The following is a 115,343-nucleotide window of genomic DNA, read 5'->3' on the forward strand; positions in this document are numbered from 1 at the left end:
CGTGGTCGGCGGGGACCTGGCGGGGGCCGGCGAGGACATCCTCGAACCCATGCGGGCGGGCGTGCGCCGGCACACCCTGCCGTCCGCGGGCGACGGCCTGGAGATCGTCACCGGCGGCCTCGGCGACGGCGCGGAGGTCCGCGGCGCGGCCGGCCTGGTGCTCGCCGACGCGCCGCAGCTCCTGGCCGCGCCGGCCTCGGTCCAGGCGGACTCGGCGTAGCGGGACGCGCCCGGACTCGGCGCGGGGCGGTGACGCGCGGGGCGCGACCGGCGGGTCCGGCGCGCGTCACCGCCCCGTGCGGCGGCCGGGCGCGCGGCGGCCGGTCGTCCGGCCGGACAGAATGGGGGCATGGAACCCCTGATCTCCGCGGCCGAGTTGGCCGCGACCCTCGCCTCGGACGCGAACCGGCCGGTCCTGATCGACGTGCGCTACCGGATGGGCGGCCCGCCCGGCCACGGCGAGTACGCCAAGGGGCACATCCCGGGCGCGCGGTACGTCGACCTGGACGCGGAGCTGGCGGACCCGCCGGGCGAGCGCGGCCGGCACCCGCTGCCCGACGCCGAGTCCTTCGGCGCGGCCATGCGCAGGGCCGGCGTCGGCCGGGACAGCGACGTGGTGGTCTACGACGACTGGAACGGCTGGGGCCGGCCCGCTGCTGGTGGCTGCTGCGCTGGGCGGGCCACGAGCGGGTCCGGGTGCTGGACGGCGGTCTCGCCGCGTGGACGGCCGCGGGCGGGGCGCTGAGCACCGAGGAACCCGCCCCCGGCGACGGCGACTTCGTCCCCGCGCTCGGCGCGATGCCGGTGCTCGACGCGGACGGCGCGGCGGCGCTGGCGCGGGACGGGCTGCTGCTCGACGCCCGGGCGGGGGAGCGGTACCGCGGTGAGGTCGAGCCGATCGACCCGGCCGCCGGGCACATCCCGGGCGCGGTCAGCGCGCCGACGCTGGACAATCTCGCGGCCGACGGGACGATGGCGCCGCCGGCGCGGTTGGCGGAGACGTTCGCGGAGGTGGGGCTGCGGCCCGGCGTCGAGGTCGGCGTGTACTGCGGGTCCGGCGTCTCCGCGGCGCAGCTCGCGCTCGCCCTCGACGTCGTCGGCGTCCGCGCGGCGCTCTACGTCGGCTCCTGGTCCGAGTGGTCCCGCGACCCCCGCCGCCCCCGCGCCACGGGCCCGACTCCCTGACCGCGGGGCCGACCGCGCGCCGGGCGTGTCGTTTCAAGGTGTCGCCCCTCGCCGGTCGACTCCGCGCCGGGCGTGCTTTCAGGGGCGCGGGGAATTGCGCGAGCAACCGTCCACGGACCGGTGGTCCGGAGCGAGCCGAATCGCCCCCCTGGGCGGTGACGTCCCGCGGGCGCGCGGTGGCGTGGGGGGCGCCCCGGGACGGAGTCCGGGGGGCGCAGTCCCCCGCGGCCCTGAGCTGAACGTCCAGCGTTGACAGGGCCACAGGACGCAGTCCGGCGCGAGCGGGACGCCCGGCGTGAGCGGGGCGCTCGGCGCGAGCCGCACGCCCGGCGGTGCGGGAGGCCTACTCCTTCTTGCGACGGCTGCCGAAGACGATCTCGTCCCAGCTGGGAACCGTCGCGCGGCGCCCCGGCCGCACCCCGTCCGCCTCGGCCTGCCGATCCGTCGTGCCGACCAGCCGCTCCCGGTGCCCGGCGACCGCCCGCGGCATCAGCACGTCCGCGTACGCGGACCCCGCGGACCCGGCCGCGCTGGCGGCCGGAGCCTCCTCCTCCGCCTCCTCGGCGGCGGCCTCCGCGGCAGGCTCGGCGTCGGGAGACGCCGTCGGAGCCGCGGGCACGACCATGTCGCCGCGGAAGCTCGGCACCGCCTCCAGCAGGCTGGTCAGCGAGTCCCGCTCCTCCGGCTCGGCCAGCTCCGCCGACGCCTCGCGCGGCTCGTCGGCCGACCGCTCCCGGTCCGGCCGCTCGGGCCGGTCCGAGCCGCGCTCCAGCGCCCGGTCCAGCGGGCGGTCGCGCGGCAGCCGGGCGATGCGCGGCACGAACGGGAAGCTCGGCTCCTGCGCCTGCGTCTGCGCGGTCTCGCCGATGAGCGAGCGCGCCTCGTCGTCCACCGCCTGCACCAGCCGCCGGGGCGGGTCGTAGGTCCAGCTCGCCGAGTGCGGCTCGCCGGCCACGCGGTAGACGAGCAGGACCTCCCACGTGCCGTCGTCGCGGCGCCAGGAGTCCCACAGCACGGTGTCCTTCTCCGCGCCGCGCAGCAGCAGCCGCTCGGACACCGCCTCGCCCAACTGCGGCCCGGTGCTCTCGCCCTGACGGCGTACCGGCGTCTTCCTGGCCCGCTCGGCCATGAAGGCGCGCTCGGCCAGCACCGGGCCCTCGAAGCGGCGGACCCGCTCGACCGGGATGTTGCCCATCTGGGCGACCTCCTCGGCGGAGGCGCCGGCCCGTATCCGCGCCTGGATGTCGCGGGGCCGCAGATGGCTCTCGACCTCGATCTCGATCTGCCCGAGGCGGGCCCGGTCGTTGCGGACCGCGGCACGCAGCCGCTCGTCGATGGGGAGCGTGTATTCCGTGCTGTCGGCAGCCTTGAGCACCAGTCGTGTGCCGTCGTTGCTGACGGCCACGACCCGCAGTTCGGGCACGGTTACCTCCCGGGTGGTGCCTGCCGACGTCACGTGCGTCGCTGCTCCCGCTGGACAGAGTGTGGCCTGCCCGGGTGCAGCGTGCCACAACCTTGCAGAGTTGCCCGGCGTGTCGGGACAACACGGTGACACGCCGTCATGGGACGGTAGTCGATTGGCCACGCTGCGTGACCAGTCGGGACGCCCCGGGACGAGCGCCTGCCGACTCCCCTCCCGCTCGTCCGAACCGCCGGTCGGGCACCGGCGGCCAGGATCGTCACGGTACTCCATTCGGGCCAGTCAGGGGCGGCTGCCGCGCCGCCGAATGTCGCGCGGGGGCGGGAGTTGGGTGACACGGCTCACGTCGGAGTGCGAAGTGCGCCGGGCAAAACGGGACGTACGGCTACGAACCCAGCACCCGGCGCAGATAGTCGTTGGCGAACAGCCGATCGGGGTCCAACCGGTCGCGCAGCGCCGTGAACTCGCCGAACCGGGGATACACCGATTCCAGGTACGCCGCGTCCCGGGTGTGCATCTTGCCCCAGTGCGGCCGGCCGCCCACCGAGGTCATGATCTTCTCCACCGCGGTGAAGTACTCCTGGTAGCGGCTGCCGCGGTACATGTGCACCGCCACGTACGCGCTGTCGCGGCCCGAGGCGGTGGACAGCGCGATGTCGTCGGCGGGCGCCACCCGCACCTCGACCGGGAAGCTCACCCGCAGGTCCGACCGCTCCACGGTGGCCTTCAGCTCGCGGATCGCCGCCACCGCGGCCTCCCGCGGGATCGCGTACTCCATCTCCACGAAGCGCACCCGGCGCGGGCTGGTGAAGACCTTGTACGGCACGTCGGTGTACGTCCGCGCGGACAGCGCCCGGCTGGACAGCTGCGCGATGCGCGGGATCACGGCCGGCGCGGCCCTGCCGACCGCGCAGGCGGCCTGGAAGACGCCGTTGGACAGCAGCTCGTCGTCGATCCAGCCGCGCACCGTCGGCAGCGGCGCGGCCGGCCCCTGACTGCGGTTGTTCCGCTTGGTGTTGCAGCCGTCGGTGTGCGGGAACCAGTAGAACTCGAAGTGCTCGTTCTCCTCGACCAGCCGGTCGAACTCCGCCATCACCCGGTCGAAGCGCATCGGCTCCTCACGGGCGGTCAGCAGGAAGACCGGTTCGACCGCGAAGGTCACCGCGCTGACCACCCCGAGCGCGCCGAGCCCGATCCGTCCGGCCGCGAACACCTCGGCGTTCTCCCGCGCCGAGCAGGTGAGCACCGAGCCGTCCGCCGTCACCAGCTCGAAGGCGGTGATCTGCGCCGCGATGGAGCCGGAGTCGCGGCCGGTGCCGTGGGTGCCGGTGCTGATCGCGCCGGCCACCGTCTGCACCATGATGTCGCCCATATTGGTGAGGGAGAGGCCCTCGGCCGCCAGTACCGCGTTCAGCTGGTGCAGCGGCACGCCCGCCTCGGCGGTCACCGTGCCGGCCTCGCGGTCGATCGCGCGTATCGCGCTCAGCCCCTCCGGGCGGATCAGCACCCCGCCGGTCGCCGCGGCGGCGGTGAAGGAGTGGCCGGAGCCCACCGCCTTGGCGGTCAGCCCGTCGGCCGCCGCCGTGCGCAGCACCTGCGCCAGCTCCTCCGCGGAGGCCGGCGCCACCACGCGTCGCGGCACGGCCGAGACGTTGCCCGCCCAGTTACGCCATGTCGCCGGTGCGGTCCCGGTCGCCGTGCCGGTCGGCCGGCGCGGGCCCGTCCTGGCGCGGCGGGCGGACGAGCGGCCCGTCAGCCCCGCGCGCGTGCGGCCCATCCCTGTGCGACTCATGGCCGTGCTCCTCCCGCTCCGGCGCCGGCCGCGGGCGCAGCCGGCGGTACCCGAGGAACGCCACCGCCACGGCGACGAGCGCCGAGCCGGCGGGTACCGCGAAGGCCGCCGAGGCGCCGTGCCCGTCGACCACCCGGCCGGCCAGCGCGGCGCCCGCGGCGACGCCGACCGCGAGCCCCGTGGAGGTCCACGTGATGCCCTCGGTCAGCCTGGACCGCGGTACCAGCTGCTCGACCAGGCCCATGGCGGTCACCATTGTCGGCGCGATCGTCAGGCCCGAGAAGAACAGCGCACCGGCCAGGAACCACAAGTTCCCGACCAGTAGTGGCGGGATCATACTCACCGCCATCACGGAGATCCCCACCCGGAACCGCTGGGCCAGCGTGCCCGGCGGCCGCAGCAGCCCGAAGACCAGCCCGGCCAGGCACGACCCGAGCGCGTACGAGGCCAGTACCAGGCTGGCCAGCGCCTTGTGGCCGCGCTCGTCGGCGAACGCCACCGTCGACACGTCCACCGCGCCGAACAGCGCCCCGGTGCCGACGAACACGCCCGCGAGGACCGGCATCCCCGGCTCGCGCAGCGCCGAGCGGCCGCCGCCGGACCCGCGCGGGTGCGCGGGCGGCTCGGTGGCGCGCTGCGCGGTCAGCAGCAGCACGCCGGCGGCGAGGAAGACCGCGGCGAGCAGCGGCCCCGCCTCGGCGAACCAGACCGTGCACAGCCCTATCGACAGGATCGGCCCGAGGATGAAGACGATCTCGTCCACCACGGACTCGAAGGAGTACGCGGTGTGCAGGAGTTCGGGGTCGCCCCGGTGGATCGCCGACCAGCGGGCCCTGACCATCGCGCCCAGGCTCGGGGTGAGGCCGGCGCCCAGCACGCACACGAAGTACACCCAGTCCGGCGCCCCGGCGCGCACCGCCACCAGCAGGGCGGCCACCGACGCCACCGTGACCGCGCACACCGGCGGCAGCACCCTGCTCTGCCCGTGCCGGTCGACCAGGCGGGAGACCTGCGGCCCGCACACCGCCCCGGCCAGCGCGAGCGTCGCCGACAGCGCGCCCGCCAGGCCGTACCGCCCGGTGACCTGGGAGATCATCGTCACGATTCCGATGCCCGTCATCGACAGCGGCATCCGGCCGACCAGGCCCGCGACGGAGAAGGCGCGGGTTCCCGGCGCGGTGAAGATGGCGCGGTAAGGGCTGTGCACGGTCCCTCCCGGGCCTGCTCACGTAAGGAACATCTCTGCTCTACACAGCTTACGGAGCCGGGCAACCGGTTTTCCGCGGCGCGTTCCGGCCGGGCGGGGCGCGGGTGGTGCGGGACCGGGCGGCGCCGGGTGGCAGGATCGAGGCATGCCCGATCAGTCCGACGCGACATCCACTCCCGGCACGACGCCCGGCACGGCCCCAGGCACGACGCCCGGCGCGGCGCCCGAGCCGGCGCCCGGCGCCGCCACCGACACCGCGCCCTACGACGCGCTGCTGCTGCTCTCCTTCGGCGGCCCCGAGGGGCCCGACGACGTGGTGCCGTTCCTGGAGAACGTGACCCGCGGCCGTGGCATCCCGCGCGAGCGGCTGAAGGAGGTGGGCCGGCACTACTTCCTCTTCGGCGGCGTCAGCCCGATCAACGCGCAGAACCGCGAGCTGCTGCAGGCGCTGCGCAAGGACTTCGCGGACCACGGCGTCGACCTGCCGGTGTACTGGGGCAACCGCAACTGGGCGCCCTACCTGACCGACACGCTGCGCGAGATCAGCGACGCCGGCCACCGGCGGGTCCTGGTGCTGGCCACCAGCGCGTACGCCTCCTACTCCGGCTGCCGCCAGTACCGGGAGAACCTCGCCGCCTCGCTCGCCGTCCTGGCCGAGGAGGGCCGGCCGCGGCCGCGGGTGGACAAGCTGCGGCACTACTTCAACCACCCGGGCTTCGTCGAGCCGATGGCCGACGCCGTGCTGACCGCGCTCGCCGAACTGCCCGAGCAGGTCAGGGACGGCGCGCGGATCGCCTTCACCACCCACTCCATCCCGACCGCCGCGGCCGACACCTCGGGCCCGGTCGAGGGCCACGGCGACGGCGGCGCCTACGTCGCGCAGCACCTGGACGTCGCCCGGCTGGTCGCCGAGCGGGTGCGCGAGGCCACCGGCGTGGACCGGCCGTGGTCCCTGGTCTACCAGTCGCGCAGCGGAGCCCCGCACATCCCGTGGCTGGAGCCGGACATCTGCGACCACCTGGAGGAGGTCCACGCGGCGGGCGCGCCGGCCGTGGTGATGGCGCCGATTGGCTTCGTCTCGGACCACATGGAGGTCAAGTACGACCTGGACACCGAGGCCGCCGCCAAGGCCGCCGAGCTGGGGCTGCCGGTGTCCCGCGCGGGCACCGTGGGCGCCGACCCCCGGTTCGCCGCGGCGGTGCGCGACCTGGTGCTGGAGCGGGCCGCGGCCGAGCGCGGCACCCGCCCGGCGCGCTGCGCGCTGGGCGCGCTCGGACCCAGCCACGACGTCTGCCCGGTCGGCTGCTGTCCGGCCAGGAACCCGCTGCCGGCCGCCGCGGGCGCCGACTGACCCACCCCCGGGCCGCGGACCCGGGCCGGTCCGGACCGACCCGCCCGACCGCGGGCGGGCGCACCGATCCGGTGCGGGCCACCGGCGCCGACCGATCTGGTGCGGGGCCGCGGGCGCCGACCGATCTGGTGCGGGGCCGCGGGCGCCGACCGATCCGCCCCTGGCTGTGGCACCCATCGCCCACTCCGGCCGCGGGCGTCCACCGATCCGCCCCGGCCCCCGCTCTCCCGCCGCTTCATCCGCTTCATCCGACCGAGGAGCTTTCGAACCGATGAGCACACCGGCGACCGCCGTCACCGCGCACCTGCTGGACGAACTGCTGAGCGTCGCGCTGGAGGCCGCCCGCGAGGCGGGCGCCCTGCTGCGCGACGGCCGCCCGGCGGACCTGGGCGTGGCCGCGACCAAGTCCAGCTCGATCGACGTGGTCACCGAGATGGACATCGCCGCGGAGCGGCTGATCACCGCCTCGATCGGCCGGGCCCGGCCGGACGACGGCGTGCTCGGCGAGGAGGGGGCGAGCAGCGAGGGCGTCAGCGGCGTCCGCTGGGTCATCGACCCGCTGGACGGCACGGTGAACTACCTCTACGGCCTGCCGTCCTGGGCGGTCAGCATCGCGGCGGAGCTCGACGGGCAGGCCCTGGTCGGCGTCGTGGAGGCGCCGATGCGCGGCGAGACCTGCCGCGCGGTGCTCGGCGGCGGCGCGTTCGTCAACGACGTGCCGGCGCACTGCCGCCCCGCCCCGCAGTTCTCCCACGCCCTGGTCGGCACCGGCTTCGGCTACATCGCCGAGCGCCGGGCCGCGCAGGCCGAGGTGGTCAGGGCGCTGGTGCCGCAGGTGCGGGACATCCGGCGCGGCGGCTCGGCGGCCATCGACCTGTGCGACGTCGGCATCGGCCGGCTCGACGCCTACTACGAGCGGGGCCTGAACCCGTGGGACATGGCGGCCGGCGCGCTCTTCGCCCGGGAGGCGGGCGCGCTGACCGGCGGACGCCCCGGTGAGCCCGCCTCGGGCGAGCTGACGGTGGCGGCCCCGCCCGGGCTCTTCGAGCCCCTCCAGACCCTGCTGGACGACCTCGGCGCCTGGCACGACTGACGGGACGCCCGGCCCGGTGCGCCCCTACCGGTACGCCCCGACCGCCGCGGCTGGCCCGGGGCGGTCGGGGCGTGTCCGGGCGTGCGAACGCCCCGGCACCTTCGCGGTGACCGGGGCGTGCGGCTTGTGGATGCCGACCGGACGGGACCGGACGGTCAGGCGACCTTGGGCCGTACGTCCACGCCGTGCTCGGCGGCGAGGCGGCGCAGGTCGTCCAGCTCGCCCTGCTCGACCTCGGCCAGGAAGTCGTCCCCTGTCTCCCGCGCCCGGCGCAGGTCGGACTCCGTGGTGTGTATACGCTGCAGGATTCCGGTCGTGAACGCGTCCATGGCGCCCCCTCATCGTCTCCGTTGACACGAGAGTGTCAAGCCCGAAGGCCCGCGTGGGAAACGCGTGACCAGGCATGGTGGGTGGGTGTACAGCCGTCCTCCCCGCCGTGCCCGCAGCGGAAACCTCCGGGGCGGGGAGGAAATTCCGGAAGTTTCCGCGACCCGGTCCCGATCCGCTCGCTTACCGCCGGTTTACGGCCCTCCGGTGCAGGATGTGTGGAGGATTCCCCCCTCAGCTCACGGAAGGAACACCGCGTTGCGCGTACTGGTCGTCGAGGACGAGCAACTGCTCGCCGATGCCGTCGCCACCGGCCTGCGCCGGGAGGCCATGGCCGTGGACGTGGTCTACGACGGCGGCGCCGCCCTGGAGCGGATCGGCGTCAACGACTACGACGTCGTCGTCCTCGACCGCGACCTCCCGGTGGTCCACGGCGACGAGGTGTGCCGTCAGATCGTCGGCCTCGGCCTGCCCACGCGGGTGCTCATGCTCACCGCCGCCGGGGACGTCAGCGACCGGGTGGAGGGGCTGGAGCTGGGCGCGGACGACTACCTCCCGAAGCCGTTCGCCTTCACCGAGCTGACCGCCCGGGTCCGGGCGCTCGGCCGGCGCACCACCACCGCGCTGCCGCCGGTCCTGGAGCGCTCGGGGATCCGGCTCGACCCCAACCGCCGCGAGGTCTTCAGGGACGGCGCCGAGGTGCACCTGGCGCCCAAGGAGTTCGCCGTGCTGGAGGTGCTGATGCGCAGCGAGGGCTCGGTGGTCTCCGCCGAGCAGCTGCTGGAGAAGGCCTGGGACGAGAACACCGACCCCTTCACCAACGTGGTGCGGGTCACGGTCATGACCCTACGGCGCAAGCTCGGCGAGCCCCCGGTGATCGTGACCGTGCCCGGCTCCGGCTACCGGATCTGAGCGCCCGTGGCCTCCCTCTCCTCCCCCAGCCCGCCGCGTCCCCGCCGCCGGACAAACCGCCCCTGCCGCCGCGCCCGCTGTGGGACCCGCAGCCCACCGAGGCCCCCCGGCCCTGGCTGCGGCCGACCATCCGGATACGGCTCACGGTGCTCTACGGCGGCATGTTCCTGATCGCCGGCGTGGTGCTGCTGTGGATCATCTACCTGCTGGCCGCGCAGGCGATCCACCAGGGCAGCGCGCTGCCGTTCAAGATCATCACCGCGAATCTGCAGCCGATCGACTGCAACGCGTTGCCGTCGGGCAGCAGCCTGCAGGCCGACGAGTTCAACCAGGCGGTCAACTCCTGCATGCAGCACCAGCGCGATCTGGCGCTGAACACGCTGCTCAAGCGGTCGCTGCTGGCGCTGATCGGGCTGGCCGTGGTGGCCTTCGCCTTCGGATACGTGATGGCCGGCCGGGTGCTGGCGCCGCTCGGCCGGATCACCAGGACCGCCCGCGGCATGGTCAGCTCCGACCTCAAGCGCCGGATCGAGCTGGACGGCCCGGACGACGAGCTGAAGGAGCTGGCCGACACCTTCGACGGCATGCTGGACCGTCTGGAGCGCTCCTTCGACGCGCAGCGCCGCTTCGTCGCCAACGCCTCGCACGAGCTGCGCACCCCGCTGGCGATCAACCGCACGCTGCTGGAGGTCCAGCTCGCCGACCCCGAGGCGTCGCCGGACCTGCAGCAGCTGGGCAAGACGCTGCTGGCCACCAACGAGCGCAGCGAGCAGCTCGTGGAGGGCCTGCTGCTGCTGGCCCGCAGCGACAACGAGATCGTGGACCGCAAGCCGGTGGACCTCGCCGAGGCGGCCTCCCAGGCGCTGGAGCAGACCCGCGGCGAGGCCGAGGCCAAGGGCGTGGCGCTGCGCAGCAGCCTGAGCCCCGCGGTGGTCCAGGGCAGCGGCGTGCTGCTGGAGCGCATCGCCCTGAACCTGGTCCAGAACGCCGTTCGCTACAACGTCGCGGAGGAGGGCTGGGTCACGGTCGACACCGCGGCGGAGGGCGGCAGGGCGCTGCTGGTGGTGACCAACACCGGGCCGGTGGTCCCCGCCTACGAGGTCGACAACCTCTTCGAGCCGTTCCGCCGGCTGCGCACCGAGCGCACCGGCAGCGACAAGGGCGTCGGGCTCGGCCTGTCGATCGTCCGCTCCGTCGCCCGCGCGCACGGCGGCACCATCTCCGCGGAGCCGCGCGAGGGCGGCGGCCTGGTCATGCGGGTCGCGATCCCGATGTGACCCGCGTGACCGAACCGAACCGGGCAACGCGCGGGATCTTGTGAACCCGATCACTGCCGGCCGCGTCCTAGAGGCGACAGGCCCGGGGCCTGTTCGCTATGCGAGTAATCTCCGGGTCTGCTCCCGCGCCCCGGAGCGTGTGACCGATCGCACATATCTCCAGCGACACGTGTACGCTCGGTGATCGCCAGATCAGGGGAAAAGACCGGAAAATCCATGTTTCCGCAGGTCATGATCACGGGAAGTACACGTGCATGCGGTGGTGACGTATGACTTTCGGACCGGCGCGGACCATGATCGGCCACCCGCACGATCACCTCTTCGGGGGCCTCGTCGGGTGTCGGTTGAGTAACAGGCCTTGAGGTGAGGCAAAATCTCCGCCTCGAGGCGGGCACAAGACCGGCCTCCCGCGCGTTACGTGCGCTGGAAGCTCCGCAGAGACCCACAGACACCCACAGGGGGAGAGCGAAAATGGCTACGGATTACGACACCCCACGCAAGACCGACGACGACGTCAACGAAGACAGCATCGAGGAACTGAAGGCCCGGCGGAACGAGAAGTCGACCTCCGCGGTCGACGTCGACGAGTTCGACCAGGCCGAGTCCTTGGAGCTGCCCGGCGCCGACCTCTCCAACGAGGAGCTGTCGGTCCGCGTCCTGCCGCGTCAGGCCGACGAGTTCACCTGCATGAGCTGCTTCCTGGTGCACCACCGCAGCCAGCTCGCGTCGGAGAAGAACGGCAACCCGATCTGCCGCGACTGCGCGGCCTGATCCGCGGGCGCCCGTGACCGGCACACCGGACCCCGGCACCCCCGGCCCCTCCGGCACACCGGACCGCCACAAGGGCGACGAGCGAGGCCGCGCGGCCTCGCTCGCGGTCGCGACCGCGCGCGGCGTGGGCCGCGGTCTGGGCCGCGGCGTCGGCAAGGGCGTGGCAGGTGGCGCCCGCGTCGGCCGCCGGATGGCCAGAACGGGCATCGGCTCGGTCGCCGAGCGGCTGGTCGACGCCGCCCCGCGCATCCCGGTCCGCCGACTGGCCACGCTGCGGCGGCAGTTCCCCGGGCTCGGCCCCGAGGACATCGCCGACCGGCTGATCGCCGCCGCGGTGAAGGGCACCATGACGGTCGGAGCGGGAGTGGGCGCGGCCGCGATGCTGCCGACCCCGCCCGCGATGCCGGCCGAGCTGGCCACCGAGACGCTCGGCGTCGCGGCGGTCGAGTACAAGCTCATCGCCGAGCTGCACGAGGTCTACGGACAGCGCGTGCACGGCACCGCCAGGGACCGCGCCACCGCCTACCTGTGGTCGTGGACCGAGCAGCGCGGCATCAACGTGCTCCGGCTGTCGACCGTCAACGCCGCGCTGGGCAGCGCGGCGAAGAAGGAGCTGCGGCAGCGCCTGACCCGCCGCACCCTGCGCCACACGCCGTCGCTGACGCCCTTCATGGTCGGCGCGGTCGTCGGGGCGCTGATGAACCGCCGGGACACCCTCAAGCTCGCCGAACGCGTCCGCCGCGACCTGCGGGCCCACCAGCTGCCCTGGCCGCCCGAGGACCCCGAGGACGCGGAGCCCGCCGACGACGGGGCGGCCGAGGCGTTCGAGGCGCACGAGCCCGACCAGGGCCCTCATCAGGACTGACCCGCCTCCGCGGCCCCGGCCGCCCGAGCGGGTCCCGCGGCGCCGGCCGCCCCCGGCTCGCTCGCACGCGCGCCCGCCGCGCCGCCCGCCGCCAGCGCGTCCGCCAGCCGCTGCGGCGACCGCGTGGACAGGTAGACGTACGGCGTGGGGTCCGCCGGATCGGTCACCTCGACCTTCAGCGCCGTCGGCACGTACGAGCGCAGCAGCATGAACGCCCGCGAGTCCGCCTTGTGCGACCGCCAGGCCACCGCCTCCGCCGGGTCCAGCACCTGCGCCGCGCCCAGCGCCTCCAGCGGGATGCGAGCCTTGCCCGCCACCAGCGAGCCGGCCACCACACGGATGCGCGCCGACCCGTAGGAACTGACGGCCATCAGCGCGAGCGCCGCGCCGCCGACCAGGCCGGCCAGGATCGCGAGCGGGCCGAAGGGGAACAGGATCAGCGCGAAGGCCACTCCCACCCCCAGGGCCAGGACCCACCAGGAGCGGGGCGCGGTGAGGCGTTCGTCGTAAGGCTGCGTGGCACCAGGCATGGCACAAGACTGCCATGCGCCGCTGTGCCGGCGACCGCACGGGCGCGCCGTCGCGCGGACGGCGGCCGGGCGGTCTCATGGGCGGGCGGCCCCGTGGACGGACGGGTCGGCGGTCGTCCGGTCCGGCGACCGCGCGGACGGTCCGGTTACCGCGCGGACGGTCCAGGGCCGGCCGGACGGTCTCAGGGCCGGCCGGACGGTCTCAGGGCCGGCCGGACGGTCAAGGGACGGCCACGGCTCGGCCAAAGCGTCCGCAGGACCTCCAAGAGCGGCGGACGCGGGACGGGAAACGATGCCCCAGGAGGGTAGGGTCTGCCGCGTGAGTGCAGCCACGACATCCGCGAATCCGCCGGGAGGCGGCCGCCGGCCCGGCCTCGTCCCGCCGTCCGACGCCGGAGAACCGGTACGGCACCCCGACGCCCCCGCGCCCGGCGAGGTGATCGGCTCGCACTACGACCAGTGCTTCGGCTGCGGCGAGGGCCAGCCGCACGGCCTGCACCTGGCCATCCGCGCGGGCGAGGGCGTCAGCGTCACCGCCGAGTTCACCGTGCAGCCGGCCCACCAGGGCGCTCCGGGCCTCGCGCACGGCGGCGTGCTCGTCTCCGCGCTCGACGAGACGCTCGGCTCGCTGGGCTGGTTGCTGCGGGTCATCGCCGTCACCGGCCGGCTGGAGTCGGACTTCGTCCGCCCGGTGCCGGTCGGCTCCCTGCTGCACATCTCCGCCCGCTGTACCGCGGTGGCCGGCCGCAAGATCTACAGCACCGCCGAGGGCCGCATCGGCGGCCCGGACGGCCCGCTCGCGGTTCGCGCCGACGCGCTGTTCGTCGAGGTCAAGCTGGAGCACTTCACCGACAACGGCCGCCCGGAGGAGATCAGGGCCGCCATGGCCGATCCCGACCAGGTCAAGGTCGCCCGAGCATTCGAGGTCAACCCGTGAGCGCCGTACGCCCCCCGGTCGACGTGCTGCTGCGGCGGCTGGACGACTCCGTGCCGGTCCCCTCCTACGCGCACCCCGGCGACGCCGGCGTCGACCTGGTCACCACCGAGGCCGCCGAGCTGGCGCCGGGCGAGCGCGCCGTGCTGCCCACCGGCATCGCGCTGGCCCTGCCGGACGGCTACGCGGCCTTCGTGCACGCCCGCTCGGGCCTGGCCGCCCGCTGCGGAGTGGCCATGGTGAATGCCCCGGGAACGGTCGATGCCGGGTACCGTGGAGAGATCAAGGTGATCGTGGTCAATCTGGACCCGCGCGAGCCCGTCAGGTTCGAACGGGGCGACCGGATCGCCCAACTGGTCGTCCAGCAGGTCGAGCGGGTCCGCTTCCACGAAGTGGCGGAGCTGCCCGGCTCTGCACGGGCCGCGGGGGGCTTCGGCTCCACGGGGGGCACGCCGCGGTGGAGACGCCGTCGGCGGGCACGTCCAGCTACGGATACGCATCGGTCGGCAGCGACCGGGAAGGACAGTGACCGTGTTCCGTCGTCGCAAGGAGCGCGAAGACGCCGTCGACGAGTTCGACGAGGCCGAGGGCCCGGACGAGTCGGCCGAGGACGCAGGGGAGCCGGAGGACTCCGGCGACACCCGGTACAACCTTCCGCCCGCCCCGCGCCCCGACGGGCCGTGGGACCTGAGCGAGGTGAAGGAGCCCGGCGAGGGCCGGGTGGACCTGGGCGGGCTCTTCGTGCCCGGCGTCGAGGGCATGGAACTGCGGGTCGAGGTCGCCGGCGAGTCGATCGTCGCCGCGACCGTGGTGCTGCGGGACAGCGCGGTCCAGTTGCAGGCGTTCGCCGCCCCGAAGTCCGAGGGCATCTGGGGCGAGGTGCGCGAGGAGATCGGCGCGGGCATCACCCAGCAGGGCGGCATCGTCGACGAGGTCGAGGGCCCGCTCGGCTGGGAGCTGCGCGCGCAGGTGCCGGTGCAGCTGCCGGACGGCACCAACGGCGTCCAGCTGGTCAGGTTCGTCGGCTGCGACGGCCCCCGCTGGTTCCTGCGCGGCGTCATCTCCGGCCAGGGCGCCGTCCAGCCGGCCGCGGCCGGCGTGCTGGAGGCGGTCTTCCAGGACACCGTCGTGGTCCGCGGCGAGGCGCCGATGGCGCCCCGCGACCCGATCGTGCTCAAGCTGCCCAACGACGCGCAGATGGTGCCCGACGGCGCCGGCGCGCCCGCGCCGGCCGAGCAGGGCAAGTTCGGCGACGGCCTGGACCCGATGCGGCGCGGCCCGGAGATCACCGAGCTGCACTGAGCGCGGCCGCGGGTGCTCGAGCCCCGACGCAACGTTGCACACGCCACCCGGTCACCGATACGTTCGGCGGCCGGGTGAGTCGTTCTCCGTACGGCGCACGCGGGGCTTTCACGGCGGGTTCCGGCAGGGGGAAGCGGTATGGGCGAGCAGTCCGCGTGGAGCGCGCCCGGCGCGGGCGCGGCCGGTGCGGGTGCGGGTGCGGGGGTGGCCGGTGCGGGTACGGCCGGTGCGGCGAGCGTGGTGGGCCGCGGGAGCGCGGCCGTCGCGGAGCCGCGCGGGGGCGACATGGTCGTCGTGGAGGACCTGCGCCGCACGTACGGCAGCGGCGACACCGCGGTGCACGCCCTGCGCGGGGTGAGCTTCACCGTGCCGCGCGGCGAACTCGTCGCGCTGAAGGGGCGTTCCGGCTCGGGCAAGACCACGGTGCTCAACCTGGTGGGCGGCCTGGACACCCCCGACGGCGGCCGCATCCTGCTGGACGGCGCCGACCTGGCCGCGCTCGGCGAGGACGACCGCCTGGCGCTGCGCCGCGACCGCATCGGCTTCGTCTTCCAGTCCTTCGGGCTGATCCCGATCCTCACCGCCGCCGAGAACGTCGGCGTACCGCTGCGGCTGCGCAAGGCCCCGGCGCGCGAGCGCGAGGAGCGCGTCGCGCTGCTGCTCGACCTGGTGGGCCTGGCCGACCACGTCGACCAGCGGCCCGGCGAACTCTCCGGCGGCCAACAGCAGCGCGTCGCCATCGCCCGCGCCCTGGCCAACCGCCCGCTGCTGCTCATCGCCGACGAGCCCACCGGCCAGCTCGACGCCGACACGGGCCTGGCCGTGATGGAGCTGCTGCGCGCGGTGGTGCGCAGCGAGGGCGTCACGGCCCTGGTCGCCACCCACGACCACCAGCTGCTCGCGCTGGCCGACCGGGTGCTGGAACTGCGCGACGGCCGCATCGTCACCGGGGAGTGAGGCGGGCCGCGACCAGTGCGCCGGGGTCGGCGGCAACCGGTGCGCCGGGGTCGGCGGCGACCAGTGCGCTGGGCGGCCTCGTCCGGTGCGCAGGGGCGGCCTCGTCCGGTGCGCCGGAGCGGCCCGGTGCCCCCGTTCGGGCCCCTGGTCCCCGTGGCCCCGGCCGGTACCCTGGAGACATGAGTGGTGCCATCCGTTCCGACCGGCCCGCGGGCCGCTTCCGCCGCATGCTCGACCGGCTGTCCTCGACGCCGGAGGAGCTGCACTCCGAGGAGCTGCGCAAGGACGCCGACGCGACCGGTTGCACCCGGATTCGCGACTGCTCCGACCGTCAGATCGTCTCCGTGACCGGTACGCTGCGTACGGTCACGCTCCGTCCCCGGGCGGGTGTGCCCGCACTGGAAGCCGAGCTGTTCGACGGGTCCGCCGCGCTGGACGTGGTGTGGCTCGGCCGGCGCAGCATCGCCGGCATAGAACCCGGCCGCAGGATCATCGCGTCCGGCCGGATCTCCATGAACCGGGGCCGTCCGGTGCTGTTCAACCCGAAGTACGAACTGCGTCCGGTCGGACAGGAGTAACAGGTGACGTCGATCGACAACCCGAACCGAACGGGCGACGACCCGTACCGCGCGGAAGGGTCCGGTGCGTCCGACGGACCCGGCGGACCGGTCGAGCCGGGCGGGCCGGGGGGTCCGGCCGCGCCAGGGGGTCCGTCCGCGTCGGGGGGCCCGGGCGGACGCCACGCCGCGGGCCGGGCCGGCGAGCCGACCGCCGAGGCGCGGGCGGTCACCGAGGCCGCGCTGTTCGAGGCCTTCGGCGGCGTGCGCGGCATGGTCGAGACCACCGTGCCGGGCCTGGTCTTCGTCGCGATCTACACCGTCAACAAGGACATCAAGTCCTCCGCGATCGCCGCGCTGGCGCTGTCGGTGGTCATGGGCGCGGCGCGCCTGGTCCAGCGCGACACCCTCAAGCACGCCTTCAGCGGGGTCTTCGGCGTCGCCTTCGGCGCGGTCTTCGCGATGATGTCCGGCAACGCCAAGAACTTCTACCTGCCGGGCATGCTCTACACCCTCGGGCTGGCGATCGCCTACCTGGTCTCGGCCGCGGTGAAGTTCCCGCTGCTCGGCCTGATCCTCGGACCGGTCTTCAAGGAGAACCTGTCCTGGCGCAAGCGCAACCCCGGCCGGCTGCGCGCGTACACCAAGGCGAGCTGGGCCTGGGGCCTGATCCTGCTGGGCAAGTCCGCGATCCTCTTCCCGCTGTACTGGTGGGGCGACGCCACGCAGCTCGGCTGGGTCAAGGTCGCCCTCGGCATCCCGCCGTTCCTGCTGTCGGTCTACCTCACCTGGATCTTCCTGGTGAAGGCGCCGCCGCCGATCGACGTGATCGCGGAGATGGAGGCGGAGGAGAAGGCGAAGAAGGAGCACGCGGCGTCGGTGTGACGCCCGCGCGGTCGGGCCGCCCGCCCCCGGGCTGCGGGGCGGGCGGCCCACCGTCGCCTCACTCCTCGCCGGAGTCCGCCCCGTCCTGCACCGACAGCAGGTCCTCCAGCTGCTCCTCGCGGTGCGGCGCGGCCACGAACAGCAGCTCGTCGCCGGCCTCCAGCGCGTCGTCCCGGGACGGGGTGAGCACCCGGTTCCCGCGGATGATGGTCACCAGGGAGGTGTCGGTCGGCCACTCCACGTCGCCGACGCGGGTGCCGACCAGCACCGCCTCCTGCGGCAGCGTCAGCTCCACCAGGTTGGCGTCGCCCTGGCTGAAGCGCAGCAGCCGGACCAGGTCGCCGACACTCACCGCCTCCTCGACCAGCGCCGACATCAGACGCGGCGTCGACACCGCGACGTCCACGCCCCAGGACTCGTTGAACAGCCACTCGTTCTTCGGGTTGTTGACGCGGGCGACCACCCGCGGCACCCCGTACTCGGTCTTGGCCAGCAGCGACACGACCAGGTTGACCTTGTCGTCGCCGGTGGCCGCGATCACCACGTTGCAGCGGTGCAGCGCCGCCTCGTCGAGCGAGGTGATCTCGCAGGCGTCGGCGAGCAGCCACTCGGCCTGCGGCACCCGCTCCACCGAGATCGACGTCGGGTTCTTGTCGACGAGCAGCACCTCGTGCCCGTTCTCCAGCAGCTCGCCCGCGATCGAACGCCCGACCGCGCCGGCCCCGGCGATGGCGACCCTCATGAGCGAGCCTCCTCGGGACCCTTGGCGAACGCCGCCTCGACGTCGGCGACCGCGTCGGAGCGCATCATCACGTGCACCAGGTCGCCCTCCTGCAGCACCGTCTGCGAGGTCGGCAGCATCGCCTCGCCGAGCCGGGTGAGAAAGGCCACACGGACCCCGGTCTCGTCCTGCAGGGTGCTGATCTTGTGCCCGATCCAGGCCGGGGAGGTGTGCACCTCGGCCAGCTGCACCCCGCCGCTGGGGTCGCGCCACAGCGGCTCGGCGCCGGACGGCAGCAGCCGGCGCAGCATCTGGTCGGCGGTCCAGCGGACGGTGGCCACCGTCGGGATGCCCAGGCGCTGGTAGACCTCGGCGCGCCGGGGGTCGTAGATCCGCGCCACCACGTTCTCGATGCCGAACATCTCACGGGCCACCCGGGCCGCGATGATGTTCGAGTTGTCACCGCTGCTGACCGCGGCGAACGCGCCCGCCTCCTCGATTCCGGCCTCGCGCAGCGTGTCCTGGTCGAACCCGACTCCGGTCACCCGGCGCCCGGCGAACCCGGAACCCAGGCGGCGGAAGGCCGTCTGGTCCTGGTCGACCACCGCGACCGTATGACCTTGCTGTTCGAGGGAGTGCGCGAGGGTGGAACCCACCCGCCCGCATCCCATAATCACGACGTGCACGACCGTCCTTCCGGCTGCCCAACGAACTGCCCACGTGTTTCGGTGTCGGCCTCAAGCGTCTCAGACCGCGGCCAAAGCTACACACGCGTAGGGCGGCGCAGAAGGTTGCGCCCGGGCCGCCTCACAAGTTCGCCACACTCGGCGGCACCGGGACCCCCACTCGGATGGACGATCCCTTAACATCGCGGGGTGTCCAAACTGACCGACCTGCCGAAACGGATCCTCATCGGCCGGGCGCTGCGCAGCGACAAGCTCGGGGAGACGCTGCTCCCCAAACGCCTCGCCCTACCCGTTTTCGCGTCGGACCCGCTGTCCTCGGTGGCATATGCGCCGGGCGAGGTGCTGCTCGTACTGTCCATCGCCGGAGCGTCGGCCTACCACTACAGCCCGTGGATCGCGGTGGCGGTCGTGGTGCTGATGTTCACGGTCGTGGCCTCCTACCGGCAGAACGTCCACGCCTATCCCTCCGGCGGCGGGGACTACGAGGTCGCCACCACCAACCTGGGCGCCAAGGCCGGCCTGACCGTCGCCAGCGCCCTGATGGTCGACTACGTGCTGACGGTGGCGGTGTCCGTCGCCTCCGGCATCGAGAACCTGGGCTCGGCGGTGCCGTTCTTCGCCACCCACAAGGTCCTCGGCGCGGTCGGCACCATCGTCGTCCTCATGCTGATGAACCTGCGCGGTGTGCGGGAGTCGGGCACCATCTTCGCGATCCCCACCTACGCCTTCGTCTTCGGCGTCTTCTGCATGATCGGCTGGGGCGTCATCCGGATCGCCGCCGGCCACGACATGCACGCACCCACCGCCGGCTACACCGTGCACGCGGAGTCCTCCGGCATCGGCGGCTTCGCATTGGTCTTCCTGCTGCTGCGGGCCTTCTCTTCCGGTTGCGCGGCGCTCACCGGCGTCGAGGCCATCAGCAACGGCGTGCCCGCCTTCCGCAAGCCCAAGTCGAAGAACGCCGCGACGACGCTGGCGCTGATGGGCCTGCTGGCGGTCACCATGTTCTGCGGCATCGTCGCGCTGGCCATGGACACCCATGTGCGGATGGCCGAGAACCCGGCGACCGACCTGCTGAAGAACGGCCGGCCGATCGGCTCCGGCTACACCCAGGACCCGGTCATCGCCCAGGTCGCCGAGGCGGTCTTCGGACACAACTCGATCCCCTTCATCTACCTGGCCTCCGTCACCGCGCTCGTGCTGTTCCTCGCGGCCAACACCGCGTACAACGGCTTCCCGGTGCTCGGCTCGATCCTGGCCCAGGACCGCTACCTGCCGCGCCAGCTGCACACCCGCGGCGACCGGCTGACCTTCTCCAACGGCATCGTGCTGCTGGCCGGCTTCGCCTGCGTGCTGGTGTGGATCTACGGCGCGGACTCCACCCGGCTGATCCAGCTCTACATCGTCGGCGTCTTCGTCTCCTTCACCCTCAGCCAGACCGGCATGGTCCGGCACTGGAACCGCCACCTGGCCACCGAGACCGACCAGAACAAGCGCCGCCACATGATCCGCTCCCGCGCGATCAACACCTTCGGCGCCTTCTTCACCGGCCTGGTCCTGGTCATCGTGCTGCTCACCAAGTTCACCCACGGCGCCTGGGTCGCCGTCGTCGGCATGGTCGTCTTCTTCGCCACGATGACCGCGATCCGCCGCCACTACACGCGGGTGTCGGAGGAGATCGCCGCCGACGACGAACCCGGCGAGGACTTCGTACGCCCCTCCCGCGTGCACTCGATCGTGCTGGTCTCCCGGCTGCACAAGCCCACCCTGCGGGCCCTGTCCTACGCCAAGCTGATGCGCTCGGACTCCCTGGAGGCGCTCAGCATCAACGTCGACCCCGACGACACCAAGGCCCTCCAGGCCGACTGGCAGCGCTACGGCATCGACGTCCCGCTGAAGGTCCTCGACTCGCCCTACCGCGAGATCACCCGGCCCATCATCGACTACGTCAAGGGACTGCGCCGCGACAGCCCCCGCGACGTGGTCAGCGTCTACATCCCGGAATACGTCGTCGGCCACTGGTACGAACACCTCCTCCACAACCAGAGCGCACTGCGCCTCAAAGGCCGCCTGCTGTTCACCCCCGGCGTCATGGTCACCTCCGTGCCCTGGCAGCTGGAGTCCTCCGAACTGGCCAAGGCCCGGGCCCGCCGCCGCGCCGACTGGAACGCCCCGGGCTCCATCCGCCGCGGCCCCGTCGGCCCGCCCCGCCCCAGCACCCGCGAGCGCAGCTCCTCCGGCCCCACGTAACCCGCGCCGCCGCCAGGCCCGGACCGCCGGCGGGCGGGCGGAGACGGGCGACCGTCCGCGGGCCCGGCGGCGGCCCGCGGGCACGTAGACTCGAAGGCCGACCCCGCCGCGCCCCGGCCGCCCGCCCTCCGGCCGACGGCCGCGTCCCGCGCCGGGCGCCGACCGACCCCGCGCCCCGCCCGCCCCAGCCCAGGAGCAGCCGCACCATGCAGACCGAACCCGCCCCCTCGCTGATCGGCCGCGAGTACGAGGTCGAGGTGGGGCCGGTCGCCCACGGCGGCCACTGCGTCGCGCGCACCGACGCCGGCCAGGTGCTCTTCGTCCGGCACGCGCTGCCGGGCGAGCGGGTCGTCGCCCGCGTCACCGAGGGCGAGCAGGGCGCCCGCTTCCTGCGGGCCGACGCGGTGGAGGTGCTCACCGCCTCCAAGGACCGGGTCGACCCTCCCTGCCCCTTCTCCGGGCCGGGCCGCTGCGGCGGCTGCGACTGGCAGCACGCCGCGCCCGGCGCCCAGCGCCGGCTGAAGGCCGCGGTCGTCGCCGAGCAGCTGCGGCGGCTGGCCGGCCTCGACCCCGAGCAGGTCGGCTGGGACGGCACGGTCGAGCCGGCCCCGGGGACAAGGTCGCCAAGGGCGAGGTGCCGGCCTGGCGGACCCGGGTGCAGTACGCGATCGACCCCCAGAGCCGCGCGGGCCTGCGCCGCCACCGCTCGCACGAGGTCGAGGTCGTCGACCGCTGCCTGATCGCCGCGCCCGGTGTCAGCGAACTCGGCGTCGAGTCCAGGACCTGGCCGCAGATCGCCACCGTCGAGGCCATCGCCGCCACCGGCTCCGGGGACCGGCAGGTCGTGCTGACGCCGCGCCCCGGCGGCCGGCTGCCCATCGTGGAGCTGGACCGCCCGGTCTCCGTGCAGCGCATCGGCGAACGCGACCACGCGGTGCACCGCGTCCACGGCCGCCCCTTCGTCCGCGAGCGCGCCGCCGGCCGCACCTGGCGGGTGGGCGACGGCGGCTTCTGGCAGGTCCACCCGAAGGCGGCCGACCTCCTGGTGGACGCCGTCATGCGCGGACTGATGCCCCGCAAGGGCGACATGGCACTCGACCTGTACTGCGGCGTCGGCCTGTTCGCTGGAGCACTGGCCGAACGGGTCGGCGACAAGGGCGCGGTCCTCGGCATCGAGTCGGCCAAGCGGGCTGTCGAGGACGCCCGGCACAACCTCCAGGATCTGGAGCGCGTCCGGATCGAGCAGGGCAAGGTCGAGCAGGTGCTGCCCCGCACCGGCATCACCGAGGCCGACCTCGTGGTCCTCGACCCACCGCGGGCCAGCGCCGGCCACGCCGTCGTCCGCCGCGTCGCCTCCCTCGACGCCCGCAGGATCGCCTACGTCGCCTGCGATCCGGCCGCGCTCGCCCGCGACCTCGCCTGGTTCGCCGAGGAGGGCTACCGCCCCGTCACGCTCCGCGCCTTCGACCTCTTCCCCTTCACCCACCACGTGGAGTGCGTCGCCATTCTCGCTCCGGCCGGGAAGTCCGCGACCTCGACGTCCGCGACCGCGACGTCCGCCGCCGGGTCCGCCTGATCCCGCGCCCGGGCACCACCCCCTTCCTGTTCGCCTCGTCTCCGCTCGTTCGTCTCCGCTTGCCGTACCGTCCGCGCGCCCGCGCCGTGCCGCGTACGCTGTGCCGTTCACGCCGCGTGCGCACGTTCCGTGCTGTGACCGTGCCGCTCGGTCACGTGCTGTCAGCGTACGCGGAACGGCCTCCGGCCCGGTTTCCGGCCTGTGGATAACTCGTATCCGGCCAGGTCGGAGGGGGTGGGGACGGTCGACGGGCCGGATCGAGAGCGCGGACGGATCGGTCGGGACGGTCCGGTCTGCGCGGTTCGGCGCGGTTCGGCGCGAATCGGCCCGGGGCGGTCGGATCGGCGCGGGTCGGCGCGGGTCCGGCGCGGATCGGCTCAACCGGGAGGGACCGGGCCGGACCGGCCGGCCTCAACTCTCGGCGAGGGCGAGCAGCTTCGTGACCGTGTTCCAGTTGCGCGCGGTCGCGGTCACGCTCAAGCGGCGGTCCGTGAACATCGTGGCCAGCTTCGAGTCGCGGATGCCGTTCGGAAGGTTGACGTACAACACCCGCTCGCCCGCGGCGAACGCGTCCGGCGCGTAGGCGGCCGGGTCGATCGCGGCCAGCCGCTCGGGCGGCGGCGCCGCGGAGAGGAAGACGACGAGGAAGCGAGCCCCGTCGATCCCCTCCATCGGGAACGGGTTCGCCTCGACCACCCGGCGAAGCTCCGGCGCCGACCGGACCAGGCACGACAGCGTCAGCCCCAACTCCTCGGCCAGCGCCTGCTCCAGCGCCGATGCGAGCTGCCGCGTGTCCTGCTCGGTGTGGCGGAAGACGGCGTTGCCGCTCTGCAGATGGGTGCGCACGTCCGTGCCGCCGATCCGTGCGATCAGCTCGCGCAGCGTCTGCATCGGAACCTTGTTCCTGCCGCCGACGTTGATGCCCCGCAGCAGCGCGACGCAGCTCGTACCGGTGGTGCCCGTGGTCGTCGTCACGGCGACACGCTACTTGCCCCGCGCCCCTTCTCCAGCAACCCGGCAAATCATGCGCGTTGTCCTTCTTTCGAAGGACGGCGGGACCGAGTGAACGGTTCGCCACCTCCGGGGCTGGCTACGTTCGCCGCCATGAGCACCAGGCACCACCGGCCCCTCGTCACCGAACTGCGGCTGTCGGCCTTCAAATCGCACCGGGGGGCGACGTTCGGGCTGGGCCCGCTGTCGCTGCTCACCGGTGGTAGCGGCACCGGGAAGTCCAGCGTGCTCGAGGGGCTGGCAGCGCTCGGCAGACTCGCCTGCGGCGACACGCTCGCCGAGGCCCTCGGGTCCGCGGTGCGCGGCGGCGCCGCCGCGTGCGTGCCGCAGGACGCGGCGGCCGACGCGCAGGGCCGCCGCGGCTTCCGGATCGGCTGCACTGTGACCGGCCCGGTCGGGCCGGTCCGGCTCGACGTCGCCGTGCAGGTCGAACCCACGCTGCGCATCGTCGGCGAACGCCTGACCGGCGCCGGCGAGACGCTGCTGACCACGGCGCTGCGCGATCCCTCCCGGTCCACCGTCCAGGCCGCCTGGCACACCGCCGGGGTCGTCGCCGTCACCCGTGCCCCGCTGCCGGACGACCGGCTGGCGACCGCCCTGCTGCCGCTGCGCGTCGCCGGACGCACCGACGGCCAGCGGCTCGTCCTGGCGGCGGTCGAACAGGTCGTCGTGGCGCTGCGCGGGGTCTTCCCCGTCTCGCCCCGGCCCGATCAGATGCGTGCCCCGGTCCCGGTCGGCGACGGGCGGCTGCGCAGCGCGTGCGACAACCTGTCCGCCGTGCTCGCCAGGACCGAAGGAGAGTGCAGTATCCGGCACGGCATGCTCGTGCACGCCGTACGTGCGGTGTGCAGCGGGCCGGTTGAGGGCCTCACCGCGCTGCCCGCCGTCCTTCCCGGCGACGGACGCGGGCCGCTCGCGGACGCGGTGATCGCCGCCGTCGACCGCGGGCCGCTCGGCGCCCTGCCCATCGACCGGCTCGGCGACGGCGAACTGCGTTTCCTCGCCCTGGCGCTCGTCCTGCTCACCGGCCCCGGCGTGCTCGACGTCGACACCAGCACCGAGCTGCTGCCCGCCGGGCAGGTCCTCACCGTCGTCGCCGACGGCCTCGACCTCGGCATGGACCGCAGACAGGCTCGCGAACTGCTGCGCCTGGCGGGTCTGGCCGCCTCCCGCGGGCACATCCGGCTGCTGGCCACCGTGCAGGACCAGACGTGCGCGGACGGCATGGGCGGGGTGTCCGTCACCGCGCTCGGCGGCGAGCAGGGCGGCGGAGCCGGACGGCAGGATGAGGTAGACCAGTCGGGGTGACCCGACGACACGACCTCGCCGCGCTCCGGCAGCGGCTGATCGACTTCGCCGCCGCCCGCGACTGGCGGCCCTTCCACACGCCGAAGAATCTGGCCGCGGCGCTCAGCGTCGAAGCGGCCGAGCTCCTTGAGATCTTCCAGTGGCTGACCCCCGAGCAGGCCGCGGCGGTCATGGACGACCCGGACTCCGCGCACCGCGTGCGCGACGAAGTCGCCGATGTCCTGGCCTACTTGCTGCAGTTCTGCGCTGTGCTCGGCGTCGACCCGCTCACCGCGCTCGCGGAGAAGATCGACCGCAACGAGCACCGCTTCCCCCGGCCCGGCGAGCGTCCGGCTCCCTCGTCCGGGTGACGGAGTTGTCCACAATCGCATAGTTGTCCACAGATCCCCGGCGGGGCCTCCGCGGCCGGCCGAACTCTGTCACGCTGAGTGACATGAGGTCGACGGCACGAGGCCGTCGCGGCTGGACCCGCCCGCGCGCGTACGCGGGCGGGCACGCGAAAGGGGAGCGGACATGGACGCGGCACGGCTGGTGGCCGAAGGCGAGCGGGTGATGCGCGGGACACCGCGCCCCGACCAGGTCATCGCGGAGGCATGGCAGGCATACGAGCTGGCGGAGGCCTTGTGGCGGCTGCTCGGGCACACCCCCGACGTGCCGGTCACGGGCGCCGGTCCGCCGCGGGCGGCACGGCTGACCCGGGCCGGCGACCCGGCCGGCACGCTCGGCGCACTGCGGCAGCTGCTCGGGGACATCGGCGTGGCCCTCGTCGACGCCACCTGCTCGGCCGAGGACGCCTCCGGTTACTGGCTGTGCATCGAGGCGCTCGACGTGGTGGACGAGGCGAAGGACCTGGTCGACAAGCTGGCACGGGAGCTCGCCCGCGGCGAACCGGAGGAGGGAGGTGACCGGGGAGGCGATTGAGGTCCGGCGCGGGCGGCGAGGCAGGATGGAGGCATGGAACTGCGCATCTTCACCGAACCCCAGCAAGGGGCGAGCTACGACACTCTGCTGGCGGTCGCCAAGGCCACCGAGGACCTCGGCTTCGACGCCTTCTTCCGCTCCGACCACTATCTCGTGATGGGCGACTCGGACGGACTGCCCGGACCCACGGACGCGTGGATCACCCTCGCCGGGCTGGCACGGGAGACCAGCAGGATCCGTCTGGGCACGCTCGTCACGGCCGGCACCTTCCGGCTGCCCGGTGTCCTGGCCATCCAGGTGGCCCAGGTCGACCAGATGTCGGGCGGACGGATCGAGCTCGGGCTCGGCTCGGGGTGGTACGAGGCGGAGCACACCGCCTACGGCATCCCGTTCCCCAAGGAGAAGTTCGCGCGCCTGGAGGAACAGCTCGCCGTCGTCACCGGGCTGTGGGGCACCCCCGTGGGCAAGACCTTCGACTACGACGGGACGTTCTACCAGCTGAAGGACTCGCCCGCGCTGCCCAAGCCCGCCCAGCCGAAGCTGCCGGTGATCGTCGGCGGCCTCGGCGCCAAGCGGACCCCGCAGCTGGCTGCGCGGTACGCGGCGGAGTTCAACATGCCCTTCGCGTCGCAGGAGGACACCGCGCGGCAGTTCGGCCGGGTCCGGGAGGCTGCCCAGGCCGCCGGGCGCGCGGCGGACGACCTCGTGTACTCCAACGCGCTGGTCGCCGCGGTGGGCAAGGACGACGCCGAGGTCGCCCGCAGGGCCGCGGCGATCGGCCGTGAGGTCGGCGAGCTGAAGGAGAACGGCCTGGCGGGCTCGCCCGCCGAGGTCGTGGACAAGATCGGGCGGTACGCCGAGGCGGGCGCCACCCGCTTCTACCTCCAGATCCTCGACCTGCACGACCTCGACCACCTGGAGCTGATCTCCTCGCAGGTCCAGTCCCAGCTCGGGTGAGCCGGCCGTGATGTCGCTGCCGGCCGCGGGGGAGGCGCTCGTCCTGGACGGCGGGCTGTCCAACCAGCTCGCCGACCAGGGGTGCGACCTGGACGACCCCCTGTGGTCGGCACGGCTCCTGGCCGACGCGCCCGAGCAGGTCGAGGCCGCGCACGCCGCCTACGCGCGGGCTGGGGCACAGGTGCTGACCACGGCCAGTTACCAGGCGACGTACGAGGGGTTCGCGCGCCGGGGGATCGGCCCGGCGCGGACCACGGCGCTGCTGCGGCGCAGCGTCGAACTCGCCCGGCGGGCCGCGGCGGCGGGGTCCGGCGTGCGGGTGGCGGCGTCGGTCGGGCCGTACGGCGCGATGCTCGCGGACGGCAGCGAGTACCGCGGGCGGTACGGGCTGAGCGTGCGGGAGCTGACGGCGTTCCACCGGCCGAGGATCGAGGCGCTGGCCGAGGCGGGTCCGGACGTCCTCGCGCTGGAGACGGTGCCGGACGTGGCCGAGGCGGAGGCGATGCTGAAGGCCGCCCAGGGGTGCGGCGTCCCGGTGTGGCTGTCGTACACGGTGGCCGGCGACCGCACCCGCGCCGGCCAGCCGCTCGCGGAGGCCTTCGCGGTGGCCGCGGGCCGGGAGGACGTCGTGGCCGTCGGCGTCAACTGCTGCAGCCCGCTGGACGCCGACGCGGCGGTGCCGCTCGCCGCGCGGATCAGCGGCAAGCCCGTCGTCGTCTACCCCAACAGCGGCGAGGGCTGGGACCCGGCCGCCCGCGCATGGACGGGTCCCGCCGCAGAGCCCGTAGGGCTCGCGGGCCACGCCCTGCGGTGGCGGGAGGAGGGCGCACGGCTCATCGGCGGCTGTTGCAGGGTCGGCCCGCCGGCGATCGCCGCCGTCGCCGGGGCGCTGCGCCCCTGACAGGTGACACGAGCCGCGTCTCGCGGTGGCGCCGGCCGCCTCCCGGCCCGCCACGCGGCGCAGCGCACCCGGCCACGGCTGTTCCCAAGGCCGCGCCCCGGGAAAAGTCGTGGCCGGGCGTCGTGGGGGCCGGGGATACTCGGCGGGTGTTCATGACGATCTCCACCACGCGCGACGCGGCAGGACCGGCGACGGACCTGGGATTCCTGCTGCACAAGCACCCGGACCGGGCCCAGGTCTTCTCGACCTCCTACGGGGACGCCCACGTGTTCTACCCCGAGGCGACGCCGGACCGGACGACGGCGGCGCTGCTGCTGGAGGTCGATCCGCCGGCGCTGGTGCGGCGCGGGCGGACCAAGGGCCGGGGCGGGGCGCCGGACGCGGCGCTGGCGCAGTACGTCAACGACCGGCCGTACGCGGCGTCGTCGCTGTTCGCGGTGGCGCTGCGGACGGTGTTCTCCTCGGCGTTGCGGGGGGAGTGCCGCACCATGCCCGAGCGGGCCGCAGCGCCGCTGCCGTTGAGGGTGGAGGTGCCCGCGCTGCCGGCGCGCGGCGGGCCGGCGCTGGTGGAGCGGCTGTTCGCACCGCTCGGCTGGCGGGTGGCGGCCGAACCCGTCGCGCTGGACGAGCAGTTTCCGCAGTGGGGCGAGTCGCGGTACGTGCGGCTGGTGCTGGAGGGCGAGCTGCGGCTGGCCGACGCGCTGCGGCACCTGTACGTGCTGCTGCCGGTGCTGGACGACGCCAAGCACTACTGGGTGTCGGCCGACGAGGTCGACAAGCTGCTGCGGTTCGGCGAGGGCTGGCTGCCCGGCCACCCGGAGCAGAAGCTGATCACCAGCCGCTACCTGTCCCGGCGCTGGTCGCTGACCCAGCGGGCGATGGAGCGGCTGGAGCTGGCCCGGCTGGCGGACGCCGACGACATCGAGGTGGAGGAGCTGGACAACGCGGTCGCGCCGCAGGCCCCGGACGACGAGCCGGAGCGGCCGACCCCGTTGGCGGTGCGGCGCCGTGAGGCGATCCTGGCCGTGCTGCGCGCGGCGGGCGCGGCCACGGTGCTCGACCTGGGCTGCGGGCAGGGGCAGTTGGTCGCGGCGATGCTCAAGGAGCCGCGGTTCACCGAGATCGTCGGCGTGGACGTGTCGGCGCGCGCCCTGGACATGGCCGCCCGGCGGCTGCGGCTGGACCGGATGGGGGAGCGGCAGGCGTCCCGGGTGACGTTGCTCCAGGGGGCGCTGACGTACACCGACGCCCGGCTGAAGGGTTACGACGCGGCGGTGCTGAGCGAGGTGATCGAGCACGTCGACGAGCCGCGGCTGCCGGCGCTGGAGTACGCGGTGTTCGGCGCCGCCCGGCCCGGCACGGTGGTCGTGACCACGCCGAACGTCGAGTACAACGTGCGCTGGGAGACGCTGCCGCACGGGCATGTCCGGCACGCCGACCACCGGTTCGAGTGGACCCGCGCGCAGTTCGCCGAGTGGGCGCGGCGGACGGCCGCGCTCCACGGGTACGCCGTCCGGTTCGCGCCGGTCGGCCCCGATGACCCCGAGGTCGGGCCGCCCACGCAGATGGCCGTCTTCACCCGCGGCGACGCGGAGCCGCGGACGGTCGGCGACCCCACCGAGAACGACGGCCGCACCGGCAGCGGCGGCCCGGACGACGAGAACGAGGAGGCGACGGCATGACCGAGACGAAGACCGGGACGGGGACGGCGGACGCGACGCGCGCGCTGGCCGTCACCGACCTGTCCCTGGTGGTGCTGATCGGCGCCAGCGGGTCGGGCAAGTCCACGTTCGTCGCGCGCCACTTCAAGCCCACCGAGATCATCTCCTCGGACTTCTGCCGGGGCCTGGTCAGCGACGACGAGAACGACCAGAGCGCGACGTCGGACGCGTTCGACGTGCTGCACTACATCGCGGGCAAGCGGCTCGCGGCGGGCCGCCGTACCGTCGTCGACGCCACCAGCGTGCAGCGCGAGGCCCGCGCCCAGCTGGTCAAGCTGGCGCGCGAGCACGACGTGCTGCCCATCGCGATCGTCCTGGACGTCCCCGAGCAGGTGTGCCTGGAGCGCAACGCCGCGCGCCCGGACCGGGCCGCGCTGCCGCGCCACGTCGTGCAGCGCCACCAGCGCGAGCTGCGCCGCTCCCTGCGCGGCCTGGAGCGCGAGGGATTCCGCAAGGTGCACGTGCTGCGCGGCGTCGCGCAGATCGACGCGGCGCGGATCGTCACCGAGCGCCGCTACAACGACCTGGCGCACCTGACCGGCCCGTTCGACATCATCGGCGACGTGCACGGCTGCGCCTTCGAGCTGGAGGCGCTGCTCGACCGCCTCGGCTACGAGGAGCAGCCCGCGCAGGCCCCGCAGCCCGTGCCGCCCGCGCCCGCCTCCGCCGCGCAGCCCGCCTCCGCCGCGCAGGCCGACGCCGCGTCCGCTGTCGCCGCTACGGCCGACGTCGCTACCGCCGACGTCGCTTCCGTCGGCGCCGCTTCCGCCGCCGCCCTCCCCGCGCGCCGCCGCGCGCCCGGCACCCCGCTGGGCCCGCGCGTGCACCCGCAGGGACGTACCGCCGTCTTCGTCGGCGACCTGGTGGACCGCGGCCCGGACAGCCCCGGCGTGCTGCGCCGCGTCATGGCGATGGTCGAGGCCGGCTCGGCGCTGTGCGTGCCGGGCAACCACGAGAACAAGCTCGGCCGCTGGCTCAAGGGCCGCCAGGTGCGGCACACCCACGGCCTCGCCGAGACCGTCGAGCAGCTGGAGCGCGAGCACGAGGCCGACCCGGCGTTCCGCGACCGGGTGCGCACCTTCGTGGACGGCCTGGTCAGCCACTACGTGCTGGACGGCGGCCGGCTCGTGGTGTGCCACGCCGGCCTGCCGGAGAAGTACCACGGCCGCACCTCCGGACGGGTGCGCTCGCACGCGCTGTACGGGGAGACGACCGGCGAGACCGACGAGTTCGGCCTGCCGGTGCGTTACCCGTGGGCGGAGGACTACCGCGGCCGGGCCGCCGTCGTCTACGGCCACACCCCTGTGCCCACCGCGTCGTGGCTGAACAACACGATCTGCCTGGACACCGGCGCGGTCTTCGGCGGGAAGCTGACCGCGCTGCGCTGGCCGGAGCGCGAGATCGTCGACGTCCCGGCCGAGCGCGTCTGGTACGAGCCGGTCCGCCCGCTGGAGTCGCGGACGCAGGCGCCGGGCGGCCGGGAGGGCCGGCCGCTGGACCTGGCCGACGTGACGGGCCGCCGCATCGTGGAGACGTCGCGGATGGGCCGGCTCGCGGTGCGCGAGGAGAACGCGGCGGCGGCGGTGGAGGTCATGAGCCGTTTCGCGATCGACCCGCGGCTGCTGACCTACCTGCCGCCGACCATGGCGCCGTGCGCGACCTCGCAGGCGGAGGGCTACCTGGAGCACCCGCGCGAGGCGTTCGCCGCCTTCCGCGAGAGCGGCGTGCGCCACGTGGTGTGCGAGGAGAAGCACATGGGCTCGCGCGCGGTGGCCCTGGTGTGCCGCGACGAGGCGGTGGCGAAGGAGCGGTTCGGCGTCGAGGGCGTCACCGGCGCGCTGCACACCCGCACCGGGCGGCCGTTCTTCGACGACCCCGCGGTGACCGAGGAGTTCCTCGCGCGGCTGCGCGCCGCGGTCGGGGCGGCGGGGCTGTGGGACGAGCTGGACACCGGCTGGCTGCTGCTGGACGCGGAGCTGCTGCCGTGGTCGCTGAAGGCGTCGGGGCTGCTGCGCAAGCAGTACGCGGCGGTCGGCGCGGCGGCGGGCGCGGTGTTCCCGCCCGCGCTTGCGGCTCTGGAGGCAGCGGCGGCGCGCGGCGCCGACGTGACCGGGCTGCTCGCCCGGCAGCGCGAACGGGCCGCGGACGCGGGGGCGTTCACCGACGCCTACCGCCGCTACTGCTGGACCACCGACGGGCTCGACGGGGTACGCCTCGCGCCGTTCCAGCTCCTCGCCGCCGAGGGCGCGAGCCTGGCCGGGCTCCCGCACGACCGGCAGCTGGAGCTGATCGACCGGCTCGTCGACGCGGACGCGGCAGGCGGATCGGGGAGCACGGACGGACCGGGGAGCACGGACGGACCGGGCAGAACGGGGCACGCCGACGTCACGGGGGACGCCGGCGGCGCCGGCCGCGCCCGCCCGGGCGGCCTGCTCCAGCGCACCGGCCGGCTGATGGTCGACACGGCGGACGAGCAGTCGGTCGAGGCCGGCGTCCGGTGGTGGCTGGACGCGACCGAGGCCGGCGGCGAGGGCATGGTCGTCAAGCCGCTGGACGCCCAGGTGCGCGACGAGGGCGGCCGGCTGGTGCAGCCGGGCATCAAGTGCCGCGGCCGGGAGTATCTGCGGATCATCTACGGTCCGGAGTACACCCGGCCCGAGCACCTGGCGCGGCTGCGGACCCGGGCACTGGGCCACAAGCGGTCGCTGGCGCTGCGCGAGTACGCGCTCGGTCTGGAGGCGCTGGACCGCCTGGCGGCGGGCGAGCCGTTGTGGCGCGTGCACGAGGCGGTGTTCGCGGTCCTCGCGCTGGAGTCCGAGCCGGTCGACCCCCGACTGTGATCCCCGTCGCGCCCGGCCCGCCGCTCGCCGGGCCGGGCGCGTGACGGCGGAAAAATGGGAAGGTCTGGTCTCATGGGATTCCACGTCGACTCCGAGACCGGCCGGCTGCGCAGCGTCATCCTGCACCGGCCGGATCTGGAACTGAAGCGCCTGACCCCGACCAACAAGGACGCGCTGCTCTTCGACGACCTGCTGTGGGTGCGGCGGGCGCGGGCCGAGCACGACGGGTTTGCGGACGTGCTGCGCGACCGGGGCGTGCAGGTGCACCTGTTCGGCGACCTGCTGGCCGAGACGCTCGCGCTGCCCGCGGCCCGGCGGCTGGTGCTGGACCGGGTGTTCGACGAGAAGGAGTACGGCCCGCTGGCCACCGGCCACCTGCGGGCCGCCTTCGACGAGCTGGACGCGGCCGACCTGGCGGAGGCGCTGGTCGGCGGGATGACCAAACGGGAGTTCCTGGAGCGCTTCGCCGAGCCGGTCTCGGTCCTCTTCCACGCCATGGACCTGGACGACTTCCTGCTCAGCCCGCTGCCCAACCACCTGTTCACCCGGGACACCTCGGCGTGGGTGTACGACGGGGTGTCGATCAACGCGATGCGCTGGCCGGCCCGGCAGCGCGAGACCGTGCACTTCGAGGCGATCTACCGGCACCACCCGCTGTTCGCCGGCGGCGGCTTCCACGTGTGGTCCGAGGGCCAGAGCGCGTACCCGTCGACCATCGAGGGCGGCGACGTGCTGGTGATCGGCCGGGGCGCGGTGCTGATCGGGATGAGCGAGCGCACCACCCCGCAGGCGGTGGAGATGCTGGCCCGCGGCCTGTTCGCGGCGGGCTCGGCCCGGACCATCGTGGCGCTGGACATGCCCAAGCGGCGGGCGTTCATGCACCTGGACACCGTGATGACGATGGTCGACGGCGACACCTTCACCCAGTACGCGGGGCTGGGCATGCTGCGTTCGTACACCATCGAGCCGGGCGCGGAGGAGGGCGACCTGAAGGTCACCGACCATCCGCCGGAGCACATGCACCGGGCCATCGCGGCGGCGCTCGGCCTGGACACGATCACCGTGCTCACCGCGACGCAGGACGTGCACGCGGCCGAGCGCGAGCAGTGGGACGACGGCTGCAACGTGCTCGCCGTGGAGCCGGGCGTGGTGGTGGCCTACGAGCGCAACGCCACCACCAACACCTTCCTGCGCAAGCGCGGCATCGAGGTGATCGAGATCCCCGGCAGCGAACTCGGCCGGGGCCGCGGCGGCCCGCGCTGCATGAGCTGCCCTGTCGAGCGCGACGCGGTGTGAGAACCCCGACCTACGCCTCGACCTACGCCCTAGCCTGTATAAGCATGCCGATGATCGTATAGACTTCCACCCGGCCGGCTGGTGCCTCACCGGTACGCCGCCGGTACGTCGCAGCACTCGATCTAGGAGCTTCGCATGGCCGTCGACCTCAAGGGCCGGCACTTCCTCAAGGAACTGGACTTCACCGCGGAGGAGTTCGGCCACCTGGTGGCGCTGGCCGCCGAGCTGAAGGCGGCCAAGAAGGCCGGCGCCGAGGTGCGGCGGCTGAGCGGCCGCACCATCGCGCTGATCTTCGAGAAGACCTCGACCAGGACCCGCTGCTCCTTCGAGGTCGCCGCCGCCGACCAGGGCGCGCACACCACCTATCTCGACCCCTCGGGCTCGCAGATCGGCCACAAGGAGTCGGTCAGGGACACCGCCCGGGTGCTGGGCCGGATGTTCGACGGCATCGAGTACCGCGGCCACGGCCAGGCGGTGGTCGAGGAGCTGGCCGCGCACGCCGGGGTGCCGGTGTGGAACGGCCTGACCGACGAGTGGCACCCCACCCAGATGCTCGCCGACGTGCTCACCATGACCGAGCACAACCCGAAGCCGCTCACCGAGATCTCCTACGCCTACCTCGGCGACGCCCGCTCCAACATGGGCAACTCGCTGCTGGTCACCGGCGCGCTGCTGGGCATGGACGTGCGGATCGGCGCCCCCGAGGGACTGTGGCCGGACGCCACGGTGATCGCCGAGGCCCGGCGGCTGGCCGACGCCTCCGGGGCGCGGATCACCCTCACCCACGACGTGGCCGAGGCGGTGGCGGGCGTGGACCACGTGCACACCGACGTGTGGGTGTCGATGGGTGAGCCGAAGGAGGTCTGGGACGAACGGATCGCGCTGCTCAAGCCGTACGCGGTGACCGCCGACGTGCTGCGCGCCACCGGCAACCCGCAGGTCACCTTCCTGCACTGCCTGCCCGCGTTCCACGACCTGGGCACCGGCGTCGGCCGGGAGATCCACGCCCGGCACGGCCTGGAGTTTCTGGAGGTCTCCGACGAGGTCTTCGAGTCGGAGCGGTCCATCGTCTTCGACCAGGCGGAGAACCGGATGCACACGATCAAGGCGGTCCTGGTGGCGACCCTGGCCGGCTGAGCCCGACGCCGGCCCTCGGCGGCGCGGCCCGAGCCCCGGCCCTCGGCGGCGCGGCCCGAGCCCCGGCCCTCGGCGGCGCGGCCCGAGCGCCGTGTCCCGACGCCGGCGTCCCGCCCGCCCCGTCCCGCTCGCCGGCTCCAGCGGCCGTGCCTCCCCTGTGTCGCCTTGGTGACGACGGTCACGAACGAGTGATACCGTCGAGACGGAGGAGGCCGCGCATGAGTCCGCATCCCAGCTCCGCGAGCCCGACGCCCCACTGGCGCCATCTGCGCCTGGAGCACGACGACGGCGTCGCCACCGTCACGCTCGACCGCCCGGACCGGCTGAACGCGCTGACGTTCGGCGCCTACGCCGATCTGCGCGACCTGCTCGCCGAGCTGGCCCGCGAGGGCGGGACGCGCGCGCTGGTGCTGGCCGGGTCGGGCCGCGGGTTCTGCTCCGGCGGCGACGTCGAGGAGATCATCGGCGCCACCCTCGCGATGGGCGCGGGGGAGCTGCTCGACTTCACCCGGATGACCGGCCAGGTGGTGCGGGCGGTGCGGGAGGCCCCGTTCCCGGTGATCGCGGCGGTGCACGGGGTCGCCGCGGGTGCCGGGGCGGTCCTCGCGCTGGCCGCGGACTTCCGGATCGCCGAGCCCGACGCGCGGTTCGCCTTCCTCTTCACCCGGGTCGGCCTGTCCGGCGCCGACATGGGCGCCGCCTACCTGCTGCCGCGGGTGGTCGGCCTCGGGCACGCCACCCGGCTGCTGATGCTCGGCGAGACCGTCGACGCCGCCGAGGCGGAACGGATCGGCCTGGTCAGCTCCACCGCGCCCGAGGGCGGCGCGGACAAGGCCGCCGCAGCGCTCGCCCGCCGGCTCGCCGACGGCCCGGCGCTCGCGCACGCCCAGACCAAGGCCCTGCTCACCGCCGAACTCGACATGCCGCTCGCCGCGTCGGTGGAGATGGACGCCGCGACCCAGGCGCTGCTGATGACCGGCGAGGACTACGCGGAGTTCCACGCCGCGTTCACCGGCAAGCGCCCGCCGCGGTGGAAGGGCCGCTGACCGTGGCGCCCCCGGACGCGTCCGGCCCCGGCGCGCGCGTCGCCGTCATCGGCGGCGGCCCCGGCGGCCTCTACGCCGCCGCGCTGCTCCAGCGCCTCGACCCCGGACGCCGGATCACCGTGTGGGAGCGGGGCGCGCCCGAGGACAGCTTCGGCTTCGGCGTGGTCTTCTCCGACGAGACGCTCGGCGGCATCGCCGCCGCCGACCCGGTCGTGCACGCCGCCGTGGAGCGGGAGTTCGTCCGCTGGGACGCCATCGACATCCGGCACCGCGGCCGCACCACCCGCTCCGGCGGCCACGGGTTCGCCGCGCTGGACCGGCGCCGGCTGCTGGCGCTGCTGCGCGACCGCTGCCTCGACCTCGGGGTCGACGTCAGGACCCGCACGCCGGCCCCGCCCGCCGCCGAACTCGCCGCGGGACACGACCTGGTGATCGCCGCGGACGGCGCGCACAGCGCCACCCGCGCCGCGCACGCCGACGCCTTCGGCCCGCACCTGACCGCGCACGACTGCCGCTACATCTGGCTGTCGGCCGAACTCGCGCTGGACGCCTTCCGGTTCGAGATCGTGGAGACGCCGTACGGCGTGATGCAGGCGCACCTGTACCCGTACCGCGCCGACGCCGCGACCTTCATCGTGGAGATGACCCGACAGGTGTGGCGGCGGGCCGGGTTCGACGCGATGGACGAGGCGGAGTCGGTCGCCGCGTGCGAGAAGCTGTTCGCCGAGGTGCTCGGCGGCCGTCCGCTGCACGGCAACCGGTCGCGCTGGCAGCACTTCACCACCGTGGTCAACGACCGCTGGCGGCACGGCCGTACGGTCCTGCTCGGCGACGCCGCCCACACCGCGCACTTCTCCATCGGCTCCGGCACCAAGCTCGCCATGGAGGACGCCCTCGCGCTCGCCGCGTCGCTGCGCGAACAGCCGGACGTGGACACCGCGTTGGAGGCGTACGAAGCCGAGCGGCGGCCGGTGGTGGCCAGCACCCAGCGGGCGGCGCTGGCCAGTCTGGAGTGGTTCGAGCGGCTGGCCGGCTACCTCGACCAGCCGGCCCCGCAGTTCGCCTTCAACCTGCTGACCCGCAGCCGCCGCGTCACGCACGGCAACCTGCGGCTGCGCGACCGGGAGTTCACCGACGCCGTCGAGAAGGACTTCGGCGCGCCGCCCGGCACCCCGCCGATGTTCACGCCCTTCACCCTGCGCGGGCTGACCCTGCGCAACCGCGTCGTGGTCTCCCCGATGGACATGTACGCGGCGCGCGACGGAGTCCCCGGCGACTTCCACCTCGTGCACCTGGGCGCGCGGGCGCTCGGCGGCGCGGGGCTGGTGATGACCGAGATGGTCTGCGTCAGCCCGCAGGGCCGCATCACCCCCGGCTGCACCGGGCTGTGGTCGGACGAGCAGGAGGCGGCGTGGCGGCGCGTCACCGACTTCGTGCACGCGGCGGGCCCCGGCGGCTTCGGCCTCGGTCCCGGACCCGGTCCCGCGATCGGGCTGCAGCTCGGCCACAGCGGCCGCAAGGGTTCGACCCGCCTGATGTGGGAGGGCATCGACCAGCCGCTGCCGGACGGCAACTGGCCGCTCAGCGCGCCCTCGCCGCTGCCGTACCGCTCCGGCGTCAACCAGGTGCCGCACGCGCTGGACGAGGCCGGACTCGTCCAGATCCGCGGGCAGTTCGCGCAGGCTGCCGCCCGCGGCGCCCGGGCCGGCTTCGACCTGCTCGAACTGCACTGCGCGCACGGCTACCTGCTCTCCTCCTTCCTGTCCCCGCTGACCAACCGGCGCACCGACCGCTACGGCGGCGACCTGGCCGGCGGGCTGCGCTACCCGCTCGACGTCCTGGACGCCGTGAGGCAGGCGTGGCCCGAGGACCGCCCGCTGACCGTGCGGATCTCGGCCACCGACTGGGCGCCGGGCGGCACCACCGGGGACGACGCGGTCACGATCGCCCGCGCGCTCGCCGCGCACGGCGCCGACGCGGTCGACGTCTCCACCGGCCAGGTCGTCCCCGACGAGACGCCCGCGTACGGCCGCTCGTACCAGACCCCGTACGCCGACCGCATCCGCAACGAGACCGGGATGCCGGTCATCGCGGTCGGCGCGATCTCCTCGTGGGACGACGTCAACTCCCTGCTCCTGGCCGGGCGCGCCGACCTGTGCGCGCTGGCCAGGCCGCACCTGTACGACCCGCACTGGACGCTGCACGCCGCGGCCGAGCAGTCCTACGAGGGCCCCGCCGCGCCCTGGCCCGCGCCCTACGCGGCCTGCCGCCGCCCGCCGCCGACCGGCCGCACCGACGCGCCCAAGCCCCGCCTCAGCCTCGACGCGTGAGGCGCCGGTGGCGGTGCCGCGCGGCACGGCCCGACGCCGCGCCGCGTCACGCCGCGTCACGCCGCGCCGCGCCGCGTCACGCCGCGTCACGCCGCGCCGCGTCACGCCGCGCCGCGTCACGCCGCGTCGCCTCACGCCGCGCGTGCCTGCCCCCGGGCCTGCTCGCGCACGTACGCCGCGCCGAGCTCCCGCAGCAGCTCGTGCAGCCGGCCGAAGACCGCGGCGGAGCGGGACCCCGGCCAGCCGTCGGGCAGCAGCGCCGCGGGCAGCCCCGGGTCGGCGTAGGGCAGCCTGCGCCAGGAGTCCAGCGCCCGCAGGTAGTCCGCGAAGGCCTCGGCGCCGCGGCCGTCCGCACCGCGCGTCCCCGCGCCGTCCGCGTTCGCACCGCGCGTCTCCGCGCCGTCCGCGTTCGCACCGCGCGTCGCCGCGCCTCCGGCGCCCGCGCCCGCCGCCGCCTCCCACCGCTCCAGCACCGGCTCGTGCGCCGCCAGGAACCCCCGGTGCAGCGCGGCCAGCGCGTCCAGGTCCCACCAGCGGCGCACCGCTTGCGCGGTCGGCGTGAAACCGGCGTGGGCGCCGCGGAACAAGTCCACGTAGGACGCCAGGCCCAGCCGGTCCAGGGCGTGCCGGGTCTCCTCGTAGAGCGCGCCGGGCGCGATCCACACCCCGGGCGCGGCGGAGCCGAAGCCGAGCCCGGCCAGCCGGGAGCGCAGCACGTGCCGCTTCTGCCGCTGCGACTCCGGCACCGAGAAGACCACCAGCAGCCAGTCGCCCTCCTCGCGCGTGCCGGCGCCGTAGATCCGCCGGTCGCCGTCCGCGAGCAGCTGCCGCGCGTCGGCGGACAGCCCGTAGGCCGCCGCGCCGCCGGTCCGCGTCGGCACCAGCAGCCCGCGGCGCTTGAGCCGGGACACCGCCGAGCGCACCGACGGCGCGTCCGCGCCGGCCGCGGCCATCGTCCGGATCAGCACCGAGACCGGGACGTCCCCGCCCAGTTCGGAGCGGCCGTAGGCGCCGTAGAAGCTGAGGATCAGCGAGCCGGGGGTGTACGGCTGCGGCTCGCCCACGACGTGTTCTGCGGTCACACGATCACTTTATGTCACGCAGCCGGAACCGCTGGAGTTTGCCGGTCGGGGTCCGCGGCATCTCTCGCAGAAAGCGGATCTCGCGCGGGCACTTGTACGGCACGATCACGCTCTTGGTGAAGTCCCGCAGCCGCCGCGCCGTCGCCTCGTCGTCCGCGACGCCCTTGCGCAGCACCACGAAGGCCCGCACGAGATGGCCGCGCTCCTCGTCCGGGACGCCGATCACCGCGGCCTCGCGGACGTCCGGGTGCCGCAGCAGGGCCTCCTCGACCTCGGGGCCCGCGATGTTGTACCCCGCGGAGATGATCATGTCGTCGGCCCGGGCCACATAGCGGAACCTGCCGTCCAGGTCGCGGACGTAGGTGTCGCCGGTGACGTTCCAGCCGTCGCGGACGTACTCCGTCTGCCGCTCGTCGGCGAGGTAGCGGCAGCCGGTCGGCCCGCGCACCGCGAGCAGCCCCGGTTCGCCGTCCGGCACCGGGCGCATCGCCTGGTCGACCACCTGCGCGCGGTAGCCCGGCACCGGCCGGCCGGTGGCGCCGGGACGCGCCTCGGCGTCGGCGCCGGAGATGAAGATGTGCAGCATCTCCGTCGACCCGATGCCGTTGATCAGCCGCAGCCCGGTCCTGTCGTACCAGTCCTGCCAGGTCACCGCGGGCAGGTTCTCACCGGCCGAGACGCAGCGCCGCAGGCTGGACAGGTCGTACGGGCCGGGGTCGCCGAGCATCGCGCGGTACGCGGTCGGCGCGGTGAACAGCACGCTGACCCCGTGCTCGGCGACCGCCCGCAGCAGCTCGGCGGGCCCGGCCCTCTCCAGCAGCAGCGTGGACGCGCCGGCCCGCATCGGGAAGACCACCAGGCCGCCGAGGCCGAAGGTGAAGCCCAGCGGCGGGCTGCCGGTGAACACGTCGGCCGGCTCGGGTCGCAGCACCTGCGCGGAGAAGGTGTCCGCGACGGCCAGCACGTCGCGGTGGAAGTGCAGGCAGCCCTTGGGCCGCCCGGTGGTGCCCGAGGTGAAGGCGATCAGCGCCACGTCCTCGGCCGCGGTCGGCACCGGGTCGTACGACGGCGGCCGCTCCTCGGCCAGCCGCAGCAGGTCGTCCGGCCCGGGGCCGCCGTACGCGAGCATCCGCAGCCCCGGCACCCCGGCCGCGACCAGGTCCTCGGTGCAGCGGTGGTCGCACAGCGCGTGCCGCACCTCGGCGATCCGGCACACCTCCGCCAACTCGCGGGCGCGCTGCGCGGCCAGCACCGTGACCGCGACGGCGCCCGCCTGGAGCACCGCCAGCCAGCAGGCCACCAGCCACGGTGTGGTCGGGCCGCGCAGCAGCACCCGGTTGCCCGGCACCACGCCCATCGGCCCGGTCAGCACATGGGCGATGCGCGCGACGGTCTCGCGCAGCTCGCCGTAGGACCAGCACTCGCCCCCGGGGGTGCGCAGGCAGGGCGCGCCGGCCGGGCCGCCGGCCAGCAACTCGGTCGCGCAGTTGAGCCGTTCGGGGTAGGGCGGGATGTTCTCCAGCCGGGGCCACAGCTCCGGGGGCGGCAGGTGGTCGCGCGTGAAGGTGTCCACATGGGCTGACGGCGGCGATACGTCCAGGTCCATGGCGGCAGAGCCCCTCGTCGGCACCTGAAAGCGGACCGTTTCAGCGTAACGTGTTCATGACGGCAGTCAACCAAGCGCGATAGAGCCCGCTGAGAATAGAGCCCGCTGAGAAGCGTGCCGAGGCCCGATGAGAAGAAGGCGGCGCAGATGAACGCTCCCGGCTCCCCCCGCACGGCCCCCGCCGGTCTCCCGCGGTCGGCCCCGGACGCCTCGCCCCCGTCGGCCGCGGCCGCGCCGCCGATGTTCCGGCTGGACGACCGGCGGGCCGCGTGGGCCGAGGAGGTGCGCGCGATCGCGCGCGAGCGGTTGGCGCCGCTGGCCGCGGCGGGACCCGAGGGCCGGGTCGACCGCGCGCTGGTCGCGGCGCTCGGCGAGGCGGGGCTGATCGCCCGGGTGCTCCCCGAGGGCCGCGCCTGCGCGCTGGACCTGTGCGTGCTGCGCGAGGCGCTGGCCCGCGAGTGCACCGAGGCCGAGACCGCGCTCGCGCTCCAGGGCCTCGGCGCCCATCCGCTGCGCGCCGCGCCCGAGGTGGCCGCGCGCTGGCTGCCCGAGGTGGTCGCCGGGCGCGCGGTCGCCGCGTTCGCGCTCACCGAGGAGGGGCCGGCTCCGACGCGGCGGCGCTCGCGCTGGCCGCCGAGCCGGACGGGCCCGGCCGCTGGCGGCTGACCGGCGAGAAGTGCTGGATCTCCAACGCGCCGGACGCCGACGTCTACACGGTCTTCGCCCGCACCGGGCCGCCGACCTCCGAGGCCGGGCCGCCGACCTCCGAGGCCGCGCCGCCCGCTGCTGACGCCGCGTCCGCCCCCGAGGCCGCGCCGCGCGACGCCGCGCCGCCCGCCGCTGACGCCGCGTCCGCCCCGCGCCGCGCCCGCGGCGCCCGCGGCGCCCGCGGCGTCACCGCCTTCGCCGTGCCCGCCGACCGGCCGGGGCTCGGCGGCGAGCCGCTCGACATGCTCGCGCCGCACGCGATCGGCCGGCTCACCTTCGACGCGGTGCCGGTCACCGCCGCGGACCTGCTCGGCGAGGAGGGACACGGCATCCGCGTGGCGATGGCGACGCTCGACCTGTTCCGGCCCAGCGTCGGCGCGTTCGCGGTCGGGATGGCGCAGGCCGCGCTGGACCTGGCGCTCGCGCACGCCGCGCGGCGCACCGCGTTCGGCGGGCCGCTGAAGGACCTGCAGGCCGTCGCGCACCCGCTCGCCGAGATGGCCACCAGGATCGAGGCGGCCCGCCTGCTGGTGCACGCCGCGGCCGCCGCCCACGACGCGGGCGCGCCCGACGTGACGCGGCGCGCCGCGATGGCCAAGCTGTTCGCCACCGAGACCGCGCAGTACGTGGTGGACGCCGCGGTGCAGATCCACGGCGCCCGCGCGCTGCGCCGCGGCCACCGCCTGGAGCAGCTGTACCGCGAGGTGCGCGCCCCGCGCATCTACGAAGGCGCCACCGAGGTCCAGCGGAGCGTCATCGCGAGGGAGCTGTACCGATGAGCGTGCGCCGGATCAACCCCGAGGGCCTCGCGCCCGCGAGCGGCTTCTCGCACGCGGTCGCCGCGACCGGCCGCACCTTGGTGATGCTCGCCGGGCAGACCGCGCTGGACGCGAGCGGGCGGATCGAGGGCGACGGCCTGCCCGCGCAGTTCGCCCGCGCGCTGGCCAACCTGCTCGCCGCGCTCGCCGAGGCCGGCGGCACGCCCGCCGACCTCGCCCGGGTCACCGTCTACACCACCGACGTCGCCGGCTACCGCGCGCACGCCCGCGAACTCGGCCGCATCTGGCGGGAGTCGGCCGGCCGTGACTACCCCGCGATGGCCGTGATCGGCGTCGTGCGACTGTGGGACGAGCAGGCGCTGGTGGAGATCGACGGCATCGCGGTCCTGCCCTGAGCGCGTCCCGCCCTGACGCGCGCCCGCCCTGACGCGCGCCCGCCCCGAGCGCGTCCTGCCCTGACGCGCGTCCGCCCTGAGCGCGTGCCTGCCGTGAGCCACGGCCTGCCGTGGCCGCCCCGCCCCGAGCCCTCGGACGACACAAAAGCGCCGGGCGCCCCCCCGAAGGGAAGGCGCCCGGCGCGCGGTCACGCGGCGGGACGGCGAGCGGTCAGCTCCCGTAGCCCAGCGCGAACAGGTGGACCGTGCCGGAGGCCCCGGTCACGGGCAGCGTCACCGACGCCACCGTCTTGCCCGCGTCCAGCGGGACCTTCACCGAGAAGACGTACGCCTTGACGTTGTCCCGGCCGCCGTCCCCGGTGTTGCGGTAGGTCGTGGTGATCGCCTCGGTGTTGCCGGGCAGCGGCTGGGTGGCGCCGCCGTTGAGCGTCCAGTCGGAGAAGACCACGTGCGCCTGCGAGGTGCTGCCGTCGGTGTAGGTGACGGTCAGGTCGCCGGGCACGCCGCTGCCGTCGGTCGGCGCGTTGGTGGCCGAGCCGAGCAGGCCGAGGTACGCGCCGGAGGAGCCGGCCGGCTGCGGGATGGTCTGCCCGCCGACCTCCAGGTTGTCCGGCTTGCCCGCGGCCACCGTCGGCCAGGTGTACGTGACGCCGTCCGCGGTGATCTTGCCGCCGTTGGTCACGCCGGCCGCGGTCAGCTGGTTCTGCGAGTACGCCCAGCCGCCGTCGTCGAACCCGCCGCTGAAGTGGGTGCCGTCGGGGTAGACGCCCTCGTTGGACTCGTACGGCCACAGCGCGCCCGGCTGCGCGACGGCCACCCGCAGGGTGGCGCCGCCCAGGTCCGCGCCGCCGGCGTGGTCGGTGAGCGCGAAGGTCACCGTGTACGCGCCCTCCGTGTCGCCGGCGGTGACCGGCACCCGCGCCTGCGCGGTCGCGGAGGCCGGCACGGTCAGCGAGCCGGAGGTGGCGCCCAGGCTCACGCCCGAGGAGGCGGTGGCCGTCCAGTCCACGGTCGTGGCCTTGTCGCCGAGGTTGGTCAGCTTCAGCGTCGCGTCACCGGTGCCGCCGGGCGCGACGATCAGCCCGTCGCTGGTCGGCCCGGTGGCCGCCAGCACCCGCTGGCCGCCGGTGGTGTCGGACGGCGGCGCGGCGTCGGGGCCGGTGGCCCAGGTGGTGCTGGGCGTCGTGGCGAGCGCGAAGTCCAGCGTCCTGGCCGAGTGGAACTGGTCGAAGGTCAGCCAGGCCTTGCCGTACTCCTTGCCCTTGACGTCGAGTGACTGCACGTAGGGCGCGTCGGGGGCGGCCTGCGGCGCGTTGATCGTGACCTGCTTGCCGTCGCCGAAGGTGACCCTGGCGACCGGGAAGGCCGGGCTGCCCAGCGCGAGCGTGTCGGTGCCGGGCGTCTCGGGGTACATGCCCAGCGACGACCACACGTACCAGGAGCTCATCGCGCCCAGGTCGTCGTTGCCGAAGGAGCCCACCGGCGCGTTGAAGTACAGCTGGGTCTGCGCCTGCCGCACCGCGGACTGCGTCTTCCACGGCTGGCCCAGGTAGTCGTACTCCCAGGGGATCTCCAGGCTCGGCTCGTTGGACAGGTCCGCGTCGGTGCCGCCCGGCTGGGTGATGTCGTCCAGCAGGCTGTCGAGGTACGAGGAGTAGGCCGCGGCGCCGCCGCGGGCGGTGATCAGCTGCTTGACGTCGAACGGGACCATCGGCGTGTACTGCGCCGAGGTGCCCTCGACGAAGCCGTTGGAGGTGCCGGGGGTGAAGCCGCCGGCAAAGCTGCCGTCCTTGTTGCGGCCCTGCATGTAGCCGGTCTGCGGGTTGAAGACGTTCATCCAGTCCTGGGCGCGGGTGGCGAACTTCTTGTAATCGGCAGTCTTGCCCAGCGACTTGGCGAACGACGCCAGCGCGTAGTCGGCGCTGTCGTACTCCAACTGGGTGGAGACCGGGCCGTAGAAGTTGCAGCAGCCGTAGTCGTTCTCGTCCAGCGGCAGGTAGCCCTTGGCGTCGCGGACCGCCTCGCCGGGACGGTCCTGGTTGGGCGTGGTCGCCTCGTGCTCCATGGCCTCCAGCGCGTGCGCGGTGTCGAAGTTCGTCGCGCCGAAGGCGTACGCGTCGGCGATGATCGCGGTGCCCGGGTCGCCGACCATGACGTAGCTCTCACCGTTGTTCGACGCCCACTTGGGCAGCAGACCGGTCTGGTCGTAGCCGTTGAGCATCGAGGTGACGACGTCGCCCGCGACCTTCGGGGCGGCCACCGCCATCAGCTGGGTCTGCGAGCGGTAGGTGTCCCAGCCGGAGTAGTTGGCGTACTGCGCCTTCTGGCCCTTGCTCAGCTTGTGGACCTGGTCGTCCATGCCCATGTACTGGCCGTTGTCGTCGGAGAAGACGTTCGGGTGCAGCAGCGCGTGGTACAGCGCGGTGTAGAACTCCACCTGCTGGTCGTGGCTGCCGCCGCCGATCGCCACCCGGCCGAGCAGGTCGTTCCAGGCGTCGTGGCTCGCGGTGCGCAGCTTGTCCAAATTCCAGCCGGTGATTTCCTTCGACAGGTTGCCGGCCGCGTTGTCGTCGCTGGTGTAGGAGATGCCGACCGCCGCGGTCACCGAGGCCGAGGACGCGGTGCCGAAGGTGAGGTACATGCCGTTGGCGCCGGTGACCGGGGCCGAGGCCGCGCTTGGCACCGAACCGCCAGCGGCGGCAGGGGAGTTCGCGCCGGACGTGCCCTTCGCCCCGGCGACGCTCTTCGCGCCGGAGGTCGGGTGCACCACGGGGGAGTGCGCCGGCGGCACGGTGAAGTGCTTCTCGTGCAGCGCCTTGCCCTGCTCGGCGGTCGTCGCGGGGGCCGCGGTGCGGCCGGCGGTCAGCGACGTCGCGTTCGGGTTGACCGTGCTGCCGACCCAGGTGCCGCTGGCGGAGAAGGGCCGGTTGAACTTGATGTCGAAGTGCAGCGTGTAGCGGTTGCCCGCGCCGCAGAAGTGGCCGCTGTCGATCGAGCCGCTGACCTCGCGGTCGCTGACCACCTTGACCCGGGTGCCGTCGACCTGGGTGGCGCCGCCGCTCAGCTTGAGCAGCAGGTTGCCGTCGGCGCCGGCCGGGAAAGTGAAGCGGCCGAGCCCGGCGCGGGTGGTGTCGGTCAGCTCGGTGGTGACGCCGGACGCGTCGGTCACCGTGTACGAGCCGATCGCCGTCTTCTCGTCGTCGTGCGAGAAGGTCGCGGTGGCCGACGAGGGGCTGGCCGGCAGCGCGCCGGAGACCGGCAGGATCGGCAGGTCGCCGGCCACGTCGCAGCCGGGGCCGGAGATGTGGGTGAGGCTGAAGCCGGAGATCTTGGTGCTGTTGTACTCGTACCCGCCGCCCTGCGCGCGGTGCGGGGTGGTGTCCGGACCCCACTGCATCATGCCGAACGGCACATCGGGCCCGGGGAAGGTGTTGACCGCCCCGGAGGTGCCGATCAGCGGGTTGACCAGCGACGCCGGGTCCGTCACCAGGGGCGGGGCGGACGCGGCGGACGCGGTGGTGAGGGACTGGAGCGACAGGGCCGCCAGACCCAGCAGCGAGGACACCAGGGCCAGCCGGCGCAGCGCGGCGCCGCGGCGGGGTCTGGTGGTGCTCAGGGGGCGGGATCGGGGGGTGTGGCGAGGATCTTCCGGGCCACGCTTGGGGACCATCGAGAGTGCCTCCGCTGTTCGTGCGCACGGGCGTGCCTGGGAGGACGGATGGCGTCCTCGGCCGGCAACGGCGCCGCGCGTTCGTGCCTCGCGGTTCAGGCGGTGACAGTCATGCGATGACAACGTTGCCAGACCTGCACGAGCGACGAGTCAAACGCCAATGCTGAGGGCATGTCAATGCCCTTGCACCGCATCCGTCCCGTCGCCCCCACATCACCCGGTCGTCTCGAAGGAGCTGAGGGTCGGGTCGTGGTCGAGGTCGCCGGTCTCGTACATGGGCGTCATCCAGTGGTAGAAGTTGTCGCCGCGCTCGCGCAGCAGGTCGTACAGGCGGCGGACCAACCGCACCCGCACCGGGCGCAGTTCGGGATGCGCATAACGGTTGACCAGCTCGTGCGGATCGGCCTCCAGGTCGTACAGCTCGTTCACCGACTCCGGGTTGACCACCAGCTTGTAGCGGTCGTCGCGGATCATCCGCTGCGGGTAGGGGAAGTGGTGGCCGTGGAACTCCGCCAGCAACTCGGCGCGCCACCGCGGGTGTTCGCCGCGCACCAACGGCAGCAGGCTGCGGCTGTCCACGGCCGGCGCCGGGTCGCAGCCGGCCAGGTCCAGCACCGTCGCGGTGCAGTCGGTGAGGGTCGCGAACTCCTGGCGCACCCGCGGCGCGTGGCCGGGCACCCGGACGATGCCGGGGATGCGGTAGATGTCCTCGTACATCGCCGGGCCCTTGTCGTGCAGCCGGTGCGCGCCGGTGAACTCGCCGTGGTCCGCGGTGAAGAACACTGACGTGTCCCCGGCCAGGCCGAGTTCGTCCAGCCGGGTCAGGATGCGGCCGATCTGCTCGTCGATCAGCGAGACGTAGCCCCAGTAGACGGCGATGAGTTTGCGGGTGGTCTCGATCGGCAGGGTGTCGAACGCCCAGTGCGCGCTGTAGTTGGCCTGCACCGGCGGCTTGCCGGCGAAGGTCTCGGCGATCGAGGGCGGCAGCTCGACCAGGTCCGGGTCGTAGGCGTCGTAGTACGCGTCGGGCAGCAGGTACGGCAGGTGCGGCCCGAAGAAGTGGGTGGCCAGGAAGAACGGCCGCTCGCCCGCCGCGTACCGCTCCAACTGCTCGATCGCCCGGTCGGCCAGATAGTGCTCGAAGGTCGCCTCGACGGGCTGGTGCAGCCGGGCGGCGAGCAGGTTGCCGGGGTTGCCGTTGGGGAACACCCCGCGCACCGGGTCGCTGATCCGGTACGGCGGCAGACCGCGTTCTGCGAGGTAGGCGCGGTAGTCGGGGTGGTCCACCGGGTTGTGCCAGCCGGCCAGGTCCGGGCCCTCGAAGCCGTAGGAGGCGGCGTTGCGCCGGGTGCCGCCGTGCCACTTGCCGACCAGGCCCAGCCGGTAGCCGCGCTCGGCCAGCGCGGCGGGGAAGGTGAAGACGTCCTCGCGCAGGTCCTCCAGGTAGCCGACGTTGCGCTCGTGGTTGGCCAGCAGCCGGTGGCGGAACGGCGCCTGGCCGGTGAGCAGGCTCGCGCGCGCTGGGGTGCAGATCGCGGTGGGCGTGTAGAAGCGGTCGAAGCGGGTGCCGGTTGCCGCCAGCCGGTCCAGGTTCGGCGTCGCCACGTGCGGGTTGCCGTAACAGCCGAGGGTGTCGACGCGGTGCTGGTCGGTCATCAGGAAGAGGATGTTCACCGGCCGGCCGCCCGGGTGAAGGCGGCGCCGTCGTAGTACGCGGACACGGCCGGCTTGCTCGTGACCTGGCCGGTGCCGACGAAGAAGTCGGCGAGGCCGTCCAGCCAGCCGTCCACCGTGCCGTCCTTCGTCTTCGCGACCAGGTCGGCGGTGGTGAGCAGCCGGACGTGCGCGGCGTCGGCGCGGGTCTGCTCCTCGGTGACCTGGAGCATCCGGGCGGCCAGGGAGATCGCCTGCTCCTTGTGGGCCGCCCGCCAGTCGTTGGCCCGCGCGAGCACGCCGACGACCTTCCGCGTGGTGGCCGGGTCGGCCTTCGGCGCGGAGACGAAGGCGGTGGGGAAGGCGTGGTCGGGGAAGTCGTGGTCGGCGGCCAGTTCGACCAGCTTCGGCACCCGCTTCCTGATGGTGTCGATGAGCGGGTAGTAGAAGCCGGCCGCGTCGATCTGCCCGGAGGAGAAGGCGGCGACCAGCGTCGAGGGGTCCATCGGGACCTTCTTGACGTCCGAGTCGGTCAACCCGGCCGTTTTCAGTGCCAGTTCGAGGATCATCTCGCCGGAGGTGCCCTCGGGGACGCCGATCTTCTTGCCCTTCAGCGCGGCCACGGAGGTGATTTCGGGCTGGGCGATCACCCGGTCGGCGTCGGTGAGCGTGTCGATGGCGATGACCTTCGCCTTGCCGGTGGCCGGCAGCCACATCGCGCCCGGACCGATGTAGCCGTAGTCGAGGTCGCCGGCGCCCAGCGCCTGGATCTGGATCGGGCCGTTGGTGAAGACCTTGATGCTCGGCGCGAGCCCGGCCTGTTTCCACAGGTCCTGGTCGTCGGCGATCGCCAGCAGGCTGGAGCCGTTGAAGTCGGCGATGTAGCCGAAGCGGACCTTCGTCCGGCCGCCCGAGCCCCCCGAGCCGTCGGAGGACGAGGAGCAGGCGGTCGCGGTCAGTGACAGCGCGGTCGCGGACAGGGAGGAGAGCAGGGCGCGGCGGGTCAGGGACACGGGAGCGGTCCTTCCGTGGGAGGTGCGGGCGGTGCGGGCGGGCGTGGGGATACGGAGAGGGGTCAGCGGGCGGGCGGCTCCTGGTGGTGGACCGCGCTCCAGACCTCGTTGCGCAGCGCCGCGAACTGCGGTGACAGGCGGGTGCGTTCGGTCCTCGGATACGGCAGCCCGACCTCGACGACCCGGTGCACGCGGCCCGGCCGCGCGGCCATCACCACCACCCGGCCGGCCAGGTACACCGCCTCCTCCACGTCGTGCGTGACGAAGACGACGGTGCGGGTCTGCCGACTCCAGGTGTCCAGGAGCTGGTCCTGCAACTGCACCCGGGTCAGCGAGTCGAGCGCCCCGAACGGCTCGTCCATCAGCAGCACGTCGGGGTCCACGGCGTACGCGCGGGCGATCGCACAGCGCTGCCGCATGCCGCCGGAGAGCGTCTTGGGCAGGGCGTCGGCGAAGTCGGCCAGGCCCACCAGCTCGATCGCCTCGTCGGCGCGCCGCCGCCGTTCCGCCGCGCCGACGCCGGCCACCCGCAGCCCGAACTCCACGTTGCGGCGCACGCTCAGCCAGGGGAAGAGCGCGTACTGCTGGAAGATCATGCCGCGGTCGGGGCCGGGGCCCGTCACCGGGCGGCCGTCCACCACCACCTCGCCCGAGGTGGGCGCGACCAGCCCTGCGGCCATGTTGAGCAGCGTGCTCTTGCCGCAGCCCGACGGCCCGACGACGGTCACGAACTCGCGCTCGCCGACGTCCAGGGACACCCGGTCGACGGCGGTGAAGGAGCCGTTCTTCACCGGGAAGCTGCGCGTCACCTCGCGGAAGGAGATCTTGGCGGTCATCGGCGCTCCTGCCAGCGGGTGAGCCGGCGCTCGGCGATCAGCAGCAGCCGGTCCATGACCAGGCCGAGCACACCGATGGCGACCAGTCCCACGAAGATGGTGTCGAGGTCGTAGTACGTCTCGGCGTGCTGCATCCGGAAGCCGAGACCCTCCTGGGCGGCGATCAGCTCGGCGGCGACCACCGTCGCCCAGGCCGAGCCGAGGCCGATGCGCATGCCGACCAGGATGAACGGGGCCGCCGCCGGGATCACCACGCGCAGGAAGACGGTCCTGTCGCGGGCGCCGAGCACCCGGGCGGCGTCGATGAGGGTGCGGTCGACGCCCAGCACGCCCTGGAGCGTGGCCACCACGCTGGACAGGAACGCGGCCAGGAAGATCACGAAGACCTTCGGCGTCTCGCCGATGCCCATCAGGACCACCGCGAGCGGGATCAGCGCGAGCGGCGGGATGGTGCGGAAGAACTGCACATAGGGCTCGATCACCGCGCGCGCCAGTGGGTACCAGCCCATCAGGAAGCCGACCAGCACCGCGGCGACGGTGCCCAGCGCGAAGCCGATCACCACCCGGCGCAGGCTGGCGAGCATGTCGTCCTCCAGCGTGCCGTCGCGCAGCATGTCCACCGCGCGCCGGCCGACCGCGAGCGGCCCCGGCAGGTCGCCCACGCCGCGCGCGGCCAGCAGCGCCCAGACGCCGAGGCCGGCGGCGAGCGAGAGCACGTTGACCACGGCGCTCGGCACGCGGCGGGCGGGCCCGGCGGCGGACCGGGCCGAGGCGCGCGGGCGAGGAGAGCGCGCATCGGGCTTGCGCGCATCGGGCTTGCGCGCATCGGGCGTGCCGGACCGGGGCTTGCCGGCACCGGCGTCCGGCGAACCGGGCGAGTCCAGAGGGGAGTCGGCGGTGCGGGACGCCTCGACCGCTGCGACCCTTTCCGCCGGGGGCGTCAGGTCCGCGGGCCCGGGGCCGCGGTCATGCGTCGTCGTGTCCGGGTCCATCGCCCTGGCCCTCCTGACTCGCGTGACTCGGGTAGCGCGACAGCAGCGGAGAGCGGTGCAGGACCAGGGCGATGCCGCCGAGCGCGGCGCCGACCTCGCCGAGCGCCGCGGGGCGCAGGTCGACCAGCGGCCGCGAGACCGGCATCAGCCCGGCGGTCAGCGCCTGCCGCACCGGCTCGGTCAACGCCTCGCCCGCGGCGGCCAGTTCGCCGCCGATCACCACGACGCCCGGGCCGACCGCGTTGCACACCGCGGCGAGCGCGGCGCCCACGTGCCGGCCGGCCTCGGCGAGGACCGACGCGGCGGGCTGCTCGCCGGCCCGCGCCGCCGCGGTGACGTCGGCGATGTCCGCCGCCGCGCCGCCGGCAGCCCGGTGGGCGGCGAGCACGGCGCCGACCGACGCGACGGTCTCCAGGCAGCCGGTCCCGCCGCACTCGCAGGGCGGTCCGCCGGGCACCGCGGTGATGTGGCCGAACTCGCCGGACAGGCCGTGGGCGCCGCGGTGCAGCGCGCCGTCCACCACCAGGCCGCCGCCGACGCCGTGCGACAGCCGCAGGTAGAGCACGTCCTGCGCGCCGGTGGCGGTGCCCCACACCGACTCGGCCAGCGCGGCCAGCCGGGTGTTGTTGTCCACCAGCACCGGCACGCCGAACCGCTTGCCCAGCAGCTCGGCGATCCGCTCGCGGTCGGCGGCGCCGTCGGCGGACGGCGTGACCGGGCCGACCACGCCGACGCCGATCGCGCTGAGCGCGGCCAACCGCAAGGAGTCGCCGGCCAGTTCGCCGACCATCCGCTCGGCCAGCGCGATCCGCCCGGCCAGGTCCAGGTCCGGGCCGTGCGGGCGGCTGGCGCTGCCGACCACCTCGTGGGCCACGTTCACCGCCGCGACGTGCACCGCGCGGCGGGCCAGGTCGATGCCGATGGCCTGCCCCGCACCGGGGTTGAGGGCGAGCCGTTCCACCGGTCGGCCGCGCCGCCGCCGTTCCGCGTCCGGCACCGACGCGACCACCGCGCCGTTGCCGACGAGCGCGCCGACGATGTCGTAGAGCGTGGTGCGGGACAGGCCGCACCGGGCGCCGAGTTCGGCCCGGCTCAGCGGTCCGTGGCGGCGCAGCAGGTCGAGCACCAGCTCCTCGTGGCCGCGCCGCAGGCGCGACAGGGGGCCGTCGTGTTGCTGCATGCCGAACAGGATGGGGAGCCCCGGATTTTTTCGTCAACAGCCCGGAAAAAAGAATCCGGTCCGCAGCCGCCGGGCACGCCGCGTCATCTCGCCTGGTGGCAGCGGGTGTTGGGGCGCGTCCGCGCGGGTCGCGGTGGCCGCGGGTTTATCACCGCTTTCGCACGGCCGTCACACGCGTTCACATTCGGCGCGGTCGCGCGGCCGGCCGTCGTTCACGCGTCGTAGGCGATGCGCAGGCCGAGGTTGCCGGTGGTGCTGTCGGGGGTGTTGGACGTGCGGGCCGCGACCCGGTAGCGGTTGCAGTACGAGCGGTGGCACAGGTAGGACCCGCCGCGCATGACGCGGGAGGCGCCGGAGGGCGGCCCGGTCGGGTTGCTGCGGCGGCCCGCCGGGTGGTCGGTGGTCCACCAGTCGGCGCACCACTCCCACACGTTTCCCGAGGTGTTGTGCAGGCCGAAGCCGTTCGGCGGGAAGGCGTCCACCGGCGCGGTGCCCTCGTAGCCGTCCTCGGCGGTGTTGCGGGTCGGGAAGGACCCCTGCCAGATGTTGCAGCGGTGCTCGCCGCCGGGCGTCAGCTCGTCGCCCCAGGGGTAGCGGCGCTGTTCCAGGCCGCCGCGGGCGGCGTACTCCCACTCCGCCTCGGTGGGCAGCCGGCCGCTGGCCCAGCGGGCGAACGCGGCGGCGTCCGCCCAGCTCACGTGCACCACGGGGTGGTCGCCCAGCCCGTCCAGCGTGCTGCCCGGCCCGAACGGCGCGCGCCAGTACGCGCCCCGGACGCCGCACCACCACGGGGTCTGCTCCGGCCGCGGGGCGCCGCGGCGCAGCGCAGCGGGCAGGAACCGCGCGAACACGTAGGACCAGCCGAAGCGTTCGGCCTCGGTGACGTAGCCGGTCGCGTCGGCGAAGGCGGCGAAGCGGTCGTTGCTTACGGCGTGCGCGTCGATCAGGAACGGCCGGACGGTGACCGGGCGGACCGGACCCTCGCCGTCGGCCGCGAACCCCTCCGGGTCGTCGGTCCCCATCAGGAACGTCCCGCCGGGGAGCGCGAGCGGTCCGGCGGGGCCGGGGCCGGCGACCGGCTCCGGGGTGCGGGCCGAGGCGTGCGGCAGGGCGACCGGCAGGGCGACCGGCACGGGTCCCGGCGTGCCGCGTGCCGGGGCGCAGCAGCCGTGCGGATGCGGCTCGGTCTCACCCATGGGTACCTCCGGATCGTCCGGGCGCTCGTCCCGGGGCGGTCCCGGCGTCCCGCGGCGTGCAGCATTACACCTGGTCAGCGGCATCGGCAAGGGCGGTCCTCGGCGGGCCGAGGGGCCGAGCGCGCGTTCCCGTGCCAGGGGACCCGCCCGCGCCGACCGCACAAGAGCGCACACGACCGCACCCGAGGGACCGCCGAACAGCCCCGTTTCCCCCAGGTGTTGACGCCTTCGACCATCCCTGCGTACGTTCTCCTGCCGGACGACGCCCTCGGGACCGATCGTCCACGGGTTCCTCATGCCCGCGCGGCGCACCGCCGTCCGCACCCGCCGTCCGCGCTCGTCCGTACGGTCCGTCCGCACGTCCGCATGCCTCCGCACGCCCGCGTACGTCGCCGCACCTCACGCCGCACGCGTCCGCTCGCGTCGGCTCGCGTGCGCCCGCACCGCCGTCCGCAGGCCCGCGGACGCCGACCGCCCGACTGCCCGCCCGCCCTCCGGCCATCCGTCAGGAGTCACTCCGCCATGCGCAGAAAACGCTCTCCCGTCACCACGCCAGCCCCCTCCACCCCACGCGTCCCGCCGCGCAGTGCGGCCGTGTCGCCGCTCTCGCCCGCCGCGAGCACGCCCGCGATCCCGGCCGCGGGGGCGCTGCGGCACGCCCTGCGGCGGCTGCTGGTCGCCGCGGGCACGGTGCTGGCGCTGGTGTGCGCGTGGCTCGGCGGCACACCCGGCCAGTCGCACGCCGCCGCCTCGCTGCCCTGCGACATCTACGCCGCCGCCGGCTCGCCCTGCGTGGCCGCGCACAGCACCGTCCGCGCGCTGTACGGCGGTTACGCGGGCCCGCTCTACCAGGTCACCCGCGCCTCGGACGGCGCGACCCGGGACATCGGCCTGCTCACCGCGGGCGGTTACGCCGACGCGGCCGCGCAGGACGCCTTCTGCGCCGCCACGAGCTGCACCATCACCCGGATCTACGACCAGTCGCCGCGCCACAACGACCTGACGGTGGAGGGCGCGGGCACCGCGGGGGCCGCCGACCACGGCGCCTTGGCCACCGCCCTGCCGCTGGTGGCCGGCGGGCACCGCGCGTACGGCGTGCTGGTGACCCCCGGCACCGGCTACCGGCACACCGACGCGGCCGGCGTCGCGGTGAACGGCGCCCCCGAATCGATGTACATGGTGGCCAGCGGCACCCACGTCAACGGCGGTTGCTGCTTCGACTACGGCAACGCCGAGCACACCATCAGCGACACCGGCAACGGCCACATGGACGCGGTCTACATCGGCACCCGCTGCCACAACCCGCCCTGCACCGGAGCGGGCCCCTGGGTCGCCGCGGACCTGGAGAACGGCCTCTACCAGGGCAGCGGCAACAATCCGGCCAACCTCGGCAACGCCACCCCCTTCGTCACCGCGCTGCTGAAGAACGACGGTCGCACCTCGTTCGCGCTCAAGGGCGGCAACGCCCGCTCCGGCGCGCTGTCGACCTGGTGGAACGGTCCGCTGCCCAGCGGTGGTTACACGCCGATGCAGCAGGAGGGCTCGATCGTGCTGGGCACCGGCGGCGACAACAGCAACGCCTCCGCCGGGTCGTTCTACGAGGGCGTGATGACCTCCGGCTGGTCCACCGACGCCGCCGACGCCGCGGTCCAGGCGAACATCGTGGCGGCCGGCTACACCGGAGGCGGCGACGGCACCTCGGGCGCCACCATCACCGGCCCCGGCGGCGCGTGCGTGGACGTGGACGGCGACGACGTGGGGGCCGACCACGCCGCGGTCCAGCTGTGGCAGTGCCAGTCCTGGGCGGTGGACCAGCACTGGACCCACGCCTCCGACAACTCCCTGGTGACTCTGGGCCGTTGCCTGGACATCATGGGCAACGCCACCGCGGCGGGCACCAAGGTCCAGCTGTGGGACTGCAACGGGGTCGGCGGCCAGAAGTGGGTGCAGCAGGCCGACGGCTCGCTGCGCAACCCGCAGTCGGGCCGCTGCCTGGACAGCCCGAGCGGCGCCACCGCCAACGGCACCCGGCTGCAGATCTGGGACTGCAACGGCTCCGCGGCCCAGCGGTTCGCCCTGAACTGACCGGGTGCGGGGGAGTGACCGGTTCTCGCCCGCGACCCCTTCCGCCGGCGCCGCGCCGTGGTGGACACTGCGCGCGACCGCGGTGCCGCCACTCCGGTCGCTCCCCCCACTCCCGGACCAAGGGCCTCCCCATGACGATGTCCCGGTCGTCCATCTCCCTGTCCCTGTCCCTGTCTCTGTCCCTGTGCATGGCCGCCGGACTGCTCCTCGCCGCCACCGGTGCGAGCGCCACCGCCGGAGCCGGCGCCTCCACCCGGGCGCCGGCCGCAGCTCCGGCTACCGCGGCGCCGGCCGTCACCCCTGCGGGCGCGTCGGTCCCCGGCCCGACCGCCGCTCCCGCGGACGTGTCCGCGTGGTACCCGCCGCTGTCCACCCGAGGCCGGTACATCGTGGACGCCCACGGCGACCGCTTCCGCCTCAAGGCCGCCAACTGGGACGGCGCGCAGGGCTCCTGGACCGGCAGCGGCGACATCGCCGACCCGGCGAACCACCACGCCGGCCAGGACTCGTACGGCATCCCGCTCGGCCTCGACCGCGTGCCGCTGGCCCAGTTGACGGCCGACTTCCACGACCTGGGACTCAACAGCATCCGGCTGCCGTTCTCCAACGAGATGGTGCACAGCACGACGCCGGTGCCCGACCGGGCCGTCGCGGCCAACCCCGCCCTGCGCGGCGACACACCGCTGCAGGTGTTCGACGCGGTGGTGGGCGCGCTCAGCGACAGCGGGTTCGCCGTCATCCTCAACAACCACACCACCACCTCGCGCTGGTGCTGCGGACTGGACGGCAACGAGCGCTGGAACACCAGCCAGTCCACCCGGCAGTGGGCCGACGACTGGGTGTTCATGGCCCGTCGCTACGCCTCGGTGCCCGGCGTGGTCGGGGCCGATCTGTACAACGAGGTCCGCAGGAACGCCCTGGACGACCCCAACTGGGGCCTGGGCGACGACCACGACTGGTACGCCGCCGCCCAACTGGCCGGCGACCGCATCCTCACCGAGGCGAACCCGCGGCTGCTCATCGTCGTCGAGGGCATCAACTGGACCGGTCTGCCGGTCGACGGGCTGCCGCACGGCCGCCCGATGCTCACCCCGGTCCGCGCCCTCTCCCACACCCTGGTGGACAGCCACAAGCTCGTCTACTCCGCGCACTTCTACGGGTACACCGGGCCGCACCACAGCGGCGCGACCGGCATCGGCGAGACCCACGACCCCCGCTACCGGGACATGACCCGCGCGGAGCTGGACCAGGCGCTGGACGACGAGGCGTTCTTCGTCGAGCAGCCGGAACAGCACTTCACCGCGCCGGTGTGGGTCAGCGAGTTCGGCGCCGGGGCCGACGAGACGGACGCGGCCACCCGCGCCTGGTTCGCCGACATCACCGACTACCTCGCCGACCACGACGCCGACGTCGCGTACTGGCCGCTGGTGGGCTACCAGGGCCACGACACCTGGGCGCTGCTGAGCTACGACACCGCCGGGAACCGTACCGGCATCCTCGACCCGGGGGACTGGCGGGCGGCCGGCTGGCAGCACCTGACGGCCGCCGCCGGCGTCACCGGCCCGGTCGCGCCGGTCCCGGTCTGGCGGATGCTCAGCACCGACCACGGCGACGCCGTCGAGTCCCTGCGCGCGCGGGCGGCCGGCGACTGGGACCCCGGCGCCTCCAAAGCGGTCTGCACCGACGGGCTCCGGCTGATCGGACTGAGCCACGACGGCGGCCGCGGCCTGTGCACGGACGCGGGCGCGCCCGATCCGCGCGCCGACGCCGGCGGCCAGAGCGTCGTGACCGACGAGAGCTACGTCCCGCCGGGCGGCGACTGGGCGAGCGGGTACACCAAGTTCCAGTGCCCGGCGGGCGACTTCCTGATCGGCTACAGCCTGCGCGGCTCGCGTGTCTCGGCCGCCCTGTGCGTGCCGGGCCGCACCGCCCTGGCCGGCGCGGGCCGCACGGTGTGGTTCGACCGGTCCGACGCCCGGCCCGCGGACGCGGCGGGGGGCGACTTCGCGGTGGGCCACTACAAGGGCCAGTGCGCGCGGGACGAGTACGCCGCCGGGATCGCCTTCACCACGCGGGTGGGCAGCGCCCAGGGCCCCGCCGCCTTGTTGTGCCGGGCGCTGGACGCCTCCTGACGGCCCGTCCGCACATTTTCACCATCGCGCGATGACGCGAACATGCCCTCCATCGGGCGGCCGGTGAATTCCGGCCACCCCGCCGAACGGCCCCGCCAAACCGCCGCCCGACCAAACGGCCGGTCGTCCGGAAATCCGGCCGACACCGCGGCGCCGTCCGGCGGACGTGACGCCCACCGACCATTGGTCTGGACCAGATGGAGACGCCGGTGCCCCCTTTCTTCCGTACCGGTCGGTAGTCCCGGCCTGCGCGGACGCCCCTGTGTGCGGGCCCGCGCCGCCCGGCGGCGCACCGAATTGCGCGCCGTGCTTGACGGCTTTTCAGAAGGGGAAATGCCGTGCCGTGAAATCAGCCCGCCATCATGTGTTCATCCTCCCCGTGTGCCGCGGTGATATGCGGAAACGAATATGCGGATGTCGGGGCCTGGTGATTCGGCTCCCGGAAATATCGGCTGCGGACTCGCCGTGCGGCGGGCCGGGCCCCGTGGGGACGTCCGATCCGCCGTGTGCGGGGCCCGTCCTCCGTCCGCGCCCGTGCGCGCCGGACCGGCCGCCCGCGCCGCTCGGACGGGTTTGGCGCGGGTCGGGTCGAATGCCCTGATTGTTCCTCCTCAAGTTTTGCTCAGAGAATGCCGTCGGCGGATCAGGTCCGCGTTCGCGGAAGGTGTGGGGAACGGGCGCGAGCACGCTGGGAGAAGTCACCGATTCGGGCCCGCGGGCTGCCCGTTGTGGCCCTCCTGGATGACCGGTTGCACGATGAAAAAGTCGATGTAACACCACCGCGCGGGTCGCCGCGGCGCTCTGCCGGCTCCCGGACGTCGTCCGTCCCCGGGCCGCCAGATCTCCGTCGACCCTCTCCTCACCTGCGACGATGACCCAGGCCGAGAGCGCTGCGGCGGCCCGGTCCCGGCGCGTTCCGCGTGAAGGCCGCAAGAAGCCCGGGGTGGGCAGGATTGAAGGGGATTCGCCGGGGAATACTGTCCTGCTGCGCTCGGGCCGGCCTTCCTTTGGAGTTCGGGGGAAAGTGCCTTCTTCGGGCCCGATGTCGCCTCCGGGGCGGTGCCCGGCAACTCGGGCGGCCATGCGTCGCCTTAGCGTGCCCGGCGCCGTGGAGGGCCGCCGGGAAAGGGAATTGGGGGCTGTTGCAAGGCGGGCGGATTCCCTATAGTCGCTGCGGTAACGGGGTGGCATGTACACCACTGCGCCGCATTGGGAGTCGCCGCTTTGAGTACGAAACCGGTGAAGCGTTCACCTCGCCGCGACGGGCCGCCGATGCCCGACGGGCAGACGGAGCTGGCCGAGCCTCCGGTACTCGGTGAGCCGGCCGGTGCGGATTTCAGCTCCGCCCTGATGTACCTGCCGATGGGCCTGGGCGCCGGCGCCATGGTGCTGATGTTCAGCGTCCGCAGTATGGGCCCGACGACGTACATGATGTCCGGGATGATGGGCGTCGCCATGATCAGCATGACGCTGACCCAGGTGGGCCGCCAGGGCGCCGAACGCCGCCGCCGGATGCGGGCCGAACGCCGCGACTACCTCCGCTACCTGGCGCAGAAGCGCCGCCAGGCCAGGACCGCCGCCGCCGAGCAGCGGGCCGCCCTGCTCTGGGACAACCCCGACCCGCGCGACCTGTGGGCGTTCGCGATGGGACCGCGGCTGTGGGAACGCCGCCCCAGCCACGAGGACTTCGCCCGGGTCAGGATCGGCCTGGGCATCCGCCGCGCGGAACTGGTGTTCCTGCCGCCCCAGACCAAACCCGTCGAGGACCTCGAACCGCTCACCGCGATCTCGCTGCGCCGCTTCACCAAGGCCCACCAGACCGTCCCCGACCTGCCCATCCCGGTGGCGCTGCGCCGCTTCACCCGGGTGGAGTTCGCCGGCGACGGCCAGGAGGCGCTCGGCCTGATGCGGGCGATGGTCGCCCAGCTCGCCGTCCTGCACGCGCCCGACGAGATGCGCATCGCGGTGCTCGGCAGCCCCGCCGCCCGCGCCGAGTGGGACTGGGTCAAGTGGCTGCCGCACAACGCCCACCCCGAGGAGCAGGACGACGCCGGCCAGGTCCGGCTGGCGGCCGGCGACCACGACGAGCTGATGGCACTGCTCGGCCCCGAGGTGCGCGACCGCCCCGACCACGACCCCGACGCCTCGCCGAACGTCACCGAGCCCTTCGTGGTGGTCATCGCGCAGGGCGTCCACCTGCCCGACAGCGCCCGGCTGGTGAACGAGGGCCTGCGCAACACGCTGCTGCTGGACGCCACCGGCGCGCTGCGCGGCGGCGAGGGTGTGCTGCGGCTGACGGTGCGCGACGGCACGGTCAGCTTCCCCGCCGGCGACGACTCCTCCGCATCGGCCACCGCCGACACGCTCAGCGCCGTGGCCGCCGAGACGCTCGCCCGGCGCCTCGCGCCGCTGCGCACCGGCGGCACCGTCGACCTCACCGAACGCCCGCTGGAGTCCGACTTCGACCTGACGTCGCTGCTCGGCATCCGCGACCCGCGCACCTTCGACGTGGCCGGCAAGTGGCGGCCGCGCCAGACGCAGTCGGCCCGGCTGCGGGTGCCGCTCGGCGTCACCGAGGACGGCGAGGTCGTCGAGCTGGACCTCAAGGAGTCCGCGCAGGGCGGTATGGGCCCGCACGGCCTGCTGATCGGCGCCACCGGCTCCGGCAAGAGCGAACTGCTGCGCACCCTGGTGATGGGCCTGGCCGCCACCCACTCCTCCGAGGTCCTCAACCTCGTCCTGGTCGACTTCAAGGGCGGCGCGACCTTCCTCAACATGGACCGCCTCCCGCACACCTCGGCCGTCATCACCAACCTCGCCGACGAGATCCACCTCGTGGACCGCATGCGCGACTCCATCAACGGCGAGATGATCCGCCGTCAGGAACTGCTGCGCGAGTCCGGCCACTCCTCGCTGCTGGACTACGAGAAGGCCCGGCTGGCCGGCGCCACCCTCGCGCCGCTGCCCTCGCTGCTCATCATCGTCGACGAGTTCTCCGAACTGCTCGCCAGCAAGCCGGAGTTCGTCGACCTGTTCGTCTCCGTCGGACGCCTCGGCCGCAGTCTCGGCGTCCATCTGCTGCTCGCCTCGCAGCGGTTGGACGAGAGCCGCATCCACAAGGTGGAGGGCCACCTGTCCTACCGGCTGGCCCTGCGCACCTTCTCCTCGATGGAGTCCCGCAGCGTCATCGGCGTCTCGCACGCCTACGAACTGCCGCCGGCCCCGGCAACGGCTATCTGAAGGTCGACACCACCAACCTGGTGCGGTTCAAGGCCGCCTACGTCTCGGGACCCGCCCCCGAACCGGCCGGCGGGACCGACCCGGCGGCGGCGCGGCTCGCCGCCCAGGAGGTCGCCGTCTTCGGCCTCGACCGCAGCGGCGAACTCCTCTCGCAGCGGGCCGAACAGGCCGCCGCGCTCGCCGAGGCGGCCAGGGCGGCCGAGGAGCGGGCCCGTCCCAAGGTCGGCCCGGACGGCGAACCGCTCAGCGAGGAGAGCCTGCTGGAGGTGCTGGTCGACCGGCTGGAGGACGCCAGCCCGCCGGCCCGCCAGGTGTGGCTGCCGCCGCTGGACTCCTCCGTCAGCCTCGACCAGGTGCTGCCCGCCATCGTGCCGGACCCGCACCGCGGCATGAGCGCCGCCGACCATCCCGGCACGGGCGCGCTGCGCTTCCCGCTCGGCATGGTCGACAAGCCCTACGAGCAGTCCCGCGACCTGCTCACCGCGGACCTGTCCGGAGCGGACGGCCACATCGGCCTGGTCGGCGCGCCGCGCACCGGCAAGTCCACCATGCTGCGCACCCTCATGCTGTCCCTGGCGCTCACCCACACCCCGCAGGAGATCCAGTTCTACTGCCTGGACTTCGGCGGCGGCGGCCTGGTGTCCACCTCGGGCCTGCCGCACGTCGGCTCGGTCGCCACCCGCCTGGACCGCGACCGGGTGCACCGCACCGTCGCCGAGCTGACGCAGCTGCTGGAGCGCCGCGAGGCCGCGTTCGCCGCGCGCGGCCTGGAGTCCATGGCCGGCTACCGGGCGCAGCGCGCGGCCGGCGACCTCGACGACCCCTACGGCGACGTGTTCCTCGTGGTCGACGGCTGGGGCACGCTGAAGCAGGACTACGAGGACATCGAGCCGCGCGTCATCGACATGGCCGCGCGCGGACTGTCCTTCGGCATCCACGTCATCGGCTCCGCGGTGCGCTGGTCGGAGTTCCGGCCCCGGCTGCGGGACCTGCTGGGCACCAAGTTCGAACTGCGGCTCGGCGACACGCTGGAGTCCGAGGTCGGCGCGCGGGCCGCGGCGGCCGTGCCGCACCAGCCGGGACGCGGCCTGACCTCCAGCGGCCACCACTTCCTCGCCGCGCTGCCCCGCCTGGACAGCTCCCCGCACACCGAGGACCTCACCGCCGCCACCAAGGAGGCGGTCGCCGAGATCGACGCGTTCTGGACCGGCCGCCCCGCGCCCGGCGTGCGACTGCTGCCCAGCCGGCTGTCCACCGCTCAACTCCCGCCCCCGGAGGGCGACCTGCGGGTCTGCCTGGGCTGGGACGAGCAGCGCCTCGAACCCGCCTGGCACGACTTCTCGGTCAACCCGCACCTGATGGTGTTCGGCGACAACGAGACCGGCAAGACCAACGTGCTGCGGCTGATGGTCGACGCCATCACCTCCCGCTACACCCCCGAGGAAGCCCGCATCATGGTCGCCGACCCCGGCCGCGGCCTGCTCACCGCGGTCCCCGAGGCGTACCGGGTCGGCTACGTCGTCGACAGCGAGGCGCTCGGCCAACTGGCCGCGAGCGCCGCCGTGTCGGTCGGCAAGCGGGTGCCCGGCGCCGACATCTCGCCGGAGAACCTGGCCCGCCGCGACTGGTGGAGCGGCCCGCTGCTGTTCGTGCTCATCGACGACTACGACCTGTTCTCCGGCGCGCCCGGCTCCCCCTCGCCGATGACGCCGCTGGTGCCGCTGCTCGCCCAGGCCCCGCACATCGGACTCCACCTGGTGGTCAGCCGCAGCACCTCGGGCGCCATGCGGGCGATGATGGACCCGGTGCTGCGCCGCCTGTGGGAACTGGGCAACCCGGCCCTGCTCTTCTCCTACCCGAAGGAGGAGGGCAAGTTCATCGGCGAGGCGAAGCCGCGCACGCTGCCGCCCGGCCGGGCCCAACTCGTCACCCGCCGCTCGGTCAAGCTCATGCAGACCGGACTGGTGGCCGCCGAATGAGCCGATCCCGCCCATCCGCCGCGCCCACGGCCGTCCCTACCGCGCCGGCCCCGCGTCCCGCAGCGGCCGTCCGTGCGACGGCAGCCGCCCGCGCCGCTGCCGGGCCCGCACGCCGTACCGCCGCTGCAGGGCCCGCACGCCGTACCGCCACCGCCGGTCCGCGGGCCGGCGCCGCACCCCACCGCACAGGAGCGTCGCGATGACCACTGCCTCCGTGGTTCCCGCCGCCGGGACCGGCACCGAGGTGTGCCGGCTGACCGTCCTCGGCCCCGGCGGCAAGGCCGACCTCGCCGTCCCCGTCACGCTGCCGGTCTCCGCGCTGCTGCCGGTCCTGGTCGAGCACGTGGTCTCCGACGTACGCGACCGGGGCGCGCCGTGGGCGCTGCAACGCCTCGGCGAGCCGCCGCTCGACCCGGACGGCACCCCCGCCGGGCTCGGCCTGCGGCACGGCGACGTGCTCCACCTGCGGCCGGTCGACGAGCCGCTGCCCACGCTGCACTTCGACGACATCGCCGACGGCGTCGCCCACGTGGTCGGCGCCCAGCCGGGACGCTGGCGACCGGAGCTGACCCGCGCGCTCGCACTGACCATGGCCGCCCTCGCCGTCGCCTTCCTCGCGCTCGCCCTGGTCAGCGGCGGTCCCGGCGACTTCGCCGGCTACGGCTCGGGCATCACCGCGGTGCTGTTCGCGGCGGCCTGCGCGGTCGGCGCCCGGTTCACCGCCGACCGCGGCGCGGTGCTGACCGCGGGCATCGCCGCGATGGCCATGGCCGGACTGGCCGGACTCGCCTTCCGGACCGGCCCCGGCGGCGGCTTCGACCCCGGCGTGCCCGGCCTGCTGGTCGCCGCGGGCTGCGTCACCGCCGTCGCCGTCGCGCTGATCGCACTGCGCGCCATGCCCTTCCTGCTGCCCGGCACCGCGGTCGTCGTCGCCGCCGCGGCGGCCTCCGCCATCGGACTGCGCGCCGCCTTCGACTGGCGGGCCGGCCAGGCCGTCGCCGTCGTCGGGGTCGCCCTCTTCGTCCTCGGCCACTTCGCGCCGCGCATCTCGCTGCGCGCGGCACGGCTGCGGGTCCCGCAACTCCCGCACAACGCGGCGGAGTTGCAAGAGGACACCGACCCCGAGCCGCAGGAGCGGGTGGAGCGCCGGGTGGCCGCCGCCACCTCCTACCTGGACGCCCTCAGCATCGGCTTCGCGCTGTCCTTCGCCGTCGTCTTCTGGTTCACGACCCGCGAACACGGCTGGATCGGCTGGGCGTTGCCGCTCGTGCTGGGCGCCGCCGTGCTGCTGCGCTCGCGCGGCCTGTCCGGCACCCTCCAGCGGGTGCCCACCGTCGTCGCCGCCGGCGCTGGCCTCGCGCTGCTGCTCCTGCAGCAGTGGACCACCGGCGGCCCCGGCCAGCGCGGCGTCGCCGTCGCGCTGCTGGCGCTGACCGCCGTCGCCCTGCTCGCCGCCGCCTGGCGGCTGCCGTCCACCCGGCTGCTGCCGGTGTGGGGCCACAGCGGCGACATCGCCGAACTGCTCGTCGCGATGGCGCTGCTGCCTCTGCTCCTGCAACTGCTGCACGTGTACGCGCGGTTGCGCCACATGACCAGCTGACCCGCCGGAACCGAGAGGAGGACCGCACATGCAGACCCGACGCGACCACGTCCAGGCGTACCAGTTCGCCGTCGGCCGGCTGGCCACCGCACTCGTCAGCGGCGACCCGGGCCGCGGCGACAGCCCCACCCGCCGCGCCTCGCTCGGCACCTTCTTCGGCGTCGGCATCGTCGTCCTGCTGTGCCTGGGCTTCGGCGTCTACGGCCTGATCTCCCCGGCCCCCGACCACTCCTGGCGCGCCTCGGGCGCGTACATCGTGGAGAAGGAGACCGGCAACCGCTACCTCTACGTGGACGGCGTGCTGCGCCCGGCCCGCAACTACTCCTCGGTGCTGCTGCTCGCCCGCGACCACACCGCGCACACCGTCTCCCGCGGCGACCTGGACGGCATCCCGCACGGCGCCGCCGTCGGCATCCCCGGCGCGCCCGACGAGGTGCCCGCGCCCGCGCAGGTCCTCGGCGGCTCCTGGACCCGCTGCCTGCGCCCGCGGTTCCCCGGCGGGCAGAGCGTCGACTTCAGCCCGGCGGCTGCCACCACCGCCTACCCCGACGACCGGCAGGCGCTGCTGGCCGGCGCCGACGGCGCCCGCTACCTGCTGTGGCAGGGCGTCAAGTACCGCGTCCCCGACCAGGCGACGCTGGTCGCGCTCGGCCTCGACACCGACCGTCCGACGCCCGCCCCCGCCGCCTGGCTCGCCGCCGTGCCGACCGGCCGCGCGCTGACCGCGGTACGCCCCGCGGGACTCGGCAAGCCCGCGGGCACGGTGGACGGACGGGCCGTCACCGTGGGCCAGTTGTTCACCACGACCACCACGGCCGGCGAACGCCACTACTACGTGATGACCGAGGCAGGGGTGGCCCGTACCACCGCCACCGAGGCCGCGCTGCTGGCCGCGCAGCCGCACGTCCCCCAGCCGATGTCGGTGCGGGCCGCCGCGCTGGCCGCCGTCAGGCTCGCCGACGACCCGGTCATGGCGGGCGCGCTGCCGGACGTCGCGGGCGCCCCCGCGGTCTCCGCCGACGGGCAGGCGGTCTGCCTGGCCCAGCACATCGACGGCGCCGCCCTGGACACCCGGATCGTCCTGGAACGCGGCGCCGCCGCCTCCGGCGCCCGCCCGGTCGTCGTCCCGCCCGGGCACGGCCTGGTCGTCCGCAGCCGCGAGGACGCGCTGCACAAGGTCACCCACCCCAGGACGTACCTGGTCACCGACGACGGCAGCGCCTACCGGCTGGCCGACGACGACGTCACCGCCGCCCTGGGCCTGTCCGGGCTGGTGTCGATGCTGCCCGACGAGGTGATCGCGCTGCTGCCGACCGGGCCCACGCTCACGATGCCCGGCTCGACGGGCGGGGGAGGCGGCCGTGTTTAAGGGCATACGCTCCCTGCTGCCGCCCGGCCAGCCGCTCCAGTGCCACCCGGCCGGCCACGCGCTGCTGGTCCAGCCCAAGGGGCGCACCGACCCGGCCGCCCGCCGGTTCGCCGGAGCGCTGGCCCCCGACGACCAGCACACGGTGGTCGTCGTGGACGTGCCCGGCGCCGCCCCCGACACCGTCGCGGAGGCCACGGCCCGCGCGCTGGCGGACGTCGGCGGCAGCCTGCGGCTGGTGTTCGGCGGCGGCACCGCCGCGGAGATCCGCAGGGCCGGACAGCGGATCTGCGACGAGTTGGGCACGGTCGTGGTGGTGCCCGACGGCGAGGTGGTGCCCACCGCGGGCGGCGGCCTGTACATCCCCGGCGGGCGCGGCACCGGATGGCTGCGGATGCGGCCCGGCCGCCCGGCCGAGCACGACTCGATGGGCTTCCCCAAGCCCCGCTGGCAGTACTCGACGCTGGACCGGCCCTGGGTGACCAGCCCGTACGCGGTGGTCGAGCCGCTGCCCTGCGGGGTGTGGGTGCGCGGCGCGCTGCCCGAGGCCGCGGACGACAACCGCCGCAGGCTCTTCGGCCGGCTGGCCGTCGACCCGGACGTGATGACCGTGGTCCTGGGCTGCCCCGGCGGCCCCGCGGTGCCGCTCGCGGACGTCGTGCGGTTCTGGGACACCGTGCTGCCGACGACCCGGTCGCGCGTCCGCTTCGTGCACTTCGGGCCGGTCGCGCTGCCCCAGGAGGGCGAGGCGCTCGGCCAGCAGCTCGCCGACGCGCTGGAGCACCAGGTGGTGCTGTACACCGGGATGAGCGGTGACGAGCGCGCGGGGGAGGGGGAGGCAGGGGAGCCGGCTGCCGGGTCCGGGAACGCGGTGTCCGTGGGCGCGGACGGGGCGACCGACGCGGCGGGCGACGCGGCGCGCGGGCGAACGGGTGCCGGGCGATCGGGTGCCGGGCGATCGGGTGCCGGGCGCGCGGGAGCCGGGGCGGGCGGGCACGACCCGGCGGCGTACGACGGGACGGCGCCGGACGGGATGCCGGCGGCCGGGGGCGAGGCCACCGCGGGCCGCGGCGCCTTCGTCCGCGAACTCCTGTACACCCCCAGGGGCGAGCAGGACGCACCGCCGCCGCCCGCGCTGCTCGGCGTGCGCGAGCCGCTGGCCGGCTTCCCGTCGCTCGCGCCCGGCGTCTACGAGTACGCCTTCGACGCGGTGCTGGAAGTCGTCCAGAGCGGGCTGTGGATGCGTCCGCAGACCGAGCCCGTCGACGCCGACGACGTGCGCCGTATCGCGGCCGCGCCCGGCGACCGGCTCTTCCTCTACCACCGGGGTACGCCGGACGTGGCCGCGCGCATGCGGGCGCTGGCCGAGGACGCGCTGTGGCGGCTCGGCGCGGCGGCCCGCGAGGCGTTCGTGCTGCGGCCCGCCGACGATCCGGCCGTCGACACCGGCGCGTGGTACGCCGAGCCGATCGCCGTGCCCGACGCGCGCGAAGCGGTGACCGCGGCGATTCCGCCGCCCGCCCGGCCGGCGGGCACCGCGCCCTGGGCGGTGGAGGCCGCTCAGGCCGCTCAGGTCGCGGAGGTCGCGGAGGTCGCGGAGGCGGCGCAGGTCGCCGCGTCGGGCGCCGCCGAATCCGGCGCGCCGGCCGCCGAGTCGCGGCACGCGGCCCCCCGCGAGGCGGTCGCGGCGCCGTTCGAGCCCGAGGTGTGGGCGTCCGCCGCGGAGGATCTGGCCGCCCCGGCCCCCCGGCCCGCCCCGGCCGAGCCCGCGCCGCCGCGCCCCCCGGAGACCCTGACCGCCGCCCTCCCCCTCCCCGACGGCTGGACCCCGTCCCCCGCCACCGAGTCCGCGGCGATCGCGGACCAGGCGGAGCCGGTCGCGGCGGCGGTGTCCGCGGGGGCCGCGGTGTCCGCGACGTCCGCGGTGTCCGCGGTGTCCGTGGCGGACGGCGGACCTGCCGAAGCCGCGGCGGCGGACGCTGACGCGGCGCCGGAGTACCCCGCGTGGTCGGCGGCGAGCGCGGAGCTGCTCCCCACCCCACGCCGCACGGCGGACCACACCCCGGACGCCGAGCCGGTCGGCCCCGCCGGGCCGGAAGCGACGCCGGACGACGAGCCCTCGACCACCGCGTGGCCGCCCGTCGACAGCGAAGCCCCGGCCGGCGCCGACCAGTTGGCCGAGGACGCGAACGCGGACGCGGCGCCCGAGCGGGGCGGCCGGCCACCGACCGACACCGAAACTCCCGACCCCACGGGGAAGTCGCCCGCGGACACGGAGGGGGACGTCGCCGGCGCGGACCCCGCCCCCGCGCGGCAGCCGGCCGCGGGCGGGGGCGCCGACGCCGAGTCGGCGGCCGGCGGCGAAGTCCTGGGCGGGGACTGGTCGTTGTCCGCCGGCGTCGGGTCCGGGCGGCCGGAGGCTGGCGGTACGGGCCCCGGGCACGCACCGCGCTCGTCCGCCGACGCGGGTGCCGGGCCCGAGGGGTCAGCGCGACCGGGGGCCGTACCGCAGTCGCCCGCGCCCGCCGCGGACGGTCACCCGCCGCTGGGCTCCTCTCAGTCGGGTGAGCCGCTCCCGTCGACCGCTTCCGGGGCGCCGTCGTCGCAGGTGCCCTCCGTGTCCGGTTCCGTGGCCTCGGGTGCCGCGGTGTCGTCCGCCGCGGCACCGCCTGCCGCGCCTGTCGCGCCGCCCGTTGCGGCTCCTCGGCCCGCGGGGCTGCGGCTGGAGTCCGCCGGGGCGTATCCCGCGGCAGGGGGTGTCGGGGACGCCGCCGGCGGGCCCGCCGCGCCCGTCGCCCCGGTCGTCCCGACCACCACTGCGGCCGCCCCGGCCGAACCCACCGCCGCGGGCGCGGAGGGCGTGCGGGTGCAGCCCGTGCCGAAGGGGGCGGCCTGCGCCGTGCCCCCGGAGCGGGGGATCGAGCGGGAGCGGGACTGGGTGCGCAAGACGTTCCGCGCGCAGTTCGACGTGGCGGCGGGCACCGTCTCGCGGGTGATCTCGCAGGTGCCCGGGCTGCGCGGGGCGAGCCGCGAGAAGGCGTCGGACGCGCTGATCGACCTGGTCGCCGTGCGGCTGTACCTGACCGGGAACAGCGCGGGGGTGGACGCGTCCGTGCGCTCCGCGCGGGTCGGCCCGCACGTGCCGCTGGCCCGCTGCGTGGCCTCCGGGCTGCGCCGGCTGCCCTCCTTCCGCGGCACCGCCGTGCTGGGCGCGGAGCCGACCGACGCCGAACGCGCCTGGTACCGCGACGGCCGGCTGGTGACCGAGTGGGCGTTCTGCCCGGCCGTCGCGCTGCCCTGCGACGACCTGCCGCCGCACCCGCGCTTCGTGGTCTGGTCGATGACCGCGCGCCGCACCGCCCTGCTGGACCCCACTGTCCCCGACCGGGTGGTGTTCCTGCCGGGCACGACGTTCAAGGTGCTGCGGCCGGCCGCCTCCGCGGCCGACCCGGTGCTGATCCGCGAGGTGGCGGCGACCGAGATCGGCGCGGACGGGCGGGTCACGCCGGGGCGGTCCGCGCTGGACGACCTCGCGCTGGAGAGCCTGGAGCGGGCCGTCGCGGCCCTGGCGCAGGCCCGGGACGCGGCGCCGGCCGCGGGCGGGACGGACCCGCGCGAGACGGACCCGCGCCGACCCGCCGCGCCGCAGACCCCGCCCGGCCTGATGCCCGCCGCGCGCCGGCAGCCCGCCGGAACCCGCGGCGCCACGCCGACCGCGCCCACCGCCCAGGGCGCGCAGGGCGCATCCACCGCACCCACTGCACCCACCGCACCGACCGCACGACCGAACGGACCCGCGCGGGGCAGCGCGGCACACGAGGGGGCGACGCTGTGAACCGGCAAGTGCTCGTGGTCTCGCCGGACCGGCCCGGCGCGTACCGCACGCTGACCGAGGCGCTCGCGGACGCCGCCGAGGGCGCGCTGATCACCGTGGGCCCCGGCCGCTACGACGAGGCGCTGCACCTGGTGCGCACGGTCACCCTGGCCGCCGAGGGCGAGGGCGGCACGGCCCATGTGCACGCCCCGGCCGGCAGCACGGTGGTGGTGGACGCCGAGGCCGTGCAGATGTCCGGGCTGCTGCTCACCGGCTCCGACCCGGAGGCCCCGGTGCTCGACGTGCGCCGCGGCCAGGCCGCGCTGGACGGCTGCCGGGTGGCAGGCGAGGCGTGGACCGCGGTGCTGGCGTGGGACGCCGGCACGGTGGCGCTGCGCGACTGCCAGGTCTCCAACCCCCGCGGCGCCGGCGTGGTGCTGACCTCCGGCGGCGGCAACGTCGTGGAGCGCACCACCGTCTCGGAGGCCGGCTCGTCGGCCGTGGTCGTCGCCGAGCAGGGCCGGCTGACGCTGCGCTCGTCCACCCTGGACCGCGCCGCCGGGAACGGCCTGTGCGTCAACGGCCGGGGCGCGGTGGTCGTCGAGGCCACTCGGATCACCGGCAGCGGCAAGCCGGCGCTGGCCGTCGAGCAGGACGCCCGGGCCGCGTTGAGCCGGGTGGAGGTCAGCGGCAGCGCCGGCCTGGACGCGTACCTCGCCAGCACCGCGGACGTGACGCTCTCCGACTGCGTGTTCACCGGTTCGCGCGGCGAGGCGGTGTACGTCAAGGACTGCGCGCCGGTGCTGCGCGACTGCGTGGTCACCGGCGCGGCCCAGGTCGGGCTGCACGCGGCGGCCGGTGGCCGGCCGGTCCTGGAGCGCTGCCGGATCGAGGGCACCCCGGTCGGCGCGCTGGCCGAGGACGGCGCCGAGATCACCGCGACCGGACTGACCGTGCGCGGCGCCGCGACCGCCGCGCTGCGGCTGGCCGGCGGAACCGCCCGGCTGACCCGGCTGTCGGTCGCCGACGGCGGCCCCGCCGTGCAGGCGCTCGGCGGCGCGCTGCTGGAGATGGCCGAGGCCGAGGCCGCGGTGACCGGGAGCACCGGTATCGAACTGGGCGAGCGGGTACGGGCCCGGCTGTCCGAGGTACGGCTGCGGGCCGGCGGCGGCCCCTCGCCCGTCCCCGCCCTCGCCCTGGCGGACTCCGCGCACGCCGAACTGGACGCCTCGACCGTGGAGGGCGCGGCGGTCGTCGTCGGCACGGACAGCGAACTGACCGCCCGTGACAGCGAGTTCCTCGGCTCCGACAGCGACGGCCTGCGGGTCGCCGGCGGCACGCTCACCGCGGTCGGCTGCCGGGTGCACGGCGCCCGCGGCCACGGCGTGCTCGTCGCGGCCTCCTCCCGCGCGGAGTTGACCAACTGCACCGTCTTCGACAACGAAGGCGAGGGCATCCGCACCGAGACCACCGAGCACGTCGGCGTCCAGGACTGCGAGGTCCGCGACAACTCCGGTGACCCCGGGGGCCGTTCCGGCGGCGGGCGACCCGGCGGCGCCCGGTCCGGCGACCGGTCTGGCGGTCAGGCCGCGGTCGGCCCGGCCGGCGCAGGGGGCGGCGCGGGACCGGCCAGACTTCCGGTCGTCGGCGCGACCGGCGTCGGCCCGCTCGCCGAACTCCAGTCCCTGGTCGGCCTGGAGAGCGTCAAGCGCGAGGTCACCGGCCTGATCGACCTGAACAAGATGACCAAGCGGCGCACCGAGATGGGTCTGCCGATGCCGCCGATGCGCCGGCACCTGGTCTTCGCGGGCCCGCCCGGCACCGGCAAGACCACCGTCGCCCGGCTGTACGGCGCGGTGCTGGCCGAACTCGGCATCCTGCGCCAGGGCCACATCGTGGAGGTGGCCCGCGCCGACCTGGTCGCGCAGATCATCGGCGGCACCGCCATCAAGACCACCGAGGTCTTCAACAAGGCGCTGGGCGGCGTGCTGTTCATCGACGAGGCGTACACCCTGACCAACCAGTCCCGCGGCTCGGGACCGGACTTCGGCCAGGAAGCCGTCGAGACGCTGATGAAGCTGATGGAGGACCACCGCGACGAGATCGTGGTCATCGTCGCCGGCTACTCGGCGCAGATGGACCAGTTCCTCGCCTCCAACCCCGGCATGGCCTCCCGCTTCGCGCGGACCGTCGAGTTCCCCAACTACGAACCGGACGAACTGGTCACCATCGTCCGCGGGCTGTGCGCCAAGCACTACTACGAGCTGGACGACAGCGCGCTGGAGGCGCTGAACCGCTACTTCGTGGAGGTGCCCAAGGGCGACACCTTCGGCAACGGCCGCGTGGCGCGCAAGATCTTCGAGGAGATGATCGGCCGCCAGGCCACCCGGCTCGCCGCGGGGCCGCCGCAGGACGACAGCGCGCTGAGCGTGCTGACCGGCGAGGACGTCACCGAGCCGGCGGCCCCCGTGACCGGCGACGCCGATCCCGAGCTGCCCGAACTGCCGGGCCTGCGCCGGCTGGCGTCGATGACCGGCCTGGACACCGCGCGTTCCGCGCTGCGCACCCGGCTGCGCGCCCTGGCCAAGGCCCGGCAGCGCGGCGGCGCCCAGGCCGAACCGCTCTCGGTGCGCGCCAACATCGTCCTCGAAGGCCCGCCGGGCAGCGGCCGCCGCTCCCTCGCCGCGCTCTACGGGCGCTGCCTGGCCGAGCTGGGGCTGCTGCCGACCGGCGCCACCCGGCACATCCGGCTGTCCTCGCTGCCCGCCCGCTGGGCCGAACAGCCCCTGCTGCGCCTCGCGTCGGCGCTGGAGGAGAACGCCGGCGGGCTGCTCGTGCTGGAGTGGACCGAGGCGTTCGAGCAGCGCAGCCCGCAGTCCCGCGAAGCCGTGCTGGACGCGCTGGCCCGTATCGTCGCGGTGCCGGGCGACACCGTGCTCGCGCTCATCGGCACGCCGGAGCACCTGATGGGCCTGATGCGCGAACGCACCGACGTCGCCCGGGGATTCGCCGAGTACGCGCGCCTGGAGCCGTACACGCCGGAGCAGAGCGTGGAGCTGGTGCGGCGCCGACTGCGGGGCTACGGCTTCCAGTTGGACGAGGACGCGGCGCAGGCGCTGGCCGAGACCTTCGGCCGGTCACCCGACCCGGCCGGCGCCCACCGCGCCCACAGGCTCGCCGAGAGCCTGGCCGCGAGCGCCCGCGCCCGTACCGTCACCACCGCCGATCTGCCGCGCCGGGCCGCCGAGCAGGCGCCCGTGCTCCCCGCGGCGCCGGCCGCCCCGGCGCCGGAACCCACCGCGCCGCCGCAGTCCGCGCCCGCACCGGCCACCCCCGAACCGCCCGCGCCCGCACAGCCCGCGCCCGCACTCTCCGAACCCCCGCCCCAGCGGCCCGAGCCGCTGGCCCGGCTGTGAGCTTCCGGTCCGCGGTGACCGCCGACGGCGCCCGCCGCGGACCGGGATGGAAGAGCACGACACGACCGACGAGACCGACGAGAGGACAGCCCGACCATGGCACTGACATCAGTCGAACTCCAGGGAATGACCGCCGCCCAGGGCACCTTCCAGACCGCCCTGGACGAGGGCGCCACCTCCTACGCCCAGATGGCCGGCCAGATCGACGGCCTGCGCGGCAGCTGGACCGGTGACGCGTCCACGATCTACGGCAACGCCATGCAGGCGTGGCTGGACGACTTCAACAAGGTGAACCAGGCGCTGCGCACGATGCTGGAGAAGCTCCAGCAGAACACGAACGTGTACGCCAACACCCACGAGGAGACCCAGCAGACGGCCAACCAGGTCGCGCAGAACATCGCCTCGGGCGTCACCAGCCTGCCCGGCTTCTGAGCCGTACCCCGACCGCACCGACCACGGGTCCTTCACGACCCGACCGACCGACCCTACGAGCCATCGAAGGAGCCTCCCCCATGGCCACGTACACCGTCCAGATGGAGCAGGTCGACGTCATCGTCGGCGAGATGAACGCCATCACCCAGCGCATCAACCAGGCGCTGTCCGACCTGGACAACCAGGCGAAGATCAACCTCAGCGAGTGGACCAGCGACGCGCAGGCCACCTACGCCCAGGTCAAGGCGCAGTGGGACGCCGCCGCCGCGGACATGACGCAGAAGGCCGCCCTGGCCACCCAGCAGCTCGGGAGCATCAACGAGTACTACTCCCAGGGCGAGCGCGCGGGCGTCCAGCTCTGGGGCTGACCCGCCATGACCTACGGAACCCTCGACGGCACCCTTCCGCCGCCGCCCCCGAAGCCGAAGCACGACCTCCAGCAGTACGACGGCGGCACCACGCTGCCGCCCGGGCAGGGGACGTACAGCAACGACACCCCGTTCAGCCCGCCGGGGGTGCCCGGCGGCAAGGGCGGCGGCAAGGGCACGACGGTGGACACCCCGTCCATGAAGCTGTTCGCCGACAACATGGACAAGCTCATCGCGCCCACGCAGGCGGCGGCGAAGAAGCTGGACACGGTCAACGCCGCGCCCGGCGCCTTCTACCACGCCGACCAGATCCGGACGAAGGTCAACGGACTCAACGCCGACGACGGGCTCAAGGCCCAGTACGGCAAGGTGCTCGCGGACCTGGTGCAGGGGCTCGGCGACCTCCGGGACGGCGTCAGGGAGCTGGCGTCGCGCTACGCCACCCTGGAGGACGCGAACAAGATGACGGCCACCGACCTGGAGAAGGCGATGCAGTCGGCGAACGGCGACTTCTCCGTTCTGCTGACCGACTCCGGCGGGACGCCGCCGGCCACCGGCGCGTGACCGCCCGGTCGGCGGGGCGGCCCGGACCACCCGGGCGCCCCGCCGACCGGAACCGGCGGGCCGGCGGCCCGCCCGGGACGCACCGGCGACCGGCCGGCGACCGGCCGGCGGTGTACCAGCGGCGGACTAGCGGCGGACCAGCGGCGGACCAGCGGCGCACAGCGACGGCGCAACGACGGGGCGACGACGGAGGACTTGCTCACATGGGCACCGACTACGACAGCAACGGATTCAAGCAGGGCGACGACGGCGCGATCTACGGTGACCCGACGGCCACCGGCTCCATCTCCGACTACGACAGTTGGGACTGGAAGCAGATCGAGGCCGCGATCCGCGGCATGTCGGCCGGCACCAGCGACGCCGACAACCTCGACCACGCCGCGTCCGTCGCCTCGCCGCAGAGCCTCCAGGACGCCGCCAACGTCTTCTACCACGTCCAGGTGGTGCTGTCGGGCGTCGCACAGGCCCTCCACGACCAGGCCAAGGCGCTGGCCGGCAGCGACGGCCCGTGGAAGGGCGACGCCGCCGACGCCTTCTACGACATGATGGACACCTTCTCCAAACAGGTCGCCGCGACCTCCGACGTGCTGTCCGGCGGCAAGTCCGCGGACGGCGGCACCGGTTCGGGGAACTCCGTCCCGCAGCAGCTGGCGGACAACGCCGTCAACCTGCAGAACGCGCAGAACAAGATCGGCGAGATCGACGCCTGGTACGCCCACCAGGCCACGCTGATGGGCGTCACGCCGATGAGCAACGGCCTGATCCCGGTGAGCAAGAAGCCCGAGATCGTCAAGATGCTCAACCACGACATGCGGCAGGTGCTGAAGAACCTGGCCGCGGACTACCAGGTCACCGTCGACTCGGTGCGCCCGCCGGGCAGCATCACCGGCCCGTCCACCACCGACCAGCCGCCGGTCGACCAGCCGCCGCCGGACGACACCTCGGGCCAGTACCAGGCCGGGGACATCACCCCGGCCGACGTCAGCCCCCTGGACTACAACGGCGGCGCGCTCGCCTCCCGGATGCCCGACGACGCGCTGAGCCCCACCGAGGGGTTCGACCCCGCCACGTACGCGGCGGCGAACCCGTACTCCGGCAGCCTGGACACCAACGGGCCCGGCTCGGGCCTCGGCGGCGACGGCGACGTCAGCGGCCTCGGGGGACTCGGTCCCGACGGCGGCCTCAGCCCGTTCAGCAGCACCATGTCCCCGGCCGCGCTGGACCGGATGCTCAACCCCGACGCGTTCAGCGGCGGCACCGGCGTCGACGGTCCCGGCGGCCTGGGCGACGACTCCGGCCTCGGCGGCCTGGGCGGCACGGACCCGCGCTCGCTCGCGCGGACCGCGGACCCGGCGCCCTTCGCCGGCGACACCGGTCTCGGCGGCGACGGCGGCCTCGGCGGCCTGCCGCTGACCACGCCCAACGCCTTCCGCGGCGGCACCGGCCTGGACGGCAACGGTCTGCTGCCCGAGTCCGACCTCGCCGAGGACCCCAGCACCTGGAAGGACGGCGTGGGTGCGGCCGACTTCCCCGGCGACACCGGCATCGGCGGCACCTCCGGCCTCGCCGACGACCTCGGACTCGGCGACGGCGCGGGCCTCGGCGGCCTGGGCGACACCAAGGGCTTCTCGCCGACCGCCTTCCCCGGCAGCACCTCGACCACCGGCGCGATCCCGGGCGCCGGCGACCTCGGCCTGGAGAGCGAGCTCCCCGGCTTCACCCCCTCCGCGTTCCCCGGCACCACCGGCCTGTCCGCGAACCCCGCGGGCCTGGCCGGCACCCCGGGCGGCGGCATGCCGTTCATGCCGGGGATGGGTGGTGCGGCGCAGTCGGCGCAGGGTGGGTCGGAGCGTAGTGATGCGTCCGGTTTGCTGGATCCGACGGCGGAGCCGTGGACGGGTGATGCGGCTACGGCGGGTGAGGGTCTGTTGCCTGCTGGTGGTGTTCCGGTGGGTGGCGGTGAGGGGCTGGATCTGCCGGGGTACGAGCCGTCGGAGTTCCCGGGGTCGGCCGAACTCGGCGCGCAGACCGGCGGTTTGGCGGGCAGCCCGGGTGGTGGGATGCCGTTCATGCCGGGGATGGGTGGTGCGGCGCAGTCGGCGCAGGGTGGGTCGGAGCGTAGTGATGCCTCCGGTTTGCTGGATCCGACTGCCGAGCCGTGGACGGGTGATGCGGCTACGGCGGGTGAGGGTCTGTTGCCTGCTGGTGGTGTTCCGGTGGGCGGTGAAGGGCTGGATCTGCCGGGGTATGAGCCGTCGCAGTTCCCGGGTACGGCCGAACTGGGCGCGCAGGCGGGCGGTTTGGCGGGCAGCTCGGGTAGTGGGATGCCGTTCATGCCCGGCATGGGTGGTGCGGCGCAGTCGGCCCCCGGTGGGTCGGAGCGTAGTGACGCCTCCGGTCTGCTGGACCCGACCGCCGAGCCCTGGACCGGCGAGGGCGAGCCCGCGTACGACGGCGAAGCGGCGGCCGGGACCGTACCCGGCGGGCAGGGGTCGCTCGATCTGCCCGGCGGCCTCCCCGAGGAGTCGGAAGCCGTCGCGGGCGGCGGCGTACCCGGCATGATGATGCCGGGCGCGGGCGGCCTCGGCGCGGGTGGCGCGGGCCGGGAGGAGGGCGTGGCCTCCGACGCGTCCGGGCTCCTGGCGCCCAGCGCGGAGCCGTGGACCGAGCCGGCCGCGCCGGACGCGGAGACGCCGGGCGCGACGCCGGCCGGAGCCGGGACGGACACGCTGTCCGGGTCGGTCGCCGGCGCGGAACCGGGCGTCGGGACGGGTGTGGCGCCGGCCGTCGCCGCCGCGCCGGGCGCGAGCGGCTTCGACGGCACCGGCGGCACCGGCGGCACCGACGGCACGGACGGCGGGTTCGCGGTGCCTGCCGACGCGGAGGCGCCCGCCGCGCCCGCCGCCACCCCGTTCATGCCGATGGGCGGGATGCCAGCCGCCGGCGGGTCCGGCCGCGGCGACGAGGACGACCGCGGCACGCTCGTGGAGCCGACCGCCGAGGAGTTCGCCGAGCCCGCGGCCCCCGAGGCGCTGGCCGCGGACGCGCTCGCGGCCGGCATCAGCGCCCCGGCCGCCGCGCAGGGCCCGGCCACGACGGGAGCCGCGGCAGCCGGGCAAGCCCCGGCCGCCGTCCCCGCCGCGCCGGAGTCCCGACTCCCCGCGCACGCCTCCTACGAGGAACCGGCCGGCGCGGAGCCCGCAAACGACCCGCTGGTCGTGCTGCGTCCGGCCGACGACGACCTGTCCGAGGACGACGCGGCGGCCTGGGGCGTGGCGGGCGCCTCGCTCGTACCGCTGCTGTGGGCCGCGCGCCCCGAGGAGGAGGGGGAGATCACCGCGCCCGGGTACGCGACCGCCGACGAGGGCACGTGGGGCACGGCGCCCGCGGCCGGCGCCCGTGCCGGTGACGGCTCCGCGCAGACGCAGGCCGGCCTCACCGCCGCGGACGGCGCTCCGGACGGCGCCGACGAGGGCCGTCCGCTGGCCACCTGGCGGCCCCAACGCCCCACCGCCTCCGGCGAGTCGGCCGTCCCGGCGGTTTCCGAGCCGCTGCTGTCCTGCGCGCCGGACGCGGAGGACGAGGAGTGGGACGAGGAGGAGCCCGAGGCGTCGGCGCCCGAGGAGCCCGCCGACGAGGAGGGCGCCACGCGCGGGATCGCCGACCTGCTCGTGCAGGAGGGCGACACCTGGGGCTCGGCGCCCGCCCCCGGCGGCCCGGAGGGGCTGTACTGAGCGGCCCGCGCAGGCCGGCGCCGTCGCGGACGCGGGAGCGAGGACAGGAGAGGGAGCCGTGAGCACACCGTACGACCAGGACATCGAGGAACTCCTCGCGCTGTACCGCAGGCAGCGTGAGGAGGCCGCCGAGACGCGGCGCCGGATCAACGAGGTCACCGGCACGGCGACCGCGCCGCGCCAGGCGGTGAAGGTCACCGTCGGCGCGCAGGGCGACGTGACGGCGATCGAGTTCCCCACCGGCGCCTACCGCCGCATGGCGCCCAAGGAGTTGGCGGACGCGCTGCTCGCGACCATCCGCGAGGCGCGGGCCGAGGCGCTGGAGAAGGTCGCCGAACTCACCTCGCTCGCCCTGCCACCCGGGGTGAAGGTCGCCGACCTGCTGCGCGGCGAGGTCGACCCGGCGGCGATCCTGCCCGACGATCCGGCGATGCCGGACACCGTCCGGGACTACATCGACAACGGACTGCCCGAGGGAGCCGCCCGCCGCACGTGACAACAGGGCTCAGCGGTCCGCAGCCCGGCGCGCGGTCGGCCGCCCGCGCGCACCTCCGCCCCTGGCCCGCCCCCAACCGCCCGCCCGCACCCGCCCGTTCACTTCTCACACCCCGAAGATCCCGCACACCCCAGGGAGTTCCCATGTCAGGCGAGTCGTTCTCGGTCGACACCGACGGTCTCACGGCGCAGATGCCGTACATGCAGGAGCTGGCCCAGCGCTTCGTGAACATCCACGACGAGCTGGAGTCGAAGCTGGGCTCGCTCGGCGAGTGCTGGGGCCGGGACAGGTCGGGCGAGGCGTTCCTGCGGCAGTACGCCAAGCCCAAGGGGCAGATCCTGGACGCCGCGCAGCAGGCCGGCGAGGTGCTGCGCAGCACCGGCGACGGCCTGGAGACCATGGCCAAGGGCTATCAGCGGATCGAGGCGCAGAACGCGGAGTCCGCCAGGAAGCTGGGAACGTCCCTGGAGCCGGGCTCGGTGCCCGGCGGCGAGCACGGCGGCCAGGGCGGCGAGGGCGGCGGCCGGGGGTCCGGCCGCCGGTGAGCGTCAACCTGCCTCCCGAACTCGGCTGGGTCGCCCGCCTCGCCGTCGGCCAGGCGTGGCCGAAGGGCGACGAGGACAAGATGCACAGCCTCGGCCTGGCCTGGGACGAGGCCGCGCAGGCGCTCGCCGCGATCAGCCGGGAGGTCAGCCCCGCCACGCGGGGCGTGCTCAACAGCATCGGCGGGTCGGTCGCGGACGAGTTCGCGTCGTTCGTGAAGCAACTCCAGTCGAACCTGCCGGACATGGCCGAGGCGTCGTCCCAACTGGGCGCGCTGGGCAAGAACACCGGGGCGCAGCTCGAGTACGCGAAGTACATGATCCTGGCCCAACTCGTGTGGCTGGCCTTCGAGATCGCCCAGATGGCGTTCTGGGCGCCGGAGGCCATCCCCGCGCTGATCACCTCCGCGCGGCTGGTCGTGCAGATGCTGCTGCGCCGGCTGCTGACGGCCATCGCCACCGGCGTCGGCATGATGGTCGGGATGGACGCGATCATCCAGAGCATCCAGCTGCTCAAGGGCGACCGCACCCACTGGAGCGTGGAGAACACGGTCTCCGCGATCGAGAGCGGGGCGATCGGCGGCGCCATCGGCGGACTCGCCTTCGGGCTGGGCGGCGCCTTCTTCCCGAAGTTCGGCAACTCGCTGTTCGGCAAGGGCGTCCTCGGCGGGATCTCCGGCGTGGGCAGCACCGCGGCACTCAACGGGCTGTTCAACAGCGGCGAGCCGGAGGACCTCGGGTTCGGCGGCGCGGCCGGCGCGATCGGCGGGATGGCGGGAGGCGGCGGCAGGCGCCGCTTCGGCGGCGGCGACAAGACCAAGGTCGACGACGTCGACTTCCACCTCCCGTCCACCCTGGACCTGCCGAACCTGCACGGCCCCGCCGAGGGCCCCGGCGGCTTCGGCGGCCACGGCGCGGGCTTCGGCTCCGACAAGGGCTTCGATCCCGGCGGCGGCTTCGCCTCCGGCAAGGGCGGCGGTACGGGCACGGGCGGCGGTACGGGCAGGGGCGCGGGCTCCGGCGGCGGCTCGGGGCGCGGCGCGGGGCGCGGCTCGGGGGGTGCGCCGCACGCGACGGGCGGCGGGCCCGTCAGGACCACGGGCGGCGACGGCCACGCGACGGGCACGGCCTCGGCGACACGCCCGCCCGTCGAGTCGGCGGGCGCCCACGGGCCGGTGGCGGAGCAGTCCTTCCGGCCCCCGGCCACCTCCCGCGGAGCCGGCGCTGGCGGCAGTGCGTTCACCCCGCGCGCCGCGCCACCCGCCGCGTTCGCCGAGACCCCGGCGAACGCGGGCGAGGGGCGCGGTGGCGCGCCCGCCGGGCGCCAGGGCGTACCGGCGAGCGGTGAACTGCCGGGCTTCAGCACGGCGTTCCCGTCCACCGCGAACCGGGCGCCGACCGGTACGGGAGCGGCCGGCGGTGACCGGACGCTGCCGTCGACCGCCACCGGCCGCGACACGACGAACACGCACACGGGCGCGGCCGGCGGCCTCGGCTTCTCGCCCGGGACGGACCGGGCGCCCGCGAGCACGGGGGCGACCGCTCCGCGGGCGTCCACCGACGCGCCGCCGGTCCGCGGGTCGGGCGGGACCGGAGCGACGGGCGACGGCGCGTCGCGGTACGCGGCGGCCCCGGGCCCGCAGACGACCCGCACGACGGGCGGCGGACAGGAGCAGACCCCGGCCCAGGTCCGGTCCGCGCCGACCGGCTCCGGCGGCGCGGCACCGGCGGCGCAGCCCGTGCGGGCGGGGTCGGGCCCGACGTCCACCGCGCCGGCGGCCCCCGGCCGGGGAGCGGGCCCGGCCGCGCCGGTCCACTCCACCGCCGGCCACGGCGGCGCCTCGCGCACCTCGCACACCGACCCCGCCGAGGTCGCGCCCCGCGCCCCCCGGCCCCCGACGACGACGGTCACCGACCACAGCGCCGCGGCCCCCGGCCCGAGCACGGGCGGCGGCGCACCCGGACACACCGCCGGCGCCGCGCCCGGCGAGGGGAGCGGCGCCACGACGCAGCCGCACCCGCCCCCGGCGACGACGCCCGAGCCCGTCGCGACGACGCCCGAGCCGCACCGGCCGCCCGAGACGATCGCCGAGACCACCGGACCCGGCGGCTCCCCCCTCACCGCGCCGTCGACGCCCGCCCACAGCCCGGCGGTGTCGACCGCGCCGAGTGGACCGGCCCCGTCCGGCGCCGGCGTCGGACGCGGCGGGACGGGCGGCGACGCACCCGTGCACACGCTGCCGGACGTGCCGACGCGCGCGCCCTCGCCCGAGTCGGCCCTGAGCAACTCGTCGACGCCCGGCGGCAGTTCGGCGCACACGCCGCCCGAGGCGCAGCCGCACGTCCCGGCCGTCACACCCGCGCCGGGCCCGGTCGCGTCCGGCGGCCTCGGCGGCGGGACCCACGCCGATACGGGCGGCGATCCCGTCCACGTGCTGCCGGACGTGCCGACGCGCGCGCCCGGCGCCGAGCCCGCGCCCGGTGAACCGGTGATCCTCGGCGGCGCCGGCGGTACCGGCGGGGGGCCCGCGCACGTGGCTCCGGACGTGCCGACGCGCGCTCCCGGGAACGGGCTCGCGCCGGCTGGGTCGGGCAGGGCGGCCGAGCCGGTGGCGGCCGCGGGCGCCGGCGGCGGTCCGGCGCGCACGGTCTCCGGGACGCCGGCCGCCGCCTCCGCGCCCGCCCCCGTCGTGCCGACCCGGTCGACGGCTCCGGCGGCGTCCGGCGGCGGTCCGGCACGGGCGTTCCCCGAGGCGCCGACGCACGCACCCGGCGCGGAACCCGCCCCGGCGGTCGCGACCGCGTCCGGCGGCGGCACGGGCGGCGCCCACGAGGGACCGGGCGGGGGTGCGCCCGTGCGCGCGTTCCCCCAGGCGCCGACGCACACCCCGGGCGGCGAGCCCGCCCCCGCGGCCGCGGCCCACGGGCCGGGCGACGGGCCGGCGCCGCGGGCCGTGCCGGGCGTCGGCGGAGGGCGCGGGGTCGCCGACCTGGAGGGGCTCGGCGTGCCCGACCACCCGGTGGGGGACACCGGAGGGTCCGCGCACCCCCTCGACGGCGCCCCCGACGCGCCGACCGCCCCGCCCGTCTCGCCGTTCGCGCACGTCGGGCCGCGCGTGGACGCGCTGGACCGCGCGGGGCAGGCCGCGGGGATGACGCCGTCGGAGCGGCAGGGCTACCGCCAGGCCGTCGACCAGGCGGCGCGCTCGGGCAATCTCGACGAGACCACTCGCCAACTCCAGGCGTTCCGCGAGCATGTGGAGACGCGGACGCTCAACCAGCGCTACGACGCGTTCCGTCAGCACGCGGACGGCGGTTTCGGCGCCACCCGGGCGCCCGAGTCGCAGCGCGGCACCTGGGACACCCTCGTGGACGCGGTCGAACAAGCCCGCCGCGGGGGCGATCCCGACCTGCTGGACAGCCATCTGCGGGAGTACACCGACTTCGTGGAGCAGCACGCCCCCTCGGAGGTGCTCACCGGACGCGACGCGCCCCAGCCGTACCACCCGGACGTGGAGAACGTACGACGCCAACTGGCCACCGCCACCGGCCCCGACGCGGACCGGCTGCGCGCCCAGCTCGCGGACCTCCAGCAGACCGCCGACCTCGGCGACCGGCTCGACCGGCTGAACGACCGGCCGGGCGGCCCGGACCCGCAGGAGGCCGCGCTCGTCCAGGCCGTCGGCCGCGCGGACAGCCCGGAAGCCGCGGCGCGGGCCCTCGACCAGCTCCAGGACCACCGCGCCGACCAGGCGCTCCAGCAGCGCATCGACCGGCTCGGCTCCGACCACGTGCCCGAGACCGGCGGCGGTCGCGGCACCCCCGCCGATCTGGGCACCCGCCTCGACGGGCTGCGCGGCGACACCGACCCGCACGAGCAGGCGCTGCTCCAGCAGATCGACCACGCGTCCACCCCCGACGAGGCGGCGCGTGCGATCGACGCCCTCCACGACTACCGCGACCAGCAGGACCTGCACAACCTCCAACAGCGCCTGGACCAGCTCGACTCCGGACCCGACGAGCGCTCCGGCGGCCGGCCGGACCTGCCCACCGACGACGAACTGCACAACCGCCTCGCCGCGTTGGGCGACGGCGACGACCCCGTCGCGAACAACCTGCGGCAGCAGGCGTTCGACGCGCACTCCCCGCAGGACGCCCAGCGCGCGCTGGACGGCCTCGCCGCGCATCAGGAGCAGGTGCGGCAGCAACGGCAGGACGAGGCGAACCGGCTGAGCCAGGCCCTCGACCAGGCGGAGCAGCAGCACACCCGCGACCTGCTGGACGGGCGGCAGGACGCCGCGGCGCGGTCCGCGCGTGCCGCCGCCGATCTGCGCGACCAGCTCGACCACGCACGGCCGCACGACCAGCAGACCTCCGACCTGCGGCAGGAACTCGGCCGGGGAATCGGCGGACCGCGCGGGCAACAGGACCCCGGCCACCTCGGCCGCATCGGCGCGGGCCGGAATCCGGCCGAGACCCACGGACCGGCGGCCGGCGCTGGCGACAGCCGGACGCAGCAGCGCCCCCAGCCGGTGGCCGAGGACGGCACGTCCCACGACGCGCCCGTGCAGCGCCCCCAGCCCGTCGCCGAGGGCGGCGCCTCGCACGCCACGCCGCTCGACACCGCGCACGACGCACCGGTCCGGCAGCCGCGGACGGACGGCGGTGACGGCTCCGCGGCCGTACGCCCTGCGCCCGACGCCGGCACGGGCCGCGTCCCGCTCCGGGAGGACTCGGAGCCGTCCGAGCAGCAGGCCGCGCCCGCGACCGTCCCGCCGGAGGAGAGCGCCGCCCGGACCGGCGACGACCCGGCGCACAGCCCGGTGCCGGACACCAGCGGCCTGGACGAACTGCTGCACCGCCCGCCCGCGGAGGGCGGCGACACGCCGCTGGACCAGCACGTGCCGGTGGGGGAGCAGCACACGCCGGTGGACACGCGCCCGCCCGCGGTCCAGCGTCCGCCGGCGAGCGAGCACCCGTCCGCGGTGCGGCGCACGCCGACGGGCCAGCACAGCCCCGCGGGCGACCACACGCCCGTGGACCAGCACGCCCCCGCCGTCGAGCACGCCCCCGCGAGCGACCACACCGCCGTGGCGCCGCCGCCGGTCCGGCTGAACCACGCGCCGCGGTTCGTCGTGCGGTCGTCCTTCGACCAGCGGCGGTTCACCGTCGGCGACCAGACGTACACCGATCTGACGGTCAGGGTCGCGCTGCACCCAGGAGACGCCGACCCGCACAGCGTCGCCGACACGCGGAACCGCGTGGACGAGGGCGTCCAGAGGTACTTCAACGACCCCGGCTACCGGCTGCCCAACGGCGACCGGCTGCACCTCACCGTCGAACACGTGGCTCCGGGTGAACAGGCCCATCTCGACGTTCAGTTGACACACGGCGACGGCGAGGGCGGCGGGCACACCGACCAGCGGACCTGGCCGGCCGGCGCGGCGCCGATCACGTACGCCCACGAGATCGGGCACCAGATCGGCCTACGGGACGAGTACCGCGGCGCCGACGACGAGCAAGGGCCCTCCGTCACCGGCGGGTTGATGGGCAACTACCACGTGCCCTCTGCACACGGCCTGCCGCAGGGCGGTCTGGGCGACCGGCACCTGTCGCTGCTGGGCGCGCTCACCGGGACCGGCGCCGAGGCGCCGCACCCGGGGGAGGGCGCGGCTACGGCCGCGGAGCCGAAGCCGGCCGCTGGCAGCGGCTCCCGCGGGGACGTGGCGGACGACCCCGCCTGGCAGGCCGCTCGCGCCCAGATCACGCCGACTCCCCGCAGCCACGTCCACGTCGATCCGGTCACCGACCCCCTGGCCCAACCCGCGCCCACCCCGCGCACGACGTCCACGCAGACCCCGCCGCCGCCCGTGGAGCACGAGCCGGTGACCGTGCCGGTGGAGCACGAGCCGGTGACCGTGCCCGCCGAGACCCCGGCCCCGCACGAGGAGCAGGTCACCGCCACCCCGCAGGAGACCCACACCCACACCTCCGAGCCGGAGCCCGAGCCCGCGACCACGACTGCCGAGCCCGCGACCACGACTGCCGAGCCCGCGACCACGACTGCCGAGCCCGCGACGACCGCCCCGGGGACGGAGACCAGCGGGCGGCCCGAGGGGGACCCGCCGCCGCAGCTGACGGACGACTGGCACAACTCCTCGCTCGCCGGCAAGCGGATCACCGAGGCGCCCGGGCCGGAGGCCGTACGACAGCGCGTCGAGTCGCTGCTCGGCGACAAGGCCCGCGACCCGCTGGTGGTGCAGCGGCTCAACGGCCAGTTCGACCCCGCCAACTTCCGCAAGCAGTACCCCCGGATGGTCAACGGCGGCTGGCGCTTCCCGATCCACGTCGACGGCCACCCGTACGAGGTGCGGGTCGGCGCGGACACGACGCCCTGGCAGCTGGACCCGTCCCGCGACGCGGGCAAGGACAACGACGGCGACGGGCTGGACGTGAAGTCCGGGAACGAGTTCGCGCCGCCCAAGGTCAAGACGGAGCTGTCCACGTCGCAGGCGGGGATCGACCACAACCCGCTGCTCATCCAGCCCGTCAACCCCGATCTGCTCGTCCTGGTGACCGGTTCGGCGAAGGCCGGCGGCGCGTCGCACGGTGTGGAGACGACGAGCAGCACCTCGGCGAAGTCCGGCGACGAGGTCAAGCTGACCGGGAAGACCGACAGTTACACCTCGCAGGCCACGTTCGACGTCCAGGTCGTGGACCACAAGGGACAGCCGCTCACGGCGCCAGGCCCGGACGGTACGGCGACCCGTCCCGCGCCCGCGCCGCCGATCACCGGCCAGTTGCGCGCCGACGTCCCCCGGTCCAACCCCCGTTCGGAGACCGGCCCGCAGACCTGGCAGGGCTGGAACCCGCCGGCCGCGGCGACCACAGCGGGCGCGCCGGCCACCGCGGGCGGCGCCCACCCCTCGACCGGCACAGCGACCGGCACAGCGCCCGGGACCATGCCCGGCACCGCGACCGGCACCGGCGCCCGGACCGCGCCTCCCCCGACCGCGCCCGCTGCCGGACACCCGCTGACGATCACCGGCCTCGGCGGCGTCCGCGACGCGGTCTTCGACGCGCTGCCCAAGGACGCGCAGCCCGGCGGCACCGCGCACCAGGACATCGTGGACTTCCTCGATCCCGACCACGTCACCGAGGAGTTCGAGCAGGTCTCCGGCAACGGCCTGGTCTCCAAGCCGCTGCGGCTGTCCGACGGCGGCACCGGCTTCCTGCGGCTGACCGCGGAACCGGGCACCTCCACGGTGCTGCACTCGACGGACACCACGACCGGCTCCGGGTTCACCAGCGGCGGCGAGCAGGCCCGCAACCACTCGCAGAGCAGCGGATGGGCACTGGGCCTGGGCGGCGGCGCCTCCGGCCAGGTGTGGCACAACCCGGCGACGAAAGAGACCAAGTGGCTGACCGGCACCGGCAGTTACACATACGGGCAGTCGACGGCCCATGGCGCCAAGGGCATCCAGAAGGTCGAGGAGAACAACTCCGTCGAGCACAAGGGTCCCGCCGACGTCGTGAGCACCCCGACCCGGTTCCGCGTCTGGCTGACCCGGCAGCAGCTGTCACCGGGCACCGACGGCCTGCACACCACCACGACCGAGGAGATCACCGACCACACTCCGCCGCCCGCCCCCGCGCCCGGCAGCCATGTCCTGCAGATCGAGCCGCCGCGGCGGGCGCCCACCGGTGAGGTCGTCCGCGTCCTGCCCCGGCCGCCGGAGCCGTCCGCCGGCACCGAGCACGCGCCCGCGACGCACGCGCCCGCGTCCCAGGCGCCTGCGACCCACGCCCCCGCGACGCACGCGCCTGGGACACAGGCCCCTGCCACCACCCCGACCGCCGGCGCCACCGCGACGCCCCCGCCCGCGGTCCGACAGCCGCCCGCCGGCGGGCAGTTGACCGGCCCCGGGCTCGTCCAGCGCACGACCTACTCCCACTTCCCGGGCTCCGAGCAGCTGGAGCAGCACATCGTCCGGACGTTGTGGCAGACGGCCCCCGGACTGCTGCCCCCGCCCGAGGCCGTGCACCCGCCGCAGGGCGGAACCGCCGGCGGCCACCCGCCGGTTCGGGTCTCGCCCAAGGCCTTCACCAACCTCGCCGACCTGCGGCGTCAGATCGCGCCCTCGCAACTCGACGGCAACGGCCGCAACCTCGTGGACGGCACCTTCAAGATCAGCCTGGACAGCTCGCACCTGCCCGGGCTGAACGCGAAGACCCACGACATCCTGGTGCGGGCGAACCTCGGCGACGGCGCCCACCAGGGCGCGCACCCGGCCACCGCCAAGAACTCCCTGACCCAGAGCGCGGGTTCGGAACGCTCGGTCAGCCAGGGCAGTTCGCACACGGTCGCCGGCAGCGGCAACCTGCGCAGCTCGCTCGACCACACGGACTTCCAGCGCGGCTTCTTCAACGTCAACGCCGACGGCGGTTACGCGCCCACGCACGGCACGACGATCGGCGACACCACCGAGGTGAAACGGACGCTGACGGTGGACGGCGACCGCGACCGCTACTCCTACCCGGTGTCCTTCGACGTCCTGACGGTCCGTCAGGACCCGGACCACCCGGTGCTGCGGGTGCCCACGCTGCCCACCGAGGCGCACCACCAGCAGGTGCGGCACGTCGACACCGGCGGCGGCCACGTCACCGTCGACGTGGGCAGGACCGAGACGCCCGCGACCCCGCCGCCGCGCCAGGTGACCGTCGACCGGCTGCCGGACCACCACCTCGTGGAGCACGTCGGCGACGAGGACGCCTACCGCGACCACGCCCGGCAGGCGATCGAGAATGCCTTCAACAGCCGCCACGACAACGGGCATTCGCCGCTGCCCGTGCACATCCCGTCCCTCGACGACCTGGTGAACCCGCTGGCCGGGCAGGCCCACCTGCGCGCGAACGTCTCGGCGTCGCACGGCGGCTGGTCCAACACGGCCGACCAGCACGTCGGTTCCGGCCGCAACCGGGACACCGCGGGGCTGTCCCAGCGCACCCAACTGCACAACCTCACCTACCGCGAGACGCTCTCCGGCGACGGCAAGCTGGACGTCGAGACGAAGACCGAGACGTCGGTGAAGGTGCAGGACAGCACGGCGATCACCGGAAAGGGCGGTGTGGGCGGGGACTTCGGGCGCTTCCCCGGCACCCCGCACGACCCGCACGCCTCGACGTACCAGCTGCGCGGCGGCGCCAAGGGCAAGGGATCGTACGGCCACAGCGGCGCCGACGCGGTCAAGCACACGTTCACGACGAGCCGCAAGACCTCGCAGAACGGCCCGTGGCACGTCTACGAGGGCGACGCGCGCATCACCTTGCAGGGCAGGGTGACCGGTTCCACCGGCGAGACCACGTACGGCGATCCGGTCAGCCACGACCATCGGGTCCGGATCCTGCTCTCGGACGACGACGTACGGGCCATGACGCAGCCGCCGCGCCCCGCGACGGACACCGGCACGGACGCGACCACCGGGACGGGCATTCGGACGGACACGGGCACGGGCACCGGCCCCCGTACGGGAACGGACACCGGTATGGGTGCCAGCACCGGCACGGTCCAACCGCCGCGCCGGTCCGTCCCGTTGGAGAACGGCGTCAGCGGCGGCAGCCGGATCGAGATCCCCTCGACCGACGAGATCCTGAAGGAGATCGACCGGCAGATCCGCGGCGGCTCGGTCCGCCCCGGCGACCTGGAAGCGGGCAACGGCCTGGGCGACGTCCCGGTGTCCGCGCTGCCGTTCGCCGACGTGATCACGCCCGACCACCTCGGAGCGCACTACGACGACCTGGTCGGGCCCGGCCTGCTCGTCCACCGGGTGGACAACCACCACGGCGTGCGCACGGTGACCCAGGCGCTGATCAAGGCGACGCCCGGCGGCTGGCAGCACGACGGGCGGCAGTCCGACGGCGGCTCGACCCGCAAGGTCACCGTCAGCGAGGCGGTCAGCGGTGACAGCGGCCGCTCCTGGTCGGCCGGCGGCGAGGGCAACATCCGCGCCTCGTACCGCGCCCCGACGGCCGAGAACCACCTCAACAACGTGACGTACAACGCGACCGGCGGCGCGGAGGCCAAGGGCAGCACCACGCACTCGTCCAGCCAGACCACCAAGGTCGACTCCAAGACGACCTCGTCGGGCAACCTGCACAAGTTCAGCAGCCCGATGCGGTTCGACGTCACGGTCACCCGGCGCAACGCGACGCAGCGCTTCGTCAACCTGCCCGCGCCCGTGCCCGTACGCCCGAACTGGCGGGCCACGGCGTGGGTGCCCGAGTCGATGACGACCACGGAGCCGGCGCCGGCCGCCCACCCGCAGACGGCCGGCGGCGCCACGACGGCCACGACCCCCGCCGGGTCGCACCCGCCGGGCACGCAGGCCGGACCGAGCACGCAGCACCAGCCGCCGGTCCAGCCCGGACCCGGCGCCCAGCACCGGCCCGGCGACCAGGGCGGCGACCGGCCCGGCGACCAGGGCGGCGGCACCGAGCTGGGCCCGGTGAACGGCACGCCCGAGCAGCGGCAGCAGTGGCGCGACGACTTCGCCTCCGGCCACGACCTGGTCGGCGTGTACCACCCCGAGCAGCTGATCGACACGGCGCACACCGTGCTGAACACGCCGCGTCCCTGGGGCAACGGCGTCCTCGGCCGCACCGGCTCCGCCATGTCCCAGGCGTGGAACACCACGAGCGGCGCGCTGGGCAGCGCCGCGCGGTCGATCACGCCCGACGCGGCCCTCGCCGTCGTGGACTCCTTCGTCCACGACCCGCGGCTGGGCCCCGGCCACCCACTGCACAACGAGCAGACCGCGCCGCTGCCGCAGCAGATCTCCACCCGGCAGGCGCTGTCCGGGCAGGCGCTGTCCACGGTCTTCCCGAACCTGAAGGACCCGGTCGGCGGCTACCGCACGGTGCCGCTCGGCGCGGACGGCAGCACCGGCCTGAAGGTCACGATGGAGCCGACCGGCCCGGCGCAGGAGGTGGGCCGTCGCGACGACGCCAAGGACGAGATCACCGTCTCCACCGAGGACGAGCTGACCACCTCGGCGAAGGCGGGCGCCTCGTACAGCGTCACCCCCGCCGACGTGCAGTTCCTGACCCGCAACCCGGGCGTCGTGGTGCCGGTGCCGGGCCTGAACTCGGTGCAGATCAGCCGCGACCAGTCGCTGACCGCGGACTCCGCCGTCACCCACGCGCCCGGCGTCCCCGGCCGCAGCCCGGCCCCGGTGACGGTCCCGCACGGCCTCACCGGCGACAAGCCCGGCCAGGGCACGACCGAGGGCGTCCAGCGCCTGCTGCGCCAGCCGGTGCGCATCACCCTCCAGAAGTACGACGGCAACGGCGTCTACGGAGCCCCCGCCACCACCGACCACCACGCCTACTACTGGTCCACGGCCCCCCAACAGCCCACCGAGACGCCGACCCCGGAGACGACGCAGACGCCGGCGGGGACGTCGACGGGGACCGCCCCGGAGACGGTCACGGTCACCGACACCGTCGCCCCTCCCGTCCCGACGATCCACGTCACCCCGCCGCCGGAGACCCACGTGGTGCCCGCGCCGCCGCCCGCCGCGCACCTCGCGCCGCCGCCCGCCGCGCATGTCCCGCCACCTGCCGCCGCCGCGCCCGCGCCGCCGTCGTCCGCCGCCGCGCCGGTCGTGCAGCACATGCCGCCCGGCGGCGACGAGAGCGCCGCCCCGGGGCAGTTGACGGACGCGCAGCGCGCCTGGGTGGCGAGCAGCGCGCGGCAGACGGCCGCGGGGATCGCCGCGGCGGTGGCCGGGGGAGGGCCGGTGCCGGTGGTCAGGATCGAGGGCAACGCGGTGGTGTCGGTCGACGGCGTGCCGCACTTCGGCCGCTCGCTCCAGCTCGCCGACGACCGCGCCAGGAAGGTCGCCGCGGCCTACGGCGCCGCGCTGACCGCCGCCATGGACGAACTGCGCGCCTCGGGCCGTCCGCTGCCGCCCGACCAGGACGTCCTGGTCACCTTCGGTCCCTCCGTGCCGTGGCCCCCCGTGGCCGGCGCGCAGGCGCCGGGCGGAGAGGTGACCGTCGTCCTCGCCCCGCCCCGCCCGGCGACCGCCTGACACCCCCGGACACCCCGGCGGACCCGCCGCCGGACCGCGTCCGGGGGCGGGTCCGCCCCGGGGCCCGGCCCGCGCCCGCCCGTTCGTCCGCAGGCCGGCATGGTCAACGACTCTGCCCGGACCCTGGCTCCACGACGGCTTCGGAAGCCGTCAGAACGGCGGTGGAGGCGGCGGCCGGGGGGTCTGCGGGGCGAGCGAGGGGATCGTCGGTCAGCCATCCGGAAGCCGCCACCTTGATGCCCGCCTGAAAGCGGCTGCGGGAGTCCAGACGGGTCATCAGGGCCGCCATCATGCGGCGTATGGTCCGTAACGAGACGCCCAGCCGCTGGGCGGCCCGTTCGTCGGTGAGGCCCTCCGACAGCAGGCGCAGCAGCTGGCGCTCCTGCCCGGTCAGGCCGTAGCCGTCGCGCTGGACCTCCTCCCCCAGGGGCTTGGCGTGCTCCCACACCTGCTCGAACAAGGCGCGCAGGGCGGCGATGACGCCGGGACTGCGCAGCAGGACGGCGCCCTGGTCGGAGTCGCCGGGATCCAGCGGGACCACCGCCGTGGTGCCGTCAGCGATGATCATGCGCAGCGGCAGGGCGGGCACCGTACGGACCGTGCCGCCGAGTTCGTTCAGCCACTGGGCGTACTGCACGGTGGCCTGGTCATTGCGGACGCTGTCGAGGAAGACGGTACGCATGCGCACGCCGCGTTCGAGGCTCTGCCGGTCGAGTGCGCGGCTGGCCTCCATCACGGCGGCGGGCTGCGGCCCGCCGGGGGCGAAGGACAGCACCTCCGCTACGGCCTCTGAGGCCAGTTGTTCCAGCCGCTCGCGTACGTCCTGAAGGCTGGAGATGATCTCCACCCCGGACGGGGGTGACGACTGCCGGGTCCTGCTGAACTCGGCGATCAGGCTCGCCATGGCACCGCGGCTGTGGTCCAGCTCCGCCTGCCGACGCGCGGCTTCGGCCTCCTGCCGTGCCAGCAGCACGGCCATGCCCGCCTCGGGGCTGAGGGCGCGCCAGCGCCCGGTGGCGCCGGGCGGCCGCACCAGAGCCAGGTCGGCGAGCCGTTCCAGGGAACCCAGGATCTCCGTCTCGGAGCGGGCCAGACGTCCGGCGATCTGCGGGGGGCCGTCCTCGGGATGGAGCAGCAGCAGTCGGTACACGGACTCCGACAGCGCGTCGAGTCCGAACGGAGGTGTTTCGCCGGCCGGAGACTCCCCGTCCCCGCCCCTGAGTCCATTTGTGGTCATCAAACGCACTCCCCATGCGGTCGCACAACACCGGTCGCAGCCGTCTATAAGCAGAGACGGAGATGGCATGCGGAGGCACAGCCTAACGGGCGAAGCGGATGACTCGAAAAGGGTTCACCGATTGTTTGTGTGCCATGTGCACATCCAAACGCTCGGGGCTTTTCCCGGCTCCTGCGCCCGTCCTTTCCTTTTCCTGCGCAGAACGTCACCCGTGTATCTGGGGCCACAGCGGCACCGGTGCGAGCGCCCCGGCGCCCGGCCCTGGCATCACAGTGCCAGGGCATCGTGGTGCCAGCTCCGGCTGCTGACACCCGTGATCCGTCCCCGCCATCCTGAATGCGTCGGCAGGCGACACCGGGCAATCGCCCCGGGGTCGCTCGGGCAGGACACGGGACGTACGTGCCGACGCCCGCCGTCCACTCCCCTTTCCCAGGCGTTCCAGAAAGGAATGGGCACCGTCATGCAGAAGGTCGCTGGATTTGCCGCTGTTGCCGTGTTTTCCATTGCCGTCCTCGGTGGTGTGACCGTCGCCGTCCCGGGCGCGCACCCCGGCGCCACCGTCGTGCAGGCCGACGGCGCGGACGACGACCCCGGCACCCCTGGTCAGCCGACCCCGCCGCCCACCCCCTCGTACCGCCCCGACACCTGGGGCTGGGGGGATGAGCGGTATCCGTCTCGCCGGCCGCCCACGGTCACGAGTTGGAGAGGACACGATGACCACTGCCACTGCCACTGCCACTGCCACTGCCACTGCCACCGCCCCTTCTCGCTCCTCAGCCTCCGCCTCCGGCACGGCTTCCGCCTCCGGCGCCACGGCGACCCGGACGACCGGCGTCTCCGTGATCAGCGTCCTGCTCGCCGACGGTCACCGGCTCTTCCGCTCGGCCCTGACCGCCCTGCTGGACCGCGAGGCCGATCTCAGCGTGGTCGCCGAGGCGGCCGAGGGGGACGACGCGCTGACCGGCGCCCTGCTGCTGCGGCCCGCCGTCGCCGTGCTCGACCTGGACCTGCCGGGCAGGCCCGCGCTGGACGTCGCAGCCGCGGTCGGGGCGCAGGTCCCGGAGACCCGGGTGTTGCTGCTCACCGCCTTCGCCCGGCCCGCCGACGTCAAACGCGCGCTCGCCGACGGCGTGGACGGCGTGCTGCTGAAGGATCTGCCGCCGGAGCGCCTGCTCGGCGCGGTGCGCACGCTGGCCGCCGGCGGCCAGGTCTACGAGTCGTCGCTGCTGGTGGACGCGGTACGCGCCCGGCCCGGCGGCCCGACCCCGCGGGAACTGGTCGTGCTGCGCCTGGTCGCCGACGGATGCAGCGTCGCCGAGGTGGCCCGGTCCCTGTCGCTCACCCAGGGGACGGTACGCAACCACGTGTCGTCGGTGATCGCACGCACCGGGGCACGCAACCGCGTCGACGCCATCCGGATCGCTCGGGAGAGCGGCTGGCTGTGACCAGGCTCCGCCCGCCGGCGCCCGCTGTCACCTGTGGTGTCCCCTGCTCCTGTCGTGACGGCGTGACGGCGTGACGGGTTCAGTCCAGGCTCCCCCTCGACCTCGCCACCACGTCCCGGAAACTTTTCGCGGCCGGCGCCGGGCCCTCCGGAAGACTTCCGATCAGGAACTCGCCGACCGAGGTCTCCTCCGTCCAGTCCAGCCCGAGCGCCCGCGCCGCCGCGTCGGTGTCACCCGAACCCAGCCCGCACGGGCCGAGCCCCATCGCCGTCGCCACCAGGTACAGCGTCTGGTAGAGCACGCCCACGTGCTTCAGCGTGAGGGCGTAGGCGATCTGGCTGTACTTCCACGACAGCCTCCCGAACCGGGAGGTCACCGTGAGCAGCACCTGCGGCTCCACCGTGCGGTTGGTGGCCCGCCAGGCCGCGGTCAGCAGCTCACGGAAGGCAGCCTCGTCAGCCGTGCCGCTCCAGCGGCGCGGCTTGAGGCGGTGTGCCGCCGCGTCGTAGCGGTACACCCCGGGCTCCAGGCCGTCGCAGTTCGCGACGGACAGGTACAGCTCCAGCTCGCCGGTGGAACCGCCGGCCGGATAGGGCCGGTCCACGATGTCGTACGCCGTGGGCGACTGCGGGTCGCCAGGGATCACCTGGCGCACCCGGGCCGCGCGGTAGAGCAGCTCACCGAGCTGGGCGACGGTGACCGGCCGGTCCCCGTAACCGCGCACCGAGCGGCGGCCCTCCAGCACTTCGGTGAACCCCGGCTCCCCGGCCACCACCCGCGACCAGTCCGGCACCGGCAGGTCGATGCCCGGACCCTCCTCGCGCGGGCCCGCCCCGGGCACGGCCGGCAACTGCGGGTGGTCCTGGTGGGCGAAGACGCCTCCGCTGGGGTAGTCGTGCCGCCCGGCACGGCTGCGGGAGTGGAACAGCAGGTCGTGGAAGTCCCACAGTTCGGGTTCCGCGCCGTCCTCCCCGGCGGCCGGCTCCAGGAAACCGGTGGCGGACAGCAACCCGGCCAGCGCCTCGCCCACCGGAGTCGACAGGCCCGCCACGGCCGCCGCCTCCGCCGGTACCCGCGGCGAGGTGAGCGCCGCGACGAAGGCGCTGACCGCCGGCTGACGCAAGGCCACCCGGTACGACGCCAGCGGCGATTCCACCACGCAGGCGTCGGCCCCGGGGTCGGGCAGCCGGCGCAGGTACGCAAAGCGGGACAGCACCACGGGGCGGTGCGCCGACGCACCGTCCGGGGCGCCCGCGGGCAGGGTCGCCGAGCGCGCGATGGGGACGGCGGTGGCCAGGGGAGCACCGTCTCCGGCGGCCAGGATCGACGTCACCAGGTAGGGGAACCGCTCCAGTAGCCGCAGCAGCCGAACCCCGTCCGGGTCCGCGGCGAGCGTCCCGGCAGCGGTGTCCTCCTCGGCCAGCCGTGCGAGCCGGGCCACCGTGGCCGAACCGAGGCTGTGCACCCGCTGACGTCCCCAGGGATGGGTCAGTTCGACGTCGTCGCCGTCCGGACCGACCAGGACGTCGCGGCGCAGCCGCAGCAGGTGGCGCGGCGGGTCCGCCGAGCCGGTCGGCGCAGGGGCGGGACGGTCGTAAATCACGGTCATGGAGCACCTCCGGTGGGTGGCGTGGTACGGCAGCGGTGAAGGGCGGCAGCGGACGGTGGCGGTGAAGGGCGGCAGCGGACGGTGGCGGTGAAGGGCGGCAATGGACGGCGGCGGCGCGGGTTTTCCCGGCCGGCGGGCCCGGGCCCCGGGTGTCCGCCACCGCGGCCGGGTCTCAGATGAAGACCGGGATCGGGTTGAGGTCGGCCTCGGCGGTGGGCTCCGGCAGCCAGCCCAGCCGCACCGGCACGTCGTAGAGGCGGCCGGGGGCGAACCGGGCCCAGAAGTGGCGCATGCCCGGCACGACGACCTTGGCGACCGGCAGGCCCACATCGGGCCGGGTCTGGTCGAGCACCAGCATCTCCATGCCCCGCTCCGCCACCAGCCGCTCGGCCAGCGCCAGGTCGTCGGCCAGGTCGTCGCCGGCCGGCGCGGGCCAGCGGCCCGGGCCCGAGGCGGGGACGGTGCGGTCCGGCAGCAGGTAGGGCTGGTTCGCCGTGGTGGCCGTCGTCCACCACGCCTTCTGCTCGGGGTCGGCTCCCGCGTAGGTGACGGCGCCGTCGGGACCGTTTCCGGCGACGGGGGCCAGGAACTGGTTCATCTCGGTCAGCGCCCGGGTCAGGGCGATGTGCGGGTCGAGGTGCGCGCCGAAGGCGATCAGGATGTCCTCGGCGGGCTTGTCCACGCGCCGGGAGAAGGCCCCCACGACCGGGATGCCGAAGTCGGAGGTGAGATCCAGCGCCCAGATCTCGCGGCGCAGGCCGGCGTAGACCTCCCGCATGCGCGGGATGTACGGGTCGCCGAACGCGTCCAGGTCCACGGCCGGACGGTTGACGCGGTTGTACCACCACAGGGCGACGGCGTCGCGTTCCACCAGCTCCAGGAAGCCCTGGAGCGCGGCGTCCTCGAAGGAGGTGCCCGCCGCCGAGCCGTTGGAGTCGCCGAGCGCGAAGAACGGCGAACGGTGCCGGTAGCCGTAGTAGAGGTTCATCGTGGGCAGCCAACGGGTGCGCTGACCGGTGACGGACCACGCCGGGGACCACTCGATCGGCACGTCCTCGCGGAATCGCTCGGGCACGGTGTTGAACATCGACCGGCGGGCGTTCCAGCGGTCCCGCTCGGCGTACTGGCGCTCGCTGAACAACAGGCCGGCCGCCGGGTGCACGGCGGCGTCGCCCAGTTCCCGGTAGGTGGCGGTGCGCCGGGCCTCGTCGCCCTGGAAGACACCCGAGTAGCGCTCCATGGCCTCGCCCATGGCGCTGGCCCGGGCCTGGATGTCGGTACGGCCCTTGCCGCAGCTGACCGAGCGCAGTCCGGTGCGCAGCTGGCGCAGGTCGCCGACCTGGCGGGCGAGGTTCTGTCCCGCGATGTAGACCCGCAGCCCGTCCGGAGTGTGCTGGGCCGGGACCAGCGAGGTGACGACGCCGGTGATCGGGCTGAGCTGCGGTCGGTAGGTCTCCAGCATCTCCTCGGGCGAGGTGGAGCGGTGGCCGCCGTCGTCGGTGAAGACCTTCAGGCGGCTCTCGAAGCGGACCGGCCGGGACTGCCGTTCGGCCATCAGCGTGTCGTCGCCGCAGGCCGGGCACTGCGGACGGCGGACCAGCTGGTGCCGTTCGGCTTCCAGGGTCACCGTGTCGAGGGTGAAAACGGCGGCCGGGCCGGAGGGACGCGCGCCGGCCAGCCACTTGGCCGCCTCGACGGCCGCGAGCTGGGTGCCGGCGGCGACGGTCGGGGCGATGCCCGCGATGGCCGTGGACAGCGGCGCGTCCTGGCCGAGCCGGTGCTGGAGGTAGCTGAGCGACTGCCGGTTCGCCGACAGCCGGTGGGCCAGGCACGCCCAGCAGCCGGTGGCGGCCGCGGGGCCGGCCCGGAATCCGCCGCGGCGCGGTCGGGGACGAAGACCGGCCCGATCCACACCAGCGAACCGACCGGGCGGGCGATCAGCCACGGCACGCCGGCGTCGAGCGCGGCCCGGTTGCGGGCGGCCAGGCCCGGGTGCAGATAGTCGTCCACCAGGGCGACCACCAGGTCGGGGGCGGCTCCGGCCGCGGTCGCCGGGTCGTACGGCCCGGCCACCGTCACCGTGCCCGCCCCCGCGGCGCGCAGGGCGGCGGCGAAGGCGGCGGCGTCCACCTCGCCGTAGCCCTCCACCCTGACCGTCGCACCGGCCAACGCGGCGACCCCGGCGGCCCCCTCCACCCCCGCCATCTCCAAGAACGCGGTCGCCGCCCGGTCCGCCGCGGGATCGGTCGGAGCGATCCAGCCGCCCTCCGCCAGCCGGTCCAGCGCCTGCCCGACCCGCTCGGCGGACACCGTCCCGGCGAGCTCCGCACCGATCTCCGCCGCGGTCCGGGTGCCGTCCAGCAACGGCGCGAGGACCTGCGCCAAGCGGCCGGACACCGTGCTGACACCGCGTTCGGAGACCAGGTAGACGGCCTCTCCCTCGACGACGAAGGACGTGAAGTGACGTTTGAAACCGACAGTGGGAGTGCGCGGGTGCTGCGTCATGGCGGTTCCTCCTCCCGGGATACGGGGCTGGGGGCGGGCGGTTGCTGAGTTCGTACGGGGCGGAGCCGGTGGTCGTGGCCGGTGGTCGTGGCCGGTGGTCAGGACCGCGGGTCGGGCGGTTGCGGAGTCGGTGGGCGGGCGGCGGGCGGCGGGCGGCGGGCGGCGGGCGGCGGGCCGGGTACGGGCCGGCCGGCGTCAGCGGAGGGTGGCGATGGGGGCGGTGGCCGGGTCGAGCAACCGCAGCAGCAGCAGGCCGACGGCGGGGGTGCCGTCCAGGACGCCGAGGGCGACCCGGTCGTCGGCCACGCGGTCGCCGTACCAGGAGCCGGTCGCGCGCCGCCGCCGGATCAGCTCGCCGACCAGCGCGGTCGCCGCCTCCCGGCCGTCGTAGAACGGCCCGGGCACCAGTCCGCGGACACCGTCCGGCAGCGAGTGCACCAGCCCCAGCTCGGCGGCGGTCAGCGCCTCCCCGGCGGTGGCGACCAGGGCGCGGGCGCCCAACCGGGCGACCTGTGCCTCGCCGACCGGCGCGGCCAGCAGGCCCATCTGCCGGGAGTCCAGGGCGTCGGCGCCCAGGCAGACGGCGGTCTCCAGGCAGGCCAGCCGCCCGCTGCGGGTGATGTCGAAGCGGTGGGCGCGTACCCGGCCGCGGACGGCGTCCGGGTCGTCCAGCAGGTGGGGAGCCTCTCCCAGGGTGCGGGCCAGGGCGGCGGCCACGCTGTCGGGACCGCCGGGCACCAGGTCCAGGAAGCGGGCGGCGCCGGCCCACCGCCGGCCGGACGCGTCCCCGGCGCCGCCCGTCAGCGACTCGTACGCCGCCGCGGCCAGCTCGCGGATGCCGCGGTCGGTCGCCGGGTCGGGCGCGGGCAGCGCCTGACGCAGCGTCAGCAGGTTGAGCAGCAGTCCCGCCGTGCCCAGCGGTACGTCCTGGTACGGGGTCGGTCCGGGCCGGCCGGCTGGCCTGCCGCCGGTTCGCGGGCCAGCGCCAGCGCACCGGGGACCAGAGCGCGGGCCGCGGCCAGGAACCGGGGTTCGTCCAGCAGCCGCGCGCCGCGGGCCAGCGCGTGGACGAGTGCGCCGGGGCCGGCGAAACCGCCGGGGACCGGCGCCCCGAGCGCGAGCCGGCTGTCGGTGGCGAACGCGAAGGCGTGCGGGGCGGCGGGGTCCACCAGCGCCGCGGCGGAGGCCAGGGTCTCGTGGGCGGCCTGCCGGAACCGCGGCTCGCCGGTGGCGGTCCACAGCTCGGCGAGGAAGAGGGCGACGCCGACGCCGCTGGTGAGCAGGTCCACGCCGCTGAGCGCCTCGACCTGGCGCAGTCCGGCCAGCGGATACCAGCTCTGCCCGATCCAGCCGCGTCCCTCGTCCGTGACGTGCCGTCCGGCCAGCAGCCGGTCGCCGATGCGCACCGCCTGCTCCAGCAGTTCGCCGCGGCCCGGCAGGGCGAAGGCCGGGGCGGTCCGCGGCGGGACCTCCCGCGCCGCGGCCGTCTCCTTCCCGCCCACGGCCGCGTCGAGGCAGCCGGTCAGCACGGCCGTGTGCGCGTCCAGGTCGAAGTCCGCGAGTTCGGCCACCCGGCCCATCAGCCGCTGCCAGCCGGTGCCCTGGAAGTGGCCCGGGATCTCCCGGCCGTCAGCGGTGAACACCGAGGAGGAGGTGGTCAGGGAGCGGAAGAACGGGATGTCCAGGTCGCGGAAGGAGTCCAGCTCGGACAGCACCACGTCCAGCAGGTCGTCGCGCTCGCGGTCGCCGGCCCGGGCGGCGACCGCGCCGCGCAGCGCCCCGGCGATCACCGTCTCCCGGGTGGCTCCGTCGGTGAGCGCCAGCGGGCTGCTGGAGGCGTTGAGGATCTTGTAGCCGTCCCAGGTGTGCCGCCAGATGTAGCGCACCCACACCCCGCGGAAACCCGCCAGCGGACCGTCGGCGTCCGCGAGCCGGTCGCGCATTGCGTACAGCGCCCGGTGCATCGCGCGGTAGCCGTCCACCACCTCGTCGGTGTACTGCCAGGGGTCGGCGGTCTGCCCGGCGTGCACCGGCCGGTAGGGCGGCAGCGGCAGAGTCAGCCCGTCCGGGGCGTCCTGCGTACCACCGCCGGCCCTGGTGAGGCAGCCGATGTCCAGCACCGGCTGGTCCTTGGCGATCACCCACGGCTGGGCGGCCATCGCGGTGCGCACCACGGTGGACTCCAGCCGGTCCAGCAGGCCGCGCTGCCCGGCCGGGAGCGCGGGAGGCGTCCGCACCCGCGGGTACAGCAGGCACTCCAGGTCGATGAAGACCGGGTGCTCGCCGTCGGCCAGCAGGTTGTCGGCCCACAGATCGCGGCCCTCCAGCAGCTGCATGAGACGGATCGTCATGCCCAGGCGGCGGTAGTAGCGGGCGAAGCCGGCCCGCTCCGTGCACGGGGTGGCCGGCACGAGCTGCTCCCAGCCGTACTCGCCGGCCCCGTCGCGGGACAGCGCGCTGCCCAGGCCGCCGGCGCCGTGGTCGCTGCAGGTGATCACGGTACGGGTGGGCAGGTCCAGCAGCCCGGACTCGGGGTGCGCGGCGGCGTACTCGTTGAGCCGGCCGACGAGTTCCATGTACGCGGTGGCGTGCCGCAGATCCTTGGGCTTGTAGACCACGGCCGCGCCGTGCTCGAAGTGCAGCAGTGCCACCGACCGGCCGCCGGCGTGGCGGTCCCCGGCGTCGGCGCGTACCGAGGCGAGCGCGCCGGGGTCGGCGCCGTCCCACAGCCGGGTGCGCAGCGTCTCGCGGTCGGCGGCGAGCCTGGCGAACATCTCCCAGGTGACCCGCTGCCAGTTCCGGCAGACCACACCGATCAGGTAGGCGAGCGCGGGCAGCCGCTCCAGCCGGGCCAGCCAGCCCTGCCGGGAGGCGTCCAGGCCCGGGTGGTGGTCCCAGTCGTCGGCGCCGGGACGGCCGGTGGCGGCCTGGAGTTCGTGGCAGAAGGAGAGCCGGCATGCCTCGGAGAGCCGGGCGGCCAGGCTCGCGGCGAGGTCCTCCAGCGCCGACGGGGTGACCGGCACGCCGAGCACGTTGCCGGACCGGACGGGCAGCAGCACCCCGGCGGCCCGGCGGAAGGAGGCGGTGAGCGACCCGGCGGCCGCGGTGGTGGCGTCGGGACGCACCGGCTGGGCGCGGAGGAAGACGGCGAGCGCCTCGCCCCAGTCGGGCAGCCGGGCGGCGTCGCGCAGCCGGACCCGGCGCAGGCCGGCGCCCAGCGGTCGCCCGGTGGCGGCCAGGTGGTCCAGCAGCACGGCCGCACCGGCCGGGTCGCCGACCGCACGGTCCAGCCAGCGGCCCAGCACGGCCCGGTCGGCGGCCCGGTCCCCGGGCGGCTCGGGGACGAAGACGGAAGTGTCCGCGTCGGGTCCGGCCGCCGCGGCGGCCCGGTCGGGGAACGCGGCGGCTGCGGCGATGACCGAACGCAGCCGTTCGTCGCCTCGGTAGGGGGGCGTCGCGAGACCTCCGGGCCGGTCGGACGGGTGAGAAGGGGCCGGCGCGCGGTCGGCGGCGGAGGCGGCACCCACGCTGGGCGCCGCGGCCTCGCTGTCGAGTGTCATCTCACAGCTCCTGGGGTCGGACGAGACGGGTGAACAACGGGTCGGAATCGAGCAGTTCGTCGTAGCCGCCCGCGGCCGTCACCCGGCCGCGGTCCAGGACGTAGATCCGGTCGGCACGGCGGATCGTGCTCAGCCGGTGGGCGATGACGAAGCGGGTGCGGTCCAGTGCCGCGATGCCCTCGGCCACATGGCGCTGGGTGGCGTTGTCCAGAGCGGAGGTGGCCTCGTCGAGCAGGAGGACGGCGGGGCGGCGGACCAGGGCGCGGGCCAGCAGCAGCCGCTGGACCTGTCCGCCGGAGAATCCCTGGGCGTCCTCGCCGACGCGGGTGCCCAGCCCCAGCGGCAGCCGGCGCAGGTCGGCTGCGATACCGGCGAGTTCGGCCGCCTGCCAGACGTCGTCCTCGGTGACGTCCGGGTCGGTGCCGGCCAGATTCTCCAGCAGACTGCCGCGCAGCAGCCGCCCGTTCTGCAGGACGGTGCCCAACTGGCGGCGCACCGTGCGGAGATCGAGGTCCGCCAGGTCCCGGCCGTCGTACCGTACCCGGCCGGCGGTCGGCTGTTCGAAGCCCAGCAGCAGCCGGATCAGGGTGGACTTGCCCGCGCCGGAGGGGCCGACCACGGCGATCATCTCCCCGGGCTCCGCGTGCAGCGACACCCCGTCCAGGGCGGGGACGGCGGCGTCCGGGTAGCGGAACGACACCTCGTCCAGGCGGACCGCGCCGCGCAGCCGTCCCGGGTCGCCCTGGCCGCGGGCCCGGCCGGACGTCCCGGCCGGCTGGGCGAGGACCGGCCGCAGCCGGTCCAGGACGGGCGCGATGCCGTAGGCGGTGGCGGCGGCGTGGGTGACCTGCCCCAGCGCGAGGGCGACCTGCCCCGCGGCGATGCCCGCGGCCATCAGGTGGCCGGCGCTGATCCCGCCCGCCCCGGCGCCCCTGGCCGCCACCCCGGCCAGCAGCAGCGCCAGGAGCAGGGGCTGCAGGGCGGCGGTGAGCGCGGTGGCCGCGGCGTCGGCGCGCATGGCGGCGGCGTCGGCGCGCTTCTGCTCGGCGAACGGCACGGCCCAGCGGGCGAACGCCTGGATCTCCCGGCCCGCGGTCTGCAGCTTGTCGATGCCCAGCATCAGCCCGTACAGGGTGCCGTGCAGCCGGCCGTGCAGGGCGTAAACCCGGGACTCGTACCGCTGCCGGCGGCGGCCCAGGGCGGCCAGCGCGGCGACGGCGGCCAGCGCGGCGGCCAGCAGCAGCCCGCCGAGGACCGGGTCGACGACGAGCAGCACCAGCAGTCCCGACAGTGAGAAGAACGCGCCGAGCACCGCGCCGACCAGCACTTCCGACAGCGCCTGCCGGGCCTCGGCGATGGCGTTGGCCCGGTGCACCAGGTCGCCGGTGCTGAAGTCGCGGAAGAAGCGGGCGTCGTGGTCGAGCAGCCGGTCCCAGACGGCCGGTTCCAGCGCGGCCTGGATGCGGCCGGTCAGCCGTACGGCGGTGACGTTGCGGACCACCAGCAGCAGACCGGCGGCGACCGTTCCCGCGGCGAGCAGCACCGCCAGCCAGCGCAGCGGGTGGTGGCCGGCGGCGACCAGGCGGGGCATCAGCAGGCCCGTGCTCAGCGGCACGGCCAGGGCGAGCACCGCGGCGGCGAGTCCGGCGGCGGCGAGCACCATCAGGTCCCGGCGGGCGCCGGGGGACGCCAGGGCGAACCGCAGCAGCGTGCCGGCGGTCGGGGTCCCGGCGGGCAGCGGGCGGTAGAGCAGGTACGCGCGCCGGTCCACGGCCCGGCCGTTGCCCGCGCTGCCCGCCCTCCTTGCGCCGCTTCGGTGCGCCTTCCTGGCGTACGGCAGCGCCACCGGCCGGCCCTCGCCGGCCGTGAAGCCGATCACGGGACCGGTCAGGCCGGCGGTGTCGCCGTGCCCGGACCCGTCGTCGGGCAGCGTGATCTGCCGCCAGCGGATGCCCTGGTGCCGCAGCAGCGCGATGAGCGGGTCCCTCGCCTCGCGTACCGCCGGCGGCACCTCGGCCGGGGCGGTACGGCCCAGTCGGGCGGCGAGGTCCCGGTAGGCGGCCAGCGCGTCGGCCGCCGTGGACGGGGTGGACGCTGCCGGGGCCGGGGCCGGGGCCGGGGCCGGGGCCGGGGCCGGGGCCGGTGCCGGTGCCGGTGCCGGGGCCGGGCGCGGCGGGCGGTCCGGCCCGAGACGCAACGCGCCGAGCGCCTCGGCGAGCGCGGCCCGGTTGGCGGTCGCGGTCTCCTCGAAGTACCGCGCGGTGTCTGACGACTGGGTGGGGGTCATGACGGATCTCCCGTGTCCTGCGCCGCGGCGTCCTCGTCGAGCAGGTCGCGATAGGGCCCGGCGACGCGGGCCAGCTCACTGGGCGGGCCTTCCTGCACGATCCGGCCGTCACGCAGGACCACGACGCGGTCGGCGGCCCGGACCGTACTGAGGCGATGGGCCAGTACCAGGCAGCTGCACCCGCGGGCGCGCAGGTGGCGACCGACCAGTTCCTCGGTGCGGGTGTCCAGGGCGGAGGTGGCCTCGTCCAGCACCAGCACAGCCGGGTCGAGGGCGAGCGCGCGGGCCAGTTCGAGGCGCTGGCGCTCACCGCCCGACAGGTTGCGGGCGCCTTCGTCGACCTTCCCGGCGTCCAGCCCGCCACGCCCGCTCACCAGGTCCGCGGCCTCGGCGTCGGCGAGCGCGCGGTACAGCGCGTCCGCGTCCACCGCCGGGTTCCACAGCGTCAGGTTGTCGCGGAAGGTGCCCTCGAACAGCCGCAACTGCTGCTCCACATAGGCGACCTGGGCGGTCAGCACCGCGCGCGGCACCTGCTCGCGCCGGCGGCCGTCCAGCAGCACCTCCCCGGACCAGGGCCGCAGCACCCCCGCGGCCAGCCGGGCCAGCGTCGACTTGCCGCTGCCGCTGTCGCCGACCACGGCGACCCACTCGCCCGGCCGGACCGTCAGCGACACGCCGGCCAGTGTCGGCGGACGGTTGGGGTCGTATCCGAAGGTGACCTCGCGCAGCTCCAGACCGCCGCGCAGCCCGGTGCGGTCGGCCGGCGCGTCCAGCACCGGGGTGAGGTAGGGGTCGGGCTCGGAGTGCTCGACGTCCTCCAGCAGCGCGGTCTGCGCCCGCGCCACCGTCAGTTCCGAGCCGATACCGACCAACTGGGCCACGGGCAGCAGGAACCCGTTGAGCAGCAGCAGGTACGCCAGCAGCGTGCCGAAGGCCAGTGAGCCGCCGAGCAGCAGCGAGGTGCCCACGACGACCACGGCGGCGCCGGCGGCGGTGTTCAGCGCGGTGGGCACGGTGAGCGGGGTGACCACGGCGGCGGCCATCGTCTGCGCGGTGTCCATGGCTCGCGCCTGCCAGCCCGACCAGGAACGGAAGAAGGACTCCTCGGCGCCCTCGGCCTTGATGGTCTCCATCGCCGAGACGCCGGCGAAGGCGACGCCGTCCCGCTTGTACTGCTCCGAGTGCAGTCGGTGCAGCATGCCGCCGCGCCGCTTGGTGGCCAGCCGCAGGGCCAGCACATCGAGCACGGCGACCACACCGGGGATGACCGACAGGCGCGGGGACAGCCAGATCAGCGCGGCCAGGTGCGCCGCCGCACCGGCCGCCGCAGCGGCGGCCCCGGCCGCGCGGTAGGACAGCAGCGCGGCCAGACCGTCGTTCATCTGCACCCGGGTGACCAGGCCGCCCAGCTGGCGGCGGTGGAAGAACGAACCGGGCAGTCGCAGCATCCGGGACAGGAACGCCGCCGAGGAACGGGCCGACATCGCCTCCAGCACCCGGCCCACCAGCGACTGCTGGAGCCACGTGCCGAGCAGGACGACGCCGCCCGCGCCCGCCGTGGCCAGCACCAGCGGCAGCCGCCAGGCGCTCTCGCCGCCCTCGGTGACGCTGCTGAGGTAGGCGCGCAGCAGGAACGAGGCCGTCACCGACGGCACGGTCAGGACCACGGCGGTGAACACCGCGAGCAGCAGGCCCGGCAGGTACCCGCGCACCCGGTCGGCCAGGCCGCGCAGGAACGGGAAGCGGGCACCGCCGGGCGTGAAGCCGGGCCCGGGCGCGAAGCCGACCGCTATGCCCGCGAAGGACTCCCAGAACGCCTCCGGGGTGGTCCTGTAGGAGCCCAGCGACGGGTCGTTGACATGGATTCGGCCATGCCGGACGCCTTCGTAGACCGCGAAGTGCGGGCCGGTCAGGAGCACCATGGACGGGACGGGCACCGCTTCGAGGCCGAGCAGCGGGCCGTCGCCTCGGGTCACGCGCCTGCCCCGGGCGGTCAGCCCGTACCGTGCGGCGGCTCTGGCCACCGCGGCGGCGCTGACGCCGTCCCGGGAGACGCCGCAGGCCCGCGACGCCTCGTGCAGGGTGGTCCGCCGGCCGAACGCGCCGAGGACGACGGCGAGACAGGCGGCCCCGCAGTCCTGCTCCTCCATCTGCGGGACGATCGGCGTGCGCAGGTAGCGGCGCGGCCGGCGCGCGGACGGAGCGGGCGGCCCGGACTCCGACACCGGCGGTGCCGCGGACGCGGACGCCGGGCCGGCCCCGGGGCGGGTACGGGCGCGGGTGTCCAAACTCATGACGCGCCTCCGGTGGAGCCGAAGAGCACCTGGTAGGGGTGGCGCGCGCCCAGGTCGACCGAGGCGTCGACGGCCGTCGGCAGGACGCCCGACAAAGCGGCGGCGTCCTGCGGGCGGTCGGGCGCGGTGCGCACCGTCCACACCGGCGCGGTGCCCGCGGGCACCCCGGGGACGGGTACGGGCAGGGAGCCGCGCAGGCTGTCCGCCGTCGCGGGGTACGGGTCCGAGCCGGTGATCCGCAGCCGGACCGTGCGCCCGTCCGGGAGCCCGACGAGGACCCGCTGGTCCGTCCGGAGGCGTCGCAGACTGCCGGCGTCGCCGGTGAACAGCCGGACGGTGGCGGGGGCGGCGCTCGGGTCCAGCGCGATCACCGCGGAGCCGGGGACGACCGTGCCGCCGGGGGCGGTGAGCACGGCGGTGACGATGCCGGCCTCCGGCGCGGTGAGTTCGGTGCCGCCGGCCGAGGTGTCCGGGGTGGCTGAGGTGCCCGGGGTGTCTGAGGTGGCTGAGGTGCCAAGGGTGGCCGGGCGGTGTGCGTCGGCCTCGGTACCGAGGCCGTTCCTGGCGGTCCTGGCGCTCCTGGCGGTCGTGTCGCCGGGTGACGTGGGGTCAGGGGGGTCGTCCTGGCCGCTTCGGCTGTCCGCCAGGACGGCCACCGGTTGCCCCGCCGCCACTCGCGCGCCCGGCGCGACCAGCACCCGCAGCACCGAGCCCGGCGCCGCGGCCCTGACCGTCACCGGTGCGGGGCCGTGGGCCAGCACGCCGTGCAGCACGAGCGTGTGCGGCAGCGAGCCCGCGACCCCCCAGGCGGTCCCCGCGCCGACCGTCAGCACCAGCGCGAGCGCGGCGAGCGAGAGCCGCCCGCCGATCAGCCGCACCGGCCGGTCGAGGCCGGGTTCCACGGCGGCCGTGGGCAGCCCGGCGGGGGTACGGGCCGGGGTGTCGCCGTGCGGTCCGGCGCCGGAAGCGGCGCCGTCCGGGACGGCCGGTTCGGCCGTGGTGCGCGCGGACGCCGTCATCGTCGGGTCACCCCCGCCGCGACCGGGGCCGCCTGGGAGACGGCCGGCGGACTGAGGAGCGGCAGGGAACGCAGGCCGCCGAACACGAACTGCTCGCTCCAAGGAGCGGTCTCCTCGGTGAGCGGGGTGCTGATCCGGCGGTGGGCGCCGGCCTCGGCCAGGGTGCGCAGTACGCCGGTGCCGACCATGAGCGAGAGTGGGGCGCCGAGGCAGTGGTGCGGCCCGTGGCCGAAGGCCAGGTGGCGGCGTTCGGCCCGGGCCGGGTCGAAGCGGTCCGGGTCCGGGAAACGGCGCGGATCGCGGTTGGCGGCGGCGTAGAGCAGCAAGGTCACGGTGCCCGCGGGCAGGACCGTGCCGCCCACCGGGACGTCGGCGGTCAGCGCGCGGGCGCTGGCCCGTACCGGGCTGCCCAGCCGCTGGCACTCGTCGAAGACGTCCTGGGCCAGCTCCGGACGGGCCCGCAGCAGCTCCATCAGGCCCGGGGTGCGCAGCAGCTGCCAGACCGCGACGGCGAGCCCGGAGGTGAGGGTCTCCAGCCCGTTGGCGAACAGCATCACCACGAAGGCCAGCAGATCCTCGTCGTCGAGCTGCCCGGCGGCGCGCGCCGCGGTCAGGCGGCTGATCAGATCGTCACCGGGATGTGCCGCGCGGCGGGCGCACAGTTCCTCGACGTAGTCCCGGAACTCCTCGAACTCGGCGTCCAGCGCGGCGGCTTCGGATGCCGCCGGGTCCGGGTCGAGCAGCGAACGGGCGACCAGGCCGGCCCACCCGGTGACGCGGTGCCGGTCCTGTTCGGGGATGTCGAGGATGCTGCAGGAGACGGCGACCGGCAGCGGCACGGCGAAGTCCGCGACAAGGTCGAAGGAGCCGGACTCCAGCAGCGGGGTGAGCAGGCGCTCGGTGGCGCCGGAGATCTGCCGGCCGATCACGGCGAGCCGGCGGGCACTGAAGGCGGCGGTGGCCAGCCGCTTCAGGCGCGTGTGGTCGCGGCCGTCGCGCAGCGGGAGCATCCGCGCCACCACCTCGGCCAGCGCGGAGGAGCCGGAGCGGGCCAGCCCGACCGCGGAGGGGTCCACGACCGTGCCGGGGTGCATGAGCACCGTGACGATCTCCTCGTATCCGGAGACGACGTGGACCCGCCCCAGGTCGAGCACTGGGGCGGTGGCCAGCAGCCGCCGGTAGAGCCCAGGGGGATCATGGCGCGCGGACGGACTCTGGATGAACCGCGCGAGTTCGTGCCGGAGGCTGTCCATGCCCGGCTCCTTGTCGTGAAGTGCTGTGGACGGTTCTGTCCTGTGGGTCGGCACCGCGTTCCGGAACCGGACCGGAGACGCGGGCCCGGGGCCGGCCGGTGCCGGTGACGGTGCCCGGGTGCCGCGGCGGAGGGCGGTGATGCGCCCCCGCCGCGGCACTGGTCCCTCACATCACGCCGGGGCGCCGGCGTGCGGTCGTGCACCAACGCCGCGCCCTGGTCCGTCGAGCCGGCGAGCCGGCGATGCGACGGGGCAGTGCGCCGTCTTGTCGCGTCAGTTGGAGAGCGAGCTGAAGGACGAGACGGGGCACGCCGCGCTGGCCAGCGAGCTGACGCTCAGACCGCCGGAGACCGAGTCCAGCTCCTCGACCTCGATGTCGAACTGCTCCTCGCCCTCGACCGCGGGGGTTTCGGTGATCTTCTCGTTGTCGGCCATGACCGCATCCCTTCGGAAATCCGTCACGATTTTTCCGGGGCCTTTCCCCGGTCGTTCCGGCGATGAGAAGAATGTGCCGCAAGAACGCTGCCGAATATAAGTGCGAGATATCACGAGGAAGCGATGGAAAATGTCAGCGCGGTGACCCATGACATGTGTCACCCCTTGCTCCATGGCATTCTGCACGCTGCCGCGGTCCTTGTTGTTCACCGCGGTAATGCTGCACCCTGTTCCCATGGGAAACGTTCTTTTCTCCGAACCGACCCGCGACGACTCCGTGCCCGCGGTGGACGTGCGGGAACTCCACCGGTCTTATGGCGGCTATCGGGCCGTGCGCGGTGTTTCCTTCACCGTCGCGCGCGGTGAGCTGTTCGCGCTGCTCGGCACCAACGGCGCGGGCAAGACGACCACCCTGGAGGTCCTGGAGGGATTCCACGCCCCCACCGCCGGCACCGTGCGGGTGTTCGGCCTCGACCCGTACCGCGACGGGGCCTCGGTACGCCGCCGGATGGGCGTGATGCTGCAGGAAGGCGGGTTCTTCAACGAATTGACGGTCCGTGAGACGGTCGATTCCTGGCGCGGTTTCATCGCCGGCGCCCGCCGTACCGCGCAGGTGCTGGAGCAGGTGGGCCTGGCCGGCCGCGGCACAGTCCGGGTCGGCCAGCTCTCCGGCGGGGAACGCCGCCGGCTCGACCTGGCGCTGGCGCTGCTCGGCGGCCCCGAGCTGCTCTTCCTCGACGAACCCACCACCGGCATGGATCCCGAGGCCCGTCGCGCCACCTGGCAGCTGGTCGGAGAACTGCTGGCCGGCGGCACCACCATCGTGCTCACCACCCACTACCTGGAGGAGGCGCAGCGGCTCGCCGACCGGGTGGCCGTCATGGCGGACGGCCGGATCGCCGCCATGGGCACGGTGGACGAGGTGCTCTCCGGACACGGCGGCCGGATCGCCTTCCGGCTCCCGGACGGCGTGCGGGCCGGGGACCTGCCCGTGCTCCCACAGGCTTCCGGTGGCGGCGCACCCGTCCTGGAGCACGCGGCCGGCCGGTACCGCGCCGCGTACACGGTGGACCGCACCGGACCGGCACTGGCCGAGCTGCACCGATGGGCCGCACGGCACGCCGTCGAGCTGGACGACATCGAGGTCCGCACCGTCTCCCTGGAGGACGTCTTCCTGGAGCTGGCGCGGCAGACGCACGGCAGCCCGGACGACCCGGACCGGGAGAGCCCGGGTGGTCCGCGGAGGACGGCGCGGCGGGAGAAACCGAGGGCGTCGGACAGTCCGCAGCGCACCGCCGGCACGCCGGGTGTCCGGCAGACCACGGACAGGGCGGGCACGCGATGAACGGGGACGCGATGAACGGGCACGCGGTGAACGGGCACGCGATGAATCGGATTCCGGCCCCCGCGCCGGCCCCGCGCCGGCCCCGCGCCGGCTCCCGAACCGGTTCCTGGAGCGGCCCCCGCGCCGGCTCCCGCCGCGGACCGGCTCGGCGCTCCGCGGGCCGTTGCCGCTGCCGCCGCCCCCGACCGGCGGACCGGTCTGCGCTGGGCCGGTTATGTCCGCGGCCAGTTCCTGCTGTCCTGGCGGGTGTTCTGGCGCAACCGGCGTTCCACCTTCATCGGCTTCCTGCTGCCGGTGGTCCTCGACCTGGTGGTCGCCGCACCGCTGCGGAACAAGGAGATCGGCGGGGTGAACGCGGCCGGCTACACGTCGGTGGGCTTCATCGGCCTGGCCATGGTCACGTCCTTCGTCAACCTGCTCAGCACGGTGGTGGCGCGGCGCGACGGGCTGGTACTCAAGAGGCTGCGCGGCACCGAGGTGCCCACCTCGGCCATCTTCGCCGGACAGCTCGCTGTGAGCGCGGTGGTTCTGCTGATACAGGCGGTGATCCTCGGGGCGGTGTCGGTCGGCTGGTTCGGCGTTCCGCTGCCGGCCGATCCGCTGCTCCTCCTGCTGACCCTGACCGTCGGCTTCCTGGTGTTCGGCGCGCTGGCCTGCGCGCTGGCCTGCTGCACACCGAGCGTGGAGACCGCCCCGGTGGTGGCCATGCCGGTGCTGCTGGTGTGCATGTTCGGCGCGGGCGTCTTCGCTCCGGTCCAGTCGCTGCCGTCCTGGCTGCGCGCCCCCGTACGCGGCCTCCCCCTGGAACCGGTCGTGGAGTCGCTGCGCGTCGCCTGGTTCGGCCGGGACTTCGGCGGCGAGACCTGGAACGGCGCCGCGCTGCCGCACCTCACCATGCTCGACGGTTGGCACTCGGCCGTCCCCGGCCTCCTGCTCGCCGTGGCCTGGGGCGCCGCCGCGGCCCAACTCACCCGGCGCTTCTTCCGCTGGGAGCCCCGCCGCGGCTGAGCCGAACACTCCCCGGCACCCGCCCGTGGCCGGTCGGTAGCGCCCGTGGAGCGCCGCCGCACCCCGTTCCGGCCCGGTACACCGCAGGTCGGTCAGGGTGCGGCGGCATCCGTGCGTCAGATGTCGCGGAAGATCTCGATCTGCGCGCCGATCGTGTTGAGCCGCTCCGCCAGGTCCTCGTACCCGCGGTTGATCACGTAGACGTTGCGCAGCACGGACGTGCCCTCCGCGGCCATCATCGCGAGCAGCACGACGACGGCCGGGCGCAGGGCGGGCGGGCACATCATCTCGGCGGCCCGCCAGCGGGTCGGGCCCTCGACCAGCACGCGGTGCGGGTCGAGCAGCTTGACCTGGGCGCCGAGCCGGGTCAGCTCGGTGAGGTAGATGGCGCGGTTGTCGTAGACCCAGTCGTGGATCAGCGTCGAGCCCTGCGCGGTCGCCGCGATCGCGGCGAAGAAGGGCACGTTGTCGATGTTCAGACCGGGGAACGGCATCGGGTGGATCTTGTCGATCGGCGCCCGCAGCTTGGACGGGCGGACCGTCAGGTCGACCAGCCGGGTGCGGCCGTTGTCCGCGCGGTACTCGCCGGTGAGGTCGTGGTCCAGGCCCATCTCCTCCAGCACCGCGAGCTCGATCTCCAGGAACTCGATCGGCACCCGGCGGATGGTCAGCTCGGACTCGGTGACCACGGCCGCGGCCAGCAGGCTCATCGCCTCGACCGGGTCCTCCGACGGCGCGTAGTCCACGTCGCGGTCGATGTGGCCGACGCCGTGCACGGTCAGCGTGGTGGTGCCGATGCCCTCGACCCGCACGCCCAGCTCCTCCAGGAAGAAGCACAGGTCCTGGACCATGTAGTTGGAGCTGGCGTTGCGGATCACGGTGACGCCCTCGTGCCGGGCGGCGGCCAGCAGCGCGTTCTCGGTGACGGTGTCGCCGCGCTCGGTCAGCACGATCGGCCGGTTCGGCGCGGCCTCGCGCTCGACCACCGCGTGGTAGGAGCCGTCGGTCGCGGTCACGTCCAGGCCGAAGTGGCGCAGCGCGTTCATGTGCGGCTGGACCGTACGGGTGCCCAGGTCGCAGCCGCCGGCGTACGGGATGCGGAAGCGGTCGGTGCGGTGCAGCAGCGGGCCGAGGAACATGATGACGCTGCGGGTGCGCCGCGCCGCGTCGGTGTCCATCGCGTCGAGGTCCAGCTCGGCCGGCGGCACGATCTCCAGGTCGTTGCCGTCGTTGATCCACCGGGTCTTCACGCCGATGCTGCCGAGCACCTCCAGGATGCGGTAGACCTCCTCGATCCTGGCGACCCGGCGCAGCGTGGTGCGGCCGGCGTTGAGCAGCGTCGCGCACAGCAGGGCCACGCACGCGTTCTTGCTCGTCTTGACGTCTATGGCGCCGGACAGCCGGCGGCCGCCGACCACCCGCAGATGCATGGGTCCGGCGTAGCCGAGGGAGACGATCTCGCTGTCCAGCGCCTCGCCGATGCGGGCGATCATCTCAAGGCTGATGTTCTGGTTGCCGCGTTCGATGCGGTTGACCGCGCTCTGGCTGGTGCTCAGCGCTTCTGCCAGCTGCGCCTGCGTCCAGCCGCGATGCTGCCGCGCGTCACGGATGAGCCTGCCGATACGGACAAGGTAGTCATCGGTCATGACGTCGAGGCTATCTCAGCTGTGAGATACGGCAAATCGACAGGGCCGTCATACGGCCGTCTGTGACACGGCTGCGACACAACACGGGAGCGACACGGCACGCGCCGCGCGGTGACCGCGCCGCCGCGACCCTACCGGCCGTGCGGCACGAACGCCCCCTCGCTGTCGTCGGCCGGCGGGCGCTGCGGCGGCACCCCGCGGCGGGTCGGCCACCCGGTCCTGCGCGGGGCCGGACGGGTGACGGGCGGACCCGCCTGCGCCGCCCGTCCCGCCTGCGCCGCCCGTCCCGCCCGCGCCGCCCGTCCCGCCCGCGGTGCCCGCGCCGCCGCGCCGCGCGGCGCCGCCCGACCCGGCACGATCATCGCCATCAGGCAGGACACCGCCATTCCGATCAGCCCGGCGACGACGCCCAGCTTGGTGCCCAGCGACACCTGGGGGAGCACGAACACCGCGATGTCCAGGCCGAAAGAGGCCGCGCTCACCACGGCGAGGGCCGCGGCGAGCCGGTTGAGCCGGGTGTCGAGCACCTCGGAGCGCATCGACGCCGCGGCCAGCAGCGAGTTGCTGACGTAGCCGAGCAGCTTGTCGGCCCGCTCCTGGGTGTCGTCCAGGCCGATCACCTGCCGGGCCGCGAGATAGGCGGCGCGGTGGCCCTGGGTGGACTCGATGCGGTAGCCGTCCAGGTGGTGGAAGTCCGACCACAGGCCGTCGAGGAACCGCCGGAAGGCGTGCACGTCGGTGCTGTCGGGGTGGCCGCGGGCCAGGTCGGCGAGCACCCAGCGGCCCGCGATCAGCGAGCCGACCAGCAGCGACTGCTGGGCCACCGCGATGTCGGCCGGCTCGGTCATGGTCAACAGGTCGTCCAGCAGGTCCTCGGGCACGCCGCCGGGGCCGGCGCCGTGAGGCCGCCCGGTGCGCCGGAGCCGCCGCCGCCCCCTGCGTCCGGGCCGTCGGCCGCCCACGCGCCCGGGTCGCGGTCCCACGCGTAGGTGTACGGCAGCAGGATGCGGCAGTCCGGGCCCGCGATCAGATCGGGAACCCGGGGGTCGGGCGGCCACGGCGGGTCCGCGGTGACGAAGTGCGCGTTGTAGCGTGCCGAGCGGCGGTCGACGGGGCTGCGGTCGCCGTTCAGCGCGAGGTCGGGCCGGAGCGCGACCCCGCCGACCAGGCCGGCGGCGATCGACGCGGCGAGCACCGCGGTCAGCACCGGCGCGTCGGCCTCGCGCAGCGCGCGGTTGATCCGCGCGTCCAGCGCGTCCAGCTCCGGCAGAGGCAGCAGCCGCAGGTCCGCCTCGTGGCGCAGCGCGTAGACCACCAGCACGGTGCCGGCCGGCAGGATGCGGGCGCGGCAGGCGGCGATCGCCACGCCCGGTAACGCGACCGAGCCGCGGACCACCGCGGTCAGGTCCAGCTCCACGGTGGCGTCCGGGTTGTACGACAGCGAGCGCAGCGTGCCGACCACCGGCCGCACGCCGCCGTGGCCGGGCACGTCGAACGCCGGGAGCGGGTCGCCCGGCACGGAGCTCCCGTCCGGGAACCCGGGCGTGCTGTGGTGCAGCGGGTACGCCCGGCACTGGAGGTGCAGCACTTCGCCCCCGTCCCCGGGACGGGGGCGGCCGCCGGAGCCGCCCGCACCGCCGTCCCCGGCACGCACTCCGCCCCCGCCCCCGGCACGCACTCCGCTGCCGGAGCCGCTCGCACCGCCGTCCCCGGCACGCACTCCGCCCCCGGCCCCCGCGCGCACTCCGCCCCCGTCCCCGGCACGCACTCCGCTGCCGGAGCCGCCCGCGCCCCCGGCCCCCGCGCGCACGCCGTCGCCCGAGCCGGCCGTCCCGCCGTCGGCCCCCGCGTCCCCGCCGCTCATCCCGCCGCCTCCGCAGCCCCTGCCACGCCCGCGACGCCCGCGACCGCCACGTACTCCGGGATCAGCTCGGACTCGGGCACGGCGACCTTGCCCAGATAGCGCCGCTGGAGGTCCTCCGGGCCGAGGTCGGCCACCTCGCCACCGAGCAGGCCGGTCAGCTCGTGGTGGGTGAGGTGGCTGGCCTCCTCGGGCACGCCGCGGCTGCGGAACCAGCGCCGCTGCCGCTCCAGCACCACGCTGCCGGCCGCCGCGGCCGGCCAGTAGCTGACCGCGGTGAGCACCGTGGCGCCGAACTCCTCGCCGAGCCGCACCACCGCGCGGGCCTGCTCCGCCGGCAGGTAGAAGAGCACGCCCTCGGCGACGTAGGCCACCGGCCGCCCAGCGGCCAGCTCGCGGACCCGCGCCGCCACCAGCGCGCGGTCCTCCGCCCGGCCGAGGTCGGCGGCCAGGTGCCGCACCTCGCGGCCGGCGGACCCGGGCACCCGGCCGGAGTCCGCCAGCTCGGCCGCCCGCCGCCGCTTGGCCGCCGCCATGTCCGGCAGGTCCACCTCCAGCGCGGCGCGGAACGGCAGCAGCCACGAATAGGAGGAGAAGCCGGCGCCGCAGACCACGAGCACCGTGTCGGGGTCGCGGCGCAGCGCCCGCGCCAGGGTGTCCGCGATGAACCGGCCGCGCAGCGACACCACCAGGTCGTCGTGCGGGTAGACCGCGCCCGCGAACTCCTCCCACAGCTCGCGCACCGCGCCGCGCTCGGCCTCCGGTATCCAGGCCGCGGCGAGCTCGTCCGCCGCCAGCTCCGG

At 74.9% G+C, this 115,343-nt stretch carries 73 protein-coding genes and 7 pseudogenes (2 of these 80 only partly in view); 48 read left to right on the top strand and 32 right to left on the bottom strand.

Going from position 1 to position 115,343, the window contains the following annotated elements:
* Both VSR01_RS30585 and VSR01_RS30590 read left to right on the top strand, forming a co-directional pair.
* Positions 1-220, top strand: partial view of an ROK family transcriptional regulator gene (locus tag VSR01_RS30585; RefSeq protein WP_326452261.1) — the 3' portion only. 968 nt of this gene lie to the left of the window's left edge; the window shows 220 of its 1,188 coding nt (coding positions 969-1,188); its start codon lies beyond the left edge, outside the window; it ends in the stop codon at positions 218-220.
* Positions 221-349: 129 nt separating this feature from the next.
* Positions 350-1,185: pseudogene (locus VSR01_RS30590) on the top strand (sulfurtransferase).
* A 343-nt stretch (positions 1,186-1,528) separates the two neighbouring features.
* On the opposite strand, the gene sepH reads toward VSR01_RS30590, so the two are convergent.
* The 3 genes from sepH to VSR01_RS30605 form a co-directional block, all read right to left on the bottom strand.
* Complete coding sequence (gene sepH / locus VSR01_RS30595; protein ID WP_326452262.1) at positions 1,529-2,641, bottom strand: septation protein SepH; 1,113 nt, start codon at positions 2,639-2,641, stop codon at positions 1,529-1,531.
* A gap of 349 nt (positions 2,642-2,990) precedes the next feature.
* Positions 2,991-4,382 (bottom strand): D-arabinono-1,4-lactone oxidase, encoded by a 1,392-nt coding sequence (locus VSR01_RS30600; RefSeq protein ID WP_442785725.1) that lies wholly within the window; start codon positions 4,380-4,382, stop codon positions 2,991-2,993.
* Positions 4,270-5,604 (bottom strand): MFS transporter, encoded by a 1,335-nt coding sequence (locus VSR01_RS30605; protein WP_326452264.1) that lies wholly within the window; start codon positions 5,602-5,604, stop codon positions 4,270-4,272. The genes VSR01_RS30600 and VSR01_RS30605 overlap by 113 nt, the downstream gene beginning before the upstream one ends.
* 145 nt (positions 5,605-5,749) lie before the next feature.
* On the opposite strand from VSR01_RS30605, the gene VSR01_RS30610 reads away from it, so the two are divergent.
* Both VSR01_RS30610 and VSR01_RS30615 read left to right on the top strand, forming a co-directional pair.
* The gene (locus VSR01_RS30610) at positions 5,750-6,955 is read left to right on the top strand and encodes a ferrochelatase (protein ID WP_326452265.1); all 1,206 of its coding nucleotides are present in this window, start codon (positions 5,750-5,752) and stop codon (positions 6,953-6,955) included.
* A 271-nt stretch (positions 6,956-7,226) separates the two neighbouring features.
* Positions 7,227-8,048, top strand: coding sequence for an inositol monophosphatase family protein (locus VSR01_RS30615; RefSeq protein ID WP_326452266.1), 822 nt, complete (start codon positions 7,227-7,229; stop codon positions 8,046-8,048).
* A gap of 155 nt (positions 8,049-8,203) precedes the next feature.
* Here VSR01_RS30615 and VSR01_RS30620 read toward each other — a convergent pair whose 3' ends face one another.
* On the bottom strand, positions 8,204-8,377 hold the full coding sequence (locus tag VSR01_RS30620) for a hypothetical protein (protein ID WP_199923331.1): 174 nt from the start codon (positions 8,375-8,377) through the stop codon (positions 8,204-8,206).
* Positions 8,378-8,633: 256 nt separating this feature from the next.
* Here VSR01_RS30620 and VSR01_RS30625 point away from each other — a divergent pair, with 256 nt between their 5' ends.
* The 4 genes from VSR01_RS30625 (at position 8,634) to VSR01_RS30640 (ending at position 12,200) form a co-directional block, all read left to right on the top strand.
* Positions 8,634-9,287, top strand: coding sequence for a response regulator transcription factor (locus tag VSR01_RS30625; protein ID WP_326452267.1), 654 nt, complete (start codon positions 8,634-8,636; stop codon positions 9,285-9,287).
* A 146-nt stretch (positions 9,288-9,433) separates the two neighbouring features.
* Complete coding sequence (locus VSR01_RS30630; protein ID WP_326452268.1) at positions 9,434-10,564, top strand: sensor histidine kinase; 1,131 nt, start codon at positions 9,434-9,436, stop codon at positions 10,562-10,564.
* A 471-nt stretch (positions 10,565-11,035) separates the two neighbouring features.
* A complete protein-coding gene (locus VSR01_RS30635) occupies positions 11,036-11,335 on the top strand; it encodes a DUF4193 domain-containing protein (protein WP_033173914.1) in 300 nt (99 codons plus the stop codon).
* A 13-nt stretch (positions 11,336-11,348) separates the two neighbouring features.
* A complete protein-coding gene (locus tag VSR01_RS30640) occupies positions 11,349-12,200 on the top strand; it encodes a hypothetical protein (RefSeq protein ID WP_442785580.1) in 852 nt (283 codons plus the stop codon).
* An 86-nt stretch (positions 12,201-12,286) separates the two neighbouring features.
* On the opposite strand, the pseudogene VSR01_RS30645 reads toward VSR01_RS30640, so the two are convergent.
* A pseudogene (locus VSR01_RS30645) lies at positions 12,287-12,730 on the bottom strand (DUF3093 domain-containing protein); the annotation flags it as partial.
* A 319-nt stretch (positions 12,731-13,049) separates the two neighbouring features.
* On the opposite strand from VSR01_RS30645, the gene VSR01_RS30650 reads away from it, so the two are divergent.
* The 6 genes and pseudogenes from VSR01_RS30650 (at position 13,050) to VSR01_RS30675 (ending at position 17,365) form a co-directional block, all read left to right on the top strand.
* Positions 13,050-13,667, top strand: a complete 618-nt coding sequence (locus tag VSR01_RS30650) for a PaaI family thioesterase (RefSeq protein WP_326452270.1) — start codon at positions 13,050-13,052, stop codon at positions 13,665-13,667.
* Positions 13,664-14,193, top strand: a pseudogene (gene dut, locus VSR01_RS30655) (dUTP diphosphatase). The gene VSR01_RS30650 and the pseudogene dut overlap by 4 nt, the downstream one beginning before the upstream one ends.
* Positions 14,190-14,966 carry a DUF3710 domain-containing protein gene (locus tag VSR01_RS30660; RefSeq protein WP_442785581.1) on the top strand — a complete coding sequence of 259 codons (777 nt, stop codon included), beginning with the start codon at positions 14,190-14,192 and terminating at the stop codon, positions 14,964-14,966. Before dut ends, VSR01_RS30660 begins: the two are co-directional and overlap by 4 nt.
* A gap of 285 nt (positions 14,967-15,251) precedes the next feature.
* Positions 15,252-15,923 (top strand): ABC transporter ATP-binding protein, encoded by a 672-nt coding sequence (locus VSR01_RS30665; protein WP_326453906.1) that lies wholly within the window; start codon positions 15,252-15,254, stop codon positions 15,921-15,923.
* A 179-nt stretch (positions 15,924-16,102) separates the two neighbouring features.
* Complete coding sequence (locus tag VSR01_RS30670) at positions 16,103-16,501, top strand: OB-fold nucleic acid binding domain-containing protein (RefSeq protein WP_326452272.1); 399 nt, start codon at positions 16,103-16,105, stop codon at positions 16,499-16,501.
* Between the two features lie 3 nt (positions 16,502-16,504).
* Positions 16,505-17,365 carry a DUF3159 domain-containing protein gene (locus VSR01_RS30675; protein WP_442785582.1) on the top strand — a complete coding sequence of 287 codons (861 nt, stop codon included), beginning with the start codon at positions 16,505-16,507 and terminating at the stop codon, positions 17,363-17,365.
* Positions 17,366-17,423: 58 nt separating this feature from the next.
* Here VSR01_RS30675 and VSR01_RS30680 read toward each other — a convergent pair whose 3' ends face one another.
* Both VSR01_RS30680 and VSR01_RS30685 read right to left on the bottom strand, forming a co-directional pair.
* On the bottom strand, positions 17,424-18,107 hold the full coding sequence (locus VSR01_RS30680; protein ID WP_326452273.1) for a potassium channel family protein: 684 nt from the start codon (positions 18,105-18,107) through the stop codon (positions 17,424-17,426).
* Positions 18,104-18,772, bottom strand: coding sequence for a potassium channel family protein (locus tag VSR01_RS30685; RefSeq protein WP_326452274.1), 669 nt, complete (start codon positions 18,770-18,772; stop codon positions 18,104-18,106). The genes VSR01_RS30680 and VSR01_RS30685 overlap by 4 nt, the downstream gene beginning before the upstream one ends.
* Before the next feature lie 189 nt (positions 18,773-18,961).
* Here VSR01_RS30685 and VSR01_RS30690 point away from each other — a divergent pair, with 189 nt between their 5' ends.
* Together VSR01_RS30690 and VSR01_RS30695 are read left to right on the top strand one after the other, a co-directional pair.
* Positions 18,962-21,022 carry an APC family permease gene (locus tag VSR01_RS30690; protein ID WP_326452275.1) on the top strand — a complete coding sequence of 687 codons (2,061 nt, stop codon included), beginning with the start codon at positions 18,962-18,964 and terminating at the stop codon, positions 21,020-21,022.
* Positions 21,023-21,228: 206 nt separating this feature from the next.
* Positions 21,229-22,598 (top strand): annotated as a pseudogene (locus tag VSR01_RS30695) (class I SAM-dependent RNA methyltransferase).
* Between the two features lie 411 nt (positions 22,599-23,009).
* Here VSR01_RS30695 and VSR01_RS30700 read toward each other — a convergent pair.
* Positions 23,010-23,573, bottom strand: a complete 564-nt coding sequence (locus tag VSR01_RS30700; RefSeq protein WP_326452276.1) for a DUF1697 domain-containing protein — start codon at positions 23,571-23,573, stop codon at positions 23,010-23,012.
* Between the two features lie 129 nt (positions 23,574-23,702).
* Here VSR01_RS30700 and VSR01_RS30705 point away from each other — a divergent pair, with 129 nt between their 5' ends.
* From VSR01_RS30705 to VSR01_RS30755, 11 genes are all read left to right on the top strand, one after another.
* A complete protein-coding gene (locus VSR01_RS30705) occupies positions 23,703-24,917 on the top strand; it encodes an AAA family ATPase (protein ID WP_326452277.1) in 1,215 nt (404 codons plus the stop codon).
* A complete protein-coding gene (locus VSR01_RS30710; RefSeq protein WP_326452278.1) occupies positions 24,914-25,267 on the top strand; it encodes a nucleotide pyrophosphohydrolase in 354 nt (117 codons plus the stop codon). Before VSR01_RS30705 ends, VSR01_RS30710 begins: the two co-directional genes overlap by 4 nt.
* 163 nt (positions 25,268-25,430) lie before the next feature.
* Positions 25,431-25,838: a DUF6099 family protein gene (locus VSR01_RS30715; RefSeq protein ID WP_326452279.1), complete on the top strand. Its 408-nt coding sequence runs from the start codon at positions 25,431-25,433 to the stop codon at positions 25,836-25,838.
* 33 nt (positions 25,839-25,871) lie between these two features.
* The gene (locus VSR01_RS30720) at positions 25,872-26,795 is read left to right on the top strand and encodes an LLM class F420-dependent oxidoreductase (protein ID WP_326452280.1); all 924 of its coding nucleotides are present in this window, start codon (positions 25,872-25,874) and stop codon (positions 26,793-26,795) included.
* A 10-nt stretch (positions 26,796-26,805) separates the two neighbouring features.
* Complete coding sequence (gene mmuM, locus VSR01_RS30725) at positions 26,806-27,696, top strand: homocysteine S-methyltransferase (protein ID WP_326453908.1); 891 nt, start codon at positions 26,806-26,808, stop codon at positions 27,694-27,696.
* A 146-nt stretch (positions 27,697-27,842) separates the two neighbouring features.
* Positions 27,843-29,378 (top strand): 3' terminal RNA ribose 2'-O-methyltransferase Hen1, encoded by a 1,536-nt coding sequence (locus tag VSR01_RS30730; protein ID WP_326452281.1) that lies wholly within the window; start codon positions 27,843-27,845, stop codon positions 29,376-29,378.
* On the top strand, positions 29,375-32,257 hold the full coding sequence (locus tag VSR01_RS30735; protein ID WP_326452282.1) for a polynucleotide kinase-phosphatase: 2,883 nt from the start codon (positions 29,375-29,377) through the stop codon (positions 32,255-32,257). The genes VSR01_RS30730 and VSR01_RS30735 overlap by 4 nt, the downstream gene beginning before the upstream one ends.
* A gap of 72 nt (positions 32,258-32,329) precedes the next feature.
* Positions 32,330-33,553 carry an arginine deiminase gene (locus VSR01_RS30740; protein WP_326452283.1) on the top strand — a complete coding sequence of 408 codons (1,224 nt, stop codon included), beginning with the start codon at positions 32,330-32,332 and terminating at the stop codon, positions 33,551-33,553.
* A 135-nt stretch (positions 33,554-33,688) separates the two neighbouring features.
* Positions 33,689-34,690, top strand: coding sequence for an ornithine carbamoyltransferase (gene argF / locus VSR01_RS30745; RefSeq protein ID WP_326452284.1), 1,002 nt, complete (start codon positions 33,689-33,691; stop codon positions 34,688-34,690).
* Positions 34,691-34,908: 218 nt separating this feature from the next.
* Complete coding sequence (locus VSR01_RS30750) at positions 34,909-35,736, top strand: enoyl-CoA hydratase family protein (RefSeq protein WP_326452285.1); 828 nt, start codon at positions 34,909-34,911, stop codon at positions 35,734-35,736.
* A complete protein-coding gene (locus VSR01_RS30755) occupies positions 35,733-38,066 on the top strand; it encodes a bifunctional salicylyl-CoA 5-hydroxylase/oxidoreductase (RefSeq protein WP_442785726.1) in 2,334 nt (777 codons plus the stop codon). The genes VSR01_RS30750 and VSR01_RS30755 overlap by 4 nt, the downstream gene beginning before the upstream one ends.
* A gap of 131 nt (positions 38,067-38,197) precedes the next feature.
* On the opposite strand, the gene VSR01_RS30760 is transcribed toward VSR01_RS30755, so the two are convergent.
* Positions 38,198-39,148, bottom strand: coding sequence for a PaaX family transcriptional regulator (locus tag VSR01_RS30760; RefSeq protein WP_326452287.1), 951 nt, complete (start codon positions 39,146-39,148; stop codon positions 38,198-38,200).
* 4 nt (positions 39,149-39,152) lie between these two features.
* A complete protein-coding gene (locus VSR01_RS30765; protein ID WP_326452288.1) occupies positions 39,153-40,754 on the bottom strand; it encodes an AMP-binding protein in 1,602 nt (533 codons plus the stop codon).
* A 240-nt stretch (positions 40,755-40,994) separates the two neighbouring features.
* Between VSR01_RS30765 and VSR01_RS38030 the strand changes: the two are divergent.
* The 3 genes and pseudogenes from VSR01_RS38030 to VSR01_RS30775 all read left to right on the top strand — a co-directional run.
* Positions 40,995-41,491 (top strand): annotated as a pseudogene (locus VSR01_RS38030) (acyl-CoA dehydrogenase family protein); the annotation flags it as partial.
* 138 nt (positions 41,492-41,629) lie between these two features.
* Positions 41,630-42,241: pseudogene (locus VSR01_RS38035) on the top strand (acyl-CoA dehydrogenase family protein); the annotation flags it as partial.
* On the top strand, positions 42,238-42,636 hold the full coding sequence (locus VSR01_RS30775; RefSeq protein WP_326452289.1) for a RidA family protein: 399 nt from the start codon (positions 42,238-42,240) through the stop codon (positions 42,634-42,636). The pseudogene VSR01_RS38035 and the gene VSR01_RS30775, both read left to right, overlap by 4 nt.
* A 211-nt stretch (positions 42,637-42,847) precedes the next feature.
* Here VSR01_RS30775 and VSR01_RS30780 read toward each other — a convergent pair whose 3' ends face one another.
* The 7 genes from VSR01_RS30780 to VSR01_RS30810 form a co-directional block, all read right to left on the bottom strand.
* Positions 42,848-46,306, bottom strand: a complete 3,459-nt coding sequence (locus VSR01_RS30780) for a lectin (protein WP_326452290.1) — start codon at positions 46,304-46,306, stop codon at positions 42,848-42,850.
* Positions 46,307-46,519: 213 nt separating this feature from the next.
* Positions 46,520-47,980, bottom strand: coding sequence for a sulfatase-like hydrolase/transferase (locus VSR01_RS30785; RefSeq protein ID WP_326452291.1), 1,461 nt, complete (start codon positions 47,978-47,980; stop codon positions 46,520-46,522).
* Complete coding sequence (locus VSR01_RS30790) at positions 47,977-48,972, bottom strand: aliphatic sulfonate ABC transporter substrate-binding protein (protein WP_326452292.1); 996 nt, start codon at positions 48,970-48,972, stop codon at positions 47,977-47,979. The genes VSR01_RS30785 and VSR01_RS30790 overlap by 4 nt, the downstream gene beginning before the upstream one ends.
* Positions 48,973-49,034: 62 nt before the next feature.
* Positions 49,035-49,808 carry an ABC transporter ATP-binding protein gene (locus VSR01_RS30795; RefSeq protein ID WP_326452293.1) on the bottom strand — a complete coding sequence of 258 codons (774 nt, stop codon included), beginning with the start codon at positions 49,806-49,808 and terminating at the stop codon, positions 49,035-49,037.
* Entirely contained in the window at positions 49,805-50,545 is a 741-nt protein-coding gene (locus VSR01_RS30800; protein ID WP_326452294.1) for an ABC transporter permease, read from the bottom strand. The genes VSR01_RS30795 and VSR01_RS30800 overlap by 4 nt, the downstream gene beginning before the upstream one ends.
* 229 nt (positions 50,546-50,774) lie before the next feature.
* Positions 50,775-51,980 carry an ROK family transcriptional regulator gene (locus VSR01_RS30805; protein ID WP_326452295.1) on the bottom strand — a complete coding sequence of 402 codons (1,206 nt, stop codon included), beginning with the start codon at positions 51,978-51,980 and terminating at the stop codon, positions 50,775-50,777.
* Positions 51,981-52,192: 212 nt separating this feature from the next.
* Entirely contained in the window at positions 52,193-53,176 is a 984-nt protein-coding gene (locus VSR01_RS30810; protein ID WP_326452296.1) for a formylglycine-generating enzyme family protein, read from the bottom strand.
* A 594-nt stretch (positions 53,177-53,770) separates the two neighbouring features.
* Between VSR01_RS30810 and VSR01_RS30815 the strand changes: the two genes are divergently transcribed.
* The 15 genes from VSR01_RS30815 to VSR01_RS30885 all read left to right on the top strand — a co-directional run bounded on the left by VSR01_RS30815 (position 53,771) and on the right by VSR01_RS30885 (position 91,036).
* Entirely contained in the window at positions 53,771-55,261 is a 1,491-nt protein-coding gene (locus VSR01_RS30815) for an arabinofuranosidase catalytic domain-containing protein (RefSeq protein ID WP_442785583.1), read from the top strand.
* Positions 55,262-55,449: 188 nt separating this feature from the next.
* A complete protein-coding gene (locus VSR01_RS30820) occupies positions 55,450-57,393 on the top strand; it encodes a glycoside hydrolase family 5 protein (RefSeq protein ID WP_442785727.1) in 1,944 nt (647 codons plus the stop codon).
* 1,272 nt (positions 57,394-58,665) lie between these two features.
* Entirely contained in the window at positions 58,666-60,633 is a 1,968-nt protein-coding gene (gene eccCa, locus VSR01_RS30825) for a type VII secretion protein EccCa (RefSeq protein WP_326452297.1), read from the top strand.
* 20 nt (positions 60,634-60,653) lie between these two features.
* On the top strand, positions 60,654-62,612 hold the full coding sequence (eccCb, locus tag VSR01_RS30830; RefSeq protein ID WP_326452298.1) for a type VII secretion protein EccCb: 1,959 nt from the start codon (positions 60,654-60,656) through the stop codon (positions 62,610-62,612).
* Positions 62,613-62,811: 199 nt separating this feature from the next.
* Positions 62,812-64,212, top strand: a complete 1,401-nt coding sequence (eccD, locus tag VSR01_RS30835; protein WP_326452299.1) for a type VII secretion integral membrane protein EccD — start codon at positions 62,812-62,814, stop codon at positions 64,210-64,212.
* Positions 64,213-64,240: 28 nt separating this feature from the next.
* Positions 64,241-65,581: a type VII secretion protein EccB gene (gene eccB / locus VSR01_RS30840; protein WP_326452300.1), complete on the top strand. Its 1,341-nt coding sequence runs from the start codon at positions 64,241-64,243 to the stop codon at positions 65,579-65,581.
* The gene (locus VSR01_RS30845) at positions 65,574-69,413 is read left to right on the top strand and encodes a hypothetical protein (RefSeq protein ID WP_326452301.1); all 3,840 of its coding nucleotides are present in this window, start codon (positions 65,574-65,576) and stop codon (positions 69,411-69,413) included. The genes eccB and VSR01_RS30845 overlap by 8 nt, the downstream gene beginning before the upstream one ends.
* Positions 69,410-72,808: a right-handed parallel beta-helix repeat-containing protein gene (locus tag VSR01_RS30850; RefSeq protein ID WP_326452302.1), complete on the top strand. Its 3,399-nt coding sequence runs from the start codon at positions 69,410-69,412 to the stop codon at positions 72,806-72,808. Before VSR01_RS30845 ends, VSR01_RS30850 begins: the two co-directional genes overlap by 4 nt.
* A 96-nt stretch (positions 72,809-72,904) precedes the next feature.
* On the top strand, positions 72,905-73,240 hold the full coding sequence (locus tag VSR01_RS30855; RefSeq protein ID WP_326452303.1) for a WXG100 family type VII secretion target: 336 nt from the start codon (positions 72,905-72,907) through the stop codon (positions 73,238-73,240).
* Positions 73,241-73,320: 80 nt separating this feature from the next.
* A complete protein-coding gene (locus VSR01_RS30860; RefSeq protein WP_326452304.1) occupies positions 73,321-73,608 on the top strand; it encodes a WXG100 family type VII secretion target in 288 nt (95 codons plus the stop codon).
* 6 nt (positions 73,609-73,614) lie between these two features.
* Positions 73,615-74,172: a hypothetical protein gene (locus VSR01_RS30865; RefSeq protein WP_326452305.1), complete on the top strand. Its 558-nt coding sequence runs from the start codon at positions 73,615-73,617 to the stop codon at positions 74,170-74,172.
* A gap of 203 nt (positions 74,173-74,375) precedes the next feature.
* Positions 74,376-77,906, top strand: a complete 3,531-nt coding sequence (locus VSR01_RS30870; protein WP_326452306.1) for a WXG100 family type VII secretion target — start codon at positions 74,376-74,378, stop codon at positions 77,904-77,906.
* Between the two features lie 58 nt (positions 77,907-77,964).
* On the top strand, positions 77,965-78,402 hold the full coding sequence (locus tag VSR01_RS30875) for a YbaB/EbfC family nucleoid-associated protein (protein ID WP_326452307.1): 438 nt from the start codon (positions 77,965-77,967) through the stop codon (positions 78,400-78,402).
* 143 nt (positions 78,403-78,545) lie between these two features.
* The gene (locus VSR01_RS30880; RefSeq protein ID WP_326452308.1) at positions 78,546-78,947 is read left to right on the top strand and encodes a WXG100 family type VII secretion target; all 402 of its coding nucleotides are present in this window, start codon (positions 78,546-78,548) and stop codon (positions 78,945-78,947) included.
* A complete protein-coding gene (locus tag VSR01_RS30885) occupies positions 78,944-91,036 on the top strand; it encodes a WXG100-like domain-containing protein (RefSeq protein ID WP_326452309.1) in 12,093 nt (4,030 codons plus the stop codon). The genes VSR01_RS30880 and VSR01_RS30885 overlap by 4 nt, the downstream gene beginning before the upstream one ends.
* 103 nt (positions 91,037-91,139) lie before the next feature.
* Here VSR01_RS30885 and VSR01_RS30890 read toward each other — a convergent pair whose 3' ends face one another.
* Positions 91,140-92,273 carry a LuxR C-terminal-related transcriptional regulator gene (locus VSR01_RS30890; protein ID WP_326452310.1) on the bottom strand — a complete coding sequence of 378 codons (1,134 nt, stop codon included), beginning with the start codon at positions 92,271-92,273 and terminating at the stop codon, positions 91,140-91,142.
* An 839-nt stretch (positions 92,274-93,112) separates the two neighbouring features.
* Here VSR01_RS30890 and VSR01_RS30895 point away from each other — a divergent pair.
* The gene (locus tag VSR01_RS30895) at positions 93,113-93,718 is read left to right on the top strand and encodes a response regulator transcription factor (protein WP_326452311.1); all 606 of its coding nucleotides are present in this window, start codon (positions 93,113-93,115) and stop codon (positions 93,716-93,718) included.
* A gap of 79 nt (positions 93,719-93,797) precedes the next feature.
* Here the strand turns inward: VSR01_RS30895 and VSR01_RS30900 are convergent, their stop codons facing one another.
* The 10 genes and pseudogenes from VSR01_RS30900 to VSR01_RS30945 all read right to left on the bottom strand — a co-directional run bounded on the left by VSR01_RS30900 (position 93,798) and on the right by VSR01_RS30945 (position 108,680).
* Entirely contained in the window at positions 93,798-95,327 is a 1,530-nt protein-coding gene (locus tag VSR01_RS30900) for a SagB family peptide dehydrogenase (RefSeq protein ID WP_326452312.1), read from the bottom strand.
* 172 nt (positions 95,328-95,499) lie between these two features.
* Positions 95,500-97,272, bottom strand: a complete 1,773-nt coding sequence (locus tag VSR01_RS30905) for a TOMM precursor leader peptide-binding protein (RefSeq protein ID WP_326452313.1) — start codon at positions 97,270-97,272, stop codon at positions 95,500-95,502.
* 368 nt (positions 97,273-97,640) lie between these two features.
* Positions 97,641-97,832: pseudogene (locus VSR01_RS30910) on the bottom strand (hypothetical protein); the annotation flags it as partial.
* Positions 97,833-98,027: 195 nt separating this feature from the next.
* Complete coding sequence (locus tag VSR01_RS30915; protein ID WP_326452314.1) at positions 98,028-98,570, bottom strand: hypothetical protein; 543 nt, start codon at positions 98,568-98,570, stop codon at positions 98,028-98,030.
* 146 nt (positions 98,571-98,716) lie between these two features.
* Positions 98,717-101,392 (bottom strand): DUF4135 domain-containing protein, encoded by a 2,676-nt coding sequence (locus tag VSR01_RS30920; RefSeq protein ID WP_326452315.1) that lies wholly within the window; start codon positions 101,390-101,392, stop codon positions 98,717-98,719.
* A 1-nt stretch (position 101,393) separates the two neighbouring features.
* Entirely contained in the window at positions 101,394-103,679 is a 2,286-nt protein-coding gene (locus VSR01_RS30925) for an ATP-binding cassette domain-containing protein (RefSeq protein WP_326452316.1), read from the bottom strand.
* The gene (locus tag VSR01_RS30930; protein ID WP_326452317.1) at positions 103,676-105,973 is read right to left on the bottom strand and encodes an ATP-binding cassette domain-containing protein; all 2,298 of its coding nucleotides are present in this window, start codon (positions 105,971-105,973) and stop codon (positions 103,676-103,678) included. Before VSR01_RS30930 ends, VSR01_RS30925 begins: the two co-directional genes overlap by 4 nt.
* The gene (locus tag VSR01_RS30935) at positions 105,970-106,992 is read right to left on the bottom strand and encodes a hypothetical protein (protein WP_326452318.1); all 1,023 of its coding nucleotides are present in this window, start codon (positions 106,990-106,992) and stop codon (positions 105,970-105,972) included. Before VSR01_RS30935 ends, VSR01_RS30930 begins: the two co-directional genes overlap by 4 nt.
* Positions 106,989-108,245: a cytochrome P450 gene (locus VSR01_RS30940; RefSeq protein ID WP_326452319.1), complete on the bottom strand. Its 1,257-nt coding sequence runs from the start codon at positions 108,243-108,245 to the stop codon at positions 106,989-106,991. The genes VSR01_RS30935 and VSR01_RS30940 overlap by 4 nt, the downstream gene beginning before the upstream one ends.
* A gap of 273 nt (positions 108,246-108,518) precedes the next feature.
* Positions 108,519-108,680 carry a hypothetical protein gene (locus VSR01_RS30945; protein WP_326452320.1) on the bottom strand — a complete coding sequence of 54 codons (162 nt, stop codon included), beginning with the start codon at positions 108,678-108,680 and terminating at the stop codon, positions 108,519-108,521.
* Between the two features lie 235 nt (positions 108,681-108,915).
* On the opposite strand from VSR01_RS30945, the gene VSR01_RS30950 reads away from it, so the two are divergent.
* A complete protein-coding gene (locus VSR01_RS30950; protein ID WP_326452321.1) occupies positions 108,916-110,025 on the top strand; it encodes an ABC transporter ATP-binding protein in 1,110 nt (369 codons plus the stop codon).
* Between the two features lie 246 nt (positions 110,026-110,271).
* Positions 110,272-111,033: an ABC transporter permease gene (locus tag VSR01_RS30955; protein WP_326452322.1), complete on the top strand. Its 762-nt coding sequence runs from the start codon at positions 110,272-110,274 to the stop codon at positions 111,031-111,033.
* A gap of 116 nt (positions 111,034-111,149) precedes the next feature.
* Here VSR01_RS30955 and VSR01_RS30960 read toward each other — a convergent pair whose 3' ends face one another.
* From VSR01_RS30960 to VSR01_RS30975, 4 genes are all read right to left on the bottom strand, one after another.
* Positions 111,150-112,679, bottom strand: coding sequence for a UDP-N-acetylglucosamine 1-carboxyvinyltransferase (locus tag VSR01_RS30960; protein WP_326452323.1), 1,530 nt, complete (start codon positions 112,677-112,679; stop codon positions 111,150-111,152).
* A 131-nt stretch (positions 112,680-112,810) separates the two neighbouring features.
* On the bottom strand, positions 112,811-113,560 hold the full coding sequence (locus VSR01_RS30965; RefSeq protein WP_326452324.1) for a hypothetical protein: 750 nt from the start codon (positions 113,558-113,560) through the stop codon (positions 112,811-112,813).
* Entirely contained in the window at positions 113,530-114,267 is a 738-nt protein-coding gene (locus tag VSR01_RS30970; protein ID WP_326452325.1) for a hypothetical protein, read from the bottom strand. The genes VSR01_RS30965 and VSR01_RS30970 overlap by 31 nt, the downstream gene beginning before the upstream one ends.
* Before the next feature lie 272 nt (positions 114,268-114,539).
* Positions 114,540-115,343, bottom strand: partial view of a class I SAM-dependent methyltransferase gene (locus tag VSR01_RS30975; protein WP_326452326.1) — the 3' portion only. 78 nt of this gene lie beyond the right edge of the window; the window shows 804 of its 882 coding nt (coding positions 79-882); its start codon lies beyond the right edge, outside the window; the stop codon is at positions 114,540-114,542.

The sequence above is a fragment of the Actinacidiphila sp. DG2A-62 genome (genome assembly GCF_035825295.1).
Taxonomy (GTDB): domain Bacteria; phylum Actinomycetota; class Actinomycetes; order Streptomycetales; family Streptomycetaceae; genus Actinacidiphila.

Excerpts from the sequence above, each read along its gene's own strand:
- VSR01_RS30735 (WP_326452282.1), top strand. The coding sequence starts at position 29,375 with ATGACCGAGACGAAGACCGGGACGGGGACGGCGGACGCGACGCGCGCG.
- VSR01_RS30855 (WP_326452303.1), top strand. The coding sequence starts at position 72,905 with ATGGCACTGACATCAGTCGAACTCCAGGGAATGACCGCCGCCCAGGGC.
- VSR01_RS30715 (WP_326452279.1), top strand. The coding sequence starts at position 25,431 with ATGGACGCGGCACGGCTGGTGGCCGAAGGCGAGCGGGTGATGCGCGGG.
- VSR01_RS30945 (WP_326452320.1), bottom strand. The coding sequence starts at position 108,680 with ATGGCCGACAACGAGAAGATCACCGAAACCCCCGCGGTCGAGGGCGAG.
- VSR01_RS30680 (WP_326452273.1), bottom strand. The coding sequence starts at position 18,107 with ATGAGGGTCGCCATCGCCGGGGCCGGCGCGGTCGGGCGTTCGATCGCG.
- VSR01_RS30960 (WP_326452323.1), bottom strand. The coding sequence starts at position 112,679 with ATGACCGATGACTACCTTGTCCGTATCGGCAGGCTCATCCGTGACGCG.
- VSR01_RS30860 (WP_326452304.1), top strand. The coding sequence starts at position 73,321 with ATGGCCACGTACACCGTCCAGATGGAGCAGGTCGACGTCATCGTCGGC.
- VSR01_RS30765 (WP_326452288.1), bottom strand. The coding sequence starts at position 40,754 with ATGGACCTGGACGTATCGCCGCCGTCAGCCCATGTGGACACCTTCACG.
- eccB (WP_326452300.1), top strand. The coding sequence starts at position 64,241 with ATGCAGACCCGACGCGACCACGTCCAGGCGTACCAGTTCGCCGTCGGC.
- VSR01_RS30810 (WP_326452296.1), bottom strand. The coding sequence starts at position 53,176 with ATGGGTGAGACCGAGCCGCATCCGCACGGCTGCTGCGCCCCGGCACGC.
- VSR01_RS30750 (WP_326452285.1), top strand. The coding sequence starts at position 34,909 with ATGAGTCCGCATCCCAGCTCCGCGAGCCCGACGCCCCACTGGCGCCAT.
- VSR01_RS30610 (WP_326452265.1), top strand. The coding sequence starts at position 5,750 with ATGCCCGATCAGTCCGACGCGACATCCACTCCCGGCACGACGCCCGGC.
- argF (WP_326452284.1), top strand. The coding sequence starts at position 33,689 with ATGGCCGTCGACCTCAAGGGCCGGCACTTCCTCAAGGAACTGGACTTC.
- VSR01_RS30705 (WP_326452277.1), top strand. The coding sequence starts at position 23,703 with ATGAGCACCAGGCACCACCGGCCCCTCGTCACCGAACTGCGGCTGTCG.
- VSR01_RS30720 (WP_326452280.1), top strand. The coding sequence starts at position 25,872 with ATGGAACTGCGCATCTTCACCGAACCCCAGCAAGGGGCGAGCTACGAC.
- VSR01_RS30670 (WP_326452272.1), top strand. The coding sequence starts at position 16,103 with ATGAGTGGTGCCATCCGTTCCGACCGGCCCGCGGGCCGCTTCCGCCGC.
- eccCa (WP_326452297.1), top strand. The coding sequence starts at position 58,666 with ATGCCCGACGGGCAGACGGAGCTGGCCGAGCCTCCGGTACTCGGTGAG.
- VSR01_RS30775 (WP_326452289.1), top strand. The coding sequence starts at position 42,238 with ATGAGCGTGCGCCGGATCAACCCCGAGGGCCTCGCGCCCGCGAGCGGC.
- VSR01_RS30920 (WP_326452315.1), bottom strand. The coding sequence starts at position 101,392 with ATGACACTCGACAGCGAGGCCGCGGCGCCCAGCGTGGGTGCCGCCTCC.
- VSR01_RS30600 (WP_442785725.1), bottom strand. The coding sequence starts at position 4,382 with ATGGGCCGCACGCGCGCGGGGCTGACGGGCCGCTCGTCCGCCCGCCGC.
- VSR01_RS30950 (WP_326452321.1), top strand. The coding sequence starts at position 108,916 with ATGGGAAACGTTCTTTTCTCCGAACCGACCCGCGACGACTCCGTGCCC.
- VSR01_RS30620 (WP_199923331.1), bottom strand. The coding sequence starts at position 8,377 with ATGGACGCGTTCACGACCGGAATCCTGCAGCGTATACACACCACGGAG.
- mmuM (WP_326453908.1), top strand. The coding sequence starts at position 26,806 with ATGTCGCTGCCGGCCGCGGGGGAGGCGCTCGTCCTGGACGGCGGGCTG.
- VSR01_RS30900 (WP_326452312.1), bottom strand. The coding sequence starts at position 95,327 with ATGACCGTGATTTACGACCGTCCCGCCCCTGCGCCGACCGGCTCGGCG.
- VSR01_RS30930 (WP_326452317.1), bottom strand. The coding sequence starts at position 105,973 with ATGAGTTTGGACACCCGCGCCCGTACCCGCCCCGGGGCCGGCCCGGCG.
- VSR01_RS30925 (WP_326452316.1), bottom strand. The coding sequence starts at position 103,679 with ATGACCCCCACCCAGTCGTCAGACACCGCGCGGTACTTCGAGGAGACC.
- VSR01_RS30795 (WP_326452293.1), bottom strand. The coding sequence starts at position 49,808 with ATGACCGCCAAGATCTCCTTCCGCGAGGTGACGCGCAGCTTCCCGGTG.
- VSR01_RS30940 (WP_326452319.1), bottom strand. The coding sequence starts at position 108,245 with ATGGACAGCCTCCGGCACGAACTCGCGCGGTTCATCCAGAGTCCGTCC.
- VSR01_RS30805 (WP_326452295.1), bottom strand. The coding sequence starts at position 51,980 with ATGCAGCAACACGACGGCCCCCTGTCGCGCCTGCGGCGCGGCCACGAG.
- VSR01_RS30865 (WP_326452305.1), top strand. The coding sequence starts at position 73,615 with ATGACCTACGGAACCCTCGACGGCACCCTTCCGCCGCCGCCCCCGAAG.
- VSR01_RS30870 (WP_326452306.1), top strand. The coding sequence starts at position 74,376 with ATGGGCACCGACTACGACAGCAACGGATTCAAGCAGGGCGACGACGGC.
- VSR01_RS30740 (WP_326452283.1), top strand. The coding sequence starts at position 32,330 with ATGGGATTCCACGTCGACTCCGAGACCGGCCGGCTGCGCAGCGTCATC.
- VSR01_RS30820 (WP_442785727.1), top strand. The coding sequence starts at position 55,450 with ATGGCCGCCGGACTGCTCCTCGCCGCCACCGGTGCGAGCGCCACCGCC.
- VSR01_RS30890 (WP_326452310.1), bottom strand. The coding sequence starts at position 92,273 with ATGACCACAAATGGACTCAGGGGCGGGGACGGGGAGTCTCCGGCCGGC.
- VSR01_RS30665 (WP_326453906.1), top strand. The coding sequence starts at position 15,252 with ATGGTCGTCGTGGAGGACCTGCGCCGCACGTACGGCAGCGGCGACACC.
- eccD (WP_326452299.1), top strand. The coding sequence starts at position 62,812 with ATGACCACTGCCTCCGTGGTTCCCGCCGCCGGGACCGGCACCGAGGTG.
- VSR01_RS30780 (WP_326452290.1), bottom strand. The coding sequence starts at position 46,306 with ATGGTCCCCAAGCGTGGCCCGGAAGATCCTCGCCACACCCCCCGATCC.
- VSR01_RS30635 (WP_033173914.1), top strand. The coding sequence starts at position 11,036 with ATGGCTACGGATTACGACACCCCACGCAAGACCGACGACGACGTCAAC.
- VSR01_RS30615 (WP_326452266.1), top strand. The coding sequence starts at position 7,227 with ATGAGCACACCGGCGACCGCCGTCACCGCGCACCTGCTGGACGAACTG.
- VSR01_RS30935 (WP_326452318.1), bottom strand. The coding sequence starts at position 106,992 with ATGACGGCGTCCGCGCGCACCACGGCCGAACCGGCCGTCCCGGACGGC.
- VSR01_RS30880 (WP_326452308.1), top strand. The coding sequence starts at position 78,546 with ATGTCAGGCGAGTCGTTCTCGGTCGACACCGACGGTCTCACGGCGCAG.